106 protein-coding genes, 3 pseudogenes and 3 riboswitches (1 of these 112 running past the window's edge) are annotated in these 115,343 nt (G+C 43.6%); of the genes and pseudogenes, 82 read left to right on the forward strand and 27 right to left on the reverse strand.

Annotated elements, in window-relative coordinates; translation table 11 throughout:
* The first annotated feature begins 48 nt into the window (after positions 1–48).
* Positions 49–1,062, forward strand: coding sequence for a fibronectin type III domain-containing protein (locus MKY28_RS08325; RefSeq protein ID WP_340935603.1), 1,014 nt, complete (start codon positions 49–51; stop codon positions 1,060–1,062).
* A 447-nt stretch (positions 1,063–1,509) separates the two neighbouring features.
* On the opposite strand, the gene MKY28_RS08330 is transcribed toward MKY28_RS08325, so the two are convergent.
* The gene (locus tag MKY28_RS08330; RefSeq protein ID WP_340935605.1) at positions 1,510–1,857 is read right to left on the reverse strand and encodes a hypothetical protein; all 348 of its coding nucleotides are present in this window, start codon (positions 1,855–1,857) and stop codon (positions 1,510–1,512) included.
* Positions 1,858–2,268: 411 nt separating this feature from the next.
* Between MKY28_RS08330 and MKY28_RS08335 the strand changes: the two genes are divergently transcribed.
* On the forward strand, positions 2,269–2,502 hold the full coding sequence (locus MKY28_RS08335) for a YolD-like family protein (protein WP_340935606.1): 234 nt from the start codon (positions 2,269–2,271) through the stop codon (positions 2,500–2,502).
* Between the two features lie 544 nt (positions 2,503–3,046).
* Here MKY28_RS08335 and MKY28_RS08340 read toward each other — a convergent pair.
* Positions 3,047–4,231, reverse strand: a pseudogene (locus MKY28_RS08340) (tyrosine-type recombinase/integrase).
* A 1,344-nt stretch (positions 4,232–5,575) separates the two neighbouring features.
* Between MKY28_RS08340 and MKY28_RS08345 the strand changes: the two are divergent.
* The 3 genes from MKY28_RS08345 to MKY28_RS08355 all read left to right on the forward strand — a co-directional run bounded on the left by MKY28_RS08345 (position 5,576) and on the right by MKY28_RS08355 (position 9,550).
* Positions 5,576–6,595: a phosphotransferase enzyme family protein gene (locus MKY28_RS08345; RefSeq protein ID WP_047843405.1), complete on the forward strand. Its 1,020-nt coding sequence runs from the start codon at positions 5,576–5,578 to the stop codon at positions 6,593–6,595.
* Between the two features lie 1,472 nt (positions 6,596–8,067).
* Positions 8,068–8,742: an adenosine deaminase gene (locus MKY28_RS08350; RefSeq protein WP_340386570.1), complete on the forward strand. Its 675-nt coding sequence runs from the start codon at positions 8,068–8,070 to the stop codon at positions 8,740–8,742.
* A 508-nt stretch (positions 8,743–9,250) separates the two neighbouring features.
* Entirely contained in the window at positions 9,251–9,550 is a 300-nt protein-coding gene (locus MKY28_RS08355) for a hypothetical protein (protein ID WP_340935608.1), read from the forward strand.
* An 878-nt stretch (positions 9,551–10,428) separates the two neighbouring features.
* Here the strand turns inward: MKY28_RS08355 and MKY28_RS08360 are convergent.
* The 3 genes from MKY28_RS08360 to MKY28_RS08370 form a co-directional block, all read right to left on the reverse strand.
* The gene (locus MKY28_RS08360; RefSeq protein WP_306068490.1) at positions 10,429–10,731 is read right to left on the reverse strand and encodes a tyrosine-type recombinase/integrase; all 303 of its coding nucleotides are present in this window, start codon (positions 10,729–10,731) and stop codon (positions 10,429–10,431) included.
* A gap of 65 nt (positions 10,732–10,796) precedes the next feature.
* Complete coding sequence (locus MKY28_RS31705; protein WP_076250183.1) at positions 10,797–10,988, reverse strand: hypothetical protein; 192 nt, start codon at positions 10,986–10,988, stop codon at positions 10,797–10,799.
* Positions 10,989–11,134: 146 nt separating this feature from the next.
* Complete coding sequence (locus MKY28_RS08370) at positions 11,135–11,449, reverse strand: hypothetical protein (RefSeq protein WP_340935610.1); 315 nt, start codon at positions 11,447–11,449, stop codon at positions 11,135–11,137.
* Between the two features lie 153 nt (positions 11,450–11,602).
* Here MKY28_RS08370 and MKY28_RS08375 point away from each other — a divergent pair, with 153 nt between their 5' ends.
* The 4 genes and pseudogenes from MKY28_RS08375 to MKY28_RS08390 form a co-directional block, all read left to right on the forward strand.
* Positions 11,603–11,863 (forward strand): kelch repeat-containing protein, encoded by a 261-nt coding sequence (locus tag MKY28_RS08375; RefSeq protein ID WP_340935612.1) that lies wholly within the window; start codon positions 11,603–11,605, stop codon positions 11,861–11,863.
* A gap of 76 nt (positions 11,864–11,939) precedes the next feature.
* Positions 11,940–12,177: pseudogene (locus tag MKY28_RS08380) on the forward strand (fibronectin type III domain-containing protein); the annotation flags it as partial.
* Between the two features lie 388 nt (positions 12,178–12,565).
* A complete protein-coding gene (locus tag MKY28_RS08385) occupies positions 12,566–12,781 on the forward strand; it encodes a YolD-like family protein (protein WP_083684330.1) in 216 nt (71 codons plus the stop codon).
* Positions 12,782–13,470: 689 nt separating this feature from the next.
* Positions 13,471–13,709, forward strand: a pseudogene (locus MKY28_RS08390) (fibronectin type III domain-containing protein); the annotation flags it as partial.
* 141 nt (positions 13,710–13,850) lie between these two features.
* Here MKY28_RS08390 and MKY28_RS08395 read toward each other — a convergent pair.
* Together MKY28_RS08395 and MKY28_RS08400 are read right to left on the reverse strand one after the other, a co-directional pair.
* Positions 13,851–14,162, reverse strand: coding sequence for a hypothetical protein (locus MKY28_RS08395; RefSeq protein WP_036673874.1), 312 nt, complete (start codon positions 14,160–14,162; stop codon positions 13,851–13,853).
* Between the two features lie 330 nt (positions 14,163–14,492).
* The gene (locus MKY28_RS08400) at positions 14,493–15,131 is read right to left on the reverse strand and encodes a bZIP transcription factor (RefSeq protein WP_340935618.1); all 639 of its coding nucleotides are present in this window, start codon (positions 15,129–15,131) and stop codon (positions 14,493–14,495) included.
* A 1,424-nt stretch (positions 15,132–16,555) separates the two neighbouring features.
* On the opposite strand from MKY28_RS08400, the gene MKY28_RS08405 reads away from it, so the two are divergent.
* Positions 16,556–17,857, forward strand: coding sequence for an aldehyde dehydrogenase (locus MKY28_RS08405; RefSeq protein WP_338706318.1), 1,302 nt, complete (start codon positions 16,556–16,558; stop codon positions 17,855–17,857).
* A 105-nt stretch (positions 17,858–17,962) separates the two neighbouring features.
* Here MKY28_RS08405 and lexA read toward each other — a convergent pair whose 3' ends face one another.
* A complete protein-coding gene (gene lexA / locus MKY28_RS08410) occupies positions 17,963–18,589 on the reverse strand; it encodes a transcriptional repressor LexA (RefSeq protein ID WP_017688034.1) in 627 nt (208 codons plus the stop codon).
* 296 nt (positions 18,590–18,885) lie between these two features.
* Here lexA and MKY28_RS08415 point away from each other — a divergent pair, with 296 nt between their 5' ends.
* The 8 genes from MKY28_RS08415 (at position 18,886) to MKY28_RS08450 (ending at position 26,086) form a co-directional block, all read left to right on the forward strand.
* Positions 18,886–19,263, forward strand: coding sequence for a LysM peptidoglycan-binding domain-containing protein (locus MKY28_RS08415; protein WP_076328519.1), 378 nt, complete (start codon positions 18,886–18,888; stop codon positions 19,261–19,263).
* Between the two features lie 95 nt (positions 19,264–19,358).
* Positions 19,359–19,568: a DUF896 domain-containing protein gene (locus MKY28_RS08420; RefSeq protein WP_017688036.1), complete on the forward strand. Its 210-nt coding sequence runs from the start codon at positions 19,359–19,361 to the stop codon at positions 19,566–19,568.
* A gap of 125 nt (positions 19,569–19,693) precedes the next feature.
* On the forward strand, positions 19,694–20,203 hold the full coding sequence (locus tag MKY28_RS08425) for a hypothetical protein (RefSeq protein ID WP_017688037.1): 510 nt from the start codon (positions 19,694–19,696) through the stop codon (positions 20,201–20,203).
* Positions 20,204–20,231: 28 nt separating this feature from the next.
* Positions 20,232–21,023 carry an HAD family hydrolase gene (locus MKY28_RS08430; RefSeq protein ID WP_340937868.1) on the forward strand — a complete coding sequence of 264 codons (792 nt, stop codon included), beginning with the start codon at positions 20,232–20,234 and terminating at the stop codon, positions 21,021–21,023.
* Positions 21,024–21,612: 589 nt separating this feature from the next.
* Positions 21,613–22,542, forward strand: a complete 930-nt coding sequence (locus tag MKY28_RS08435; protein WP_339177159.1) for an ABC transporter permease — start codon at positions 21,613–21,615, stop codon at positions 22,540–22,542.
* A gap of 12 nt (positions 22,543–22,554) precedes the next feature.
* Positions 22,555–23,427, forward strand: a complete 873-nt coding sequence (locus MKY28_RS08440) for a carbohydrate ABC transporter permease (RefSeq protein ID WP_036613592.1) — start codon at positions 22,555–22,557, stop codon at positions 23,425–23,427.
* Between the two features lie 247 nt (positions 23,428–23,674).
* Positions 23,675–25,309 carry an ABC transporter substrate-binding protein gene (locus MKY28_RS08445; protein ID WP_340935620.1) on the forward strand — a complete coding sequence of 545 codons (1,635 nt, stop codon included), beginning with the start codon at positions 23,675–23,677 and terminating at the stop codon, positions 25,307–25,309.
* A 102-nt stretch (positions 25,310–25,411) separates the two neighbouring features.
* Positions 25,412–26,086 (forward strand): GntR family transcriptional regulator, encoded by a 675-nt coding sequence (locus tag MKY28_RS08450; RefSeq protein ID WP_076317606.1) that lies wholly within the window; start codon positions 25,412–25,414, stop codon positions 26,084–26,086.
* A gap of 96 nt (positions 26,087–26,182) precedes the next feature.
* Here MKY28_RS08450 and MKY28_RS08455 read toward each other — a convergent pair whose 3' ends face one another.
* A complete protein-coding gene (locus tag MKY28_RS08455; RefSeq protein ID WP_047843398.1) occupies positions 26,183–26,728 on the reverse strand; it encodes a cupin domain-containing protein in 546 nt (181 codons plus the stop codon).
* Positions 26,729–26,907: 179 nt separating this feature from the next.
* Here MKY28_RS08455 and metH point away from each other — a divergent pair, with 179 nt between their 5' ends.
* The 27 genes from metH (at position 26,908) to MKY28_RS08590 (ending at position 54,233) form a co-directional block, all read left to right on the forward strand.
* Positions 26,908–30,348, forward strand: coding sequence for a methionine synthase (gene metH, locus MKY28_RS08460; RefSeq protein ID WP_340935623.1), 3,441 nt, complete (start codon positions 26,908–26,910; stop codon positions 30,346–30,348).
* Between the two features lie 77 nt (positions 30,349–30,425).
* Positions 30,426–31,364 carry a ribonuclease Z gene (gene rnz, locus MKY28_RS08465; RefSeq protein ID WP_017688042.1) on the forward strand — a complete coding sequence of 313 codons (939 nt, stop codon included), beginning with the start codon at positions 30,426–30,428 and terminating at the stop codon, positions 31,362–31,364.
* 128 nt (positions 31,365–31,492) lie between these two features.
* Positions 31,493–31,639, forward strand: a complete 147-nt coding sequence (locus tag MKY28_RS08470; protein WP_157116158.1) for a hypothetical protein — start codon at positions 31,493–31,495, stop codon at positions 31,637–31,639.
* 81 nt (positions 31,640–31,720) lie between these two features.
* Positions 31,721–32,530: a TIGR01457 family HAD-type hydrolase gene (locus MKY28_RS08475; protein WP_340935625.1), complete on the forward strand. Its 810-nt coding sequence runs from the start codon at positions 31,721–31,723 to the stop codon at positions 32,528–32,530.
* Between the two features lie 6 nt (positions 32,531–32,536).
* The gene (locus tag MKY28_RS08480) at positions 32,537–33,358 is read left to right on the forward strand and encodes an Fpg/Nei family DNA glycosylase (RefSeq protein ID WP_091029323.1); all 822 of its coding nucleotides are present in this window, start codon (positions 32,537–32,539) and stop codon (positions 33,356–33,358) included.
* A complete protein-coding gene (locus tag MKY28_RS08485; RefSeq protein ID WP_340935626.1) occupies positions 33,348–34,196 on the forward strand; it encodes a deoxyribonuclease IV in 849 nt (282 codons plus the stop codon). The genes MKY28_RS08480 and MKY28_RS08485 overlap by 11 nt, the downstream gene beginning before the upstream one ends.
* A gap of 19 nt (positions 34,197–34,215) precedes the next feature.
* A complete protein-coding gene (locus tag MKY28_RS08490) occupies positions 34,216–34,554 on the forward strand; it encodes a cyclic-phosphate processing receiver domain-containing protein (RefSeq protein ID WP_017688046.1) in 339 nt (112 codons plus the stop codon).
* Positions 34,554–34,871: a thioredoxin family protein gene (locus tag MKY28_RS08495; protein WP_315372946.1), complete on the forward strand. Its 318-nt coding sequence runs from the start codon at positions 34,554–34,556 to the stop codon at positions 34,869–34,871. Before MKY28_RS08490 ends, MKY28_RS08495 begins: the two co-directional genes overlap by 1 nt.
* Entirely contained in the window at positions 34,868–35,647 is a 780-nt protein-coding gene (locus tag MKY28_RS08500; protein WP_370739065.1) for an ABC transporter ATP-binding protein, read from the forward strand. The genes MKY28_RS08495 and MKY28_RS08500 overlap by 4 nt, the downstream gene beginning before the upstream one ends.
* Positions 35,648–35,653: 6 nt before the next feature.
* A complete protein-coding gene (locus MKY28_RS08505) occupies positions 35,654–36,703 on the forward strand; it encodes an SAM-dependent methyltransferase (RefSeq protein ID WP_036673854.1) in 1,050 nt (349 codons plus the stop codon).
* 226 nt (positions 36,704–36,929) lie between these two features.
* Complete coding sequence (locus tag MKY28_RS08510; RefSeq protein ID WP_339186893.1) at positions 36,930–38,408, forward strand: serine/threonine protein kinase; 1,479 nt, start codon at positions 36,930–36,932, stop codon at positions 38,406–38,408.
* Positions 38,409–38,432: 24 nt separating this feature from the next.
* Positions 38,433–39,452, forward strand: coding sequence for an SAF domain-containing protein (locus tag MKY28_RS08515; RefSeq protein WP_315372301.1), 1,020 nt, complete (start codon positions 38,433–38,435; stop codon positions 39,450–39,452).
* A gap of 76 nt (positions 39,453–39,528) precedes the next feature.
* Positions 39,529–40,242 carry a hypothetical protein gene (locus MKY28_RS08520; protein WP_017688052.1) on the forward strand — a complete coding sequence of 238 codons (714 nt, stop codon included), beginning with the start codon at positions 39,529–39,531 and terminating at the stop codon, positions 40,240–40,242.
* Positions 40,239–41,069 carry a hypothetical protein gene (locus MKY28_RS08525; protein ID WP_315372302.1) on the forward strand — a complete coding sequence of 277 codons (831 nt, stop codon included), beginning with the start codon at positions 40,239–40,241 and terminating at the stop codon, positions 41,067–41,069. The genes MKY28_RS08520 and MKY28_RS08525 overlap by 4 nt, the downstream gene beginning before the upstream one ends.
* Positions 41,070–41,076: 7 nt before the next feature.
* A complete protein-coding gene (locus tag MKY28_RS08530; RefSeq protein WP_340935629.1) occupies positions 41,077–42,903 on the forward strand; it encodes an ATPase, T2SS/T4P/T4SS family in 1,827 nt (608 codons plus the stop codon).
* Positions 42,893–44,959, forward strand: a complete 2,067-nt coding sequence (locus MKY28_RS08535; protein ID WP_340935631.1) for a hypothetical protein — start codon at positions 42,893–42,895, stop codon at positions 44,957–44,959. The genes MKY28_RS08530 and MKY28_RS08535 overlap by 11 nt, the downstream gene beginning before the upstream one ends.
* A 62-nt stretch (positions 44,960–45,021) precedes the next feature.
* Positions 45,022–45,507, forward strand: a complete 486-nt coding sequence (locus MKY28_RS08540) for a hypothetical protein (RefSeq protein ID WP_017688056.1) — start codon at positions 45,022–45,024, stop codon at positions 45,505–45,507.
* 16 nt (positions 45,508–45,523) lie between these two features.
* Positions 45,524–45,922, forward strand: coding sequence for a hypothetical protein (locus MKY28_RS08545; protein WP_340935634.1), 399 nt, complete (start codon positions 45,524–45,526; stop codon positions 45,920–45,922).
* On the forward strand, positions 45,919–46,470 hold the full coding sequence (locus MKY28_RS08550; protein ID WP_340935636.1) for a hypothetical protein: 552 nt from the start codon (positions 45,919–45,921) through the stop codon (positions 46,468–46,470). Before MKY28_RS08545 ends, MKY28_RS08550 begins: the two co-directional genes overlap by 4 nt.
* A complete protein-coding gene (locus MKY28_RS08555) occupies positions 46,457–47,440 on the forward strand; it encodes a hypothetical protein (protein WP_047843386.1) in 984 nt (327 codons plus the stop codon). Before MKY28_RS08550 ends, MKY28_RS08555 begins: the two co-directional genes overlap by 14 nt.
* Before the next feature lie 138 nt (positions 47,441–47,578).
* On the forward strand, positions 47,579–49,129 hold the full coding sequence (locus MKY28_RS08560; RefSeq protein WP_036613631.1) for an ABC-F family ATP-binding cassette domain-containing protein: 1,551 nt from the start codon (positions 47,579–47,581) through the stop codon (positions 49,127–49,129).
* A 75-nt stretch (positions 49,130–49,204) separates the two neighbouring features.
* A riboswitch (TPP riboswitch) is annotated at positions 49,205–49,314 on the forward strand.
* Between the two features lie 226 nt (positions 49,315–49,540).
* Positions 49,541–50,203 carry a thiamine phosphate synthase gene (locus tag MKY28_RS08565; protein WP_340935639.1) on the forward strand — a complete coding sequence of 221 codons (663 nt, stop codon included), beginning with the start codon at positions 49,541–49,543 and terminating at the stop codon, positions 50,201–50,203.
* Between the two features lie 17 nt (positions 50,204–50,220).
* Positions 50,221–51,393 carry a glycine oxidase ThiO gene (thiO, locus tag MKY28_RS08570; RefSeq protein WP_340935641.1) on the forward strand — a complete coding sequence of 391 codons (1,173 nt, stop codon included), beginning with the start codon at positions 50,221–50,223 and terminating at the stop codon, positions 51,391–51,393.
* Positions 51,390–51,593 (forward strand): sulfur carrier protein ThiS, encoded by a 204-nt coding sequence (gene thiS, locus MKY28_RS08575; RefSeq protein WP_340935644.1) that lies wholly within the window; start codon positions 51,390–51,392, stop codon positions 51,591–51,593. The genes thiO and thiS overlap by 4 nt, the downstream gene beginning before the upstream one ends.
* Before the next feature lie 2 nt (positions 51,594–51,595).
* Positions 51,596–52,363 (forward strand): thiazole synthase, encoded by a 768-nt coding sequence (locus tag MKY28_RS08580; protein WP_340937870.1) that lies wholly within the window; start codon positions 51,596–51,598, stop codon positions 52,361–52,363.
* Complete coding sequence (locus MKY28_RS08585) at positions 52,360–53,409, forward strand: ThiF family adenylyltransferase (protein WP_100527389.1); 1,050 nt, start codon at positions 52,360–52,362, stop codon at positions 53,407–53,409. Before MKY28_RS08580 ends, MKY28_RS08585 begins: the two co-directional genes overlap by 4 nt.
* A gap of 119 nt (positions 53,410–53,528) precedes the next feature.
* Positions 53,529–54,233, forward strand: a complete 705-nt coding sequence (locus MKY28_RS08590) for a response regulator transcription factor (RefSeq protein WP_051449965.1) — start codon at positions 53,529–53,531, stop codon at positions 54,231–54,233.
* Between the two features lie 110 nt (positions 54,234–54,343).
* On the opposite strand, the gene MKY28_RS08595 is transcribed toward MKY28_RS08590, so the two are convergent.
* Positions 54,344–54,844 carry a C40 family peptidase gene (locus MKY28_RS08595; protein WP_091029367.1) on the reverse strand — a complete coding sequence of 167 codons (501 nt, stop codon included), beginning with the start codon at positions 54,842–54,844 and terminating at the stop codon, positions 54,344–54,346.
* A 296-nt stretch (positions 54,845–55,140) separates the two neighbouring features.
* Positions 55,141–55,782 carry a thiamine diphosphokinase gene (locus tag MKY28_RS08600; protein ID WP_100527390.1) on the reverse strand — a complete coding sequence of 214 codons (642 nt, stop codon included), beginning with the start codon at positions 55,780–55,782 and terminating at the stop codon, positions 55,141–55,143.
* A gap of 182 nt (positions 55,783–55,964) precedes the next feature.
* Between MKY28_RS08600 and MKY28_RS08605 the strand changes: the two genes are divergently transcribed.
* Entirely contained in the window at positions 55,965–56,666 is a 702-nt protein-coding gene (locus MKY28_RS08605; RefSeq protein WP_100527391.1) for a trimeric intracellular cation channel family protein, read from the forward strand.
* Between the two features lies 1 nt (position 56,667).
* Positions 56,668–57,138 carry a low molecular weight protein-tyrosine-phosphatase gene (locus MKY28_RS08610; RefSeq protein ID WP_340935649.1) on the forward strand — a complete coding sequence of 157 codons (471 nt, stop codon included), beginning with the start codon at positions 56,668–56,670 and terminating at the stop codon, positions 57,136–57,138.
* A 165-nt stretch (positions 57,139–57,303) separates the two neighbouring features.
* Here MKY28_RS08610 and MKY28_RS08615 read toward each other — a convergent pair whose 3' ends face one another.
* Positions 57,304–58,038: an alpha/beta hydrolase gene (locus MKY28_RS08615; protein ID WP_074095466.1), complete on the reverse strand. Its 735-nt coding sequence runs from the start codon at positions 58,036–58,038 to the stop codon at positions 57,304–57,306.
* Between the two features lie 256 nt (positions 58,039–58,294).
* On the opposite strand from MKY28_RS08615, the gene pdhA reads away from it, so the two are divergent.
* From pdhA to MKY28_RS08660, 9 genes are all read left to right on the forward strand, one after another.
* The gene (gene pdhA, locus MKY28_RS08620; protein ID WP_017688072.1) at positions 58,295–59,362 is read left to right on the forward strand and encodes a pyruvate dehydrogenase (acetyl-transferring) E1 component subunit alpha; all 1,068 of its coding nucleotides are present in this window, start codon (positions 58,295–58,297) and stop codon (positions 59,360–59,362) included.
* Between the two features lie 101 nt (positions 59,363–59,463).
* Positions 59,464–60,441 carry an alpha-ketoacid dehydrogenase subunit beta gene (locus MKY28_RS08625; RefSeq protein WP_036613653.1) on the forward strand — a complete coding sequence of 326 codons (978 nt, stop codon included), beginning with the start codon at positions 59,464–59,466 and terminating at the stop codon, positions 60,439–60,441.
* A gap of 176 nt (positions 60,442–60,617) precedes the next feature.
* Entirely contained in the window at positions 60,618–61,937 is a 1,320-nt protein-coding gene (locus MKY28_RS08630; protein WP_340935651.1) for a dihydrolipoamide acetyltransferase family protein, read from the forward strand.
* 3 nt (positions 61,938–61,940) lie between these two features.
* On the forward strand, positions 61,941–63,356 hold the full coding sequence (gene lpdA, locus MKY28_RS08635; protein ID WP_036613658.1) for a dihydrolipoyl dehydrogenase: 1,416 nt from the start codon (positions 61,941–61,943) through the stop codon (positions 63,354–63,356).
* A gap of 478 nt (positions 63,357–63,834) precedes the next feature.
* Positions 63,835–64,629 (forward strand): thymidylate synthase, encoded by a 795-nt coding sequence (thyA, locus tag MKY28_RS08640; protein ID WP_339193713.1) that lies wholly within the window; start codon positions 63,835–63,837, stop codon positions 64,627–64,629.
* Between the two features lie 50 nt (positions 64,630–64,679).
* Positions 64,680–65,168 carry a dihydrofolate reductase gene (locus MKY28_RS08645; RefSeq protein ID WP_076250241.1) on the forward strand — a complete coding sequence of 163 codons (489 nt, stop codon included), beginning with the start codon at positions 64,680–64,682 and terminating at the stop codon, positions 65,166–65,168.
* A gap of 616 nt (positions 65,169–65,784) precedes the next feature.
* On the forward strand, positions 65,785–67,272 hold the full coding sequence (locus tag MKY28_RS08650; protein ID WP_036673826.1) for a glutamate synthase subunit beta: 1,488 nt from the start codon (positions 65,785–65,787) through the stop codon (positions 67,270–67,272).
* 231 nt (positions 67,273–67,503) lie between these two features.
* On the forward strand, positions 67,504–67,995 hold the full coding sequence (fur, locus tag MKY28_RS08655; protein WP_036613667.1) for a ferric iron uptake transcriptional regulator: 492 nt from the start codon (positions 67,504–67,506) through the stop codon (positions 67,993–67,995).
* Between the two features lie 125 nt (positions 67,996–68,120).
* Positions 68,121–70,460, forward strand: coding sequence for a type IA DNA topoisomerase (locus MKY28_RS08660; RefSeq protein WP_340935652.1), 2,340 nt, complete (start codon positions 68,121–68,123; stop codon positions 70,458–70,460).
* A gap of 35 nt (positions 70,461–70,495) precedes the next feature.
* On the opposite strand, the gene MKY28_RS08665 is transcribed toward MKY28_RS08660, so the two are convergent.
* Both MKY28_RS08665 and MKY28_RS08670 read right to left on the reverse strand, forming a co-directional pair.
* On the reverse strand, positions 70,496–71,251 hold the full coding sequence (locus tag MKY28_RS08665) for an HAD family hydrolase (protein WP_340935653.1): 756 nt from the start codon (positions 71,249–71,251) through the stop codon (positions 70,496–70,498).
* Between the two features lie 49 nt (positions 71,252–71,300).
* On the reverse strand, positions 71,301–72,221 hold the full coding sequence (locus MKY28_RS08670; RefSeq protein ID WP_036673823.1) for an ArsR/SmtB family transcription factor: 921 nt from the start codon (positions 72,219–72,221) through the stop codon (positions 71,301–71,303).
* A gap of 391 nt (positions 72,222–72,612) precedes the next feature.
* On the opposite strand from MKY28_RS08670, the gene MKY28_RS08675 reads away from it, so the two are divergent.
* From MKY28_RS08675 to MKY28_RS08695, 5 genes are all read left to right on the forward strand, one after another.
* Entirely contained in the window at positions 72,613–73,803 is a 1,191-nt protein-coding gene (locus MKY28_RS08675) for an MFS transporter (RefSeq protein ID WP_340935655.1), read from the forward strand.
* An 83-nt stretch (positions 73,804–73,886) separates the two neighbouring features.
* A complete protein-coding gene (locus MKY28_RS08680; RefSeq protein ID WP_036613671.1) occupies positions 73,887–74,612 on the forward strand; it encodes a phosphonate ABC transporter ATP-binding protein in 726 nt (241 codons plus the stop codon).
* 4 nt (positions 74,613–74,616) lie between these two features.
* Complete coding sequence (locus MKY28_RS08685; protein WP_340935657.1) at positions 74,617–75,954, forward strand: hypothetical protein; 1,338 nt, start codon at positions 74,617–74,619, stop codon at positions 75,952–75,954.
* The gene (locus tag MKY28_RS08690) at positions 75,947–76,645 is read left to right on the forward strand and encodes a response regulator transcription factor (RefSeq protein ID WP_017688086.1); all 699 of its coding nucleotides are present in this window, start codon (positions 75,947–75,949) and stop codon (positions 76,643–76,645) included. Before MKY28_RS08685 ends, MKY28_RS08690 begins: the two co-directional genes overlap by 8 nt.
* On the forward strand, positions 76,642–78,150 hold the full coding sequence (locus MKY28_RS08695) for a sensor histidine kinase (RefSeq protein WP_340935660.1): 1,509 nt from the start codon (positions 76,642–76,644) through the stop codon (positions 78,148–78,150). The genes MKY28_RS08690 and MKY28_RS08695 overlap by 4 nt, the downstream gene beginning before the upstream one ends.
* A gap of 115 nt (positions 78,151–78,265) precedes the next feature.
* Here MKY28_RS08695 and MKY28_RS08700 read toward each other — a convergent pair whose 3' ends face one another.
* Complete coding sequence (locus MKY28_RS08700) at positions 78,266–79,492, reverse strand: glucose-1-phosphate adenylyltransferase (RefSeq protein ID WP_100527400.1); 1,227 nt, start codon at positions 79,490–79,492, stop codon at positions 78,266–78,268.
* Positions 79,493–79,685: 193 nt separating this feature from the next.
* Between MKY28_RS08700 and glgB the strand changes: the two genes are divergently transcribed.
* On the forward strand, positions 79,686–81,692 hold the full coding sequence (gene glgB / locus MKY28_RS08705) for a 1,4-alpha-glucan branching protein GlgB (protein WP_076328539.1): 2,007 nt from the start codon (positions 79,686–79,688) through the stop codon (positions 81,690–81,692).
* The gene (gene glgA, locus MKY28_RS08710; RefSeq protein ID WP_340386554.1) at positions 81,689–83,131 is read left to right on the forward strand and encodes a glycogen synthase GlgA; all 1,443 of its coding nucleotides are present in this window, start codon (positions 81,689–81,691) and stop codon (positions 83,129–83,131) included. Before glgB ends, glgA begins: the two co-directional genes overlap by 4 nt.
* Before the next feature lie 145 nt (positions 83,132–83,276).
* Here glgA and MKY28_RS08715 read toward each other — a convergent pair whose 3' ends face one another.
* Together MKY28_RS08715 and MKY28_RS08720 are read right to left on the reverse strand one after the other, a co-directional pair.
* Entirely contained in the window at positions 83,277–85,043 is a 1,767-nt protein-coding gene (locus MKY28_RS08715; RefSeq protein ID WP_340935664.1) for an alpha-glycosidase, read from the reverse strand.
* A 238-nt stretch (positions 85,044–85,281) separates the two neighbouring features.
* Complete coding sequence (locus MKY28_RS08720; protein ID WP_340935667.1) at positions 85,282–86,457, reverse strand: M20 family metallopeptidase; 1,176 nt, start codon at positions 86,455–86,457, stop codon at positions 85,282–85,284.
* Between the two features lie 183 nt (positions 86,458–86,640).
* On the opposite strand from MKY28_RS08720, the gene MKY28_RS08725 reads away from it, so the two are divergent.
* The 3 genes from MKY28_RS08725 to MKY28_RS08735 all read left to right on the forward strand — a co-directional run bounded on the left by MKY28_RS08725 (position 86,641) and on the right by MKY28_RS08735 (position 89,905).
* Positions 86,641–88,104, forward strand: coding sequence for an ABC transporter substrate-binding protein/permease (locus MKY28_RS08725; protein ID WP_081746001.1), 1,464 nt, complete (start codon positions 86,641–86,643; stop codon positions 88,102–88,104).
* Positions 88,091–88,813: an amino acid ABC transporter ATP-binding protein gene (locus tag MKY28_RS08730; RefSeq protein ID WP_036613682.1), complete on the forward strand. Its 723-nt coding sequence runs from the start codon at positions 88,091–88,093 to the stop codon at positions 88,811–88,813. The genes MKY28_RS08725 and MKY28_RS08730 overlap by 14 nt, the downstream gene beginning before the upstream one ends.
* A 218-nt stretch (positions 88,814–89,031) precedes the next feature.
* A riboswitch (cyclic di-AMP (ydaO/yuaA leader) is annotated at positions 89,032–89,228 on the forward strand.
* A gap of 2 nt (positions 89,229–89,230) precedes the next feature.
* Complete coding sequence (locus tag MKY28_RS08735) at positions 89,231–89,905, forward strand: 3D domain-containing protein (protein ID WP_340935668.1); 675 nt, start codon at positions 89,231–89,233, stop codon at positions 89,903–89,905.
* 107 nt (positions 89,906–90,012) lie between these two features.
* Here the strand turns inward: MKY28_RS08735 and MKY28_RS08740 are convergent, their stop codons facing one another.
* On the reverse strand, positions 90,013–90,804 hold the full coding sequence (locus MKY28_RS08740; RefSeq protein ID WP_340935669.1) for a polysaccharide deacetylase family protein: 792 nt from the start codon (positions 90,802–90,804) through the stop codon (positions 90,013–90,015).
* Between the two features lie 155 nt (positions 90,805–90,959).
* Here MKY28_RS08740 and lpdD point away from each other — a divergent pair, with 155 nt between their 5' ends.
* The 5 genes from lpdD to MKY28_RS08765 all read left to right on the forward strand — a co-directional run bounded on the left by lpdD (position 90,960) and on the right by MKY28_RS08765 (position 93,863).
* Entirely contained in the window at positions 90,960–91,301 is a 342-nt protein-coding gene (lpdD, locus tag MKY28_RS08745; protein WP_340935670.1) for a prenylated flavin chaperone LpdD, read from the forward strand.
* A 111-nt stretch (positions 91,302–91,412) separates the two neighbouring features.
* On the forward strand, positions 91,413–92,084 hold the full coding sequence (locus tag MKY28_RS08750) for a PspA/IM30 family protein (RefSeq protein WP_076210133.1): 672 nt from the start codon (positions 91,413–91,415) through the stop codon (positions 92,082–92,084).
* A 95-nt stretch (positions 92,085–92,179) separates the two neighbouring features.
* Positions 92,180–92,581: a DUF350 domain-containing protein gene (locus tag MKY28_RS08755; protein ID WP_036613690.1), complete on the forward strand. Its 402-nt coding sequence runs from the start codon at positions 92,180–92,182 to the stop codon at positions 92,579–92,581.
* 23 nt (positions 92,582–92,604) lie between these two features.
* On the forward strand, positions 92,605–93,111 hold the full coding sequence (locus tag MKY28_RS08760; RefSeq protein ID WP_340935671.1) for a DUF4178 domain-containing protein: 507 nt from the start codon (positions 92,605–92,607) through the stop codon (positions 93,109–93,111).
* 11 nt (positions 93,112–93,122) lie between these two features.
* The gene (locus MKY28_RS08765; protein ID WP_017688102.1) at positions 93,123–93,863 is read left to right on the forward strand and encodes a DUF4247 domain-containing protein; all 741 of its coding nucleotides are present in this window, start codon (positions 93,123–93,125) and stop codon (positions 93,861–93,863) included.
* A gap of 114 nt (positions 93,864–93,977) precedes the next feature.
* Here MKY28_RS08765 and MKY28_RS08770 read toward each other — a convergent pair whose 3' ends face one another.
* Entirely contained in the window at positions 93,978–94,268 is a 291-nt protein-coding gene (locus tag MKY28_RS08770; RefSeq protein WP_017688103.1) for an HNH endonuclease signature motif containing protein, read from the reverse strand.
* Positions 94,269–94,468: 200 nt separating this feature from the next.
* Here MKY28_RS08770 and MKY28_RS08775 point away from each other — a divergent pair, with 200 nt between their 5' ends.
* Together MKY28_RS08775 and mobB are read left to right on the forward strand one after the other, a co-directional pair.
* Positions 94,469–95,758: a molybdopterin molybdotransferase MoeA gene (locus MKY28_RS08775; protein ID WP_340937872.1), complete on the forward strand. Its 1,290-nt coding sequence runs from the start codon at positions 94,469–94,471 to the stop codon at positions 95,756–95,758.
* A 6-nt stretch (positions 95,759–95,764) separates the two neighbouring features.
* The gene (gene mobB / locus MKY28_RS08780) at positions 95,765–96,319 is read left to right on the forward strand and encodes a molybdopterin-guanine dinucleotide biosynthesis protein B (protein ID WP_340935673.1); all 555 of its coding nucleotides are present in this window, start codon (positions 95,765–95,767) and stop codon (positions 96,317–96,319) included.
* A gap of 226 nt (positions 96,320–96,545) precedes the next feature.
* Here mobB and xerS read toward each other — a convergent pair whose 3' ends face one another.
* Positions 96,546–97,637 carry a tyrosine recombinase XerS gene (xerS, locus tag MKY28_RS08785; RefSeq protein WP_340935675.1) on the reverse strand — a complete coding sequence of 364 codons (1,092 nt, stop codon included), beginning with the start codon at positions 97,635–97,637 and terminating at the stop codon, positions 96,546–96,548.
* A gap of 193 nt (positions 97,638–97,830) precedes the next feature.
* On the opposite strand from xerS, the gene MKY28_RS08790 reads away from it, so the two are divergent.
* The 4 genes from MKY28_RS08790 (at position 97,831) to MKY28_RS08805 (ending at position 102,412) form a co-directional block, all read left to right on the forward strand.
* Positions 97,831–98,319, forward strand: a complete 489-nt coding sequence (locus MKY28_RS08790) for a GNAT family N-acetyltransferase (RefSeq protein ID WP_340935677.1) — start codon at positions 97,831–97,833, stop codon at positions 98,317–98,319.
* A gap of 296 nt (positions 98,320–98,615) precedes the next feature.
* The gene (locus tag MKY28_RS08795) at positions 98,616–99,389 is read left to right on the forward strand and encodes an SDR family NAD(P)-dependent oxidoreductase (protein WP_340935679.1); all 774 of its coding nucleotides are present in this window, start codon (positions 98,616–98,618) and stop codon (positions 99,387–99,389) included.
* A gap of 135 nt (positions 99,390–99,524) precedes the next feature.
* Positions 99,525–100,418, forward strand: a complete 894-nt coding sequence (locus MKY28_RS08800) for an aldo/keto reductase (protein WP_340935681.1) — start codon at positions 99,525–99,527, stop codon at positions 100,416–100,418.
* A gap of 647 nt (positions 100,419–101,065) precedes the next feature.
* Positions 101,066–102,412 carry an amino acid permease gene (locus MKY28_RS08805; protein WP_340935684.1) on the forward strand — a complete coding sequence of 449 codons (1,347 nt, stop codon included), beginning with the start codon at positions 101,066–101,068 and terminating at the stop codon, positions 102,410–102,412.
* 56 nt (positions 102,413–102,468) lie between these two features.
* Here the strand turns inward: MKY28_RS08805 and MKY28_RS08810 are convergent, their stop codons facing one another.
* The 6 genes from MKY28_RS08810 to MKY28_RS08835 all read right to left on the reverse strand — a co-directional run bounded on the left by MKY28_RS08810 (position 102,469) and on the right by MKY28_RS08835 (position 108,504).
* On the reverse strand, positions 102,469–103,230 hold the full coding sequence (locus MKY28_RS08810) for a YqcI/YcgG family protein (protein ID WP_047843355.1): 762 nt from the start codon (positions 103,228–103,230) through the stop codon (positions 102,469–102,471).
* An 82-nt stretch (positions 103,231–103,312) separates the two neighbouring features.
* Positions 103,313–103,939 carry a LysE family translocator gene (locus tag MKY28_RS08815; protein WP_017688112.1) on the reverse strand — a complete coding sequence of 209 codons (627 nt, stop codon included), beginning with the start codon at positions 103,937–103,939 and terminating at the stop codon, positions 103,313–103,315.
* A 139-nt stretch (positions 103,940–104,078) separates the two neighbouring features.
* On the reverse strand, positions 104,079–104,687 hold the full coding sequence (locus MKY28_RS08820) for a DUF1989 domain-containing protein (RefSeq protein ID WP_076317642.1): 609 nt from the start codon (positions 104,685–104,687) through the stop codon (positions 104,079–104,081).
* 135 nt (positions 104,688–104,822) lie between these two features.
* On the reverse strand, positions 104,823–106,319 hold the full coding sequence (locus MKY28_RS08825) for an amidase (RefSeq protein ID WP_340935686.1): 1,497 nt from the start codon (positions 106,317–106,319) through the stop codon (positions 104,823–104,825).
* Between the two features lie 321 nt (positions 106,320–106,640).
* On the reverse strand, positions 106,641–107,621 hold the full coding sequence (locus tag MKY28_RS08830; protein WP_340935688.1) for a DMT family transporter: 981 nt from the start codon (positions 107,619–107,621) through the stop codon (positions 106,641–106,643).
* Positions 107,622–107,765: 144 nt separating this feature from the next.
* A riboswitch (FMN riboswitch) is annotated at positions 107,766–107,919 on the reverse strand.
* Positions 107,920–108,003: 84 nt separating this feature from the next.
* On the reverse strand, positions 108,004–108,504 hold the full coding sequence (locus tag MKY28_RS08835) for a DinB family protein (protein WP_100527414.1): 501 nt from the start codon (positions 108,502–108,504) through the stop codon (positions 108,004–108,006).
* Between the two features lie 143 nt (positions 108,505–108,647).
* On the opposite strand from MKY28_RS08835, the gene MKY28_RS08840 reads away from it, so the two are divergent.
* The 5 genes from MKY28_RS08840 (at position 108,648) to MKY28_RS08860 (ending at position 114,932) form a co-directional block, all read left to right on the forward strand.
* Entirely contained in the window at positions 108,648–109,193 is a 546-nt protein-coding gene (locus MKY28_RS08840) for a CGNR zinc finger domain-containing protein (RefSeq protein WP_340935689.1), read from the forward strand.
* A 111-nt stretch (positions 109,194–109,304) separates the two neighbouring features.
* Positions 109,305–110,684: an amidohydrolase family protein gene (locus tag MKY28_RS08845; protein WP_340935690.1), complete on the forward strand. Its 1,380-nt coding sequence runs from the start codon at positions 109,305–109,307 to the stop codon at positions 110,682–110,684.
* A gap of 520 nt (positions 110,685–111,204) precedes the next feature.
* The gene (locus tag MKY28_RS08850; protein ID WP_340935691.1) at positions 111,205–112,641 is read left to right on the forward strand and encodes an amino acid permease; all 1,437 of its coding nucleotides are present in this window, start codon (positions 111,205–111,207) and stop codon (positions 112,639–112,641) included.
* Between the two features lie 243 nt (positions 112,642–112,884).
* Positions 112,885–113,964: a hypothetical protein gene (locus MKY28_RS08855; RefSeq protein WP_340935692.1), complete on the forward strand. Its 1,080-nt coding sequence runs from the start codon at positions 112,885–112,887 to the stop codon at positions 113,962–113,964.
* A 47-nt stretch (positions 113,965–114,011) separates the two neighbouring features.
* Positions 114,012–114,932, forward strand: a complete 921-nt coding sequence (locus MKY28_RS08860) for a tyrosine-type recombinase/integrase (protein ID WP_047843346.1) — start codon at positions 114,012–114,014, stop codon at positions 114,930–114,932.
* A gap of 273 nt (positions 114,933–115,205) precedes the next feature.
* Here MKY28_RS08860 and MKY28_RS08865 read toward each other — a convergent pair whose 3' ends face one another.
* A protein-coding gene (locus MKY28_RS08865) for an L-lactate dehydrogenase (RefSeq protein ID WP_076217081.1) crosses the window boundary here: on the reverse strand, positions 115,206–115,343 show its final stretch. The gene runs 792 nt beyond the window's last position; 138 of the gene's 930 nt are visible here — the last part of the coding sequence; the start codon falls outside the window, past its right edge; the stop codon is at positions 115,206–115,208.

Raw genomic sequence — 115,343 nt, forward strand, 5'->3', positions numbered from 1 at the left:
GGGGAATATTCATGAAGGTAACGTTTTTGAAAAAGATAAGTTTTTTGTTTGCAGTTTTATTTTTTTATAACTGGTATAGTTTTAAACCATAATGTGAATGCAGCATCAATTGGTGAAAGTTTAACATCTCCAGACGAAGGCTGGAAAAGGTATGATGATATGGACCCGTTCATTAAATATGAAGGTGTTGGATGGAGTCATGTGACCGATGATGTAAATACTTACGGGGGATCAGGTCATTTCAATAAATTATCCGGCGCAACATCAAACGCAATTAAGTTTAAATTTTATGGAACTAAGTTGCGAATTATTGATGTCTACTGGAACAACAGAGTGAACAACGTAACTATTGAAATAGATGGGAAGATTTCTACATACAATCCAAATAATTCAGTAAATTTATATCAAGCTCTGGTTTTTGAATCTTTAAATTTACCCCTTGGTGTTCATGAAGTGAAGTTAACGACGACGAGTACAAGTAATACATTTTCGCTTGATGCCATTGATATTGATGATAACGGAAGATTAGTAGGAGAGAATGAACCTTTGTACCTGAAAGCTGTACCAGGTGACAGTCAGGTTGCTCTATCATGGGAGCAAGTTGAAGGTGCAGATAAATACACTATTAGATATGGCACTGACCCAGGTAAATACACTGAAACTGTTACAGCTACAAAAGATGTATATGGGAATTTTATCGTACCAGGGCTCATTAATGGGACGAAATACTATTTTGTAGTGAATTCTATTGTAAATGGAGTTGAGTCCGAATATTCCAATGAAGCTTCAGCAACTCCTCAAGCGCAGGTAGTTGAACCACAAGAACCAGCGGGTAATCGCGCGATCTTAGTTGTAACAATGACAACTGGCTTGGAAAAAGAGTTCGATCTGAGTATGAAAGAAGTTAATGGCTTCATCGACTGGTACGAATTAAAACAATCGGGAAGTGGAAAGGCATCTTATGCAATTAACAAGCACGATAATAACAAGGGACCATTCAAAAGTCGCAAGGATTACATCCTATTTGATCGTGTCTTGACGTTTGAAGTAAGCGAATTCTAAAAAAGTTGTTAACTAAGGCTACCGCGGTTGAATTGCGGAGCCTTTTTGCGTTATTTCTTATCATATGATATATAGTGAAACACAGGCGTATTTGTCCTGTTGCCTGTCTAGCCAGCTGGGGTAGTTGACCTAAGGTAATGCTGATTTTTTAATTAACTGTTCTAAAGTTAAATCTTTGTTATTAATCCACCACGATGCAGAAGTCTTTTTTTGGAGTGGCAACAAAGTCTCTAAGTTTTCATCTTTGTCGTGGACTTGATTTAAAAATTTGATCCTGATATCTCGTGCCCATTTAATCTGAGCTACAGAACCCTTGAGGTCTGGTATGTTATAAAGGATTTCAATTTCACTAGCTAAGTTATTTAATAATCTTCCATCTCTTTGGAGTGTTCAATCTTAACTAGGATAAACACCTCGTTTCCGATTTTATGTAGATCTATTGTATCTTTAGAAGAGCTTCTTCATGATGGCTTTATATATATTGTCGTCAACTTCAATTAAACTTTTCTTCCCGTCATTAAATTGTAAGGCAATTGTGTGAGTGCTTTTTTCTTTTGCTGAAAGCCCAGCAAGTAGACCAACAGGTCCTAGAATTAAACTTCCAACAAAACCTCTTCCAACAGCACTCACAGCATTTTTACTTCGTGTTGCATCCATCACTTCGTATTCTTCAACAGTAGTTTTATCTAGATTAATTGAAGAAAAGAATCCGGTTGATAAGCTGACTGATCCGAACATCAGTGTTAAATACTTTCCTTTGTAATCACCAGCAATAACTTGGTTCTTTGCTCCCATAATACCCCTCCATATTTTTACTTTTTCAGTTCGATTTTACTATAAAATTCTGGACTAGACTATAAAAATAAATGGCAATGTCTTTTTATTGATAAAAGAACGTATGTTCTTATATAATAATGGAGAGGTGGTTTACATGTTAACGGATTATCAAAGGAAGGTCCTTCGGATCTTATATAACTACAAAGGTGGACGGCGTAGGTTTCCTACTATCCACGAACTTACAGTCAAAACGGGTAAGCATAAACCAGATGTCATTGCTGCGGAATACATACATTGGGAAGGTAGGTCTGACACGGCTAACATATTGATACTGGAAGGATGGGAACGTGAGGGAGAACGTCCTAAGGTAGACCAAACACCACCATCTGGGAACATTGACTATTGGACTCAATATTAAGGGGGCTTGTCATGCGTAGCAGACTAAAGGATGACGGGTTGTATGAGACATCCAGGATGATTATGCCTGAACACAGAGAGGCATGGTTGGCTCAGTGTGAGCAACAGAAGAGACGTGGCAAGCCAAATTTGGACGATCAGGAAATGCAGCGAATCAGTGAAGTACTTGTTGACTCTTATAATAGAAGTAGTACGGTTGATTTGATATTATTTAACCCTTTCTTCGAGGAGCCGATATCAGAGTAGTTGTGGGATTAAACTCTGCAAGGTGTGAAATAAAGTTGATGTTAGAGGATGAGTTCCGCTGGGTTTCTTTAGCCGAAATTGTCTCTATTAATTAATGAGATTGTATCGCTTTGGAATTGAGAGCTTATACTTTATAATATCTGTATAAGCATATTATTTAATTAGGAGATTTTCGATTTAACCAGCGTTATATAGACTAGATTTATTGCATTGAATGTCAGAGTAGTAATGCAATCAAAGTGAGTATCTGAAACGAGTTTCTTCATTATAATAAGAAAAAAAGGGCGCCCACAAAAGCGCCCACAAAATGCCCACAAAAGTCTGAATAATTATGATTAGTTCTGATAAGCTGATCACTGATAATACTTGTTTTAAGCCGATTTATTATGGTGGGTGATCCACTTTGAAAGCATGGAACATAAACCGCACACAAGTCCACCAATGGGAACGCGATCAATATATTACGTTGTACTAATCGAAAAAACCTTGTAACTACGGGGTTTTGAAGAAATGAACCGGGGGACGTTTTGGGAAGATTGCACTTCTATTGAGGTTGCGCCCCCCAAACGTCCCCCGGTTTTTGATTTTCTGATCCAAAAATACGGGAAGTGTACTCTTCATATTTATCAATGTTACGCTTTTCTAACTTCTTGGAAATATGAGCATACACATCTGATGTAATTTGCACACTGCCATGCTCGAGTTGCTCTTGTACAAATTTTATGTCAGCCCCAGCTTCAAGCATGATCACGGCATAGGTATGCCTCAAGGAATGGATCGTTAATTCCTCACTTAAACCCGCTTTTCTCAAAATTCTCTTCGAAGCATTAAAAAGACTAGATTTAGGCATCGGACTACCATCATTCCTGCACAAGACGAGATTTAAATCGTGTCTGTACATGGACTCCCCTAAATTGATCTTATTTTGATTCTGCCATGAAGCATGGTACCTCAAATCATTTATGATGGCGTTACTTACACTAATGGTGCGTGTAGATTTTTTGGTTTTTGTATCTCCGAAAAGTTCATCCTCGTCTGCGGCTTGAAAATCGAGTGTTTCATCCACGCGGATCGTCTTTTCTTAGAAATTGATATCCGACCACCTGAGAGCGGCAGCTTCACCTTTTCGTAAACCCGTTTCAATAAGCAATTTGAAGAAGATCCAATAAATGTACCCATACCCTCGAGCCGTATGAAGAAATTTGGGGATGTCTTCTGAATCAATGAATTGGATCGTCTTCTTTTTGTGCGCTCCTTTAATAATTGAACCTTTACATAGATTGCGTAATATTTTTCCTTGAATCAGTGCATGTTCCATGGCTGAGTATACAGTAGAGTTGATGATCTCAACCGTACGTTTGCTGAGTCCCTTTTTAAATCGAGAGTCTAAAAAGACCTGATACATATCTGGTTTTAAATCTTTGAGCATCAGACGCTTAAAATAAGGTTTGATATGGGTGTTAAGGTTGTTTTCATGTAGTTTGATCGTATTCTTTCGTACAACTTCTTTTTTGTAGTTATTTATCCAATTTCGAATGTAATCGACCAAAGGAATGTCGCTCTGTTCGAACCCTTGCTTTAGCTACCTTAAAAATTCAGCAGCAGCTAATTCAGCCTCTGGTTTAGTTCGAAAACCCGCTTCGGATTTCTCTTTTTGTTGTTGAGTGAACGGATCGGTGTATTTTAACCGATACCTCCAGCCACTTTTTAATTTCTTAAAACTTGCCAATTTCATTCCTCCTTACTAGAACGTTAGTTTTTTCTGTATGTAAAACCGCCTCACAGCAATATAAGCGTAAGTTAATCAATTTTGAGCAGAGTAGTGAAATATTCTGGGTTAAAGATGAAAAAGGAGAAAGAGCTTCGAATTAAAGTCGGAAAAGATATTTTAAAAAAATCATCAAAAAACGAGCCTTCGGTAACTAAGGCTCGTTTGTGCAGGAGTCATATTTGGCTCCAATAACTATGTTTAAATTAGTGCAGAGGTTTCTTGCGGAAAAGTAACTAAAACAATTCTACCCTATTTCACAGGATTTGATCATACTTTAGCTTTAAAGTTCTTGTCCTTGGTACGAGACCAGAACTTGTACCGATTGCCGAAAAGGAAATGATCTGATTACCGATTAGATAAGTATTTAACTACTTGTCACTGCTCTAATTCATTAAGCTGGCGGGCAGTTTAGTTTAAGATTAACTGAGGTGAACCATATCATCGCTAGTGATAAAGCAGAGAATTGAACTGGATATCGCATCGGCAACGCTGAGTTTGCAGGAAGGAGCTTAAAGTATTCACGTACTCGATACATGCGGAATGTCTAATATTGATGGTCCGTAAGGAATAGATGAGATGTGACAGTTTAGCTCAAACGACTTAATTGTATAGTGTTGACACTTCGCCCACTTGGAGTAATATGTTACTATTGAGATAGCATTCTATTTCCGATGAAGATAGTTTGAATGTTATTTATGAAGGAGAGACACTATGACAATGTTCGAGATATGTTCTATGCAAAGTCTATTTTATGAACAACGGCGGTTGTTTGTATAGAGCTAATAATATAAGTAACCGCTTAAATCCGGATAGTGATAATTGTTATAGTGTAGACTTTGCTACCTTAAAATTCAACTATTTTAAGGAGCGGCTATCATGAGATATGTAAATGCCGACATCATCTTTCCGGAAGAATTACTAAATGAAATACAAAAGTATATGAACGGTGGATTGGTTTACGTCCCTAAATCAAAAGGTTTGCGTTAAAAATCGGGGTGAAAATTCAGGCAGCAGAAAAATTATAATCTTAGAAATGATGAAATCCGGCGAAAGTTTCTCGATGGTGACACTATCGAGAAACTTTCAGATCGATTTTTCCTTTCAAGCGATACTATTAAAAAGATCGTTTATACAAAATAATAGCTTAACAAAAGTCGCATTGGAAGAAATCCTAATGTGACTTTTTTGTGTATAGTATAGTTTAAATTGTTTATTACATATTTTCAAGCTTTTACTATCGTTATAATAACATATAAGAGAAGTAGTTGATTTACTTCATAAAAACTGCAGGGGGGATAACAAATGAATGATTTTTTTAGATTTGATACTGATGAAGAACGGCGGGCGTTATTAATCAGAGCAAGGAAAGTCGCTTTATCTGCAATTCGAAAGTATAACTTAGAATGGGATAACATCCAGTTTATTCAACTATCCGATACGATCACGTATAAAATTGAAACCAGTACAGATAACAATTATTTACTTCGCATTCATTCGGACCGATTAAGCAGAGAGGAAATTCGTTCGGAACTCCTACTGTTACAAGCACTGAACAAATCGAAAGATCTAAAAGTACCAGAAGGGATGGCAAATTGTGATGGTATTTATGTATTGGACATCGAAACAGAGACAGGATATAGGCGCCCTTATATAACGATGATGCGATGGATAGAGGGTGAAAAAGCAGCAGGTGAATTTACAGATAGTCAAGCATATAATATGGGTGTATTGATGAGCAGGCTCCATGAAGCAGCAAAGGATTTCAATCCACCTTCTGATTTTGTAAGACCTACTTGGGGAGTAGAAAGTTTTAAACGTGAAATGGCTAAGTTGGAACGTTACTATGAGCGTTTTTTATCCGAAGAGGGATGGAAGCTCTATCAAGATGCAGCTGAGAAGGTTGTATCCCAACTTACCACGATGCATCCAAGTGAACATAACTATGGGCTCATTCATGCTGATTTACATACCGGTAATATGGTATTTGAGGATAATCAACCCTATCCGATTGATTTTGGAAGATGTGGGTACGGATATTATCTCTACGATATGGCAGGCACCATATTGGAGCTTTGGCCAAAGCATCGATGGATGCTTATCCAAGGTTATGAGAGTATTAGGAAGTTGGAAACGGACTATATTCGGGATCTGGAATGTTTTTTTGTCATGTTCATAATCGAGAACTCCTGCCATCACTCCTCTGATCCAAGAGAAACAACCAGTTTAATCGCTGAACAAAAGTATGCCCAAGCATACATAAGAGAATATTTAAATGGTAATCCATTTTTATTCGAAGTGATCGAGCCTGTAAATGTGGATTAATACTAACCGATACCGGGCTAAAATAATGATATCTTATGGTGATGATTTACAATAGGTCGCTGTTTAGAGTGTTTGTTCGTATCATCAAGTTTTAAAAACGTGAGCTATGACTTCGAGTTTATATAAGATCTACTTGTGTACTTAGCGCTCTTTTCTGTTTATTATGAAGATTTATGCTTATTCATGAAGTTTGTCCGATCCAATTGTTCTTCAGCTTCTCTAGTTCCCCTTCATTTTCGGGGTGTATTTTGACGGAGCTGTTTGGGTCGTTTCGTGATTTTTTAAACTGGCATTGAGTTGGAATGAAGGCGACTCGAATTGGTGGGTCGTCTTTTTTCTTTTCTAGGGGCTTGATGGTTTGCGCCGGATGTTCAGGTCAGCGAGATGCCAAATACGGTTGAGGCATTATGGAAGATCGAGCTTTTATATGGAAAGCATCCGTCCTATACGGAGCGTCCAGAATGGGTAACTGTAGGAATGATGGGAAAACTTCTGATAAGAGATGATGGCACATCTCGAGAGAACGAGTACTGTATAGAACGTTATTTCTTTTTTTGTGTATGTAAAACCGCCTTACAGCGGTGTAAGCGCAAGTTAATCAAAGTATCGAACAGAGCAGTAAAATGTTGTTGTTGAAAGATGTAAAAAGGAAAATCTTCGAATTAGTAACAGAAAAGATATTTTACAAGATACATCAAAAAACGAGCCTTTGTATATAAGGCTCGTTTGTGCAGGAGTCATATTTGGCTCCGAAAGTTATGTTTAGTCTACTACATTTGTTTTATCGCTGAGAAAGTAACTATAACAATTCTACCCCATTTCAGAGAATTTGACCATACTTTAGCTTTATAGTTCATGTCCTTAGTTCGAGACCAGAACTTGTACCTTGTACCAAGTGTCGGAATAGAGATGTGTCTAATCATTGTGCGTTTAACTGAAAATATCATTTAGTATCCTAGCGCATGAGAAGTTACATATTATTATATAGCAACTGAAACGCTGAGATAGGGAGTCAGATATTAAAAACGAAATATAGTACTGAAAATAGCTGTTGAGCAAAGGGAATTATACTGGTTAAAGCTATCATCATAAATATTATTTAAAAACTTTAAGGTATATAAGAGAAATTATACCAAATTTATGTCATAATATTTTTGAGTTGGAAATACAATACTTGATTCTGTGAACAAGAGGTGAGAGCAACTATGAAAAATAGAAACATAACAGGTACTGTATTGGCTATAATCTATTGCATTGTTCTTTACTTTATTTTAACAGATTCTCCGCCTGGCGAAGCTCCAAATAATCCGTTCTGGGTTTATTTGTTTATTCCAATTGGGGCTATTGTGATTACATCTTTGTTTGATTACGTAATCAAATTCGATTTTTTTAGAAAAAAGAAAGATTAGAATTGAATGGAGGACTAAAATGATACAAACAATGAAAATTGCTAAAACATTTTAGCCGGAGTCATGCTTTCTACATCTATCTCAATTCCAGCATTCGCTCAAGATCAGGCAAATTCTTTACCAGCACTTCAAGTGGAAAATAGCCTTTTAGAACTAGTCGAAAGTACAACCGATAATTCCATCACTTTTAAAGACGGTTCTACATTAATTCAATATGACAGCTATTATATTGCAACAGATTTAAATAGTAAAGATGAGTTAAAAATTACAAAAGTTGATGAGACTAAAGTAAAGTATGAAAATCTCCAAACTGGCGAAGTGAATTATGCTACAAACGAAATAAAACCTATTCACGAAGATCTCAGTTTCTCGCCACAAGCATTAGCGGACGGTTATGTATATAAAGGCAAAGTGGAAAATTCCACTGAGATAATATATGCCACTGCTTCTGCAATAGCAGGTATACTCGCTTCCTTTATTGGAGGACCTGTAGGTGGAAAAATAGCAGGTATACTGGTAAGTATCGGTGGTTATTATCTTTCTAAGGATGCTCCTAGAGCCTACTGGGTAACAAAAACATACACTAGAGATGTTAGGCATAGTGATTTTAGTGCGACATTATTCATCAGGAAGGACCATCACTATTATAAATATCATGATTATACAGGTTTCATTGAAACAGCATCGACAATCCAGACTTGCCAACCTTTTGGTTGTGGTCCAGTGAACGAATATTAAATCTATTTATGTCGGATAGAAAATATCCCATTAAAGTTGCTATTATAGCGGCTTTTTTTGTTTTAGTGTGCCCAGATACACGTATGATCTTGTTGGTGAAAGTCCGACCAAGGAGCAATGGTAGCCAGGATGCTTGCATATGGCGAAGTCTGTGTGTAAGAGCACATCGACAATAGTACCCGTCAGAGACAGGACGAGCAACAATTCAGGCCGCAACATGAAGAAATCCTGCCACGTTATCCAAAAGGCCTCGCAAGGGAGGAAAGAGGCTGACGAGTATTGTGAAACTGGACGAAGGCTAAGAAAGCTATGCAGAACTTGGAGCAGCAGTGGATAACAATTCGGCGTAATGGGGAACAGAATGGAATGAAAAATCCTGCAGTGATCATGGCAGACCCTCCTTCACACAGTTTTTTTAGGAATCCGTAAAGAGACAATCTATAATTCCAAAAAGACGAATTGAAACGTCTGAGGTAGGGAGTCCGAGGTGCTCATAACAACCAAGAAAATGATTAAACAACTTGAAAAGCTAGTTCATGCGGCAAAGGAGAACCACAAGCACAAATGGCATGTCATGTATGAAAAATTCTTCCGCGGGGGTGTGCTGTACGAGGCGTGTAAACGAGTGAAAGCGTATAGGGTGGCAGAAGTCGTGGATACAGTGACCGCTGACAGAGATTGGGGAACAAGGAGAACTGAACTTCCTCAAGGAATTCGAGCGAGCGTTGAAAGAAATGTAACCACCATCCGCAGCCTGTACGATGGCACTATTTCCAAACCGGCGAATATGCGGGTGAGAACATTTTAGGAACATGTAGCGTGGCTCGATCCAAAGATTTAGGGAAGGAGAAACTATTAATATATAAACTTCAGTCAGTAGAAGTTAGCTAGACTGTACTGGTAAATTCTGCAACGATTAAATCGATTTGTATATAAAGAATAGACAACCCAGAAGCTGGATGCGATCACAGGTCGAGGTGAAGTATATTGCCAGGCAATATGGATTAAAAACGTTACTGTAATCTGCATGCGCATGAATGACGAACATCGGAAACCCGTAAAGGGAAAATCTAACATACGGTTTGTTGAGTAGGAGCTGGATCTTGCCCAGCCTTTTATTCTAGCCTAGACTATGTGAGTACCTATTCGCATAGTTCCTATTGATAGGCTAAATAGAAGGATTAAGCTTGTCAGAGGTGAAGAGGATTATAGTTGGATCAAGCTTGAAGAGATCGCTTAGGCAAGTTTATAATTGATCGAGCCCAAGCGATTATCCCAGGGACTCAGTTTTTTCTTCTACATATATGTTCCAAATAAGCAATTTCTATTTTGAATAAAGCCGTATGCTTGATTCATATAGGATTAGGGGGACGTCCCCCAAACGTCCCCCAACTTATGAAAACTTATGATCAATTTTGACCGTGTGTTTCTGTATTTATTCCTATAAAGCCCGTTTTCATTGAGATATACAATCATATGAAGTTAACGTACATAAACCGCACACAAGTCCACCAATGGGAGCGCGATCAATATATTACTTTGTACTAATTGCTCAATCCCTTGGCGCTCTAGCGCTGAGGTTTTTTTCTTTTTGTGGGCAAGTACATATATATTTAAAGAAAAATCAAAGTGCCCATAAAATATTTTTCTATTCGAAAATTTCTTCAGTGAATTTCTCAAATCTATCTATATTGCTTTTCTGGATCTTGCCTGAGATGTGGCATATACATCTGATGTGATCTGAATACTTCCGTGACCTAATTGTTCTTGAACGAATTTCATATCTGCCCCGGACTCAAGTAAAAGAACAGCGCAGGTATGTCGGAGAGAGTGAATGGGGAGGGATGGGAGATCACAACGTTGTAAGATGCGGGAGAAGGCATTGAACAATGATGATTTAGGCATGAAGTTTCCATCTTCCCTACATAGAACCAGATCAAGGTCATGGTGGTATCTTTCCCCAATGTATTCTTCCGAACACTTCCTTATTTATAATCGTTGATCCAAAAATCCAGATAATCTTGAAGCGATAAACCAGATTGTTCATATTAAACCTATGGCGCATTTATTTGTAAATGGACATATCCTTTGGCCGGACCAACTCCTACATCATGAGCATCATACCAATTGAGGAATGCATTTACATCAATCATTGGAAGATCGTATTCTTTCTCCAAGCCTGTTGTCATTGTAATTACAAGTATAGCACGGTCACCTGACGGTAATGGATCGGGATTAGGTTCCATTGGCGTTCATATGTATTCTCCTTCAAATGCATTGGCAGAGTTGATAATATAATCGACGTACATTAGTCGATAAAGCACAATTACTAGAATCAGAACTCCCTCCTAAATTTCACAAATATAGGAGGGAGTTCTGAAATTTATTATGGTTAGCTAATGGTTCCTTGATAGTAGGCAATCCAAGTTACACCTGTAAGGCTTTTGATCTCAACTAGCGTTATCCAACCAGATAAGGCTCCTTCAGAATAATAAATTTTATTTGGTATGTCGTTACCATCAGGGTAATCTGATTTTTTGTAGATTATTCCTCTATAAATATCCTTCGAAGCATAAGGGGCTACTTTCACATTTTCCGTTGTGGTATTGTTTGAAGTTTTGGTCATATCACTAGCTGCAAAAGATGTAGAGCCAAGAGTAAAGCATGTAACGACGGTTAAAAGACCAATCATAAGCTTTTTCTTCATTTGTATCACCCTTCTAATTGGAATATGTTTCTATTTAATAGTATATATTTACATCAAAAATGTCAAATTTTTCTATAAATTTGAAAAATGTATGCTTATGGCGAAGGAACCAGTTTCATTAGTGGGATGTCGAGGGCAATATACGAGTATATTGTGGCTAATGACACATGGACAAAAATAAATAGCTTTAAAACAGCTACTACTGCTGCACCTTCAACTGTTTATAATGGGGAAATTTATGTATTAGGTGGGCTTAACAATACTAACTCACAATCAAGAGTAGAAGTATATAATCCTGAAACCAACGAAGTTAGATCATTCAAAGATTTAACTACCCCAAGAAATCAAAGCGTAGCAGTAACTGTCGATGGAGATATTTTATTATTGGTGGTACTAATGGAAGTAGTACTTTGAAGACAGCCCTAAAAATTTACATTTATAAAAATGAACCCACAAATCCAGCGACGATTCCTGATCCAGAACTGGACAACCTACAGGAAATCGTGCGATCCTCGTTGTAACTATGACTACCGGCCTGGAAAAAGAATTTGACTTGAGCATGCAAGAAGTAAATAGTTTCATCGATTGGAATGAAACAAAATAAGCAGTAAGCAGAATTGCATCATACGCGATTGACAAGCAAGATAATAACAAAGGCCCGTTCAAGAGCGGCAAGGACTAACATCATATTCGATCGTGTACTTACGTGTGAGGTAAGTGAATACTAATGAGGAATGCTCCGTCCACTTATGCTGATGGGGCTTTTTTCTTGTTTCGTTAAGTACTTATCTTCGCATATAGTGTTCACGAGGTGATTTACTTGTTAACGGATTATCAAAGAAAGGTCCTTAGGATCTTATATAACTACAAAGGTGGAGGGCATAGATTTTCTACTATCCATGAACTTACAGTCAAAACGGGTAAGCATAAACCAGACGTCATGGTTGCTATGGACGCTCTAGTGGTTGCGGGATACATACACTGGGATAACAGGTCGGATACGGCCAATATTGTTATCCTTGAGGGTTGGGAACGTGAGGGTGAACGTCCTAAGGTAGATCACACACCATCCTCTGGGAACATTGACTATTGGACTCAATATTAAGGGGGCTTGTCATGCGTAGCAGGCGGAAGGATAACGGATTGTATGAGACATCTAGAATGATTATGCCTGAACACAGAGAGGCATGGTTGGCTCAGTGTGAGCAACAGAAGAGATGTGGTAAGCCGGAACTTGACGATTGGGAAATGCAACGGATCAGTGAAGTACTTGTTGACTCTTATAATAGAAGTAGTACGGTTGATTTGATATTATTTAACCCATTCTTCTAAGAGCCGATCTCAGGAATAGTTGTGGGATTAAACTCTGCACGGTGTGAAATAAAGCTGATGTTAGAGGATGAGTTCCGCTGGGTTCTTTAGCCGAAATTGTCTCTGTTAATTAATGAGATTGTATCGCTTTAGAATTACGATCTTATACCTTTATAATATCTGTATAAGCATGTTATTTTAATTAGGAGATTTTCGAGTTAACCAGCGTCATATAGACTAGATATCTTGCGGTCAATGTCAGAGTAGTAATATAATCAAAGTGAGTATTTGAAACGAGTTTCAAGACTTCCTCACAGCAGCCTTGACTCAGGTACGCGTATCCATCTGCAGGAATCCAAGTGGATCCTGAGCAACTCATTGATTATGGCGCTCCATTAAAAGGATATAACCTGTTATCCATTAAGATTATGGGCGGTAGATACTTCCGAAATAGTACGAATTCAGGACACAAAAACGGAGGCCATACATGGCTCCTCAGAACGTTGAAAAATACATAATTTATTATTGAATCGAATCGGGCAAGTTACAGAAAAAGTAAAAGCTACAAAAGATCAATTTGGGAATTTCGTTATTCCGGGACTAACTAATGGAACTACATACTATTTTGGAGTGAGTGCTATTGTTAATAGTGTTGAATCTGAATTTCCAATGAGGCATCTGCCACTCCTCAAGGGCCTGCAGTTGAACATGAACAACCTTCAGGGAACCGTGCTATCCTTGTGGGACCATGACTACCGGCTTAGAAAAAGAGTTCGATCTGATTATGCAAGAAGTTAACAGCTTTATCGATTGGTACGAAGCAAAACAAGCTGGAAGCGGAAAAACATCTTATGTAATTGACAAGCATGAAAATAAGAAAGGGCCTTTCAAGAGCAATAAGGACCAGATCTTATATGATCGGGTTCTGACGTTTGAGGTAAGTGAATAATAAAGGTAGTTATTCTCCAACGGTTATTCTGATGGGTCATTTAGATGTCCCTGTAATAAAAGAAGGCTTCTGATTGAATTCAGAAGCCTTCTTTTATTATTGTTATATTTAATATACGTGAATTTTATTATGATGACAAAATTACTCCATTTTCGTTACGTAACCTTCATAGTTTCCGTAATATAATCCGTTTGAGTAGGTAGTAGATGCTAGATTGAGTACTCCATACCAAACTCCATCAGCATAAGTATATGTCTTTGGAACATACTTCGCATCTCCATACTTATTGTTAGCATCTGAATATCTCACATATTTTTGCGTCGCCTGAATCGTAACACTTTGTGCAGTTACAGAACCTTGAACAGAAGATGAGGCAGAAGCAAGTGATGCTGGAACAGCAATACTTGCTACAATAGCAGTGAGCGCTCCAATTGTGGCTAGTTTCTTTTTCATATAAATACCTCCTAAATTTTTGTGAATGAATTATAAAACTTTACTTTCTAAAAATACCATATAATTCAATGTAAAATTATGACATATATCACGTTGTGATTTGTATTTCACACCCTACAGATCTACTAACGTAACTTCCAAAAATTCCTCCAACTGATTAAGAATATTTTCATAGTAAACTGGGGATGATGTTGCTACTCTCAACCATGAATGCTACTATAAATGTACCTGGTCCAAATGACTAGGAAATTTTGTTGTATATTAAAGAACGAACGTTCTAATTTATGCGAAAAAATGGCCCTGCCATCAAATATGTGGGAGGGCCTTTAATTATCTAATGGTATATTCAAAAGTATTGTCTTTTACCTTAATCAGAGCTTTTAACGGTTTATCACTATCAGCGACTTCGTTCGGTATCTCGGCTAGATAATATAACGTTGTAGTTTTTAGAGGATTGACACTAGTGATGTTGCTATAAGTAAAGTCTTCTCCTCCTTTTTCCTCAACAGTGCTGAATGTAGGGTAGTCATACTGATTATCATATATCAAGGTGACATTTGCTATTTCATCTGCATCAATGCCAGTAGTATATAAATTTTTAGCTTTTACAGTGAGTGCAAAATATGTAGAATCTTCTTCCTTTGATTCGTAGTACGTGTAGAAATTACCTGGTTTTGAAGGTTCAATCTTTTTAGAAAACTTTTGTTTAGAGACTGAAAGCTCCGCATACCCGTCTATCGTTACTGTATCATTTTTTTTAATTGTAGTTGCAGTAGTTTCTTGTTCCTCATTGACAGAATCTGTTGTTATTTCATCTTTTGACTCTTCTGTTGGTTCTGTTTGCGACACAGTGGACTCCACTTCATTTGCGACGACCCCATCACTTTTTAAATCGGCATTAGGTTGAGGTGAGCAAGCTGCAAGTGTTAAAAATGCGGAAATAAGCAAAATTCCTGGTACTATTTTCATATTACTAATAATCCTCCTATTAATATTCTTATTACATAGTCTATCAGACCTAGGTAAATGTTTCTATATATAATTGCAGATATCTCTGAATTTAATGTTAAAAACGAACTTATTTTCTCACATAGTATTGGTGAGGTGATTGATATGTTAAAGGATTGTTAAAGAAAGGTCCTCCGGATCTTAGATAAGTACAAAGGTGGACGGCGTAGGTTTCCTACTATACATGAGATTATAGCCGAAACGGGTAAACATAAGACGAACGTCATGGCTGCTCTTGACGCTCTTGTGGGAGCGGAAAACTATACATTTGGAAGATGGTCTGAAATGTCCTACAAAGTGATCTTAGAAGGCTGGGTGGGGAGAACGTCCTAAGGTAGGCCGCACACGAACTTCTGGGAACATCGATTTTTGGACTAATATTATGGGGCTTTCATGCGTAGCAGACTGATAGATAACGGATTGTGAGACATCCAGGTTGATTATGGCTGAACACAGAGAGCCGCGGCAACCCTGATTTGGACGATCAGGAAACACAGCGGACCAGTTAGGTACTAGATGGCTCTTATAATAGTAGTAGACGGTTTATTTGAAATTATTTAACTCTTTCTTTGAAGAGCCGATTTCAGGAGTAGTTGTGGGATTAGACTTTGTACGGTGTGAAATAAAGTTGATGTTAGAGGGTGAGTTCCGCTCGATTTCTTTAGCCGAAATTATCTCTGTTAATTAAAGGGATTGTATCGCTTATGAATTGCGAGCTTATAATTTATAATATTTGTATAAGTTTAATATTTTGTTTAGGAGATTTTTAATTTAACCAGCGCCATAATTTATTGCTTTTAATGTCAGAGTAGTAATGCAATCAAAATGAGTATTTGAAATGAGTTTCTTCATTATAATAAGAAAAAAAGGCGCCCACAAAATGCCCAAAAATGTCCCCTGAATTCTTCTTCACCAGCCCACATTTCTGTGTTTATTTGTAACCAAGGCTTACATTTGTATAACAAAACACGTTTGTTCGTCGATTTAGATAATCGCAAAACTCACTTTTCATAATGAAAGGGGAGTTTTTTATATATGGTAACTAAACCTCTCCATCTGATGAATTGTATCACTTCATGCTTGTTTTAGCGCAAAACGATTGTCATTTATCTAGTAACCCATTAAAGAGAAACTGAAATTAGAATTCTTTCTTACAGTGCATTAAACTGTCTGAAACAAAAGATTTAAATCAAACTTCCTTAGAAATTCTGATAGCCACGAAATAGAAAGGAATACTAACATTCACTCTTTTAAAATTCAAACCATCATTCAAATACATACAATATGGATGTTTCATTTGTATGTTGAAAGTTTCATATAGAAGAGGTATACTCTAATTAAATTTCGAACAATTTAATTTTAAATAATTAATTGGAGATGTTAATATGGATCAGGCAAAACAACTGGTGACAGATCAACGTACATTTTTTTATACAGGACAAACTAAAAATATTGAGTATCGGATTAATTCACTTCAACAGCTTAGAAAAGGAATTGAAAAGTATCAGCAACGGATTCAAGATGCACTTCGGGCAGATTTGAACAAATCAGAGGCGGAAGCTTACGGTTCCGAGATTCGCATTGTTCTGGGTGAACTGGATTTTGCATTAGAACACCTGCAGGAATGGGCTGTACCAAAACAAGTCCCAACCAATTCGGCTATGCCGGATGGGGTGAGCACCATTTACCCTGAACCATACGGAGTGGCTCTTATTATTGCACCTTGGAACTATCCTTTCCAACTGGCCTTTGGTCCACTGATTGGAGCAATTGCAGCCGGTAACTGTGCAGTTATCAAGCCTTCTGAATTAACACCAGCGGTATCTCGTCTGACATATGATCTGATTCAGGAGATCTTCCCTCAGGAGTATATCGCCGTTATGGAAGGGGAAGTTGAAGCCAGTACAGCATTGTTGAAAGAGAAGTTTGATTATATTTTCTTCACAGGAAGCACAGGTGTTGGTCGCATTGTTATGAAGGCAGCTGCGGAGCATTTGACTCCTGTAACCCTGGAGCTAGGGGGCAAGAGTCCTGCTATTGTCCATAACGATGCAGAACTGAAGCTGGTGGCCCAGCGTATTGTTCGTGGTAAGTTCCTGAATGCAGGCCAAACTTGCGTTGCTCCGGATTATTTGCTTGTACATGAACAAGTTCATGACGAATTGATCAATCTGATTGGCGCAGAGATCAAAGATAAATTTGGGGACGATGTGTTACAGAACGCTGATTTCCCGCATATTGTTAACTCGCGTAACTTTGATCGGTTGTCGAAATTCCTAACAGATGGCAAAACGCTGATTGGTGGACGTTCTGTACGAGAGCAGTTGCTCATTGAGCCGACTGTACTTGGAGATGTGAACTGGGAATCAGCTGTCATGCAAGAAGAGATCTTTGGTCCGATTCTTCCTGTATTTACGTACAGTGACCTGAATCCTATGCTAGATGAGATTGTTCGCCGGCCAAAACCATTGGCGCTATATCTCTTCACACAGGATGAGCAGCTGCAGGATCAGGTTCTGAATCAAGTATCCTTCGGTGGGGGATGTATTAATGACACACTTTCTCATATGACTTCACACTACCTCCCGTTTGGTGGTGTAGGAGAGAGCGGTATGGGCTCATATCACGGACAACAGAGCTTTGATGTGTTCTCGCATCACAAGAGTGTTCTGAAACGCAGTGAATAATTAGCCGCTAAAATAACATAAACATGAAAAAAAGAGGTTGTCCTGTTGATCAGGATAACCTCTTTCGTATTTCATTACATCTAGTTTTGTTACTCAAGTTAAATATTAATGAATATCTCGGAAAAGGCCAATGACTTTACCCAGAATACTAACATGTTTCAAACGTAAAGGTTCGAAGGTCGCATTCTCCGGTTGAAGGCGAATATGATCTTTCTCTTTATAGAACGTTTTCACTGTAGCTTCATCGTCTTCAGTCATTGCAACGACGATATCACCGTTATCAGCAGTTTGCTGTTGACGGACAATAACGTAATCTCCGTTAACGATTCCAGCTTCCACCATGCTATCTCCGACTACCGAAAGCATAAACACTTTCTGTTCGCCTACATAATGTGTAGGAAGAGGGAAGTAGTCTTCAATGTTCTCGGTTGCAGTGATTGGAACCCCGGCTGTAACCTTACCAACAACAGGAATACGTGCAACGCTATGAGCAAATTGATGAGAATGCTCAGATTCTTCTTGGCTCAAAAGCTCAATGGCTCTTGGCTTGGTAGGGTCGCGTCGGATCAAACCTTTTTTCTCCAAACGATCCAAATGTCCATGTACTGTTGAGCTGGAAGCCAGTCCAACCGCTTCACCAATTTCCCGTACGGAAGGAGGATACCCCTTCAACCGGACTTCATTTCGTATAAACTCCAGAATAGCCTGCTGCCTGCTGGATATCTTCGACATACCGTATCAACCCCATTTTAGTAACGTTTGGGAAAATTATAACATAGAACCTCCGTTCGTACAAACATAAGTTCTAAATAAAATAGCATTAAATCAGTGTTTTTTAGCTTATAGAACAGAAATTGTCCAAAAGTCAGAGCATAATACTGCAAATGTTTTGTAAAAGGACTTGAAATAAGATATTTCTCCTTCAAAAAAGAAGCGAACAATTGTTCTAAAAATCTATTGAACAAAACAAGTGTTCGTGTTATATTGATTCCAACAGATAGGAACAAACGTTTGGAGGCGGGTATTTAATGAGATATTCTACTTATCAAAGCATTTATGAACCAATGAATTCGGAACTGGTGAAGTCTAACATAGGGAACTACAAGAAGGTTTTAGCGCGTTTCAAGATTTCTTCATGGATGTTAAAGGTAGTCATTACCTCTATGATTATATTTATTGGATGCAGCACCGTTTTAACTGTATTTGCCGGCAATGAGAATGCTGTTCTGCCTGGAGGAAAGATAGCTGTTTCACAAGGGGAAACATTATGGAGTATTTCTTTGGAACATAAACCGACGAATATGGATACACGTATATATATAGAAGCAATTAAGAAAGTGAATCAACTTCATACAACTTCCATCCAAGTGGGACAAGTACTAGCTCTACCGCAATTTGCAGAATAAAATGCACATCAATGAGTGTTAGCGCGTGTCAACTTGACAAGCAGCCTTTATAATGGCAAAGTTAATATGACTTTGTATTTTTGGAGGGGACAAGCTTGGATATAGATAGTCTGGTAGCACGCATTAACGAATTGGCTCGTAAGCAAAAGTCCACTGGATTGTCGGAGGAAGAACTTGCTGAACGTGCCGAACTAAGAGAGATTTATTTGAGTAATATTCGCAGCAATTTCAGACAACAACTGGATACCATTGAGATTGTTGATGATGAGAATGACAAAGGCCACCAAGGCAAACTCAAACACTAACGAAACCTAATGATATCATTATGATATTTAGGTTTCTTCCTGTTATTTTGAGTGTGCAATTTATAGGGGGAAATGTTGGTTTACAGTTATGTAAGCCGATACAAAGACACATAAGGGGGATTCTCATGTCGCGTTCGTTCGAGAGAACGGTTAAGAAAAATTCCAAGCAGTTAAATCAGCAACGCAAAAAAAGTGGTCAACCAATCACGGGTACACCAGGTGAAGAAGTCTTTAAGGGACGCAGCTTGTTGTTCCCAATATTTTTGATCGGTCTCGCCTTTTTGTATCTGTTTATGAGCACATTCCTTGTGCAAGCTCCAATGACAACTTGGGACTGGGTGACCATGCTGCTTTACGTATTTTTGGCAGTCATCTTCATGCTTCGCCGTCCATACATCAAGATTAGCAGTAATCGGATTATAACGACGAAGGGTAATCGTGAACGTTCAATTGGGGTTGACGATATTGTCAAATTCAGAATTGAACCAGGTACAGTTGTTATTGAACATAACAGTCGCGGGAAAAGATGGGTGTTTACCAAGTTATTGAACCGTTACGATACAGATGCGATTGCAGAACGTTTGCTGAAGTTTGCAAAAGCACACCAGATCACCGTGGAAACCGTCGAAAAGTAATTATTGCATAAAGGGGTAGATGATCGGAATGGCGTTAAAAGCGATTTTGTTCGACCTAGATGATACTTTATTATGGGATGAGCGTAGTGTTCGAGAAGCTTTTCATGAGACTTGTCTAATCGCAGCGCAAGAGACTGGGGTAAAACCAGAAGAACTTGAAGAAGCTGTTCGTAATGAGGCACGTGGGCTGTATGAATCATATGAAACCTTTCCTTTTACCAAAATGATTGGAATCAATCCGTTTGAAGGCCTTTGGGCTAACTTTACTGGTGGGGATCAACCTGAGTTCCGTCAGTTGGAGCAGCTTGCTCCAGTTTACCGTAAAGAATCCTGGCGTCGTGGCTTGTTGAAGTTGGGTATAGATCGGGAAGATCTTGCTGAACAACTGGCTACGCAGTTTGGAGTAGAACGGAGATCCAGACCACATGTATACGAAGAAACGATGGATACCTTGCGTCAGTTACATGGCAAGTACAAACTGTTGTTGTTAACGAACGGTTGTCCTGCTTTGCAACAAGAGAAGTTGGATGGTGTACCTGAATTGACTCCGTTCTTTGATGAGATTATTATCTCGGGTAACTTCGGAAAAGGAAAACCAGATCCGTCGATATTTGAACATGCTTTGAGTAAACTGGGTGTTAAACCCGAAGAAAGCATGATGGTTGGAGACAAGTTAACGACTGATATTCGTGGTGCTTTATCATCTGGCATCCAATCCGTATGGATTAACCGTGAGCATAAGACCAACAATGAAACGTATGCGCCAGACCATGAAATAACACATTTATCAGAATTAAATCAGCTTATTGCTAATTTCTAAGCGGAATCAGTTATAACATCTTTCCTCAGCACCCTGAAACATTGGAAGCTTCAATGAACGATGATGTCGTTCTTGAAGTTACCAATGTTTTTTTATTTGAGCTTGTTGAGTAAATTACCTTGTTAAAAGAGATCTCTATTTTTTTTGCTTAAAGTTATTGAAATTAGAGGGAAGCTGGATTAGAATGTAACTAACATACTAGTATGACTAGTATTTAGATTGTCATAAAGCAATATCTTTTTGACTTACTTCATTAAATGGAGGCAGGGAGTTATTGCTTATTATTTTCGATTGATTGTAAGCGCTTAATATTTTAGAGTATCTTCTTCCGATTTGGAGATCACACCACTTAGTAAGTGCTAATTAATGATGTGAAGCACTTTGGATTGTGTGATTCTACATAATACATCAAATTGATATCGCTTACATTTAGCAATTATCTATTTGGTAGTGGGGGTGAAGTTAAAGGAGTTGTTGTCTTCTACTAGAGGAGAAACGATGGGAACTGTACATGAATTACTCTTACTTATCAAGTCCTGGATCGGAGTGAAAACACATGGAGTCGGAAACCGCTAAAACAACGTTAACCATGACATCTTTACGTAAAGAGAGCAGATTACGAACGGCAGCAACTTTGTTCCGCAAAGACTGGCAGCTGTATTCACTATTAATCCTTCCCATCATTTATCTCCTTATTTTCAAATATGGACCGATGATTGGTAATGTGATTGCGTTCAGACGTTTTGTTCCCGGGGGAAGTATATTTGGAGAAACTTGGGTTGGATTAAGGTACTTTAAAATGTTCATTGAGGACCCTACCTTCTGGAGAGTATTCGGTAATACGCTGATGTTAGGCGGACTTGCGTTACTCTTTACATTCCCGGTTCCAATCATTTTTGCCTTGATGCTTAACGAAGTGAAAAGTAAACGATTCAAGAAGTTTGTACAGACCGCGTCATATCTGCCTCATTTTCTGTCCATCGTTATCGTTGCGGGTATGATCCTGCAGCTGACAGCAGTGAATGGTTCCATTAATGGACTGGTGGCTTTCTTCACCGGAGACAATATTCCTTTTATGCAGCGGGCTGAGTGGTTCAGAACAATCTATATCACTTCTGAGGTATGGCAGGGGATGGGTTGGGGAGCGATTCTGTATCTGGCTGCACTGACAACCATTGATGATTCTTTGTATGAAGCTGCGCGTATCGATGGTGCCAATCGGTGGAAGCAAACGATTCATGTAACGTTACCAGGGATCTTGCCAACGATTGTGACGTTATTGATTTTGAACATGGGTAATTTCCTGGCAGTTGGATTTGAAAAAATCTTACTCTTGTACAATCCACTTATCTACGAGACATCTGATGTGATCTCCACTTACCTGTATCGGGTTGGACTGGAATCCAGTAACTTCAGTTATGCTACCGCAATTGGCTTGTTCGAATCGCTGATCGGTCTGATTCTGGTGTTCTCCGTAAATGCCATTTCACGCAGACTGACACAAAGAAGCTTATGGTAAAGGAGGAGCACCATGCAGGAATCCAGATCTTACAAGGTATTTAAAGTATTCAATGTCATCTTTCTGCTGTTCGTGGTATTTATAACGCTCTATCCATTCTTAAATGTCGTGGCACAATCCTTCAGTAGTGAGTCCTATATTAATTCGGGTAAGGTTAGTTTGTTCCCAAGAGGATTCAATGTGGAGACATACAAGACCATCTCACGTGACAGCATGTTCTGGACGAATTATAAAAATACGATTATCTATACTGTAGTAGGTACATTAATCTCCATGTTTATGACGACTATTTTCGCCTATGCCCTGTCCAAAAAGAGGTTGATGGGTCGCAAGTTTCTGACGATGTTCGCCGTATTTACCATGTTCTTCAGTGGTGGATTGATTCCAAACTATGTGTTGATTAATTCCCTTGGGTTCAACAACACCATGTGGGCACTTGTTGTTCCTGGCGCAATTAGCATATACAACATGCTGATCATGAAGTCATTTTTTGAAAATATGCCTGAAGAACTGGAGGAAGCTGCCTCCATTGACGGTTTGAACACCTACGGGATCTTGCTACGCATTATATTGCCGCTTAGTAAAGCCGTTATGGCAACTATGGTGCTGTTCTACGCAGTAGGTCATTGGAATTCCTGGTTCCCAGCTTTTCTGTATTTGGACAAAAAAGAACTGTTCCCTGTCACCATTTATTTGCGCAATATGATTGCAGGAGCGACAAGTGGGGCATCTGCCGGTGCAACCTCAGCTGATAACCTGACACAGATTGCTGCTAATATTAAGTCAGTAACGATGGTATTAACCATCTTGCCGATACTCACCATCTATCCATTTGTCCAAAGATACTTTGTAACCGGTATCATGTTAGGGTCTGTTAAACAGTAATACGCAGCAGCTATATAAATTGAACTAAAGATGATTTACACGGAACACTCCGATGACAGAATAACCTTTCAATTGCTGTTATCCCCAGATTTTTTCGAATCCCTTTGTAAAAGGGAGAATCCGGTGATAGCATATGCTTCCGATGCAGCTTTCTTTCAGAAAGCTTGTAGGCGAGCGCTTCGCTTTTTATTGATTAAAAAGTTTTAAGTCAAGGTCAACCTAAACCAAATTCAGGGGGATAACCTAAATGAATCAAAAGCCACGTAAGTTTGTTGGTAAAATGGTGTTGGCATCAATGATGACCGTTGTTCTGGCAGCATGTAGCAGCGGTACCGGAACTGGAGGTGACGTCACAGAAGTTCAAACCAAGGCAGCGATGGAGACGTACAATGTAGGGGATACATTCAAGGCGACTGAGCCGTTTAATCTATCGATACTGTATAGTGATCAACCTACCTATCCGTACAAAAAAGACTGGTTGCTTTTCGAAAAGATGACTGAAATGACTGGTGTTACACTTGAGCCAACGATTGTTCCTATGAGTGACTATTCTCAGAAGAGATCTCTTCTAATCAGTTCTGGTGATGCACCGCTGGTTATTCCAAAGACCTATCCTGGTGAAGAATCTGCTTTTGTATCTTCCGGTGCGATTCTGCCCGTTAGTGATTATATTGATTTGATGCCCAACTTCAAGGATAAAGTGGAAAAATGGGGATTGGAAGAAGAAATCGAAGGACTTCGACAGGAAGATGGCAAGTATTATGTACTCCCGGGTCTGCATGAAGAAGTATGGCCAGATTATACATTAATCGTAAGAACAGATGTTTTTGAAGAAAATAACATTGCTATCCCAACCACATGGGATGAACTGTATGACGCTGCAAAGAAACTCAAAGAGCTGTACCCGGATTCCATTCCGTTCTCGGACCGATTCCAATTTAATAGCACATTAGGTATTGCGGCTACCGGCTTTGGTACCAAGGCTGGATGGGGTTTTGGTAACGGATTGACGTATAAGGAAGATCAGGATGAATTTGTATATACGGCTACTACGCCGGAGTATAAGGAAATGCTAACGTACTTTAACAAGTTGGTATCCGAAGGATTGCTGGACAAAGAAAGTTTCACACAGGATGATGATCAGGCTGTACAGAAATTTGTATCCGGCAAATCATTCATGATTAACGGTAATTCCCAAACGGTGGTGCTGCACCGAAATGATATGAACAAAACGCTGGGAGAAGGCAAATACTCTGTTGCGAAGATTACAGTTCCTGGTGGGCCAAAAGGGCAATTAATGTCTGGCTCCAGACTTGAAAACGGTGTTATGATATCCGGAAAAATTCAAAAAAGCGAAAACTTCAAAGCCATTATGCAATTTGTGGATTGGTTATACTACAGTGATGAGGGTCAAGAGTTTGCCAAATGGGGCGTTGAAGGCGAAACATTTACCAAAGAGGGCGGAAAACGTAAATTGGTAGAAGATGTGAACTACAATGGCTTGAATCCTAAAGGCACGAAGGATCTGCGTATTGACTTTGGTTTCTCTGGTGGAGTATTTGCCTACGGTGGTACCACAGATCTGCTGCAATCGATGTTTAGTGAAGAAGAGTTGAAATTCCAGCAAGACATGAAGGATACCAAGGAAGTGATCCCGGCAGAACCACCAATTCCTTACTCTTCAGAGGACCGTGAACGGGTGACACTTCTGAGTACACCACTGAAAGATTATTCGGATCAAAATACACTTAAATTTATCTTGGGTGAGCGGGACTTGTCTGAATTCGATACGTTTGCCAAAGAGCTGGATAGTCAAGGATTATCTAATTATCTGAAGCTGGCAAATGACACGTACAAGGCCTACAAAGAAAACAAGCAATAATATAGTTGATGTTGGCCAGATTACCGTTTCACACCGATATATAAGTGGAACGGTAATTTGTGCTAAGATGAATGAATACGGCTGATAGAAAGAGGTCTAGGCATGTCACTTAATCAAAAAATTAGAGGCTCGACCCGGGCATATTCATATAACCTGTTAAAAGAACGAATTCTTCACCTGGAACTTAAGCCGGGTACCAAGATTTCAGAGAAAGAGATTGCAGATGAACTGCAGGTGAGCAGAACACCCGTGAGAGAAGCATTCATGAAGCTTGCTGAAGAAGAACTGCTGGACATTATTCCCCAGAGTGGAACGATCGTCTCTCATATTAATCTGGAGCATGTGGAAGAAGGCAGATTTATGCGGGAGAAGATGGAGAAGGAAATCGTGACTTTGGCTTGTGTTTCTTTTCCTGAAGAGTTCAGATTTCGACTTGAAACCAACATTGCAATGCAGGAAGTCTGTATAGGAAAAAACAATTTCTATCGACTTTTTGAACTGGATGAAGAGTTTCATCAGATTTTGTTTCAGGGCACGGGTAAGCTGAGAACATGGAAAATGTTGCAACAACTGAATATTCCGTTTAATCGGTTGCGTTTATTACGTCTAGCGGAGGACTCCAACCTGGAGGTCATTATCTCCCAGCACAAAGAGATTTATCGTCTTATCACAGAGCGTCAGACCGAGCAAGCTGTTCAGGTGATGGAAGCTCATCTTAGACTAGTTGTTATTGAACAGGAATCGATAAGGGCGAAATACCCGCATTATTTTGTATAATGCACCGATGTTGTATACTACTCTCCATATGCATATGCGAAAACCCCTGTTCAATTGAACAGGGGTTTTGGTTAAGCAAGTTGTAACACGAGAGTGTTAGGCTTGTTTGATAAATGTAGGATCAGGGTATGGATCTGCAATCCAGCCATCTTTTTCGATGAACAGACGTACAGCAATAATTTGTTTGTTCTCCATTAATGTGAAGAAGTGCGGTGTATTCTCAGGTACAGAGATAACGTCTCCTGGAGACAGTTCTACATTAAAGTAGCCCACATCATCTGTAGCTTTGATAACAAAGATTCCTTTACCAGCGACAATTGCACGGATCTCATCTTCAGCGTGGGTGTGGATCTCTTCGAACTTGGCCAGCTTTTCTTCGATATCTGGTGTTTGTTCGGACAGCGTGATGACATCCCAGATCTGGTATCCGCGACGTGCAGCCAAATCTCTGATTTCATAATCGTAAGTTTCCAAAACCTCGGTTTTCTGTTCATCAGTTAATCCAAAGTTATTTTGCAGATCAGTGTTCAGTTTGGAAGCGTCCCACTTCTCATATAATACTTCGTATTTGTTCAAGAAATTTCGAACATTTTCGTCACCAGTGATGCGTTCGTTCGTATTTCGGATAACAATTTCAGCCATGTTCTTTCCCTCTTTTCCACTTGGTTTAATTGAATTATATCGGATTGCTTTGTTTTTGTCGATTCTCAAATTCCGTTCATATTCGTGCAAACCCGCCATCTTTCGGGACCAAACCCGATCTTTCACATTAAGTTAGTTTCTGTTAAACTAAGATCTAACGTTTTGCGGGGGTGAAGATATTGGATAAGATTAGTCTACACGATGCATTAAAACAACGAATATTAATCCTCGACGGTGCAATGGGGACCATGATTCAACAAGTTGATCTGACTGGCGAAGATTTTGGCGGCGAAGATCTGGATGGATGTAATGAAATGTTAGTGCTTACTCGTCCAGAACTGATCCAGCGCATTCATGAAGAATATCTGGAGGCGGGCGCCGATTTAATTGAAACCAATACATTTGGTGCCACATCCGTTGTGCTTGCTGAGTACGATATTCAGGATCGGGCACGCGAGATCAACCTGGAAGCAGCCAGAATTGCGAAAGCTGCGGTTGATCGTTTCTCTACACCTGAATCTCCACGTTATGTGGTAGGTGCGATGGGACCAACAACCAAAACACTGTCTGTAACTGGGGGCGTAACGTTCCAGGAACTTATCGACAGTTATTTGGAGCAAGCGCTTGCTTTAATAGAGGGAGGCGTTGATGCGCTACTACTCGAAACCTCACAGGACACCCTCAATGTAAAAGCAGGCAGCATTGGAATTCAGCAGGCCTTCGAACAGAGTGGTGTTACACTGCCCCTGATGATATCAGGAACGATTGAACCGATGGGAACGACCCTTGCAGGTCAGAACATCGAATCCTTTTATATATCCTTAGAACACCTTAACCCAATTTCGGTAGGACTAAACTGTGCTACGGGTCCGGAGTTCATGCGTGATCACATTCGCTCACTTTCCGGAATGGCATCGGTTGCCGTTAGTTGTTACCCGAACGCGGGTCTTCCGGATGAGAATGGTAATTACCATGAGTCACCAGACTCGCTTGCTCAGAAGATTGGTGCTTTTGCCGAACAGGGCTGGTTGAATATTGCTGGTGGATGTTGCGGGACAACCCCTGCACATATTCGGGCGATGCGCGATACACTTGCCCAGTACCCCCCAAGAGAAATGAACGGAACACATCCACCGGCATTGTCTGGTATAGAACCGATCTACATCGAACAGGACAATCGCCCATATATGGTCGGAGAGCGTACAAATGTGCTGGGATCACGGAAATTCAAACGCCTCATTGTAGAAGGCAAATATGAAGAAGCCTCGGAAATTGCACGTGCTCAAGTGAAAAATGGAGCGCACATTGTCGATGTGTGTGTACAAGACCCAGACCGCGAAGAGTCTGAAGACATGGTGAAGTTCCTTGAATTGGTTGTAAAAAAAGTGAAGGTTCCTCTCATGATTGATACGACAGATGCTTCAGTAATTGATCTGGCCCTCCAGTACTCGCAAGGTAAAGCGATAATTAACTCCATTAACCTTGAGGATGGCGAAGAGAAATTTGAGCTGATTACACCGTTGCTTCATAAATATGGTGGTGCAGTAGTTGTCGGAACGATTGACGAACGGGGTCAGGCGATTAGTCGGGAAGACAAGCTTGACGTAGCCAAGCGCTCATACGATCTGCTGGTGAACAAATATGGTCTCAAACCAGAAGACCTCATTTTCGATACGTTGGTGTTCCCGGTAGGTACGGGAGATGAACAGTACATCGGTTCAGCCAAAGAAACCATTGAAGGTATAAGAGTGATTAAGGAAGCGATGCCAGAATGTCATACGATCCTCGGGATCAGTAACATTTCATTCGGACTGCCTGAAGCGGGCCGTGAGGTGCTGAACTCAGTATTCTTATATGAATGTACCAAAGCAGGTCTTGACTATGCGATCGTGAACACAGAGAAACTGGAGCGTTATGCCTCCATTCCTGAAGAAGAACGCAGACTCTCCGAAGAGCTTTTATATAACACGAATGATGAAACTCTGGCGGCGTTCGTAGCGGCGTTCCGTAACAAGAAGGTTGAGAAGAAGGAAAAAATCTCAAACCTTTCATTAGAAGAGCGTCTCGCTTCATATGTTGTGGAAGGAAGCAAAGAAGGATTGCTGCCGGATCTGGAGCAGGCACTTGCCAAATACACAGCACTTCAAGTGATTAACGGTCCACTGATGCGTGGGATGGAGGAAGTAGGTCGTCTCTTTAACAACAATGAGTTGATTGTAGCTGAGGTGTTGCAGAGTGCGGAGGTTATGAAGGCTTCTGTAGCATATCTGGAGCAATTCATGGAGAAGAACGAGACTTCGGTTAAAGGCAAGATCATTCTCGCCACGGTCAAGGGCGATGTGCATGACATCGGTAAAAACCTGGTTGAGATCATCCTGTCCAATAACGGTTACCGAATCATTAATTTGGGTATAAAAGTACCACCAGAACGTATCATTGAGGCATACCGGGAAGAAAAAGTCGATGCGATCGGCCTCTCGGGTCTATTGGTAAAATCAGCGCAACAGATGATTCTTACCGCTCAGGATTTGCGAACAGCAGGTATTGATGTGCCTATTATGGTTGGCGGAGCGGCGCTAACACGCAAATTCACCAAAAATCGTATCCGTCCTGAATATAACGGAATGGTTGTATATGCCAAAGATGCGATGGATGGTCTGGATCTGGCGAACAAATTGATGAATCCTGTTTCACGTGAAGTGATGCAACTGGAGATGGAAGCAGAAAAAGAAGCTGATGCTTCAGGTGCTGTAGCTGTTCAGACTCTTCCAGAGCTTACGCGAGTGGAGCGTTCGGATATTGCTGTAGATCATCCGGTTCTTGTACCGCCTGATCTGGAGCGGCATACGATGCGTAACTATCCTTTATCACATATCCTGCCATATGTGAACATGCAGATGTTGCTTGGACATCATCTGGGGTTGCGCGGTTCAGTAGAACAACTGCTTGCTTCAGGTGATAAGAAGGCTACCGACCTGAAAGCAGTCGTGGATGATATCATGCAGGAAGCTGTTCGTGACGGGATTATTCAGGCGCATGCCATGTATCGTTTCTTCCCGGCTCAGTCCAGTGGTAACAGCGTCATTATCTATGATCCAAAGGACACCAGTAATATTTTGCATACATTTACGTTCCCACGTCAAAAAGTCGAGCCGTTCCTGTGCCTGTCCGACTTCCTGAAACCTGTTGAATCCGGTCAGATGGATTACGTTGGTTTCATGGTTGTTACGGCCGGACACGGTGTACGTGAACTATCCACGGCGTGGAAAGATCAAGGGGATTACCTTCGCTCGCATGCTCTGCAATCCGTAGCGCTTGAAGTAGCAGAGGGATTAGCTGAACGTGTGCATCATATGATGAGAGATATATGGGGATTCCCGGATTCTGCCCAGATGACCATGAAGCAACGTCACGGTGCACGTTATCAAGGGATCAGAGTATCTTTTGGATATCCGGCTTGTCCGGATCTGGAAGACCAGGGGCCGCTGTTCAAGTTACTACAGCCTGAGGATATCGGTGTGGAATTGACGGAAGGTTTCATGATGGAACCTGAAGCTTCCGTATCAGCGATGGTATTCAGCCACCCGCAAGCTAAGTATTTTAATGTAGAGAAGGCATAAATTCAGTAGAGTGTCAGGCAAAGCCCTCCGCATTGTCGGAGGTTTTTTGCTGGCAACAGAAAGAGGTGCGATCCAGAATGGAACTATATTTCCTGGGAACTAATGCTGGTGTACCTACGCTTCAACGGAATGTAACTTCCATTGGGCTACGCATGTTGGATGAGCGCAGAGCTTTGTGGTTGTTTGACTGCGGGGAAGGAACGCAGCACCAGATTTTAAGTTCTCCGCTTAAACTAAGCAAATTGGAGAAAATATTCATTACTCACCTGCATGGTGATCATGTATTTGGACTTCCAGGACTGCTTTCGAGCAGAGCCTATCAAGGTGGCACCACACCATTAACCGTATATGGTCCGCCAGGTACGGAACGAATGATCAGTACAACAATGGAGTTGAGCCAATCCCGGGTTAACTATGATCTGAATATCGTGGAACATACGGGCGGTGTCCTGTTCGAGGATGACAGTTTTATCGTGGAAGCTGCTTTGCTTGAGCATCGGATTGACAGTTATGGATACCGGATTACCGAAAAAGATCGTCCAGGAAGCCTGGACCCAGCCAAACTGGCGGAATATGGTTTGAAGCCAGGCCCATTGTTCGGCCGACTGAAACGTGGAGAAACCATTACGCTGGATAACGGTGATTCGCTTCGTCCAGAAGATGTATTGGGAGCGCCAAAACGAGGTATGGTGATCACCATATTGGGTGATACACGTCCATGTGACAACGTACAGCCACTTTCCATCAATGCAGATGTACTTGTACATGAAGCTACATTCATGCATGATCTGGCCGATACAGCGCATGAGTACTATCATAGTACTTCTAAGCAAGCGGCAGAAGCGGCTAGAGCAGCCAATGTAGGGCAACTAATCATGACTCACTTTAGTTCACGCTATAAGGATGAGGATCAACTTCAGCCACTTTTGGAAGAGGCGCAGTCCGTATTCCCGAATACCAGACTTGCAAACGAACACCAGCTTATTCCTGTCGTGCATCGCAAGCAAGAATCTTAACCCTGATTGCGAACCAGTGCACGGCTAAACACGTCATATAAAGATCCGGGTAATTGCACGGGACTGAGGGAGAGGAACTCCCGCGGTCCCTTTTGCAATCTGGTCAGAAAGCGTGTAGGATGGGCAATATGAAGAGGGAAATGATTCAAATTATTTTCCGGGAAAGCGCAGGAAATGACAAGCTTGTACAGAAGACGCGCGAGTTAAACCGTCGGTGTTCGATCCGGTTCGACTTGTTGCGTGCATATGCCAGCAAGCCATTATTTTTTGCCTGAATACATAGGTTCGCGGTCAAGTTCGAGGTAAATGATTAAGGACATGAAACGTTAATGGAATGAAGAAAGGAAGTGCTGTGTGTGATTAAGGCCTATCTGATTGACTTGGATGGTACGCTCTATCATGGCAGACATCGTATCGAAGGAGCCGATCAGCTTATTCGAACACTGCAAGAGCTAGGAAAGCCGTATTTATTCGTAACAAATAATTCTTCCCGTACACCACAAGGTGTGGCAGATCATCTGAACGGGATGGGCATACCTGCGGACGCGTCTCAAGTATGTACTTCTGCTGTGGCGGCTGCTGAATATGTTGCTGAAGATTCCCCGGGTGCAAAAGTGGCATGTATTGGAGAAGCAGGACTGCTGGAAGCCATAGAAGAAGCAGGACTACAGCTGACGGAAGATGCACCAGATTACGTGATACAGGGGATTGACCGTGAATTTTCCTATCATAAACTGACCAAGGCGCTAAGGTGGATTAATGCGGGATCAAAATTCATCATGACCAACCCGGATCTGCAGCTTCCTTCCGATGATGGACTGACACCTGGGGCGGGGACTATTGGAGCAGCAATTGAAGCAGCAACCGGAGTTCATCCTACCGTTATTGGCAAGCCATCGAGTGTTATAATGAAGTCAGCCATTAGCCGGCTAAACCTGGCGTCTCATGAAGTGGCAGTGATCGGAGATAATATGCGAACCGATATTGCAGCTGGAGTGGCAGCAGGGTGTGAGACGCTGTTGGTACTTACCGGTGTGACAACACGGGATAATATGGATGGACACATTCAAGCAGCGAAGGCTCGACCTGATCATGTGTTTGAAGATTTGCATAAATTGATGGAGTGGCTGTCGCAAGAGGCAGACCAAGCTTCCAAAAAGGGGTAATGTACGATGCCGGAACTGCCGGAAATGGAAAATTACCGGACCTTGCTGTCCGAGAAAATACTTGATCTACTGATTACAGGTGTGGTAATTAACCGCGATAAAACGATAAATACGGAGCCTGATCTGTTTATCAATGAACTTACAGGTAATCGCATCATATTTGTTGAACGCCGAGCGAAGCATCTGATTTTCCACTTGGCTAATGGCAAACGTCTGGTGCTGCACCTCATGTTGGGTGGTATGATTTTCTGGGGCACGGAAGAAGAACGTCCTGATCGTTCCACACAAGTGGAAATTCAGTTTGGCGATCACATTTTATTCTTTATCGGACTACGCTTGGGTTATTTACATCTGCTTACTTCGAAAGAAACCGAAGAGGCGATGTCTGATCTTGGACCTGAACCTTTGGATCGACGGATGAATGTGGAACGTTTTGCTTCCCTGTTGAAAGGCCGCCGGGGTACGCTCAAGACAACACTGGTAAACCAACATATTATTGCGGGGATTGGCAATTGTTATTCGGATGAGATTGCTTTTGCTGCCGGTCTGAGACCAAGCTCCAAAACGCAGAACATCGCGACTTCACCAGAGTTGACGGAGCGTTTGTTCCATTCAATGCAGTCCGTGTTGCGTGAAGCAGCTTCTGAGGGCGGTTATATGGAAATGCCGCTGATGCAAGGGGATACGAAGACAGGAAGTTTTGACGAGCAATGTCGCGTATACGATCGGGAAGGCGAGACTTGTCCGCGCTGCGGGGGAACGATTGAACGAGTGGAAATTACGGGCAAGAAGGCATTCTTCTGTCCGAAATGCCAGCATGAAGCCTAAAACCGGAATCGGGGCACATGTCAGCACCAGAGGCGGATTTCTTCAGGCAGCCAAGAGAGCACATGTGATGGGGGCAACGGCGTTTCAATATTTTCCGAAGAACCCGCGTAGTCTTGGCCTGAAAAGTCTGGATCTCAAGGATGCTGAGCAGTGCAGGGATTGGTGTGAACAGCAGGGACTTGCATCGATTGCACATTCACCCTATCCCACGAATCCGGCGTTGGGCATGACCCGTGGAGAGGCGGGGTTTCATGCTACAATAGCTTCTATTCGCAATGATCTTGAAATTTCGAATGCTTGCGGTTCTGTTGGGACGGTGGTCCATTTTGGACATATCAAAACAAACGATCCGCTGGAGGGTTATCAGAACCTCATTCATTGTCTGGATACCGCCTTGGAGAATTGGAATGGACACTCAAAGGTACTGATTGAAAATCAGGCAGGTGATCATGGCCCGATGGGCACGACAATGGAAGAAATGATACAGATTCGCAAATTAAGCCGATATCCGGAGCATATTGCTTTTTGTTTTGACACATGCCATGCTTTTGCTTCAGGTTTGTGGTCGTCAGGCAACGAAGCGGCGATGCTCGATAAGGGCAGGGTGCTCGGATACTGGGATAATGTTGCTGCTGTACATTTTAATGATTCCAAATATGCGTCTGGTTTGTGTAAGGATAGACATGCGAGGATCGGACAGGGATATATTGGAAATGAATCAATGAAAGCATTGTTAAATGCGTCTGAGTTCCAAAAAGCGGTTGTTGTGCTCGAGACAGAAACGGGCGAAGATGGAACGCACCGTGATGATATAGCGCTCATGCGTTCCTGGTTATAATGGGGAGAGGAGCGATTGTATGCATGTTTTTTTGGATGACTATCGGGCATGTCCGAAAGGATTTGTTCTGGCAACGAATGCAGAAGAGTGCCTGATGCTGCTAAGAGAAGGTGACGTGGACATTTTGTCTCTGGATTATGAGCTTGGTCCAGATTCGCCCAATGGCGGTGAGGTCGCGGCATCTATTGTACGAGAAGGTTTATTTCCGCGCGAGATCTATTTGCATACGTCCAGTATGTTTGGGAAACGCCAGATGTACGAGATGTTATATAGCAATAAACCGGATTCGGTAACCATTCATAATGGACCAATGACGGGTGAGGTCATGCTGCGTGTTGCCGCGGGAGAAGAAAGTTAATGAAGCCAATTACATCAAAAATGTTAATGCGCAGTGTATGGGAAGGCATGCCACAGGCTGTATTTATATATACCCCTTTATGTGGGACATGTGCGGCAGCCCGTCGTATGTTGGAGGTAGTAGAGCATATGCTGCCAGAAGGTATTTTATCCGAAATGAACATCCATGACATTCCTGAACTTGTACAACAATTTCAAATTTCAAGCGTTCCAGCAGTGATGCTTTTTGACGGCCAGCAAGATGTTCCAAAAATGGTTTATCGGATGAGCTCTGTGGAGCATTTGCTCTCGGAGATCCGGAAGGCGGTGCTGAAATGAGTATAATCTCGATGGAACATGTTTCACTTAGACGAGAAGAGAATCAGATTTTGGATGACGTACATTTGCGCATCGAACAAGGAGAACATTGGGTTATTCTGGGTCGGAATGGTTCTGGCAAAACAACGTTATTGGAAATGATGAACGGATATATGTTTCCAAGCCAGGGGCGCATTGAAGTACTTGGTAATCTGTATGGACAATGTGACGTCAGGGAAGTTCGTAAGGAAATCGGTTATATCAGCCAAACTTTGATTGAGAAACTCACACCAAGAGATCCGGTATGGGAGGTCGTCGCTACAGGAGCTTATGCTTTTTTGCGTTTTTATCAGACAATTCCGGATGAAGTAAAAGCAAAGGCAATGAGTTTGCTGGATGACATGGATTTTGCCAACCTGGCTAACAACCCGCTTGGAACGTTATCCCAAGGGGAGCGCAAAAAAGTCATGCTCGCTCGTTCATTAATGGCCGAGCCAAAATTGTTGATTATGGACGAGCCTTGTGCCGGCCTAGATTTATATGAACGTGAGAAAATGCTGGCTGAGATTGATCGTCTGCGCCAGCGTAACATTACAGTTGTGTATGTAACACATCATGTTGAAGAGATCGTACCTTTATTTACACATGTGGCCTTGATCCGCGATGGACGTATTGCGGCAGCTGGCCCCAAACATGAAGTTTTGACACAAGATACAATTAAGCATACGTACGATGTTCCGGTCGATATCCAGTGGGATAATGGTCGTCCGTGGATACGCGTACGTTCTGGAGGGTAACACAATTTGAGTACACAATCGTCTTGGGAAGAAGGCAACTTCTCCCGTTTTATCTGCACAGCCAATCATGGCTTTGCCCCTTATGCTCAGGAAGAGTTGCGCCGTACGTTTGGTGCGGTGAAGAGCACGGTACTCGTACCAGGAGAAATACTGCTTGCGGGTCTGCCTGTAGCTGAGGAAGAAGTTGCAGATAAGCTGTGGGCAGAGTATCCAACGTTTTTACGTCATATTCAACCTGTTCAGTTTCAGGAGAATACAGAAGATTCGGAGCAGTCTATTGAGAAATTGATTGCATTTGTGTTGAATCATAAGGAATTGAACGGTGCCTCTGTCGTGCTACAGGTACGGAAGACAGAAGGGGCCTTTTGGCAAGAAAATGCAGCCTCATTGAAGCAACTGTTAACTGAAAAGCTGGATGAGTTAGGCAGTGAATGGGTTGTACGTGATGCTGAATATGTCATTTCCGTATTTGCTGCGAATGATATGTTGTATGCTGGCGTATCCAGACCTGAACAGAACCTGTCAGACTGGAGCGGGGGGGCCGTACGTTTTCAAAAAGAAGATGGGCAGATCTCGCGTGCTAAGTTCAAATTGCTTGAAGCCGAGCAAACGTTTGGCATTGACTTTACTTCATTTCATAAAGCACTTGATATCGGGGCTGCACCAGGTGGATGGACCTCGTTCCTGCTTGAACGCGGGCTTGAAGTAACGGCGGTAGATCCGGCGAAGATGGATGCAACGCTGCTGGCATCACCCAAACTGACCTTCTTGAAAAAGAATGCAGGGGATGTGCGCTTCCGCGAAGGAGAATTCGACCTGCTCGTATGTGATATGAGTTGGAGTCCGAAGCTGATGAGCCGACTTGTATCGGATCTTCTATATAGCCTGCAACCCGGAGGAACAGCGATCGTTACCGTGAAGTTATTGCATAAAAAACCGTTGGCAATGATTAAAGATGTCATCGATACGTTTGAGCGTTCACGTATGCAAATTCAACGTTCCAAGCAGCTGTTTCACAACCGGGAAGAGATTACACTTTATATGGTCAAATATTAAGAGATATAGCCTTGATTAAAGCAGCTTAAGGTATTATGAAATTGATTCGATAAGCTCATCAAATTTTGTGCTTTACAATCTGTTCCTGCCTGTACTATAATGATACCAATATTAACCATAACAAACCTGAGGGAAAGCATCCCGAAGCGAACAAAACCGGATATCCGGTCTGTTCTTCTTCGGTGAAGCTTTCCCTTTTTTGTTGTGTATTGAAGGAGGAATTGGTATGAGACATCCGGCCAGGCTGGAACGCGGAAGCCTGCTGGGAGGTAGATATCGTATCGTATCCATTCTGGGAACAGGCGGAATGAGCCATGTATACGAGGCGGAGGATCTGAAGTTGCCGGGCAAGATATGGGCAATTAAAGAGAGTGTAACGATTATGCCATATGAAGGCAGTATGGAGACGGAAGCCGCTCTTCTGACATCACTTCGTCATCCAAGATTGCCGCAAATTGTTGATTTTTTTGTCCCGGATGAAGACGGGTACACGTACTTGGTGATGGAATACATCGACGGGTTAACGCTCAGTGAGTATTTCAAGCAGTGTCGTGGGAAGATCCCGATGGAGCAGTTGACGGAGCTTGTACTTCAATTGCTGGATGTGTTGAGTTATCTGCATAATCTGAATCCACCTGTGATCTATAGGGATCTGAAACCATCAAATATCATGATCACGCCGGAACATGAAGTAAGATTAATTGATTTTGGCATCGCCAGAAGTTACAAACCGCAAAGTGCTGAAGATACCGTTAAGTTGGGAACCGCTGGTTTCGCCGCTCCAGAACAATATGGCTCGGGTCAGACCGATGCGCGTTCAGATCTATATGGACTCGGAGCATTGCTCCTGTATCTTATGACAAGTGGTGCGTATACGGAATGGATTCAGGGTGTGGAAAGCTCTATCCGGAGTGATGTTCCGCGGACATACATCCCTGTGGCGAGAAGACTGTTAAGGTATAATGCCGAAGAGCGATTCCAATCTGCCGATGAGGTGCGGAAGGAACTGCTCCGAATACCCGGCGGAACAACGCCTGGTGGAGATACAACGATGACCTTGAATGGGGGAACAAGAGTTATTGCCCTGACTGGTGCTTCATCTGGTGTAGGGGTTACCCATACGGCTATAGCTATCAGTCATTATCTCGAAAGGCAAAACTTCAAAGTAGCTGTGATTGAAATGTCACCTCGCTCTCAATCCTTTGCAAGGATTCAACAAATCGCTCAAGCGGGTAAACCGGTGCCAGCAGGCAGACAGTTTGCAGTCGATGGTGTGCATTATTGGAAACAATCCGGGCGAGCGGATATTTTGTCTTTGCTTGGGGGGAGTTATCAGTTCATCGTGATGGATCTCGGTAGTGGTCAGGATCAGAACCGGCTGGAAGAATTCCTGCGTGCAGATCTACCTATTGTTATAGGCTCAGGTGCCGAATGGAGACAGGCGGAGATTGGTGCTTTTGTTCGATCACATCATCGGTATCCACGAGAGAAATGGATATATTGTCTGCCCCTGGCAGCAAGTGAGGCTGTTCAGCGCATTCGTAAAGCTCTGGATACATCGAGTGTATATGGTCTGCCGTTACATATTGATCCTTTTGACAAGGACGCACAGATGGATAAAGTGTTTTCACATATTTTAATGCATATGATGGCACAGCAGCCCAAGAAACGTTCATTCTTTTCAAGAAGGAAAGTACATGATTAGAAGATTACGAAAGGAGAGCCTCTTTTGTCTAAATTAAGAAAACAAAGCCGTCAACTGATCTATGCCGGACTTATCGGAGCAGGAGCTGTAGGGTTGGTGTTCGGAGGATATGTTATTTACAATGTCAAAACGATGGGGGATGTCAGGTCAGCTGTAGAAGCCCGTTATTTATCGGCATATGAGGAAAAGGAAGCTGAATTAAAGCAACAATGGGATTCGGGAGCACAAGGATGGGTTACGATTCGGGATATTGAAGCAGGTGAACCGATATTACCGGAGGATCTGAAGCTTATTGCTGTTCCGGATGCACAAGCACCGCGAAATCTCTGGTCCAGTACGAAGCAGATGGAAGGCCAAGTCGCCAAAATAGAGTTGAAAAAAGGAACAGCCATTACCACCGAGATGGTGTATGAGGATGTACCGGCTCCGCCTGATTTAAGAAATCGAGAGCTGCAAGTTGTATTACTGCCGTCCTCACTTGTTAAGGGAGATATTATTGATGTTCGTATCCAATTCCCTACCGGACAAGACTATGTTCTCTTATCGAAGAAAAAAGTGGAACGACTCAATGCAGCTACCTTATGGATTACGATGACGGAGGAAGAAATTCTGTCACTCTCAAGTGCAATTGTAGATGCCTATTTACATAAAGCTTCAATCTATGCCTTAACCTATGTAGAACCACAGTTTCAGACACCTGCAATCGCGACGTATCCTGCCAATTCAGAAGTGTTAAAACTGCTGGAGAGTGATCCAAATATTGTTCGACGAGCCGAACAGGAATTATCCAGACAGGTGCGAAGTTCGCTTGAAAGTTCACTGGCCGCTTCCATGACAGCACCGTCAAAAGGGGTTGAACAGGATGTGGCACAATCCTCAGTTACATATAACAGTCGTCCATCAGCCAATAATCCGGCAACGTCGGATGGAGTGATGTGGAATGATGGTTCAGGAAACGGAGCAGGAGCTAATCCTGGAAGCGTAAATGATCCTGCTGAAGCTTTACAAACAGAACAGCAGAGCTTGCTAACGGGTGGAGAATAGAGCGAAATCTGAGGTTTACTTTAGAATAATTCAGATAACAAGGAGTTTTAGAAAAAAGAAAGGAGCTGTAACATCTATGCATACATGGATCTTTGCGGGTTTATGTGAGAAGAATGATCTGATGCTGTATCTTTGCAAGATACTGGCTTCGACAGGCAACAAGGTTTTGCTCGTAGATGGAACCTTACAGCAGAAGTATGGGTACGGTGTAGGTGACAGTCAGCAGTCTTTGCGAATTACGGAATTTGAAGGATTTGATATCGCTTGTCATTTTGTTACTTCAGCAGCAGTAGAGAATCATCTTGAAGTAAATGGCGAGCGATTGGATAGTTATGACTATGTGTTATATGACATGGAGACCTCACATTTTGCTTCACGTAATCTCTGGCTAACCGCTGATGTAAGAGTCTGGGTGAGTGATTATGAGCGTTACAATCTGGAACGTGGCAAGGGCTGGTTGAAGCGGTTGCTTGAAGAACAGTCATTACCTGGTGAGCTGTCATTTCAGCGGCTCTTAATTAACGGGGTTGACTGCAAGCTTGAAGCTCGTTATCTATGGGCGTATCTGGAAGGCAGTCCATTTGTGTGGACAGGAGAATCCTTAGTGCTTCCGTGGGATGAGTTAACAGCTGCGGTTAAGCTTGAGAATGAGCATCATCGCCGAGTTCATCTTGGACCTCTGTCACGAAATTACAAAAAATCGTTGTGTCGCGTGGTCGAGCAGTTAACAGGTTGGGAAAGTGTTCGCAGTCGCCGTGCGATGAAAGAAGCAGAGAGGATGAGAGCATGAGCACCATTACCTTTTGGAGCCCTTTTGCAGGAACAGGTTGCACTTCAAGCACATTAATTAGTGCTTATGCGATGGCACTTCACTATAGGACAAGAGTGTTACTTGTTAATGCAGGCCTTGCCGGAACTGGCACAGAAGCTGCTCTACCATCCAAAGATACGGATTCAGCGGATTTTATGTTCTCCTTTGAAGAGGGTGGCTGGGATGCGATTGAACGGCTGCATTCGAGCGGCAGTCTGAATAAGCACAATCTCAGGGATTATACCAAGCCACTTCTGAAGGAAAGACTTGATTTCCTAACCGGAAGAATTGATGAGATGGAACGTTCCCCGCAGGAACATGGTGAGACTGTGAAAAAGCTGCTAAATGTAGCTAACGAGTATTATGATCTGGTTCTTCTGGATGCGGATCATGCTGGTGTTGATTCACAGCTCAAGCTGCAACAGGCGGACTATGTTGTAATTAATCTAGATCAAAATATGCGAAATCTGGAGTTGTTCTTTGAAGAGATCCTGCCAGAACGAATGAACAATAAGAATATACATGTTGTCATTAACAAATACGATTCGCATTCCCGTGCAACGCTTTCCAATATTCGGCGCCAGTTCAGATACAAAGGCACGATATCTGCGATACCGTACACAACCGGATACCTGGATGCAATGAATCGGCGAGATGTCGCTAGATACTTGCAGTTGGAAAGTTTGACTGAGGATAAGGATATTCGTAAAGGGAGTTTTGCTGCAAGCATGAGCGAACTCGCTCGCCTGATTATGGACGGTGCAGGTATGCGCACAGTTCTGAAGAGGCTGGAAAGGGGAGCCTGAACCTCCGATGCTCTGGAATACCATATGGATAAGTTTGATTTTGATTCTGTGCCTGACTTATATCTGGTTCAAGTATAGAACGTTTCTTCGTGAAAAGAATGCTCGTGTTCCTGAACAGGAATCATTCACGATTGACATGTTGATTGAGAAGGTGAAGAACTCACTTCATGAGCTTAGTCATAGTCAGCTCGCGGATGCGGGTCTGCATGAAGAAGAATATCGTCGAAGAATTAATCAACGTGCCGAGATGAGAAAAGCACTGAAGGGCTGTGTCTCAGGCAGTATCAGCGACAAAACGTATGTCAAAAATCTGATAGGGGATCTCCTGACCCGAAGCATAGGGCTGAACAAATCAAATGTAGATGAAGTTATTTTGTTTGCAGAACCAGATTTGTTGACGGTCCAGGACCGATTCGAAATTGTGTTTTATCTGTACCGACAGCAATTCGGTGTGGATGCACTCTCCCGAATGATTGATACCTACGATCTTGGCAGACTGAGAATGGAGGAAGGTACGGACGACGGAGGAAGTTATTATATCTCTGAGGAGGATATTCAGTATGTGTTCGAGTGCGAATATCGAGAGCTTGGATTCAGAGAAAAGACGGATATCATCGTGCAACGTATCTACCAACATTATAAAGGATTCTCGGTTGTTGATGAGATAAGGGACCAGCGTATTGACGGTGTTAGTGGTGGTGTTAGCGGTATGCTTGATACTCTTCATAATATGGGACTTCGAAAACCGGCATCATGGAATGATTTGCTGGATCAAGGACTGGTGGATGATGCACATGAAGAACCGCTTAGCGGCATGGAAAGTGTCTGGATTTTCTATAAAGGTAAGTCCATTCATCTATCCTTTCTGTCATTCGGAAGCATCCGTGAACTGAAAAGGGTATGCCAGAATATATACAAATACAATTATCCCGGACAGTTGTCGGAAGCAAGTGGATACAAGGTGAACGAGATGAAAGACGGCTCCCGTGTCGTTGTTGTTAGACCTCCTTTTGCAGAATCGTGGGCATTCTTCGTCCGGAAGTTCGATATTCCGAATGCTTCACTTGAACAGTTAATTACGGGTAACAACGCAGATCTGCCAATTACATTGCTTCAATACCTGATGAAGGGAAGCCGGATCACAGCTGTGACCGGGGCGCAGGGTTCTGGTAAAACAACGTTGCTTATGGCTATGGTCAAACACATCTATGCATCGTACACCCTTCGGGTGCAGGAGATGGCGTTTGAACTTCAATTAAGACGGATCTATAGTCGGCGTAATATTTTGAGTTTCCGAGAGACCGAACACATTTCAGGTCAACAAGGGCTTGATTTGCAGAAAAAAACGGATGGTACCGTCAATATTCTCGGTGAGGTTGCGAGTGATGAGGTGGCCGCATGGATGATTCAAATGTCTCAGGTTGCCAGTCTGTTCACCCTGTTTACCCACCATGCCAAAACGTTTCGTGATCTGGTCTTCTCCCTCCGTAATTCCTTGCTCAAGACAGGTATGTTCCAGCATGAGCATATTGCTGAGGAGCAGGTTGTGAGTGTAATCAACTTCGATGTTCATATGAAGAAAGATGCTGAGGGACGAAGATATATCGAACGAATTACGGAGTGTCTTCCTCGTGCGAATCAAGGTGATAGCGTGGAAGAGAGGGCAGGTTTTACATTTCATAATGTTGTGGAGTACAGAGATGGAGCGTATGTTGCAACAGCTCCAATCTCCTCTGGAAGCATGGTGGATATGCGAGAACAGATGACATTAAAGGATGCCGAGAAGTTTGAACTGTTTATGAAGCAACACTGGGGTGATCAGCATGACAATTAAATGGATTTTGCTCCTCGTATTAAGTATTTGTGCAGGAGGTTTGCTGATCACACTTCTGGTTTTAAGTATGTTACGTCACAGAGGAGGTGGTTCAACAAGTCAATCCGGCGTGATTTTTGCTCCTACCGGGAAGGGATTCAAGGGACTGGGATCAATCTTGTTGCAGTCCTACCGTCTTGGAATGAAAGTGCCACTGCTATCAGCTTATATTCTACAGGTGCAGAAACGTATTTCATTCCGCCATGTTGGGGATGAGCCCTCACTTCGCAGGCTGACGATGACAGTGGTTCTAATTATTCTTGGAGGTTATGGCGGCATAAGTGTCATTCTGTTTCTTCTGCAGCCGGGTATCGCTTTTGTAATACTGTCCGTGCTCTGTGCTGTGGTACTAAACAGCCTGGTATTGGATATGTGCCTTAGTCGTATGGAGAAAAGGTTACTGGTGCAGATGTTGGATCTCTTTGCAGATGTAAGGCATCGGTATCATCAGCATGGCATGGTTGAGGAAGCGCTCTATGAAGCCGCTGAAGCAGGTACAGGAGAAGCAGCAGAACAAGTAAGACTGATCTACGAAGCTCTAACTTCTCCAGATCCAAATGAAGCACTTGAGCGTTATTATGAAGTGGCTCCCAACCGTTTTCTCAAAGGATTCGCAGGCGTTTCCTATATGGTCATGGAGTTCGGGGATAAGGACAGAGCACAAGGGTCTATCTATCTCAAGGGACTTGGTAATCTGACTCAGGAGATTCATCTGGAGATTTTGCGGCGTGATAAATTGGATTACCTGCTCAAAGGACTTAATATCATCGCCCTCGCTCCGGTATTATTCACCGCTCCAATCGAACGCTGGGCTAGAGTCAGTTTCCCAACGATGGATGAATTTTATCGCAGCAAAATCGGTTTTGTTACCAAAATATCGATCTATGTGATCATCATCCTTGCTTATTTGCTTCTGCAAAGACTCCAGCAATACGATGAGACCCGTTATCGGTCAGGGCATAAGCATTCATGGTTGGATCAGTTTCTGTACAAGCAAATCTTCATACGGAAATTGGCGATGTTGTTTGCGGCGAAACCTGGCAGTACACAGTACAGTCAAACGATACGGCTCATGAGGGAGAGCAGTTCAGAGTTGAAATACGAATGGCTTGCCATTCGACGAGTGTTGTTATTCGCAGGTTGTTTGGTCCTTACAATGGGTTGCATCTTGCTGTTGCACCAGGTTGAACGTAATCATATCTTGTATGATCCAATCCGCGATGATCGAATGTTTGGTGCAATGGCTGAAGCGGATCTCAGGAAAGCTGAGGAAAAAACAGCGTTGGATCAATCCGTGCTGGAAAGTGTAGAAATGAACCGAGGAGCTACATACGAAGAAGTCTCCAAAGCGTTACAGCAGTTATCTCCAGTTCAGTTAGACCATGATACCCAGAATGAGACCATCACGCGCATTATGCAGAAACTTGAGGTATATAACAAACAATATGTACGCTGGTGGGAAATGATTATAGCCATTCTCATGGGTGCAGCGGGGTACTACATGCCCGTATGGCTCATGTTATTTCAGCGGAAAATGCGAAGGTTGGATATGCGACATGAAATCTATCAATTCCAGACAGTGATTTCCATTTTGCGTGAGATGGACCGGATGTCAGTCGAGGAGATATTGGAGTGGCTAAATCGATTTGCCGTCATTTTCAAGCGCCCGCTCCAAAAATGTTTGTTGCATTTTGAACATGGACCAGAGCTTGCACTTGAACAATTAAAGGAAGAGGCGGGCTTGCCCGAGTTCCAGCGACTGGTTGATAAATTACAGCTTGCCCTTGGCAAAATCTCAATACTTGAAGCCTTCGATGATCTCGAGAGCATGATGGAATTTTATTTTGAACAACGCAAGCAGGAATACAGCAAAATGATAGATGTCAAAGCATCATGGGGCAGAACCATCGGATTTACACCTATGTACGCCCTTATCTTTTTGTATCTGGTCATTCCATTGGTCGGTATGAGTTTCTTGCAGATGAGCATTTATTATGAGCAAATTCAGAAACTGTAGCACAATTCATCTGTGTGACAGTCTGAAATAGTTTAATAACTTATAACTTGGGAGGATTTATCATGAACAATGCATCAAGCGCTTTAAAGGTGGCAGCAGGGATATTCTTAACAATCGCTTTGATCACAATTGTAGTTCTGTTGTTTATTTCGGCTCAGGAGGCAACCAAGACGGCCCAGAACAATTTTGCTGATATCCAGACCGAGTTGTCTCAGGCCGCATTTACGGTGTATGACGGAACAACCATCAGTGGATCTCAGGTAACCAACGCACTACGTAAATATGCGGACAAGGAACAGTTTGGTATTAAAGTGATTACGGGTAAAAATGTAGCTGGTCAATGGTACGGTAATCAGTTGAATATTTCTCAGGATCTCAATAATGCGGATTATGGCTCTGTTATTGGACCTGAAGATAAGGTGGGTATTATTAACCAAACCATGAGTGAAAAAGACAATCAATATGTCAATCCAAGTGGTAAATTCAAAGCCATTATCGTAAAAGACCGTTCTAACGTGGTAAGAGGGCTGATCTTCCAGCAATCCTGACAGGAGTTGGTATAACATGTCCCGGAATACACAGCATCTCATGTTGTTTTGTACGGCGGTTGTCCTTTTTGTGACAGCCTGCCTGTACGGGCAACAGAATGTTAAGATTTTATCAGCGGCCTTGAACGACAGAGTACAGACAACAGCAGGCATGGAAGGTCGGCTGACAACAACACTGCGTACCACTAATCCGTATCAGTATAATGGTGCGGGAGTGCTGCATACCGTTAGACAGATGACAGGCACAGGCATTCCTGTGGAGGTAGATGGAACTTCGTATGTGGTCGATCCACTTGTCAGCAAAACAGCGACGATTCCTGTCCAGCTCGATGCCACCTACAGACCAGAGTTTATACGAAATGAAACTGGAGAACTGCTCAAGATTGTTTTTTGGAAGGAGGCGAGTGTGAATTGATTAATGCCGCATCCAAGCTGCTTGCCGTATTGCTCGCAGTCCTTCTGCTCTATGTGTACCCAGCTGCTGAAACAGCCGATCGGCAGGATGATATAGCACGTATGACGGCTGTTCAGAATGTAACACGTTTTGTTGATGCTGTCCGAACGAAAGGATATATTTCACCTCGAATGTTGGCTGAGTTTGAGGAGCAACTGGCCCAGACGGGCAATCTGTATGAGTTGTCGATGGAACATTTACATAAGAAATATGTACCTCATTATACAGACCCGATGGACAATAACAGTTTTACCGGGACCTATGAGGTAGTGCAGGATGGATATTATGCAGCTCAGATTCGAGAAAGACTATTCCCATCCTCAGGTGTGATACCGGTTGATGATCCTGGCCGAAGATATACGTTGACGACAGGGGATTTTTTCACCGTGACTCTCCAAAATACAAATCGGACACCTTCCATGCTTATTCGTGAATGGTTGAGTGGTGCGGCTCAGGCTTCAGCAGTATTTGTAACATACGGAGGTATGGTCCTCAATGAAGATTACTGAGCTTTCCATTGTATTCGTGCTGATCTTTTTCCCGCTCTTCTGGATCATCTCACTCCATACCCAAGATGCCGAAGAGGCTCAATATCTTGGTCAACGATACAGATCTGCACTTCAAACTGCAGTCATGGATGCAGGTGCAGTGATGCATCAAAATGAGAAACAAAATGATGAAGCGGGTTATGATTCAACCAAGTTTGTTAAAGCGGACAAAGAGCTTGCCTTGTTAACATTTACGCAGACGATGGCTTTGAATATAGGGATTCAGGATGATCCCGCAGCTATTCGAAACATGTTTAATTACATTCCTGCCGTGGTTATTCTGGATTATGATGGCTATTATATGATGTCCACAGAAACAGAGTTGACGGGTCATCGTGAAGATTCTTTCAGGCAAGTGTGGAGCCCCAAGAAACCTTATACATATTCAGATTCTAATGGTAACAGTATTAACTTTACACTGGACGACTACGTATATGCCTATGACGCAAACGCAGGGAAATGGATTGAAGGATTTCAAAAAGAACTCGCTGCTAGCTCTCAGATTCCTTTACTTCAGAATACCAGCGTATTTGAGCAAGTTAGACAAAGCCGGATTGTGACTACTGTGCAGGATGATCTGGCTGATGTGATTAACCGCCATAATGAGTTTGCCAGAAAGAACGGTATTTCCTATACGTTTACGATGCCCCTGATTGCGCAGGAAGATTGGTACAACTCCATTAACGATACAGGGATTATGGCCTTTATCCAAGGTATAGGTGTGGGTGACCAGAAGATCAACAACTACGCAATCGGTGGAGGCAGACTTGTGAAGAAAACGGCCATCGTAGGTGGGGTAGATCCTTTAACGGGTATCAAGTACTATTATCCCTCCACTTGTGGTAATGGTTACCGTGCTGAAGAGGTGTTTACAGACGCAAGACAAGCAGCTGCACAAGGCTATTTCGAATATAAATGCTCTAATCGTTAGGGTAGCCTGTATGACAAAATTATGTAAGAGGTTCCTGAACTGTTTACATTACTTTCAGAAAAGACGGGACCTGTGCTAGAATAGGGTTTCGGAACAATAATAAAAGTAATGTCTAATAGATAGGAGCAACCTCATCTTATGAGTTTATTGTCAGTAGAGAACGTAAGTCACAATTTTGGAGATCGCACGTTATTTAAAAATGTATCGTTTCGTTTACTTGCCGGAGAGCGTGTAGGACTTGTTGGTGCCAATGGTGTGGGTAAATCCACATTAATGAACATCCTTACCGGTAAATTGCTTAAAGATAGTGGAAAAGTGGAATGGACACCTAAGGTCCGTTATGGATATCTGGATCAGCACACGAAGCTTACCCCAGGCAAAACCATTCGTGACGTTCTTAAAGATGCTTTCCTTCCGTTGCTTGAATTAGAAAAAGAAATGATGAATATAACGGACCAGATGGCAGATGCAGATCCAGATAAGCTAGAGCAGTTGCTGGAAGAGATGGGCGATATTCAGGAACAACTGGAACAGGGCGACTTTTATCTGATTGACGTAAAAGTGGAAGAGATGGCCAATGGACTTGGTTTGTCCGCAATTGGTCTTGATCGGGATGTCGCAGCTCTAAGTGGTGGACAACGTACAAAGGTGCTTCTTGCCAAGCTTCTGCTTGAGAAGCCTACAGCCCTTTTGCTGGATGAGCCGACCAACTACCTGGATGTAGAGCACATTGAATGGTTGTCACGTTACCTGAAGGACTACCCTCATGCGTTCCTCTTAATTTCCCATGACACGGAATTCATGAATGAAGTCGTAAATGTCATTTATCATTTGGAATTTGCCAAATTAACGAGATATGCAGCGAACTATAACAAGTTCCTTGAGATGGCTGATATGAATAAAGCCCAGCATATTGATGCATACGAGAAACAGCAAGAGTACATCAAGAAGCAAGAAGATTTCATTCAGCGTAATAAGGCACGTGCTTCAACTTCGGGTCGAGCGAAGAGCCGGGAGAAACAGCTGGACAGAATTGAACGTATTGATCGTCCAGATGAAGCGGCCAAACCAACGTTCAAATTCAAGGATGCCCGTGCGAGTAGCAAAACGGTCTTTGAGGGCATTGATTTTGAAATTGGATATACGTATCCTTTGCTGCCTAAGATGACAATGACAATTGAACGTGGTGAAAAAATTGCCATCGTAGGTTGTAATGGTGTGGGTAAATCAACACTGCTGAAAACCATCCTGGGAAAAATATCTCCACTCAGTGGAAAGACTTTCTTGGGAGATTATCTCGAAACGGCCTATTTTGAGCAGGAAGTTCGTGCTGGGAATATCACGCCGATTGAGGATGTGTGGAATGAGTTTTCACATTTGACCCAAAATGAAGTCCGGGGTCATCTCGCTCGCTGCGGGTTGAAAAATGAGCACATTACCCGTCCGCTTAACATGCTGAGTGGTGGAGAGCAAGCCAAGGTTCGTCTATGCAAACTCTTGATGCGTGAAAGCAACTGGATTCTATTCGATGAGCCGACGAACCATTTGGATGTCACAGCTAAAGCTGAGTTACAGCGTGCCTTGCAAGAATTCAAGGGAACGGTGTTGCTGGTATCTCATGAACCTGATTTCTACGAGGGTTGGGTTACCAAAACATGGAATGTTGAAGAATGGTCTGAGAAAAACTAGACAATTCAAGCAACGCTTAATAGAAATGAACGGTGACAAAAAAATCCTTCTATGGTAACATAGGCTACAACTTCATATGAACACTAGGGGGGCCGCACGATGTGGCTGAGATGGAAGAATGCGATTCCGGACCCTTTGCACCTGATCTGGATCATACCAGCGTAGGGAAGTGGCGAGCGCGTTTCAGTGAATGACGTGAGCAAACGGCAATTCGAAAGAATTCAACCGTCTTGCTTAGTAAATTGAAACATGCAGTTGCGTGTATAACGTTATGGCTATAAGGTCTATAGCTTTATTGCACGAAATGAACTGTATGTATCAGTCAGTCATCTGGTCCTATAATTAATACGCAGCCACTCCCCTACGGGAGTGGCTTTTTTGTGTTTTCATAGCATTCACGCCTGAAAGGAGATGAACAGTACGGTAATTTATCATGAACATGTTCACGAATCATTTGAATTGCATGTTGTATCTACGGGTACAGGGGATCAAGCATCTTTTGTAAAAGCTGCAAAGGACGTTTGGCCATGGGTGGACTATATTCACATACGAGAAAAACAACTCACATGGCAAGACAAGATAGGTTGGGCTGAAAGTCTGCGTCGCATTGGCGTTCCATCTTGTCGCATCGTTATCAATGGTTCAGAACTGCCACCACAGAATGACATCTATGGCGGTGTACATTGGGGACAAGAAGCGATACGTAACTATAACCCTACTGTTATAAGCAATGTCCAGCGAATTCGTCTGGGTGTATCTGTTCATTCAATCGATGAGGCAAAAATCGCTGAAGAACGGGGAGCCGATTACCTTTTCTTCGGGCATGTCTACTCAACCAACAGTAAGCCTGATCTTGAACCAAGAGGATTATATGCTCTGGATGAAGTGTGCTCTGGTGTCTCCATTCCTGTCATGGCGATTGGGGGCATCGAACCGGGAAACATTCACGCTATTCGCTCTGCAGGCTCACAGGGAGTCGCTGTGATTTCGAATGTATGGGCGAGCGATTCCCCGGATCGGGCCGCTGAATCATTAAGGCAGGCTATCGTTGCTACAGAAAGTTTGAGCCGCTGAATCAAGGAGATGAGAGGATGAAAAAGATCATTACTGATAGACCGGATAAGATTTATGCAGAAACGATTATTGTAGGCGGAGGCGTTGTTGGATGTGCCATTGCGTATGAGCTTGCTTCCCGTGGACAGGATGTGCTGTTACTGGAGCGTTCGGCGATTGCAGGAGGGACTTCTTGCGCAGCGGCTGGGATGCTGGCAGCAGACAGTGAGGATTTTGCTCATCCTTTGATGGCTAAGCTTGCCAGGCAGAGCAGGCAGTTACTTATCGAGCAACAGGTGCTAATGGCTACACTCAGTGAGGTAGAGACTGGTCTGCAACGCCATGGATTCCTAACTCCTTTTCGTTCATACAGTGAATTAAGTAGCTATAAGAACAATCGGAAGTCTGCGTTGTCTGCTTCTGCTGATGAGGTGTGGTGGGATCGTTCCGTTGTGCAACAGGAGGCACCATGGCTTAACAGAGATACGTATGGAGCCTACTACAGACCTTACGAGAGTGAGATTCTTCCAGTCCATCTAACAAAGGCATATGCTGAATCCGCTCAAGTATTGGGAGCACAGGTTATGGAGGACATACAGGATATACGTGTGCAAGCAAACGAACACGGCGTGCAGGGGATCAACACATCGATCGGCGAGATGAGATGCAAACATGTCATTATAGCGGCTGGATTACAGAGTGAAGAGTTGATGAGACATGTGAATCTGAGCTTGCCTGTGTGGTCGGTAAAAGGTGAAATAGCCGCCGTTCAGTTCGCAGATGAACATGCAGGGTACAGACCTGACAGAACGGTGTATGCAGAGGATATCTATATTGTTCCCAAAGCCAATGGCGAAGTTTGGCTCGGGGCAACCAGTCTGCCAGGCAGAACGGATCTGAACGTTTCTGTACAGGGTGTTCAGAAGCTGATCACAGCGGCTACCCACTGGGTGCCTGGGATGAAAGAAGCGCAATTTATACGAGCGTGGGCAGGCGTGAGACCGGCAACTCCCGATGGACTGCCTTATATAGGTGCATGCAAGAGTATACCCGGGCTGTTCGCCGCCTTTGGGCATTACCGCAACGGTATCTTACTTAGTGCGATAACAGGCAGGCTTATCGCTGAGTTGCTCGCTGGCAAAAGCTCAGAAGAACTCGGAATTGAGGCGCTGACCCCTGAGCGATTGAACAGAAAGGGAGTGGTGCAGTGAATATCATCGTTAATGGTCAACGGATGGAGATTGAAGACAGATTGAATCGTGTGGATAAATTGCTCCAATCTTTTGACCTGCATGTCAAGACTGTAGTTGTAGAGCTGAATAAGCATATTTTAACCCGCGAGTATCATGAAACGACGGAATTAAGAGAAGGCGATCGAATTGAGATTGTACATTTTGTAGGAGGCGGTTGATGATGTTGAACATTGGTAAATATACGTTTGAGTCCAGATTGTTGCTTGGAACAGGTAAGTTTTCGGATCTGGAAGTGCAAAGTCAGGCTGTGGAAGCATCTGAAACGGAAGTTTTGACCTTTGCTGTTCGTCGTCTGAATCTGGAAGAGCGTAACCAGAAGCATTTCCTGGATACGTTGGATCTGGATAAATACACACTTCTTCCGAATACGGCAGGGGCTTCCACTGCGGAAGAGGCGGTGCGGATTGCCGAGCTTGCGCGGGCTTCAGGACTTTGTGATATGATAAAAGTCGAAGTCATCGGAGATGGAATGACATTACTCCCAGATCCGATTGAAACGTACAAGGCTTGCGAAATTTTGCTGGAAAAGGGCTTCACGGTAATGCCTTATATTTCGGATGATGTCATTCTGGCCAAAAGGCTGCAATTACTTGGCGTACATGCTGTAATGCCTGGCGCTTCTCCCATCGGAGCTGGTAGAGGTATCATCAATCCCTATAACCTTGAGATCATCATTGAGCAGGCCGTTGTACCTGTAATTGTGGATGCAGGATTGCGCTCCCCAAAAGATGTTGCTTATGCGATGGAACTTGGTGCCGATGGCGTATTGTTAAATACAGCCGTATCCGGATCAGGGGATCCAGTGAGCATGGCTAAAGCGATGCGATTGGGGGTAGAAGCGGGTAGATTGGCATATGAGGCAGGCATGATTCCCGTAAAGCGTTATGCAGCAGCCAGTAGTCCGGTGGAAGGAATGGTTCATACATGACAGATCAATTAACATCTTCCGAGCAGGCCGATCGTTATTCCAGACAGGAACGGTACGCGCCACTTGGCAAGGAAGGCCAGGCCAGATTAAAGGGCAGCAGAGTTTTAATTGTAGGCGCTGGCGCACTCGGAACAGGAATTGCAGAAACGTTAGTTCGTTCAGGAGTCGGACACTTAACGATTGTGGATCGTGATTATGTGGAGTGGAGTAACCTGCAGCGGCAGCAATTATATGTAGAACAGGACGCGATGGAGCGGATACCGAAGGCAATGGCGGCGGAAAAACGTTTATCTGCCATTAATTCCACGGTTCATGTGGAAGGGAAAGTGTTGGACGTCAGAGTAGATGAGTTGGAAGAACTCGTTCAGCATACAGACTTGATCATGGATGCAACGGATAATTTTGATACTCGGCTACTCATTAATGATATGGCACAGAAGCACCGTATTCCCTGGATTTATGGTGGATGCGTAGGTAGTTACGGTATTACCTATACGTTTATGCCTGGAGATACGCCATGTTTAAATTGTTTGCTGGGTGAAGTCCCTCTGGGTGGAGATACTTGTGATACGTCTGGCATCATACCTCAAGCCGTACAGATGGTAACGGCGAATCAGACCGCAGAAGCGATGAAGTTACTTAGTGGCAATGCAAATGCATTGAGACGTAAGTTATTGTCATTTGACGTGTGGAGGAACGAATACATATCCATCAATGTGGATGGTGCGAAAAAGAAAGACTGTCCTTCCTGCGGAGATTCGGCAACGTATCCATATCTTTCTGCGTCCAATCTGGAGAAAACCGATGTGTTGTGTGGCAGGGACACCGTTCAGATCCGACCTGCACGGCGCATGAATCTGGATCTTCAACATACAGCAGATCGCCTGAACAGGCTTCAAGAAGGAAAAGTGGAATCCAATCCGTTTCTGGTTTCTTTTACAACAGGAGTCCATAGAATGGTCATTTTTCAAGATGGACGTGTCCTCGTACACGGAACAAAAGACACAGCTGAAGCACGTACGCTCGTCCATCGTTACTTTGGTTAAAGCAAGAAAGAAGCAAAGTCTGTTCCCTTGAGGGAATGGACTTTTTCATTTTACGGCATGCTATCTGTACCAACCATTGCTGCGAGCAGTGGGGATAGAGACAGGCCGGGTGAAAAAGAGTGAAAACAGCCATTTTACTGATTGGAGCAGGAGAGCAGGTCAGCCTTATTCAGGATGTTTTATGTAGCGAAGGGTATGAGGTGCAACGAATGGAGTGGTCCGAACTAAACCAATCCGTCGAGCCTTCGTTGTTGCATATTAACCTGATCATCCTGGTAGACCGGGAAGAGGGGACGAAACATTGTGGCCAGGATCAGAAATTAGAATTAAAACGATGGTTAGATAAAGGTCAGGTTATACCTCTACTGGTTATTACTTCAATTGCATCTCCTCAGTTCATCGTGGAATGGCTGGATTATGGAGCTAATGACGTGATGGAGGAACCTATCCACATGACCGTAATGCTTGCCAGAATACGAAACTTATTGCGTGTTTTTGCGAATGCAACACCAGAGGGCGAAGAAGTAATTGTAGTTCATGATCTTAAAGTGAATTTGCGTTCAAGACGGGTAAATCGTGCGGGTGAATACCTGACATTAACACCAAAAGAGTACGAATTGCTGGAATTTCTGGCCCTGCATGTGAATGAAGCATGTACCCGGAGTGATATTTTGCGGGAAGTATGGGGCTATGAATATGCGATGGATACCAACGTTGTGGATGTGTATATCAAACATCTGAGGGTTAAGGTGGATAAGGGAAGAAGTGTGAAACTGATTCATACTGTGCGTGGGATCGGTTATATGCTGCATGATAAAAATTAGATTACTAGGTTAGTTCCATGAATCACCAGTTTAAAGTGTGGCAAAAAGAGGGTAAAAATAAAAGACCGGATAATAAACCCCGGTCCTTACTCATTAGCTATGATGTGATTCTAAAGTACACGACGAGCTTTAACATACGTTCTCTTCCAAGTACCAGAGTCCAGATCAGAGAGGGTTACGCCTGGAGATCCGTACGTATGCAGAATCTTACCATTTCCAGCATAAACGCCTACGTGAGTTACATTGGAACCGGTAGAACGGCTACCACTGGAGAAAAATACCAGATCGCCGACACGCAGATTAGCTTTAGACACAGCTTTACCTTCTTTGGATTGTTTCACGGAAGTGCGCGGCAAATCTACACCATACTTTTTGAAAATATATTTCATAAAAGAAGAGCAATCAAAAACTTTGGTTGTTGAGGTTGAAGCACCAAATTTATATGGAGTTCCAGTGAATTGTTTACCATAGTTAACAATCTGTTGACCTGTGGATACAGAAGCAGTTGCTGCCTGTGCAACAGGTGCGTTAGTCATTAATACAGCTCCAAAACCTAGTGTAGCGCACAACCCGACGGTTACGGCCTTTTGGACAAAGATGTTTGTTTTCATGTTAGTTAGTACCTCCAAAATTCGTTTTCGTTAAGTTGCTAGAGCGAGTATAACAGCTTTGTAACAGCCTAGAAATTGGATAGGGGAGTGTAATCCCTTGCGCCACAATGGTTTGGGTATGTTTATTAAAATATGATTAAAAATGTCAAAAAATTAATCATTGACGAATGAAGAATAATGATGAAACAACAAAGACCCTTGAATATCAAGGGTCTTTGTTATGTGTGAACCTATTTTCTTCATTGAATCACTGGTTACAAAAACGTAATAAATAACTATAAAGCATACGAGTAGATTCAATCTTTGCTCTGAATAATCAGTAATAAGCCGCTATCGATAGTGACTGTACCGGAGGAGCCTAAAAGCTGGTTGCTTACACCCAAGGATTGTCCCATGCGTATGGTGGCTTGATCTAGTGGATACATAAAACCATCTAGAGTTATTCCTGTAACTTCATGAGTCAAGGGGAGCAGAGAAACATATTTATAGTCCCGGTGCTCAACTTCAGCTTTGGATGTGGTCAGTGTCATGTAGTTGTGCTTGTCCTGAATGGCACAGGAGATATGATGCTGCATCGCGCGAACCATGATATGTACATTGGCGAGTGTGTGATCCATACGTGTACCTGTAGCACCTAACATTAAGATGTGAGAAGGTTCGTAATCTAGCGCTGTCTCAAAAGCCATTTCTGTATCAGTGAGATCTTTATGAACAGGGTCACATGTAATGAATCGAATGCTATTGTTACTTACAATAATACGTTCCTCTTCATTAATGGAGTCGAAGTCACCAACTGAAATGTGTGGCTGAATGCCGTGTTCAATTAAAAATAATGCACCGCGATCGGCCGCGATGATCATATCATCTTCTCGTATTTCCTGAAGTAATTCTACAGATAAGTTTCCGCCTGTAAAAATAATAATCCGTTTCGCCGTCATTTTATTTCATCCTTCCTAATTCAGAGAAAAATAGTTCATAGTCCAAATATAATGTTGGAACCTGTACAAATATATTCACCAAACCAGTATAATCCACAAAATGTGGTTGCACAATTTAAGTGCTCGCGGATACAATGGGTAGAGCGACATGGAGATGACTTGAAAAGTGAGGTTTGAACAGGTTGGACTTACACATTTTTGAAGTATTCAGCATTATAGGCACTATCGCATTTGCAATGTCCGGCGCTTTCGTGGCAATGGAAGAGGAGTATGACATTCTGGGTGTACTAGTGCTTGGACTTGTCACGGCATTCGGAGGCGGGATTATCCGGAATGTACTTATAGGTATACCTGTAACGACACTATGGAGTCAGGGATCACTTATTATGTTAGCCTTAGTATCTGTAGCGATTGCGTTTATATTACCTCTCAAGTGGATTAGTCACTGGAAGCGAACAGAGGCGTTGTTTGATGCAATCGGACTCGCAGCATTTGCAATTCAAGGGGCGCTGTACGCGGCGAACATGGGACATCCCATTAGCGCAGTTATCGTTGCAGCAGTGATGACCGGTATTGGTGGAGGCGTTATTCGTGATGTGCTTGCTGGACGTAAACCGCTTGTATTGCGTGACGAAATCTATGCTGTATGGGCAATGACAGCCGGTTTTGTTATAGGTATGGGTTGGTTAACAACGAATGCTGGATTATTATTTTGTTTCGCGGCCGTTGTGTTCTTCCGGATGTGTTCTGTACATTATAAATGGAAACTGCCACGTCGTTCGCTCGTACCATCTGAGACCGGAAACGTCAGTCCTCAGCCAGAGAGCATTGTGACACAGCCATCATCGTCGGTACTTCAAGGTACGTTAAGCAAGGGGGATTAATATGATTAATGTGTTGTTTGTATGTCTGGGTAATATATGTAGATCACCAATGGCTGAAGCCGTTTTGCGTCACAAAGTCCTTGAGAAGGGGTTTGAACACCAGATTCGTGTGGACTCAGCGGGTACAGGGGACTGGCATGTTGGTAAACCTCCGCATGAAGGGACTCGAAAATTGCTGGATTCGTACCAGATTTCTTATGCCAACATGGCAGCAAGACAATTCGCCAGCGAAGACTTTACTCAATTCGATTATATTGTGTGTATGGACAATTCCAATGCAGATAATGTGCGCAACGTTCCAGGCGGAGCTGAGGCGGACATCATCAAGTTCATGGACATGCTTCCTAAGGAAAAACTCAGAGAAGTACCTGACCCATATTACACAGGCAATTTTGAAGAGGTGTACGAGCTGGTTAACGCAGGCTGCGATGTTCTGTTGAGTAAGATTGAAGCGGAACATTCCTTAGCCTAAAAAGCAAACGAAATTCATGCTTAATTTGTAATTCGACAAAGAAGCAGGATAAGAGCACTTAAAGCAAGCAGGATATCCTGCTTCTTTTTCAGGTTACAATTGTAAGCGGTATCATTAAAATGAAAAACAATAGCGGCATTTCAGCCGCCTGTTAAAGTGGTCCTTTTATCTTTCCTGGAGAAAATAAAGTAATGCTTCGGGCAATTCCTTCTGCCAAAAACCCCATTGGTGTTTTCCGTCTTTCTCCTGGTAGGAGACGAGGGCACCACGTTTTTCCAACAATTCTCGAGTATCCCTGTTTAATTGAACGAAATCATACGTGCCCGTGTCTGCCTCGAAATCAGTCTCCTGCAAACCAACGATCATCCAGATCGAGAGCCAAGACAGATCTTCAGCTGCGGCATAGATTTCCTGTGAAGCAGAGTAGAAGGCGCCAGACATGCTGATCACACGTGTGAACAGATCCGGATATAACAGAGCAAGATGAAGCGAAACACTGCCACCGAGCGAGTCTCCGGCAAGAATGCGTTCCTGCGGAGATGGACGCACAGGATATTTCTCTTCTATATAGGGAATAATCTCTTCAGCGAAGCAAGCGGTATATGCCTTGAACCGATCTCCGAATGGGGCATATTCCTGCGTTCTCACAGACACATCGACCTGAACCCCTACAATAATGAAAGGTTCGGCTCCTTCGTCCAGAATAATTTGGTTAGCTGTTGTAGCAATTCGTCCGAAATTAAAAAATTCTTCGCCATCCTGACAATATACGACAGGGTAGCTAAGCAATTCGTTATAGCCCGGAGGAAGGTAAATACGGAGCGTTCGCTTCTCTCCGAGATAGCGACTTTCAATCTCTTCCTTCACAATCGTGCGTTTCAAATAGCGGGAATCCGTCATAAAACGTCACCTTTCTCGGTTAATTTTTTGCATTCGACCGCGCAATACGGTAAGATTACCCTTGTGCGGGGTTAGGTCAAACACGCAGTCATGTATTATGCTGTTATACCAATATTAAGCCCCTGTTATACATACAATCCGGCAGGAAACATAAAAAAATTACGGATTTCTTTGACGTATGGAGTGAAACAGGTGTATAATAATATTATAACAGCGGAACTTGATATTCAAATTTTTTGTTGAGGTGAAGAAAAAAATGAGCAAGGTTCCTTATGAAGTGTATACAGAGGATGTAGAAGCTCTGTCCGTGCTGTCTCCTGACGGCGAAATTGTTAACAAAGACATGATGCCTACACTTTCCGATGATCAATTAAAAGAAATTATGTACCGCATGGTATTTACCCGTACTTGGGATGACCGTGCAGTAAACCTGGGCCGTCAAGGTCGTCTTGGTTTCTATGCTCCAGTATCTGGTCAAGAAGCGACAATGGTTGGTAGTGAATTTGCAATTGAAAAAGAAGACTTTGTATGTCCTGGCTATCGTGACATTCCGCAACTCGTATGGCACGGACTTCCTCTTTATCAAGCATTCTTGTACTCCCGTGGACACCAACATGGTGGACAAATTCCAGATGGCGTTAATGTATTGATGCCACAAATCATCATTGGTGCACAAATTCTGCATGCAATGGGTATCGCTATGGGTTACAAATTGAAGAAACAAAAACAAGTTGTTATCACGTACACAGGTGATGGCGGTTCTTCTGAAGGTGACTTCTATGAAGGTCTGAACTACGCTGGTGTATACAAACTGCCTGTTATCTTCTTTGTACAAAACAATGGTTATGCCATCACTACTCCTTTTGCTAAACAAACTGCAGCTCTTTCCATCGCTCACAAAGCGGTAGCAGCAGGTATCAAAGGTGTTAAAGTTGACGGTATGGACATCTTCGCTGTTATCAAAGCTGTTCAGGAAGCTGCTGAGCGTGGACGTAACGGAGAAGGCGCAACATTGATCGAAGCAGTAACTTACCGTTTCCGTCCTCACTCCCTTTCGGATGATGCTTCCAAGTATCGTACAAAAGAAGAAGAGGCAGAATGGTCTGCTAAAGATCCTATCGCACGTTTCGCTAAATATCTGGAGAAAAAAGGTCTTTGGACTGAAGAAGATACAGCACGTGTGAAAGAGGAAGCAAAAGCTAAAGTAAATGAAGAGATCAAAAAAGCGGAAAAAACCGAGAAAATGACGATTTCAGGCTTGATCGACAGCATGTTCGAACAAACGCCTAAGCACTTGGAAGAGCAAAAAGCTGATTTCCAATAAGTTTTTTCCGATAAAGCATAAACATCCGCGACTTTAATGTCCCGGTATACATGTACGAATTCAAATGTGAACTGTCAATGTTTAAGGAGGAAATGAAGCAAATGGCACAAATGAACATGAAAGAAGCAATCCGTGATGCGCTTCGCGTGGAGTTGAAACGTGATCCTAACGTTCTGCTTTTCGGTGAAGACGTAGGTAATGTAGGCGGCGTTTTCCGTGTAACGGAAGGTCTGCAAAAAGAGTTTGGCGAAGAGCGTGTATTTGATACACCACTGGCTGAGTCCGCTATTGGTGGTCTGGCTGTAGGTCTGGGTGTACAAGGCTTCCGTCCGGTTGCTGAGATCCAATTCGTTGGTTTTATCTTCGAAGCCCTTGACCAAATGGTAGTGCAAGCTGCTCGTATGCGTTTCCGCTCCGGTGGAAAATACAATTCTCCAATCGTATTCCGTACACCATTCGGTGGCGGTGTAAAAGCGGCAGAATTGCATACAGATTCCCTGGAAGGTCTGCTCACGCAAACACCAGGTATCAAAGTCGTAATTCCTTCTAACCCTTACGATGCAAAAGGTCTGATGATCGCTTCTATTCGCGATAACGATCCTGTATTCTTCATGGAACACTTGAACTTGTACCATGCTTTCCGTGCAGAAGTGCCTGAAGAAGATTACGTTGTTGAATTGGGCAAAGCGAACGTTGTTCGTGAAGGTTCTGATGTAACGATCATTACTTACGGTATGATGGTTCACACTTCTGTGAAAGCAGCAGATGAACTCGAAAAACAAGGAATCAAAGTTGAAGTTATCGACCTTCGTACGGTTAGCCCGATCGACATCGATACTATCGTTGCTTCCGTTAAGAAAACAAACCGTGCAATTGTTGTACAGGAAGCTCAAAAGAGCGCAGGTGTTGCAGCTGAAGTCATTGCCCAAATCAATGAAAAAGCAATCCTGCACTTGGAAGCGCCGGTTCTGCGTGTAGCTGGTCCGGACACTGTATATCCATTTGCACAAATCGAAGATACATGGCTGCCTAACCCGGCGCGTATCATTGCTGCGGTTAACAAAGTCGTAAATTTCTAATTTAATCATCTGACATGCCGCAAGGCGCAGTATGGTGATTCACACCGCAGCGCAAGCTGCACTGTAAACAGCCATTAGCCCCTTGAGTAACAGTTATTTGCATTAGCAGTAACAGTTGTTTCTTGGAGTTAAGGGTTGTTTTCAGGATTGAGCACATAATCAAGGAGGTTTTTCAGTTGGCTAAATTTGAATATAAATTCCCTGAATTGGGCGAAGGCCTGCACGAAGGCGAAATCATCAAGATGCACATCAAAGTCGGTGACAAAGTAACTGACGACGACATCATCATGGAAGTACAGAACGACAAAGCGGTTGTAGAAGTACCTTGTCCGGTTAACGGAACAGTTACAGAAGTATTCGCTAAAGACGGTCAAGTCTGCCACGTTGGTGAAGTTGTAGCGATCATCGATGCAGAAGGCGAACTTCCTGAGCAAGACGACGCTCCTGCTGGCGATCAAGGTGAGCAAGAGAAAGATGCAGCTCAAGGCGGAGCTGACACAAGCGGTTCTTCTGCAGCAGCTTCCAGCTCGGATGCAGCTAAAGAAGGCGGCAACAACAGCGTTCCCGCAGTACCTGCCAAAGACGTTCTGGCAACACCAAGCGTGCGTAAATTTGCTCGCGAACAAGGTGTGGACATCGCTCAGGTTAACGGCACTGGCAACAACGGTAAAGTAACCAAAGAAGATGTTGAATCCTTCAAAAACGGTGGCGGTTCTTCCGCAGCGGCATCTTCCGAAGCTCCGGCTCAAGAAGAGAAAAAATCCGCAGCACCAGCAGCTGCAACTGATCAACACGTTGAAGAAGAGCGCGTACCATTCAAAGGTATCCGTAAAGCGATCTCTAATGCAATGGTTAAATCGGCTTACACAGCACCTCACGTTACAATCATGGACGAAGTGGACGTAACTGAATTGGTTGCTTTCCGTACTCGCATGAAACCAATTGCAGAGAAAAAAGGAACAAAAGTTACTTATCTGCCATTCATCGTTAAAGCACTGGTTGCGGCTTCCCGCCAATTCCCGGCTCTGAACGCTATGATTGATGAAGAAGCTAACGAAATTGTTTACAAAAAATACTACAACATCGGTATCGCTACAGATACAGACAACGGCTTGATCGTTCCTGTTATCAAAGATGCTGATCGTAAATCCATCTGGATGATTGCTGATTCTATCCGTGATCTGGCTGCTCGTGGTCGTGAGGGCAAATTGAGCGCGAATGAAATGAGAGGAAGCACAATCTCCATCAGTAACATCGGTTCTGCTGGCGGTATGTTCTTCACTCCAATCATCAACTTCCCTGAAGTTGCTATTCTCGGAACAGGACGCATCAGCGAAAAAGCAGTGATCAAAAACGGCGAAGTAGTTGCAGCACCTGTAATGGCTCTTTCCCTGAGCTTTGACCACCGTATCATCGATGGCGCAACAGCACAAAACTTTATGAATTACATTAAACAGCTGCTCGCTAACCCTGAGCTGCTTGTTATGGAGGTGTAAGATATGGTAGTAGGCGACGCTTCTCTCAATATCGACACATTAGTAATTGGTGCGGGTCCTGGCGGCTATGTAGCTGCCATCCGCGCTGCTCAACTGGGCCAAAGCGTATTGATCGTAGACAAATCCGAACTGGGCGGTGTTTGTTTGAACCGTGGATGTATTCCATCCAAAGCCCTGATCTCTGCTGCGCATCAATATGAGTCTGCACTTCACGGTGAAGCTTTTGGTATCTCTGCTGAGAACGTAAAAGTGGACTTCAGCAAAACTCAAGAGTTCAAAAACGGCGTTGTTAAGAAAATGACTGGCGGCGTAGCTGGTTTGCTCAAAGGCAACAAAGTTGAAGTTTTCAACGGTGAGTGCATGTTCATCAACGAAAACGAAGCTCGTGTATTCAATGACCACGAGTCTCCACGTTACAAATTCAAAAATGCAATTATTGCAACAGGTTCCCGTCCAATCGAACTGAAACCTTTCCCGTTTGGCGGACGCATTCTGTCTTCGACAGAAGCTCTGAATTTGCCTGAAGTACCAAAAAGCATGATCGTTATCGGTGGCGGATATATCGGTGCTGAGCTTGGTCAAATGTACTCCAAATTCGGTGCGAAAGTAACAATCATCGAAGGTTTGGATACAGTACTGCCAGGTTTCGATAAAGACATGACTAGCCTCGTGGCTAAAAACATGAAGAAAACAGGCATCGAAATCGTAACGGGTGCAAAAGCTGAAAGTGCTGAGCAAACGGATAAAGATGTAACTGTTAAGTACTCTGTAAATGGTGAGTCCAAAGAAGTAACTGCAGATTACCTGCTAGTAACTGTTGGACGTCGTCCAAACACAGATGGAGAATTGGGTCTTGACATGATTGGTGTTGACGTTGACGAGCGTGGATTTGTCAAAGTAGACCACCAAGGTCGTACTAGCATTCCTCACATCTTCGCAATCGGTGATATCGTATCTGGCTTGGCTCTGGCACACAAAGCTTCTTATGAAGGTAAAGTGGCTGCTGAAGCAATCGCAGGACAACCATCTGTAGTTGACTACAAATGTATGCCAGCTGTTGTGTTCACAGATCCAGAGTGTTCCAGCGTAGGTTACACTGAGAAAGAAGCTAAAGAAAAAGGTTACAAAGTAAAAGCTGGCAAGTTCCCTTATGCGGGTAACGGCCGTGCTGTATCTTTGAACCACGCTGAAGGCTTCGTGAAAATCGTAGCTGACGAAGAAAGCGGCCTTGTATTGGGTTGCCAAATCGTAGGTCTGGAAGCTTCCAACCTGATTGCTGAGCTTGGTTTGGCAATTGAGATGGGCGCTACTTTGGAAGATCTGGCTCTCACAATTCACGCTCACCCAACTTTGGGCGAAATCGTGATGGAAGCTGCGGAATTGGTTATGGGTCACCCGATCCACATCATCTCCCGTTAAGATCATCTAAGCTTCGGATCCGTCCGGCATTATACGTATATCAGAAGAGACGAATGACGTTAACGCGTTATTCGTCTCTTTTTTTCTGAGCAAGAGCCGAGAAATTTAGGATACCCTTGTATGTGATATGATGAAAATTTACACGCTCATAAGTTTCAGTGAATTGATTTTATCCAACAACTCAATTGTGGTACACTGTAGTAATGATCAGTCATGATGTGGCTCCAAGCCAATCACGGTCTATATATTTAGTTAAACTAACCTTTTACACGAGAACGTAGAGGACAGAAAAAACCTGAAGAAGCGGAGCTAAAAGCTTTCTGAAGGAAAGCTGCATCGGAAGTATACGCTTTGCCTTTATCCCCGGATTTTACCTTTGGAAAAGGAGATTAAAAAAATCTGGGGATAACAGCGATCGGAAGGTTGTTCTGTCATCGGAGTGGTAAGTGTAAATATTCTTTAGTGAGGGGATTTCAACATGAAAAACTATCTCGATTTATTGCAGGATATTCTGAACAACGGCGTGCATAAAGGAGACCGTACAGGAACAGGAACACAATCTGTATTTGGCAGACAACTCCGTTATGATCTCTCCGAAGGATTTCCGCTGGTAACAACCAAACGAATTCATCTCAAATCGGTTATTCATGAACTGTTATGGTTTTTGAGTGGCGATACCAATATATCTTATTTGAAAGAAAACGGTGTGAAGATCTGGGACGACTGGGCGGACGAAAATGGGGATCTCGGTCCGGTATACGGCTCGCAGTGGCGTACATGGGAAGCACCAAACGGAGAAAAAATTGATCAGATCGCTGCAGTCATTGATTCGATCAAAAATAATCCGGATTCGCGTCGTCACCTAGTCAGCGCATGGAATGTGGCTGAGATCAATAATATGAAGCTTCCACCTTGTCATTTTGCGTTTCAGTTTTACGTTGCAGAGGGTAAATTATCTTGTATGCTTACGATGCGTTCCGTGGATACGTTCCTCGGATTGCCGTTTAACATCGCGAGTTATGCGCTCTTGACTCATATGATCGCCCAGCAATGTGATCTTGAGGTAGGTGAGTTCATCTGGTCTGGAGGGGATGTTCACATCTACTCTAACCATGTTGATCAGGTTAAAACGCAGCTGGAGCGTGAACCTTATGCTTTACCTAAGCTGGTAATCAAACGTAAACCGGATTCTATTTTTGATTATAAGTTTGAAGATTTCGAGTTTGAGAACTATCAGCATCATCCGGGCATTAAAGCTCCAATTGCAGTCTAATTATGTGTTCAATCTCGACAAGAGACTTGGATTGAAGGAGTGTATTACCCTTGAGTATTGAATTGGTATGGGCAATGGGGGAGAACGGTGTGATCGGATTAAATAATTCGATTCCATGGCGTTTACCCAAGGATATGGCCTTTTTCAAACAACGTACGCTGAACAAAACCATTATCATGGGACGTAATACGTGGGAATCTTTTGGCGGTAAGCCGCTTCCTCAGCGTCGTAACATCGTAGTGACAAGAGATCTGAACTACAAGGTGGAACAGGCTGAAGTCGTACATACGATTGAGGAGGGTCTGAGTGTAACCAAAGGTGAGGAACTGTGCGTAATTGGGGGTTCCCAAGTGTATCGTGAGTTCCTGCCACTTGCAGATCGTCTTGTGGTGACCAAAATTCATGAGAATTTTGAGGGAGATACGTTTTTCCCTGAAGTGGATTGGTCCGAATGGGAACTGATTGAACAGATTGAAGGCGAACAGGATGAAAAAAATGTTCATGCGTATACATTCGAATTTTACGAACGTAAACGGTAAATATAACATAAGAAATTCCTGACTTCGGTCGTATTTGTATGATGAGAGGCGCTGATTGCGAAATATTCGTGAACAGCGTCTTTTCTTTATAAAAAAAATGAGTCACTTGTTTAAACTGGAATACATATAACATTAATATAACATGAGTAATTGGTATTTATGTATATTATACATACGGCTAAGCATTAAACAGTAAAAAAGTGTAAAAATTTTGGGGTTTTAACGTTGTGAAGCCCTAAAACAGGTCTGATATTCGGAATTGAGAACGATTTATAGCAAAATATGTTGAATTTTATGACAAATTATCTAACATTTACTTAACGTTTCGACCTTTTATTTCTTTAACACACACCAGATTTTGCAGTTCAAAACCACATTTAATACCAAAATAAGGGTATTGACCATGAGTAGACTTGAAAGATATGATGTATAAAATACAAATAATTATGCGGATAATCCATTTAATATTCAGCACAGTAAATGCTACTATAATTGAAATATCTTCGAGAAGATTTTGTGATACAATAGACAAAAACTCAAGTAATGAGTAATCCATTTCATATAGAACCATGCACATGAAGGGATTAAGACAAGAACGGATGGGGGAAAACGTAAGATGTCTACACCTACTGGATTTATGGAATACAAACGTCAACTGCCAACAGATCGTGAGCCAGCGGAGCGGATTAAGGATTGGGAAGAGTTTCATAAACACATGGCTGAAGAAGAGCTCAGAACACAAGGTGCACGATGCATGGATTGTGGTACCCCGTATTGCCATACAGGTATAGATATGATTGGCGGCACGTCAGGTTGCCCCGTGCATAACCTGATTCCAGAATGGAATAATCTTGTATATCGCGGACTGTGGAGAGAAGCACTTGAGCGCCTTCACAAAACGAATAATTTCCCAGAGTTTACAGGTCGCGTCTGTCCAGCTCCTTGTGAAGGATCATGTACAGTTGGCCTAATCGGTCAGCCTGTAACCATCAAAACGATTGAAGAAGCAATTATTGAAAAAGGGTTCGAAGAAGGATGGGTCGTTCCCCAACCTCCTGAAAAACGTACGGGTAAACGTGTAGCTGTGGTAGGCTCAGGTCCAGCGGGATTAGCTACTGCGGCTCAGTTGAATAAAGCAGGACACTCGGTAACCGTATATGAGCGTTCGGACCGTGTCGGCGGATTGCTGATGTACGGTATCCCAACGATGAAATTGGATAAAAACGTAGTTCAACGTCGTGTTGATCTGCTCGAAGCAGAAGGCATTCAATTCATTACGAACACCGAGATTGGTAAAGATATTGCAGCACAACAACTGGTGGATGAATATGACGCTGTTGTATTGTGCGGTGGTGCAACGAAGCCGCGTGAATTCAATATTGAAGGCAGCGACTTGAAAGGCGTTCATTACGCAATGGATTTCCTGAATGGCAGTATTAAGAGTTATCTGGACTCCAATCTGGAAGATGGTCAATATCTGTCCGCTAAAGATAAAGATATTATCGTCATTGGTGGCGGTGATACAGGATCTGACTGTGTGGCTACATCGCTGCGCCATGGTTGTCGTACGATCACTCAATTCGGTACGCATACACAAGCGCCTATGGAGCGTGACCGCATTAACAACCCTTGGCCGCAATTCCCGAACGTATACACACTTGATTATGCGCAAGAGGAAGCCAAAGCGTTGTTTGGTCAAGATCCGCGTGAGTTTTCCATCATGACAACGAAATTTGTTGGAGACGATGAGGGGAACCTCAAAGAATTGCATACAGTACAGATCGAGCGTATTGTGGATGAGACTGGTCGCAAGATTTATCAGCCGATTCCAGGTACAGAGCGTGTATTCCCGGCTCAGATGGCCATGATTGCCATTGGTTTTGATGGACCGGAACAAACGTTGGTAGAGCAACTGGGACTTGCAACAGATCGTCGCACAAACGTTAAGGCACGTTACGGCAAATACAACACCAATGTAGATAAAGTATTTGCAGCAGGTGACATGCGTCGTGGTCAAAGCTTGGTTGTATGGGCAATTAATGAAGGCCGTGAGGCTGCTCGTGAAGTGGACAAATACTTGATGGGTGCTTCGGTTCTGGTGTAAAAGTATAGAATAAGTTATCAATGACAACCTTCGCGATCAGCGAGGGTTGTTTGCTGTTATTTTAACCAATTTGACTACATATTTCATGTAAGTGTGAGCAATATCATTGCTTTTTAAGTGATAAAGATTTATTATTATATTATAATGATTATAAATAAGGATTAACTGAAACCATGAATCCGTACGATAAAAGTAAATTTCAATGAATATAAATCGGAGGTGCGACCTGCTATGGCAAGTAACCGGGACAAGTCCATTTCAGAACAGATCTTTCACATTAAAAATCAATTGGTTGAAAAAGGATATAAGTTAACACAACAACGGGAAGTTACTGTACGTGTATTGCTTGAACATGAAAAGGATCATTTTAGCGCAGAGGAAGTATTCCTGCTGGTTAAGGAGCAGTTCCCTGAGATTGGATTGGCTACCGTATACCGCACTCTCGAACTGCTGAGTGACCTTCAGGTCGTTGAAAAGATTAACTTTGGTGACGGCGCTGCGCGTTTTGATCTGCGAAGTACAGACGGTTCCCATCACCACCATCATTTGATCTGTACAGAATGTGGTAAAGTGGAAGAGATTATGGAAGATGGTCTGCTTCGTTTGGAACAACAAATCGAGCGTCAGTATGGCTTTGCTGTTACGGATCATCGTCTGGATTTCCAGGGTGTGTGCAAAGAGTGCAGACAAAAGCATGTATTAAAGGAGCAGGCAGCAGGATAATTCATTTCGGGAAGGTGCTCCCGAATCCAAAATCTGATATAATGAGTTTCAGAAGCAAGGGGCTTCCGTCGGCGGAATGCCCCTTTTTGCCGTCATGCGGACGGTGAAGGAGGAGAGATGGACGGATGAAGACACTGGTTATAGCGGAAAAACCCGACATGGGTCGAACCATTGCCGCCGTCATAGAACCAAAGGCCAAGAACAATCGCACGTATCTGGAGGGTGAACATTACATCATCACTTGGGCGATAGGGCATTTGCTTGGACTGGCTGAACCGGATGCCTATGATACAAAGTACAAGCGCTGGAATATAGCGGACCTGCCGATCATACCCGATCAGTTCAAGATTGTACCCAATCCGAGGACTAAAGATCAGCTTAAAATGATTGGAGAACTGGCAAAACGGGCTTCAGCGATCGTTAATGCTTGTGATGCAGGGAGAGAAGGTCAGTACATCTTCGCCCTCATACAACAGCAATTGAAGCTGAGTCAGCCTGTAAAGCGTTTATGGATATCGGATTTGACAGCAGAGAGCATTAGACGTGGTTTTGATGGTCTGAAGGATGCCTCTGAATTTGAAAATTTGACCCATGCTGCTCGCGCCAGAAGTGAAGCTGATTGGCTGATCGGAATGAATGCCTCACGGGCGTTTACAACCCGCCATAATGCATTGTTGTCTGTAGGCCGTGTGCAGACGCCGGTACTCGCGCTAATCTACGATCGTGAAATAGAGATTGAAGTGTTCCAGTCACAGACCTTTTATGAAGTAGCCGCCTGGTTTCGGCAGGAAGGTGTCGAGTACCGGGGGCTGCGTCAGGGAGATAAGTTGACCGATGCGGAGGCAGCAGAGGCCATTGCAGCCAGTGTGAAGGGCAAGACAGGGCAGATTACCAAATACGAAGCAAAGCAGACGAAGGAGTATCCGTATCGTTTGTATGACCTGACCCTTTTACAGCGTGAAGCCAATGCCAAGTTTGGATATGGAGCCAAAAAAACACTGGATATCGCACAGGCCTTGTATGAAAAACACAAGGTAATTTCGTATCCGCGGACAAACTCCAACTATGTTACAGAACAGAATATTGAAGGTATGCACAAAACACTAAACCTGCTTAAAAATGGTACCTATAGTGAGCTTGCGCAAGGGGCCAAGCCAGAGCTTGTTCATAAGAATAATAAAGGGGTATGTAATCCGAGCAAGGTTGAGGATCACCATGCGATCCTACCTACTTTGAAGCGACCAGGTACCTTATCCAAGGATGAGCAGAACATCTATGATTTGATTGTAAGACGTTTCTTGTCTCACTTTTATCCTCCGGCGGAGTATAAGCAACATACCGTGCTCACCGAAGTGGAGAAACATCAGTTTAAGACATCTGTCAAAGAGCTGTTGTCCCTCGGATGGAAAGTGGTTCTCGGTTCTGGAGATCAGGAACAGGGCGGTGCAGGCAAGAAAAAGACCAAGAAAAACGGCAATGAGGAAGAGGAAGCTGAAGAGTGGACGGACAAGGCTTTTGCTGTACAACCTGAATTGCCTGTTCAATGTACGAAGAGTGAGTTCAAGGAGAAGGCGACCCAGCCTCCCAAAAGTTATACCGAGGGAACATTGCTGAAAGCGATGGAGAGTGCAGGCAAGCAGATCGAGAATGAAGAGCTGCGAGATGCGATGAAAGATAGTGGTCTGGGTACTCCGGCTACACGTGCGGCTACAATTGAGCGTCTCAAAAACGTAGGCTACATTACGCTGCAAGGGAAGAAAATGCAGTTAACGCTCAAAGGCAGAACGGCTATTGAGTTGATTCGTCGCGCGGGTGTAGATCTGTTAACTTCACCTGAGATGACCGGGCAATGGGAAAGAAGGTTATATCAGATTTCCAAAGGTGAGGCGGGTCAGGACAAGTTCATGGAGAACGTTAAGAAATTCACCTTGTCCATCATTGAGAAAGTGCGTGTACAAGCCCCGGCACCAGCAGATGCTTTTGGGGAAGATTCGCGTGGAGGTAGGGGAAAAGGCAAGGGAGCCAGAACGCAGGCCGGGAATACAAGGACATCTGCCAAGATGGCTAGTGGCGGTTCAACTGTAAAAACGTCTCGTCAGGCTACGGCATCTTCATCGAGAGTTGGCAGTGGGAAAAGCACGACCACTAAGGCGCCGTCCTCAAGTGCGAGCTCATCTGGAGTGAGAGAGTTACTGGCACCTTGCCCTTCTCCCGGCTGCTCGGGTCAGATTATAGAGGGCAAGAAGGGTTATGGATGCTCACGTTTCAAGGAAGGCTGTTCGTTTGTGGTCTGGAAAGAGTATGCGGGCAAAAAAATCACCAGTACGATGTTAAAATCGCTGATTGAGAAGGGCAGTACACAAGTGCTGTCTTTCAAACGAAAAGACGGGAGTATGGTGAAAGCGCGTATTATTTTGCAGGACGTAGTAACAGGCAAATTATCTGGCGAGAAGCAGGATGCTTGATCTTAGTTAACAGTTAACATACAGCAAAAGGACCCTTATCCAAGGGTCCTTTTCTGTTGCTGCTGTTGTATATTTTCGTGTATGACTTTAGGGACTTCTTCCAGTGCAGTGATGGTATACATCGATGTTTCCGGATTAGGCTGAAGTTCTACGATGTTGTATTGCCATTCATTCGGTTGTTTGATATAAATGCTGTGAATTCCGGCTTTTACCGCAGGCATAATATCTGTGCGTAGTGAGTTGCCAATCATCCATGTTGCACGACGATCAAACGGACCATTAGACAGAATGCCTTCCAGTGCCTCGACGTTTTTGTGTTGTCGGATATAGATCCGATCATCAAAATAAGCCGAGAGTTTCATCTGATCAATCTTGCGCTGTTGGATCACGGTTTCACCGCCCGTATATAAGTAGAGGGAATGTCCAGCACCTTTGAGGTTCTCAAGCGTTTCAACCATATGAGGGTAGGGTTCAACCTCCTGATCGTACACACTCATACCCAATTTACTCAGATAAGACTCTTCTCTGGGAGAGGTTAATCTGGCGAACTTGCCGGAGAAATAACGATAGGTATCAATCAGGGATTGCGGGAAATGATGACTCGCAAAACCAAGCTTGTTCACTCCGGTTACATCGATCTCCAGCTGTTTTTCCCGAATCTCTTGTGTTGTCAGAGAATGTCCATCAAACCACTCTTGCATATTCTCAAAGAATTCTCCCAAAATCAGGTTGAAGTATTTGTTGCAATATACGAGTGTATCATCAAGGTCAAACAAAATATGTTGTTTCATTATCTAACTCACTCCTTGTAGCCAGTAAATCCACAATGGTTCAACTAAATTATATACGAATATAGGATTCCAGGAACATATTCAATTCAGATACGCCATCCGGCCGAATGCTGTATTTCTCTTTACGGTTACTTCCGAGCAGATGGGTCCGTAGCAGACCTGCGATGCGTAGCGCCATAACCTGGTCTTTGACCGTGTCTTCGTCTTTACCCAATTCTTCACACATCTCAGCGAGGGATTTGGGTTCATCCGATACGTAACGAAGCAAGCGAAGTCTTTCGGGATCAGCCAGCGCATGGGTAAAACGTAAAAGGCATGTTGGTGGCTGGTCTTCGTTCTCTTCAGGTGCATCTACGGGATACTGCATGATCATCATCCCCTCATAGAAGCAGTACATATTAATAGGACGATTGTGCACCGTTGGGAAAAGGATGACTTCGTTCAATCCAGGCATCGGTTCAACAAGAACACCGGCTGTAGCATATTCAATAAGCAGTTCAGGTCCCATTTTATCAAGCAAAATGCGTTTTTCTTCTGCATCTTCTTCCAGCCACACACGCTGATCTTCGCTCATATTCTGACAGTAGTGTTCATCCCATAGTCGCAATAATGGGACATAACTGTTCCGAATGCGCGTAGATTCTTCTATTGTAAGAGCGGGTAGAAGAGGAGACACACGTGCAAACAGGTCTTCCGCTGTCATTGCGGCAAGCATGTCCAGGAAATCACGATTCTCCGATGTATCATTTTGATAGGCTGCCCATGCAAACAAAACATCAAAATCATCAAAAGGCCAAGTGGCAGCAGGTGCGAGCGCAGCTCGTACATTGGAACTTAGTTTGCCTTCCACTTCCAGAATCCATTCAGGACCAATATCCAGATGCTGAATCCATTTTTTCGTGACATAAACCAGAAAGCTGTTGAGCATTTCATATATCGGTGAAACATCAATTTTCACATGATAAGCCATATTGTTGCAGAATCCTCCCGTCACATCTAAATGTACGCAGCGACTTAAGTACGATTAGTGCGTGTTCAAAAAGTCTGGTTTTCAGTACCAAGAAGATGGAATGAAGATAGAAATGGAGTAGCGGAGCGTAGGAAAACTACGTGAGCAACGGACATTTCGGCTGAAATTCATCTTCGAAGCTGATGATGCCACTAGGCATGATTCGTAATCAAAAGTGAACTTTTTGAACAACCTCTATTATGGCTTGTTTTGCAGGGCGTTGTCCACTATAATGTTCAAGTCCGGGGCAAAGCCCTGATCTTTGAATAGCAGTTTAAAACCATATGTATACCATACAAAAGTCGTCAGCGATGGCGATTTTTCTTTGTGTGCTCGCAGGAGGAATGAATTCGTGTCATCGATTACTCGTCCCAAACTATCACACTCGACAGCCAACTATCTCATTTTGATTACGGTTATTGTGGTGGCGGGAATAAGTCAGGGGCTTTTGCTACCTGTGCTTTCGATTTTTTTGGAGCAAAAAGGGGTTTCACCAGGTTTAAACGGATTAAACGCCGCCGCGTTGTACATTGGTTCTTTTGCCATGACTCTCGTTGCGGAGAGACTACTGGGTGCATTCGGTTTCAAAAAGTTGATTGTAGGTGGCCTGATATTAGTCATGGTCCCTTTAATATTGTTTCCGTACTTACCAGATATTAAAATATGGTTCATTTTGCGTCTGGTGGTTGGAATAGGAGACAGTGCACTTCATTATGCGGCTCAGCTCTGGGTGTTGCTCGTTACTGCACCTGAAAAGCGTGGGCGCTACATATCACTATATGGCATGTCCTACGGGCTGGGATTCAGTATTGGACCGCTGGGAATTAAGCTGCTTGGCTTCGGTGATGCTGTCCCTTTCTGGGTCTTGTTCATCTGTATAGCAGCAGTGCTTATACTGGTATTAATGAAGCTTCCGGATACGAAGCCAGAAAAAGCAGAGCATGGCCAACTGCCGGAACGTCGATTCCGTCGTAGTCTGGCATGGGCTTGGTATGCACTTTTACCAGCACTCTTATACGGATATATGGAAGCAGGTATGAATAGTAACTTCCCCGTGTATGGGCTGCGTATTGGATTCGATACCAGTCAGATTTCGTCGTTGCTTCCTTTTATCGGGATTGGAGGTTTGTTCCTTCAATTGCCACTCGGGATGATGAGTGACCGATATGGGCGTAAGAAGATATTGATGTTTGCGGGCATCAGTGGAGGAATCATCTTCATGCTGGTTCCAGTCGCAGGTACACATTTTTGGTGGACGCTTGTATTGTTAACAATCGCAGGTGGTCTGGTCGGCTCCTTTTTCTCACTGGGCCTGGCCTATGCCGCAGACATTTTGCCTAAGGTGTTGCTGCCTGCAGCCAACGTTGTGGCATCCTTTCATTTCACGATAGGAAGCATTATTGGACCGAATCTAGGTGGTCAGATGATCAACTGGATTTCACCTGGAAGTATGTTCACGTTGCTGGGAATCATGTACCTTCTTTTCGGCTTGGCAGGTATATTATTTCGTCGTAAACCTGAGTTCGAATCTGTGTTAAAATAGAAGCTGGTGTTCGCATGGAAATTGATGTCCATTTCCGAGTACACTAGTGGTAGGGAAAAACATGGACAAGAGGAGACATCGCGATGATCAGAGTAGAGAACTTGAGTAAATCCGTTGGCGTGGACCGCGTTCCCGTTCTACGGGATATTCGATTTGATATGCAACAGGGTGAAATGATAGCTGTAGTTGGCTCAAGCGGTAGCGGTAAAAGCATGTTGCTTAAATGTTTGGCCATGATGGAAAAATGGGATTCCGGCCGGTTTACGGTGGATGGCGCCGAGATTTTGAAAGAAGGCTGGTCTGGAAAACGGAAAATCAAACGGGAATGGGCATACTTGGAACAAAATCCAGAATTATTTCCTAGACGTACGGCCCTTAAAAATGTGTTAATCGGACGATCGGGTCAGACTCCCGTATGGAGAATGGTAACCGGTATGGTACGTTCCGATGATTATATGGGTGCTATGGATTATCTCGAAGGATTGGGATTACTTGATAAAGCACATCAAATAGCAGAGAAGCTCAGTGGTGGCGAGAAGCAGCGTGTTGCTATTGCAAGAGCACTTGCTCACGGTGCCAAAGTCGTTTTGGCGGATGAACCAGTCATTGGTCTTGACCCTCACACAGCAGATTCGGTGCTGGAAACGCTGCGCAAATTATGTGAAGAAGAACGTGCAACAGTCATTGCAGTACTGCCTATTGAGCTTGCTGAGAAACATGCCACACGGATCTGGGGATTGGCAGAAGGCAAGATTGCTTTTGATATTCGTGGACGAAGACTGACACAGCAAGAAAAAAACCAGATTTAAACTATTGAAAAGAGTGATGAGATTGTTTAATTCACGGTGGGGACGCTTTGTAGCAGCAGGAACTATGGCGATTATGCTTGGTTCTGTTCTAAGCGGATGCACAGTCATAAGTGATCCAAAGCTTCTGATGAAGCAACCTATGATGTCCATGGACAAGGAGAAATTATATACGATTGTACAGAAGGAACAACCATCGGAGAGTAAGTTAATTCGGCCCAAAGATCTGAATAATACAAGCATGATTCGTGTTGCTGATCTGAATGGTGATGGTACTCGTGAGGCTATTGTTTTCTACGAAACCCCTAATGAGAATGTGCGGATTCATGGAATGCTCTTAGAGGAACAGGGTGATACATGGGTGAAAAAACTTACATTTGACGTTCCGGGGAATAGCTTGCAATCATTTAAATTATTGGATATTACAGATGACGGAAATCCAGACATTGTTCTGGGGGTAAGTGTTGAAGCCCAGAAAGCCTTAATGGCATACTCCTACAAAGGAGGTGCCCTTGAACAGGTAATGGGTGGTGTGCCCTACAATCAATTTATTATTGACGATATTCAAGGAAACGCGTTGGATTTAAATGGGGACAACGAAAGTGATTTTGTGATAGTGACATTAAATACGAGTGGTTTTGCCACAACTGCCTTATATCAATTTGATGAGGGGAGTTTTAAAGAAGTAGATCGGATGCAGACTGACTATACTGTGAAAGAAATATATAGCGCACTCGGCGGACAGATTGCTGAGAACAAAATGGGTATTGTTTTGGATGCTGAGTTAGATGATCGAAGTACTTTTTCCCAGATCATATATGTAAAAGACGATAAATTGATAAATGCTTTCAAATCACCCGATCAAACTTATAGAGATGACAAAATTTTAAGTAGTGATGTCAATAATGATGATATTATTGAGTTTGGATTAAAAGAAACACCAAAGGGTTGGGAGCATTATGTTTTTGATGAGCGAATGTGGTTCTATACTTTTTACCAGTGGGATGGAAAAGATGGGAAGAAATTTGTCTCTTTTCAGTATCGGGACGATGCAAATTCATTCCATTTAAATCTCAAATCAGATTGGTATGGGAAAATAACTATTGATACTAAATCAGAAAAAAACAAGTATATTCGCTTTAAAATGATTGACACTGATGAAACTGTTGGTGAAATTAAATACTTCACACTTTCGCAGTGGGAACAGGAGAAGGGAAAGAGTTGGAAAGAAATCACACGGAACAATGAACATATTATTGCTTCACGTGGTTCTCAACTTGATGCGAACCCTGGACTCTTAGAAAATTTATCGCAGACAAATAGAAAGGAAGAACTTAATGAGTAAAGTACTTATTCTTGAGGATGAGGAATCCATCCGCAGTTTTATTGTAATCAATTTGAAGAGAAACGGATTCGAAGTACTTGAAGCTGGAGACGGGCATGAAGCGCTTCGTATACTGCAAACAGTACCTGACATTGATCTGGCTCTACTGGATGTTATGGTACCTGGTATAGATGGTTTCGAGGTGTGTCGCAGGATCCGTGAGACCAATGAACGTCTGGGTATCATTTTCTTAACCGCCAAAGTTCAGGAACAAGATAAAGTATACGCACTCTCTGTTGGTGCAGATGATCATGTAAGCAAGCCTTTCAGCCCAACAGAGTTGATTGCGCGTATTCAGTCCTTATTACGCCGTGTGAACGTGCACCGGGAAACTGCGGCGAAGGTTACGTTCCAGTCTGGACCATTTTCACTGGACTTGATCTCGAAGCAATTCAAGAAACAGAATGAAGCCATTGAATTGACTCCAACGGAGTTTTCCTTAATTCAGTTTTTTCTGGAAAAAGAAAATACACCGCTCAGCCGCGATGTGTTGTTAGATCATGTATGGGGCAAAGAGTACATGGGTGATCCCAAAATTGTGGATGTCAACATTCGTCGTCTGCGTCAGAAAATTGAGAACAATCCTTCCGAGCCCGAATACCTCCAGACTGTATGGGGTCACGGCTACAAATGGAAGGGCCGGGAGCAATGATTAAAAAAGGCATTACGCGACAGATCGTATTACATTACTTCATCGTAGTTTTTCTTGCTCTGTTGTTAGTTGAATTCATATTTATGCTTGCAGTGCAAAGATACTATTATGAGAGTATCTATAATACTATAAACCAGCGGATTACGATGACAAATGATTTTAAAGAACCTTTGTCTCTAGTGAATGGTGCAGAAGATGGTAATAATCTATCGTATCTGCTTGTGAATCTTCAACTTGATAATACTGAATTACAAATTCTCGATTTGAACGGAAGAGTATTGGCCAGTTCTACGGCATTTGAGTCAGAACATGCTGTTCTTCAGACCAGTGACATCTCTCAGGCGATGAACGGGAATGTGGGGCGTTGGGTCGGGAGACAGCCAATTACAGGAGAACAAGTGATGGCAGTATCTCATAAACTTGACCTTGGAGGCGAGAATACTTACGTTGTCAGGTACTTGACATCTCTTGACCTAGTTAATTCAAAATTACTAGTGATGGGATTGCTTGCAGCTGCTGTAGGTGTTGCTGTGCTTTCTCTTGTATTGATCATCAGTATTGGTATGGCAAATTCCATTGTACGTCCAATTAACAACATCACCGCAGTATCTGCCCAAATGGCCAGAGGACGGCTGGATGTCAGGGTTAAGGGGAATTATAAGCACGAACTGGGCGAATTGGCATCAACACTTAACTTCATGGCACATGAGATTGTGCGGAGTAATCAGATCAAGGATGATTTTATCTCTTCGATCTCACATGAATTAAGAACACCTCTGACCAGTATTAAGGGCTGGAGTGAGACACTCGATTCAGGCGGTTATGATCCGGAAGAAACCCGTATCGGTATGGGTATTATCTCCAAGGAAACCGAACGACTGATTGGACTTGTTGAAGAGATGCTGGATTTCTCCAAATTGCAGCAGAATCAGATGAAGCTGGTCAAAGGAACGGTCAACATTCGTGAAATTGTACAGGAAACGATGTTGAATGTCTGGGCCAAAGCGGAACAAAAACAGGTCCATCTCAAGTTGGAAACGGACGAGACTCGTGCTTATAATGTCCATGGAGACGGTAACAGACTGAAACAAGTCTTCCTGAATGTTGTGGATAATGCGATCAAATTTTCACATGAGAATTCCTGGATCTTCTTGTCGGTCAAAGAGGAGAATGGTCAGATCATTGCAGCTGTTCAGGACACCGGTATCGGAATTAGTGAAGAACATTTAATTAAAGTACGGGACCGTTTCTTCCAGGTGAATCATCAAAATGGGGGAACGGGGCTGGGTCTTGCGATTACGCAAGAACTGGTAGAACTGCATGAGGGAACGATCACGATGCAAAGTGAACTCGGATCGGGGACAACCGTTACGGTTACATTACCGGCTGTGTCTGAGGAGATGGGTCCAGAAGAATCTGTAACCGCGTCTGGTGATGCTGAAGTCACAGATGAGCGAACAGCTAGTGATGCTAGCGATACAAAGTCAGATCTAGAAAAGTCTTAAGGTTTTAAAAGATAAGCGATTTTTCTACCTGATGATCGAGCATGTACGCTTTATAACTTCCATATCAACACAAAAAAAAGGTGAGCCATCCAAGGCTCACCTTTTTTGCATATTCTTATGAAGAAAGTTCGCCAGTGCGCAGGCGTCCACTTTTCTCATATACTTCTTTCAACATACGAACAGGTTGCGTACGGACAGCCGGTTTGGCAGAGACGATCTCGTTAGGTCCAACGACCACAATTTCATCTGCTGTACCTTTAACGATTGCACCGTCCTTGATTATTGCACCTTCACCGATGATGGCACGTTCGATGTGAACCCCACGGCCTATGCGTGCGTTAGGCATAACAACACTGTCTTTAACTTCAGAGCCTTTACCCACTTCTGCACCGCAGAAGATAACGGAACGTTCCGAACGACCTTCGATTGCACAAGAATCGTGAATCATGGAAGTAACATGTTCGATCTTTGTATGTCTTGCTTTGTAAGCACTTGGTTTGGAGCGCCAGTCGCGAGTAAACATCGGCCAGTTTTCTTTTTGCAGACTCCAGTCTTCCTCGTTGTGTAACAGATCCATATGTGCATCCCAAAGGCTCTTAACCGTACCTACGTCTTTCCAATAACCATTAAAGTTATAGACAAAGAGGGGATTATTTTCGTTCAACATTTGAGGAATCACATCTTTACCGAAGTCATGACTGGATTCAGGGTTAGCGGCATCTTGCAAGAGATGGCGTTTCAGATAATCCCATTTGAACATGTAAATGCCCATTGAAGCCAGATTACTTTTTGGTTCAGCCGGTTTCTCGGCAAACTCGGTTACACGCAAATCAGCATCGGCAGCCATGATCCCAAAGCGATGTGCTTCATCCCATGGAACTTCCATAACTGAAATCGTTGCTGCGGCATTATTGGCTTGATGAGCCTCCAACATATCGCGATAATTCATATGATAAATATGGTCACCCGACAAAATTAGAACATTTTCGGGGTTTTGTTGATCAATATAGTCGATATTTTTATAAATAGCATCCGCCGTTCCCAAGTATTCGTCATTTCCTGTATGATAAGATGGAAGCAAGGAGATTCCTGCCTCACTTGAGTTGCCATGTCCCCATGGTTCTCCTCCACCGATGTGATCGTGTAAAGATTCCGCTTGGTACTGCGTCAATACTCCTACAGTATCGATCCCTGAGTTTACGCAGTTACTGAGAGGAAAATCGATGATCCGGTAGTGCCCGCCAAACGGTACAGCGGGTTTTGCGATACTCGAGGTTAAAGGGGCTAATCGCTTCCCTTCTCCTCCCGCCAACAGCATAGCGATGCAATCTTTATTAAACATAATCGTTTCCCTCCCAAAATATTGTGCATTGTAGTACATCATTAACGCAAAGTAGAGCAGATGAAACGATTGTTACTGTAAAAATTCAGAAAAAAGACAACATTTTCTAAACCACCGCATTTTTCTTTTCAACTTGGCTAGACTGGGGTAATGGTTACTGTTATATCTATTTTCTTGAGAAGAAGGTGATCTCTTGGCCATTCAACCGTTAGCACACCCGGACATATTGCCGGAGCATATTTATTTATTTCATGAAGGTAACCTTCATCACAGTTATCGAATGTTGGGCGCGCAGCCTGAGACTTGCGATGGCCTTCGGGGGTATCGCTTTACCGTGTGGGCACCAAATGCCGTAGAAGTAGGACTGGCTCTGGACCGCAATGAATGGAAAGGCGAAAAGGAACCTTTATATAAGATACCCGAATCAGGATTTTGGAGTCGTTTTTTTCCGGAAATTAGCGAAGGAACTTTATACAAGTTCCGTATATTAACGGAAGATGGAACAGAATTGCTCAAAGCGGACCCATATGCGTTTCAAGCAGAGGTTCGACCTCAGACAGCCTCTGTCACCAGTTCAATCGAAGGGTATAAATGGAATGATGGAGCCTGGAGACGCAAACAACGTGCCATGTATAACAAACCTCTACATATTTACGAAATGCACATGGGAACCTGGAAGCGCAAAGAAGACGGAAGCCTCTATAGTTATCGCGAGATGGCTGATTTGCTTGTTCCTTACTTATTAGAAATGAAATATACACATGTTGAAATGATGCCCCTCAGTGAGCATCCATATGACCTTTCGTGGGGCTACCAAAACACAGGGTTTTATGCGCCAACCAGTCGTTATGGGCATCCAAAAGATCTGATGTATCTAGTGGATACACTACATCAGGCAGGGATTGGCGTATTGCTGGATTGGGTACCTGCACATTTTGCCAAAGACGCTCATGGGTTGCGTATGTTTGATGGTACGCCTTTGTATGAGTATGCAGATCCGATGTTAGCAGAGAAGCCAGGCTGGGGCACACTTAGCTTTGACTATTCGAAACCTGAGATTCGTTCATTTCTGATCTCCAATGCTTTATATTGGATGGAGATGTATCATTTTGACGGACTCCGTGTTGATGCGGTTACGAGTATGCTACGGCTTGATTTTGAGAAGCAGCCAGGACAATATCGTACCAATGATGAAGGTGGTCTTGAGAACAAGGAAGCTGTAGCCTTTTTGCAGCAACTGAATGAGACGGTGTTCAAGTATTTCCCTTATGCATTGATGATGGCTGAAGAATCCAGTGCATGGCCAATGGTGACTTTACCTGTAGATGAAGGTGGTCTGGGTTTCAACTACAAATGGAACATGGGCTGGATGAACGATACGCTTGATTACATGGAATCTGATTTTCATGAGCGTCCTTCCAAACATCATTTGCTGACTTTCCCGGTCGTATACTCCTTTGCTGAAAATTATGTGCTACCTCTGTCACATGACGAGGTTGTTCATGGCAAAAAGTCGCTCCTCGACAAGATGCCAGGAACCTATGAGCAGAAATTTGCCGGCATGCGTGCTTTTCTGGGCTATTTTATGACTTTCCCAGGGAAAAAGCTCTTGTTTATGGGTGGAGACTTTGGCCAGTTCATCGAATGGAAAGATGAGGATCAACTGGATTGGTTCTTGCTGGATTATGACAGTCACCGCAATTTGCATAAGTTTGAGCGTGAGCTGTCTAACCTGTACTTGAGTGAAAAAGCTTTGTGGGAGCTTGATCATTCCCTAGACGGTTATGAATGGATCACTCCGGATGATCAGGACCAGAGTGTCATTTCATACGTACGCAAAGGAAAAAAACCTGCGGATACACTCCTTGTGCTCATTAACTTTCAGCCGGTCAAGCGGGAGCGTTACCGGATTGGTGTCATGCGTCCCGGTATGTATACCGAAGTACTGAACAGTGACCATTCCGTTTACGGCGGTTCAGGCATTACTAATGATATGCAACTGCCTACCGAAAAGATTCCTTTTCATGGGCATCCGCATAGTCTCGAATTGGTATTACCTCCGCTTAGTATCGTGATTCTAAAAAAGAACACACGTCGGAAAACGGATGAATCACCTGCGAGTATAACTTCCGTCAGTTCAAAAACGAAGAATAACAATGAAAGCAACACGCTCAAACCGAAGAGGAGGACAAAGGCATGAATATTCTATTTGCTGCTGCTGAAGTACATCCATTTATCAAAACAGGAGGCCTTGCTGACGTAATCGGTGCTCTCCCGTTTGCTTTGAAGAAGAGCGGGGCAGATGTGCGGGTGATTATGCCTAAGTACAAGGGGATTCCCGATGAGTATAAAGACGCGTTACAGCCCGTAATTACAACGGATGTGCCTCTTGGGTGGCGCAGGCCCTATTGTGGAATAGAAATGCTGGTTCATGATGGAATTCCAGTCTATTTTGTGGATAATGAGTATTATTTTGGGCGTGATGGAGTGTACGGTTATATGGATGATGGCGAGCGTTTCGCCTTCTTCAACCGTGCAGTTCTCGAAGTGTTGCCACAGATTGAGTTCAAGCCTGACGTGTTGCACAGTCATGACTGGCATGCAGGAATGATTCCTTTGGTGCTTGAAGCACACTACAGACACGATCCATTCTACAGTGATATTCGTACGGTATTCACCATACATAACTTGTTGTATCAAGGGGTATTCCCGCATCAGTTATTCAGTGATATCCTTGAGCTGGACGATCGATATTTCACCGTGGATGGAGCCGAGTATTACGGTAATGTCAACTTCCTGAAGGCTGGAATTGTCTACGCTGACCATGTAACAACCGTTAGTCCAACTTACGCACAGGAAGTGAAAACATCTTATTACGGATACGGTCTGGACGGACTGCTTAGTTCACTTGGAGATCGATTCAGCGGGATTGTAAATGGCATTGATACCAAGAGCTACAACCCGGCTACAGACACCAAGATCCCGGTGAAATACAGAACAAGTCTGTCCAAGAAAACGGAAAACAAAATTGAGCTGCAAAAGGAACTTGGACTTCCTGTTCGTCCTGATGCACCTCTTATGGTCATGGTCACAAGGCTTGTGGATTCCAAAGGACTTGACTTGGTCTGCCGTATCCTGGATGAATTGTTGTATTATGATGATATTCAATTCGCTGTACTTGGAACAGGGGAGCAGTCCTATGAACACTGGTTCCGTGAAGCTGCGAATCGTTATCCACTTAAAATGTCTGCACAGATCAAGTTCAACGACGGATTATCCCGTCGGTTTTATGCAGGCAGTGATATCTTCCTGATGCCGTCCAGATTCGAACCGTGTGGTATTAGTCAGTTACTGGCTCTGCGGTACGGTAGTGTGCCTCTCGTAAGGGAAACAGGCGGTCTGAACGATACTGTGCAGGCATATAACGAGTTTACTGGAGAAGGTAATGGTTTCTCATTCACAAGCTTTAACGCTCATGACATGATGAGTACCATTCGGCGTGCTGAGGAGATCTACAAACAGCCAGAACACTGGAAGAAAATTGTGAAAAATGCAATGGGCGGAGAATACAGCTGGAATGTCTCAGCTGAAGAATATATGGATATTTATCGTCGGATCACACTTGACCTTGTAAATTGATGTAGTCTTGAATGAGTCACAGCACATGATGCTGTGGCTTTTTTAATCAAATAAACAAAACACTTCCAAAGTTCAGAATGAAGTATCATCTGAGACGGTGGAAGTGTTTTTCTTTTCTTTTATATGACTGTTCAGAATTTAAACCTCAGCAGTGTTGGATGGTTGTCGGATCAAGCTGTCTATACAAAATGCGGTACCCATAGGGGTCAAGCTTAATATTCATCATTCCATCGGTTGGAAACACAGGCTCTTCAGTTAATGCGTCTTTCCAGTCTTTTGTTTCCATAGGATGAGAGAGCGTTCGATCTTGAGGTGTATTGTTCATCCATACGGTAAAGTGAAGGTTGTCATCCACACGCTCGTAGACGATACAGGGATCATTGTGATCAGCCTTGAGGAATCGGAAGCGTCCTTTGCGCAGGGCTTCATTGCTTTTGCGTAGATCGATCATCAGACTATAGAAATCATACAATTCTCTGTCTTGCTTGTCCGGGTCCCATTCCATACATTTTCGACAATCCGGGTCAGCATCACCACTAATCCCAACTTCGTCGCCGTAGAAGATACAAGGTGTACCGATATAGGTGAAAAGAAATACAACCGACAACTTTAAACGGCGTTTGTCTTCTCCTAACCGGGTGAGCAGTCGTGGGGTATCGTGGCTGCACAGCATATTAAAGATCACTTCATTGGTTTGTTGCGGATAGCGCATAATCAGTGAACCCATCTCGTTGGCAAAATGATAACCGTCCATTGAACCACAGAAGAACTGAAGCACTTTGTCGGCAAATGGATAATTCATGACGGAATCGAATTGATCTCCCATAAGCCAGGTCAAGGAGTCGCTCCATACTTCACCAACAATATAGGCTTCAGGGTTCGCTGCCTTAACGACCTTGCGAAAATCACGCCAGAAGTGGTTGTCCACCTCATTTGCTACATCCAGACGCCACCCATCCAGCTTAATTTCCTTGATCCAGTACTCAGCTACATCAAGTAGATATGCCTTAACCTCAGGGTTGGCTGTATTGAACTTGGGCATGTTGCCATAGAACCCAAATGTATCGTAGGTTGGTATACCATCCTTGATCTGAACCGGATATTCATTGATGTGGAACCAATCGGCATACTTAGAGTTTTTTTCATTCTGGAGAACGTCTTGAAAAGGAGGGAAGTCTTCGCTGCAATGGTTAAACACCGCGTCAAGCATGACACGTATACCCAGGCGATGACATTCTTCTGTCAATTGTTTAAGCAGGGCATTATCACCGAAATGGGGGTCGACTTTTTTATAATCAATCGTGTCGTATTTGTGGTAGGAATTGGCCTGGAATAACGGGGTAAAGTAAATGGCGTTCACGCCAAGTTCAGTTAAGTCATACAGATGATCCAGCACACCTTGCAGATCTCCACCAAAATAATTGTCTAACTCAGGTTTGCCACCCCAGTCATGCGTTTCTATTGGATTCAGCTTGGGGTCTCCATTAGCAAACCGTTCCGTCATGATCTGATAAAAGACGGCTTCTTTGGCCCACTCGGGCACCTTAAACACATCAATTTCATGTATATACGAGAACTCATAATATCCTCCAGTTGGATAGGGGGTCTCATAATGAATTCCGTTATCCGCAAGAAAAACATCTTCTGAACCGGCAGTTATCCGAAATATATAAGTGAGACGTTTGAATTGTGGCTTGACGGCAGCTTCCCAGTAATCAAACATGTTATCCGAAGCAGCCTTCTCCAATTGAATTTCCTTGTATGTTCCATTCCAATCGTACTTATCTCCGGTCAGTGCAGTCACGTATTGCACATCATTACGTTTGGTTCGTACGCGCAGATGTATGGTAGACGAATTATAAGCATAAGCCCATTTGTCACGAGGAACATGATACATGGCTTCGAGCAGCATGACAGCACCTCCTGAATATAGGATAAGTTATAGTTATAATTAACCAAGTTAGCCAGCAAATGAATCACATTTACTGTAATAAAATGTATTATTTTCATCGTTTTCAAAGGTTTCTTTCACAGCATTTCCAGCTTTGTGCTGAATATACTTACAGCTAATTTAGAAAAAAGGGTGCCCTGAACAGCTTGGAATTCAAGATTGTTCAAGGCACCCCTATATAACATGTTGAAAGTGAATTTTAGCGAATAGCTTGCTCGAACTCCGTGCGGATGGTTTGAAGCAGCTCTGGCTGGCTCAGTACGTCATAGGCTGTTGTTGCAAGTGCCTTGGCTCCCAGAATCATGCCATCCAGCGCACGCTCCTGAAGTGCAAGGTCACGGAAGGCTATGGAGTGCAGTGTATGCACTTCGTCTACAACACGAATGTAGGGATGAATTGCAGGACATTTCAGGGAAACGTTACCGATGTCCATAGAGCCGTGATCATTACCACTCACAATCTCTTCTTGCGGGATCCCAAGTTCCATCAGATTTTGACTAAACGCAGCTGAGAATGCTTCATTGGTAACCATCTCGTCATAGGACGTTTCATAGTTGGATGTCACGAGCTTGCCACCTGTCTGGAGAGCAGAACCTTCAGCGATCTGAATCACACGTTCTGTGAGGATATTCAGTTCTTTGCGAGTTGCTGCCCGTACATAAAATTGCGCAGAAGCATAGTCAGGAATGATATTTGCTGCCTGACCTCCGTTGTTGATCACACCATGAATCCGAACGGTGCTTTTCACTTGTTGACGGAATGCATTAATCCCGTTGAACGTTTGAATGACGGCATCAAGAGCATTAATGCCTTCGTGCGGACTTGCAGCAGCATGTGAAGATCGGCCATGGAATTCAAATTGCACAGCATCAATAGCCAGCGAGCTGCCTGACTTTTCGTAGGCATAATATGGATGCGCCATGAGAGCGACGTCACAGTCATCGAACAAACCTGCTTCCGCCATCGGAACTTTGGCACCACGTGTCTCTTCAGCGGGGGTACCAAACACTTTAATGGTTCCACCTACTTCATCCAGAATAGATTTTAGCCCAACAGCGGCCCCAAGACTCATCATACAGATCAGATGGTGACCACAAGCGTGACCGATCTCCGGCAAGGCGTCATATTCGCACAATAAAGCAATGGTAGGGCCGGGTGTGGCGGCTGAATAGGTTCCGATAAAGGCTGTCTCCAGACCGAGGATTGGAGCCTCTACAGTGAAACCGTGGAAGAGCAGTTCTTCTTTCAAACGGGCAGAAGCGAGATACTCTTCATTTCCCAGTTCGGGGTTGGCACCGATATATGATGAAATGGCTTTAAAACGGGAAGCATATTGATCAATAACCTTCAGGATTTGTGATTTGTTAGCTGTCATTAGTAAACTCCTTATGCAAAAATGAAAATAATTCATTGATTATATCATGTTTGCTTTATTTTTTCAGAAACAAGTCAAGATTTGTAATGTCAAAATGCATTGCATAATCATGCATTGTACTTTATAATGACTCAGTCATCAACATGAGAAGCATACAAAGTATTGTAAGGGGAGAGAAAAAGGTTGAAATTAATAAGTCGTTACACCATGATGCTGTTGACCTTTGTTATTCTGCTGACGACTGCCGTTCCTGTGGCACTTGCAAGTGGAACTACAGATAATTCAAGCAGTAAAAAGCTGGTGCTCGGTACAAGTGCCGATTTTGCACCATATGAATTCCATAAAGTGATTAATGGCAAAGATGAAATCGTTGGCTTCGATATAGAGATCGCCAAAGAGATTGCCAAAGATCTTGGCGCTGAGCTTGTGATTGAGGATATGGGCTTCGACGGTCTCCTGCCTTCATTGCAGAGCGGGCGTGTTGATCTGGTGATTTCAGGTATGACGCCGACGGATGAGCGGAAGAAAAGTATCGATTTTTCCGACACCTATTATAAATCAAAACAAGTGATTATGGTTCGAAATGTGGATAAAGACAAATATCCAACTATGGCAGAACTTGAAAATGCGAAGATTGGCGTTCAGAAAGGCTCCATTCAGGAAACGATCGGACAGAGTATTCCAGGAGCGAAGCTTACTGCGCTGGATAAAATCTCGGATATCGTGCTTCAACTGCAAACAAAACGCATTGATGCGGCAATCGTTGAAGATACCGTTGCTGCAGGTTATCTGGACGATATCATTGGACTTGCTGCTGCTGTTCCGGACGAAGAACAAGCAGAAGCGGCAATCGGGATTCGTAAAGGTAATACCGAGCTGCTAGCTGCAGTAAATGGAACACTGGAGCGACTGAAAAGCGAAGATAAAATCAATCAGATGGTGACGGACGCCAGCCTCTTGATGGCGGATAAAGCGAACAAATCACAAAATATTTTCCAAGTATTCTGGGAGTACAAAAGTTTCTATGCTACAGGTGTAGGATACACACTTCTGTTGTCTGCACTTGGGGTTATCTTCGGGGTAATTATTGGATTGATCATCTGTTTGTTCCGTTTGCATGACGCTGCAATCTTGCGCTGGATCGGTACGGCATACGTTGAAGTGATCCGTGGCACACCGATGCTGGTACAATTGATGATTATTTACTATGGTTTTTCTCTGAGCTTTGGCATTAACTTCACTGCACTTCAGGCAGGTATCATTACGCTTTCAATCAATAGTGGTGCCTATCTGGCGGAGATTTTCCGTGCAGGTATCCAAGGTGTGGATCGTGGTCAGTTGGAGGCAGCGCGTTCATTAGGTATGGGAAGAGGCGCCGCGATGCGTTATATCATATTGCCACAAGCCTTCAAAGCTGTATTACCAGCGATCGGTAATGAATTCATAACCATCATCAAAGAATCCTCCATTATCTCCGTTATCGGTATGGTGGACATTATGTATCAGGCAAGTGTAGTCAAAAACATTACGTACCAAGGCTTGAGTCCATTTTTGATTGCAGCAGCCATCTACTTTGTAATGACGTTCATTTTGTCCAAGCTGCTGGGACGACTGGAAAGGAAGTTGAGTGCAAGTGATAGACGTTAGACAATTACACAAATCTTATGGTAATAACGATGTGCTTAAGGGCATTAACGTGACGATTGGCAAAGGTGAGGTTGTTGTAGTCATCGGCCCTTCCGGTTCAGGTAAAAGTACTTTCTTACGTTGTCTGAACCTGTTGGAACAGCCTACCTCAGGAGAGATTGATTTTGAAGGCGTGTCAATCACGGACCCCAAGCATAACATTAACGCAACTCGTGAGAAAATGGGCATGGTGTTCCAGCACTTCAACCTGTTCCCACACAAAACGGTAGAGCAAAACATCACGATTGCTCCAATTAAAGTGAAGAAACAATCCACTCAGGAAGCGGAGAAAATTGCTGCTGATCTGCTTAACACCGTGGGCTTGTACGATAAAAAAGATACATTCCCGAATCAGCTGTCTGGTGGACAGAAGCAGCGGATCGCCATTGCTAGAGCATTGGCCATGCAGCCGCATGTGATGCTGTTTGACGAGCCTACGTCGGCACTGGATCCTGAGATGGTCGGCGAAGTGCTGGATGTCATGAAACGTCTTGCAGAAGGCGGAATGACGATGGTCATCGTAACCCATGAGATGGGTTTCGCACGTGAAGTGGGAGACCGCATCTTGTTCATGGATGGCGGGGTTATTGTGGAAGAGGGAACACCTGATGAGGTGTTTGGAGCACCCAAAAATTCACGTACACGTGATTTTCTTGCGAAAGTACTCTAAACGATGTGATCAAATAGCGTTACTGACTTCGAGTCGGTAACGCTATTTTTTATGGATAATAATGACGTATGGATTCGGAAAAGTAACTATTCTGTTACCAAATGTAAAGGAATCGGGTCAACCAAACTTTCTGAATTAACCAGTATTCTTACAAATGCTTACATGCTAAAAACCATTTGGTAAGAATTACTACAAGTTCAGGTTACAAAATTGTGATATATTGAACTCTGCCGAAACTTCCGGACAGGGAGTGCGGGGGATGTAACGATGCAGATTGTGCAGGGGGAAGATCTACAGCACACTGCTTGGGGTGAATTAGGGGTACATAACGTTTCAAATGTAATGAAGAACCTATAGGGTGGGCTCCTCATCCGAATCCGACAACTAACTTCGCAGGCACAATGAGGGAGGAAGACCATGATTAACAAGAAACGTATAGCCAAAACAGCAGTAGCATTATTGACAACAGCAATGCTCATTCAAGCCGTTCCGGCTCACGCCGATTCAGTTCATGTGGCCAAAGAAGGGGATACCTTCTACACCTTATCAAAACAATATGGAGTAGCAATGAACACGTTGGTTAAAGCAAACAACGACATTTCACCTTACAACATTTATGGTGGTTTGAAAATTACGATTCCCGGTAAGGCAAACAATGTAGCAGCTGCTGCGGCAACGGAGAGCAAGACCCAAGCGAAGACTGTTACTACAGCGAGCTTGGACGTTAACGCAGATAACAAAGTGGTTCAAGCCTGGGGTAAAACATTCGATTACAGCAAAGCCGTTAACGTGAAAGCAACGGCATACTCTGCAGATCCGTCTGAAAATGGAGGCTGGGGTGCAGTCGATTATTTCGGAAATGACCTTGAACTGGGCACGATTGCAGTTGATCCAAGTGTAATTCCACTTGGAACCAAAGTACTGGTAACTGGTCACAGCCATCCAGGATTGCCAAAACAGGCTTTTGTAGCCACAGCGCGGGATGTGGGCGGTGCAATCAAAGGTCACCGGATTGATATCTTTATACCGGGTAGCAAACAGTCTGTAAGCTCATTTGGATTTCAGGATATCGAGCTGTACATTCTGAAGTAGAGAGAAAATAACATTTTAAATGAATTCAAACAGGGTGTCTGCCAGTCGCTAATTCGCGATTGAACAGCACCCTTTTAATATTCTCATTTATTTCTATCACGGTCATCTTAATCTTTGGCCTTTGGCAATCCCAGCATTTCGTCCAAGGTGACCAGTTCATATCCCCGATTACGTAGTTCCTCAATAATTTCAGGCAAAGCCTCAATCGTGCCGTTCAGGTTTGACCCTACACCGCCTCCAGCATGTTGCAGAACGATGGAGCCGGGTTTTACGGCAGACAGGATATTATCTTTCACCTGTTCCTTTGAAAGGCCTTTCCAGTCCAGGGAGTCTACGTTCCAGTTCACAATGCTATAGTGTTGTTTGGCAGCCCATCTCAGCTGTTCTTCATTAATGTCTCCATAAGGTGGCCGAATCATCTTGGGCGTATAACCCGCCAAACGTTGAATAATATCCCCGGTATGTAAAATTTGTTTGCGAAAGGCATTCATCGACAGCTTACTGAATTCAGGATGATTGTAGCTGTGATTACCAACCATATGCCCTTCCTTAACAATGCGTTTCACTAGATCCGGATGTTTCTCAGCACGACTACCCACGATGAAGAATGTAGCTCTGACATTGTATTTCTTCAATACATCCAGCACTTGTGGAGTAAACCGTGGATCAGGTACATCATCAAAAGTCAGTGCAACCTTCTTGGTTGAAGGACCATTGGTTTTGAACGTATCGGCATATTTTTGACGTAACTGTCCCAATGTCAGTTGTTCTTCTTCTGCAGAATCCGAACCTGATACTGATTCACTTGATGGGCTTGAAACATCCCGCGATGAAACTGGAGCATGATATCCCCCTAGAAAAATAACGATAACCATCAGCATAATGAGGCGTACGCGCATAATAACGGCCTCCTTTTCCAAAATGACGTTCTCCTTGGTATGCCCGGGGGTTCCATAAAATATGCGCAGTGTGAGAAGTTTCATTGCGGATTTAGCTCATGACAGCCATAATTCCTCCATATATAAACATATAGAAAAGGGTAGGTGGATAGGATATGAGTACATATGATTTGAAATCCATACGTTTACAGGTGATTGAAGCAGGAGAGGATAAGGTTTTTCTTGTTACCGGAGGAAAGGCGCATATTGGCGCCGTAGCCACGTTCTACGTGGATCATGAGCGCGTCAGCGGGACGACGGTACATATTCCTGGGCATAAGGAACAAGAGCTGTGTGAGCGGCTTGCCCGAAATGCTGCCCTGCAGCTGAAAGTAACCGTTACGGTGATCATGGGTATTCATTTTGACTCCATCACGCGGATGCAGATCGACGAAATCGTGCAGACTGCAGAGAGGTTGATGGAGGATCACCTGAACAAAGATAAACGATCTTCCTGACATAAGAACCATCGAATGTTTTGATTTTATTTGCTAAAATTGAAACGAGTTGTAGATTATTACGTATGTATGTTTATATACGATGTAATATCGACTAGGAGGAATAACATAATGTCCATTTTCAAACGTTTGCGTGATCTAACCATGTCTAACATCAACGCCATTATTGACAAGGCGGAAGATCCAATCAAGATGACGGACCAATATATCCGTGACATGCAAGAGGATCTGGAAGATGCGGAGAAAGCAGTAGCTCAACAGATCGCCATTGAGAAGAAATTCAAGCAGTTATTCGAAGAGCAGGAAGCTCTTGTGAAGAAACGTGAAGAGCAGGCGCATACGGCGGCACGTGCTCAGAATCTGGATTTGGCTCGACGTGCCCTGGAAGAGAAAAAGGCTGCTGAAGAGAAGATGGCTGAGTACAAAACCAGCTATGATCAAAACAAGGCTTCTGCAGATAACCTGCGTGGCAAGCTCGACGAGATGCGTAAGCAACTGACTCAAATGAAGAACAAACGCGAAACACTGGTAGCCCGTTACAATGCAGCAAAAGCCCAAACGGAAATCAACAAAGCGTTGAATGGGTTTGGCTCTGATACCGCAAGTGCTGGTATGAAGCGTATGGAAGAGAAAATGATGCAGATGGAAGCACAGGCCGAAGCAAGTAACGAAATGTCTTCCAAAGGAAAATCTTTGGATGAAGAGTTCGAGAAGTTGGGTAAAGATCAGGCTGTTGAAGACGAACTCGCAGCATTGATGAAACAGTACGATAATAAGAACTAATACCTTGGTTGTCAGCAAGGTTAACCAGCGGAGGAGAAGAGTATTTCTCCTTCGCTTTTAAATGCGGTTCATGTTGATATGTGGGGGCTGTGTAAATGGATTTGAACATTTTGGCGATGCTGGTCTGGACCGGATCTGGTTCGGTTTTGCTGTTTGTCCTGATGTATGTTGATTCACTGTTCACGAAATATAAGGATTTTGCTGAAGTTAAGGCCGGCAATATGGCAGTTACTACACGTATGGTTATGAAATTATTTGCACAAGGATATGTACTCGCTACGTCCATTTCTACGGCCGGTCACCTGGGAGAAGCACTGCTGGTCTCCGTTGTATCCTTTATCATTTTGTTGATTCTGGAGAGTGTTGTACACTTTATGATTCGCAAATGGGCCAATCTGGATCTGGATACGGGAATTCAGCAAGGGAAGACAGGGTACGGGTTGTTCTCTGGCGCTTTACATATCGTGGGCGCACTGATTATTGCAGCTTGTTTATAAGATAAGGAACAGGAGTAATTCTCATGAGTGTATGGAAACGAATTAAAGGAATACTAACGAAACCTGAACCACCGCAGGCAGAGAAAACGATGCTTCAGCTTGCACCTGGTGATATCTGTGAGGTTTCTCTGGTCACTTATGAAGTCGTTGGTCGGGTACAAAATCGTGCTCGAAATGCAGTTGTGCTCACGCTGCAGGATGGTACCGCATTTCGATATTTGCATATCGAAGAACGGGAACTTACACGTTACGCCCTATATACACCAATTGATGGCAGGCTTGATGCACCTGATGAGGTGCCCACATTGCTGGACCTGGATGGACGCGCATATCATCTGGAGGAAGAGTATGGAGGCATGGTATCAACGTCAGGTAGAACTCCATATGGCCAGGCTGGAGAACAATTGGTATGGCAGTATCAGTCGGATGATAATATGCTTCTTCGGGTGGAGTGGCAAGACAGAAGATTTACACTGTATGAGGGTGAGTCCATTCTTCCTGCGGATATCAAAGTGATTCGTTCGAGCTAGGAGAGGTTCCAATGAAAAAACGCTTGGCACATGGATTAAAATTAATGCTGGTCCTCAGCCTTGTCATGTCTCTGTTGTCCGCGTGCGGAGCAGCACCTTCTGTTCAGGACACATATCCGCTTGAATCGGTTAACGGCAGTGGTAACTCAACGTCCTATGTGTACCGGGCTTCGGACCGTACCGTTCCGGAAGTGGCTCAGGAATTGTCTGACCAGCGGCAACCGGATCAGATCTCGGCAGAGAATACAGAGCGTATGTTCCTCGTGTATCAGGACGAGTATTATCACCTGCAACAAGACCCGAACAAGCCGGAGGATACATTGGTTGAGGTGGACTCCAAGGAATATGTTCGGCAGAACTACGATTCATCTTTTTTACAAGGTTACCTCACCGCTACATTAATTGGTAATCTATTCGATTCTTTTGGTGGGCGAGGTTATGGCAACTATCGAGGATACACCAATAAAGATACGTATAAACCGAGTGCAGGATCTTATCGTGCACCAACAAGTAATGACAAGAAGCTTGCTCCACCTATTACTGTTGATCGGAAAGGTACGATTACAAGGCGCGGAAGCGATAAAGATTCAAGCGTGGGATCTGGCGGAGGATTATTCAACCGCAACAAGGATCAGAGCAAGGGAACCATTGATCGCAACAAGAGCAGTGGTGGGTTGTTTGATTCACCTAAGAAATCCTATAAAAAACCAAAAACCAGAGTGGGCGGCGGCCGAATTAAGAGGCGTAGATAATGATTCAATTATAAGTTTGGCTGCCCAACATATAGTACAATCCAAAAAGAACAGGAAAAGGTATGAAGGATTTATCACTATCCGCGCAATTACCTTGGAACTGTTCTTTTTGGTTTACGATTTGCGAACATGATTGGACTTGCGTACGCGGGGAATCGTTGTAGCAGGCTGTTTGCGAATCCAGCGGATAAATGGAATCATTCGTTCATCCTGTCTCAAGGATTGCAGATCCGTGAGACCAAGGGTTACAATGTCGCGATTGGTGTATAGCGAATGAATCTGTTTGTGACAGGGGATGCACAGGTTGGCCGTTGGCAGAAATGTTCCGCCCATTTCTTTGGGTGTCAGATGATGAACGGTCGTGTTCACAGGTTCTCTTCCGCATAATTCACATCGATTACTCATGATCATCGCCTCCCTTTGTCACTTATATTATGGGCAGACAAGATGCCTTTCATGTTGAACATAGGTCAAGGAATGTTACACCTGTAAGAAATAAGATTTTATCACAGGATTCAATAAGTGATGTACTTGTTATCTTACAGTATTCGGGCTACACTTTCTTAAAGGATGATAGTCTTTAGGAGGTAAGAATACTTTTGAAAATGAACTCACATTCACATGATATGACAACTGCCAAATTCAATCGTACAGCTGTACAGGTACCGGATGCCCAAGCTAAAATAGCTGCAAGAGTTACTGTAGGCTCCATAGAGAAAGTTCATCTTGAATCTGCTCATGGCCGCACACTTGCAGAGACGATTCAGGCACCCCATCCGTATCCATTCTTCCGGAGATCGGGTATGGATGGATTCGCGATTATCAGTACAGATACTATAGATGCATCGAGTGATCATCAAGTTTGGTTTCGAGTCATTGATGAAATTCCTTGCGGCTACACCTCGGATCACACCATTGTTTCAGGTACGACAGCTCGCATCATGACCGGTGCACAGGTTCCGGAAGGTGCGGATGCGGTAGTCATGATGGAGATGACCGAGAGCAAGGTAGAGGATGGAGAACAATGGATTGCATTGAAACGGCACATATTGTCGGGTGCTAACATCACTCCGATCGGACTGGAGGTCCAAGAGGGACAGCAATTGCTCGAAGCAGGAACGATCATCAGGGCAGGAGAGCAGTCCGTGTTAGCTACTTTTGGCATAGCAGAAGTTCCTGTATTTCAACGTCCAAAGGTGGCGATATTCGCAACCGGCACGGAATTGCTTGATGTAGATGAGCCATTACAACCAGGTCGGATTCGGAACAGCAACAGTTACATGCTGCGCTCTCTGGTTGTTGAGGCAGGTGCAGAGCCTGTGATGTACGGTTCTATTGCAGACGATGTGAATACGGCAAGGGCCAAACTGGAAGAAGCCATTCAAGATAATGATATCGTGGTGACCACAGGCGGTGTATCCGTTGGGGATTATGATATTATGGGTGAACTTGTGCTTGAAGAACATGTGGAGATGTTGTTTAACAAAGTGACGATGCGACCAGGCAGTGTGACCACAGCTGCTATATATAAAGATAAATTGCTTTTTGCGCTTTCGGGTAACCCGGGGGCTTGTTTTGTAGGTTTTGGTTTGTTTGTTCGTCCAACCATACGTTCCATGCAGGCGGATGCTCATCCTTATATGGAAGAATGGACCGCGATCTTGGAAGAAGAGTACACCAAAGTAAACAATTTTACACGGTTCGTACGTGGACGCACAGAGATCCGCAACGGCATGGTGTACGCAATACCGGCTGCCGCCCGTGTAGATGAATCCAGTGTGATGATCACCATTAAGGACAGCGATTGCCTGATTGTTGTTCCACCTGAGAAAAAAGGCATTCCTGCGGGTGAGCAGGTACGTATTCTCAAACTGCCCTCAGGTCATGTGAGGTAGTGGTAGATGACTACAATCAGTGATACAAAGCCACATATCATACAGATTGTTGGATACAAAAACACGGGTAAGACAACCCTGACAGCCGCGTTGATCGGGCACTTTTCTTCTATGGGACTTAAAGTAGCAGCAATTAAGCATGATGGACATGACCATTTTGAGATGGATCAAGAAGGAACGGATTCTTATCGATTTGGAGAGGCTGGGGCCTCGGCGGTGGTTGTTATGTCAGAGAAACGTACTGCGATTATAGAGCGACAGGCAACCAAGCTGGAGGATATGCTGAGCTATCTGTCGGGTTATGATTGGATTGTTGTTGAAGGATTCAAGGATGCTTCTTATCCCAAATTTGTGATGGTTCGAGAAGAGAAAGATCTGACCTTGGTTGATCAGCTTAAAGGGGTAGTGGGTATGATCTCGTGGTTACCTTCAGAGCAGTTTATTGAGCAGAGCACCGTAAGCAGAGAGATAACATGGTACTCGGTTCATGAAACGGAGGATATAGCCAAAGCGTTGTTAGCGATGGTTGAGAGCGAGTGTAGACAGAATGGTGAACTCTAATCGTAAAAACGTTAAAAAAGTAGGATAGTATGATCGCTGGATATGATTGAATGTACAGAGCGTGATTGATTCTTTTTTAAATACAACGTAATATTTATTATGTAAACTATAATCATTTCTGATTATGCTCTTCTCCTTAAATGATGCAAAAAAAACAAAAAAGCAGCAGACCTTTCTCGGATCGAAATCCTTGATGTGGCTTGCTGCTTTTATTATGTTCGGGATGTTACATCCCGTCATCAGTACGACGTTCGATGGCTTCGGACATCGTTTTGTCGGTAAGGTGAGCATAGATCTCGGTTGTTTCCGTAGAAGCGTGTCCAAGCTGCTCCTTCGTTTTGTAAATATCATTTTGCAAATAATAGTCGGTTGCGAATGAATGGCGTAATTTGTGCACGGTCAAGAATGGTTTGCCAAAACCTTTGGCGTATTTCATGATCATGGCCTGGATCGCTCTTTTGGTCATTCGACTGCCTTCTGAATCTCCGTTACGCAAAGCAATGAACAGACCTTTCTCCCGCTTGGGCGTACGGTAACGTGATTGCCGCAGGTTCATATAAGTTGCGAGTTCGTCCTTGGCCTGTTCCCTGAAATAAACGGGAGTTTTGTACGTCTCATCATTGTTACCTTTGCGATAAACATACAGGAGTTTGTTGTTCAGATCGAGATCATCGACGTTCAGGTTCACAACTTCCGACACCCGTAAACCTGAATTGAGAATCAAGCTGGCAATACAGGCATCCCGTTCTTTGTTGATTTCATGGGAGTACAGGGCCTGCTTGTTCTTCTCCATATCCACAGCGTAACCTTCAAGGATATAGCCGATAAATTCCAGCAGTTCCTCTTCCTCCAGGATTTTACCTTTGAGTTTGGCAGCGGTGTCCTTGGGTTTATGGGTACGCTTGATCTCGATTTTGGCCATAATGTTCCGCTTCAGCAAAGGATAAAAGTCTTCATCTTCCGCAATTTGGCTCAGGTAATGAAAAAGGGAGCGAAGGGAAGAGAGTTTGCGAGAGACGGTAATTCTGGAATTGGTTCCTTCTCGTTTGGTTGTGAGAAATAACCGATAGGCGGTAACCGAATCCATGCGAAGGACTTCCAGTTCAGTCAAGGTAACTTCTTTATTAGAGCTTGCCTCGGACAGCCCTTCTGCTCGCAACCATCCGAAGAAAGCTTCGTAATCTCTCAGATATTCGAGTAGGGTAGAGGGGGACAGGTCAGGCAGCTTGTAGTCCATGAATTGCTGAACGAACCAAGGCATGGAAGGTAGTTTGTCATCCAGCTTGCGTCGATCAATCTCTTTTTGCACGTTGGTCAAGTTCGACACCTCCATGTGAAAAACATATAAAATGAATATTCAATTTAATAGTATTCTATGCTCTAGTGTACCATAATTTACATGCTCACAGCTTGTTCACCAAAGCAGGCAGTAAGTAGGGTATGCTTCCTTGCCCTTCGGCGCGTAAACCTTTAAAGTAATTAGTATACGTAAAGCAGAGGAGGTGAACCGGATGAATATGAAAATAGAACTGGTTCCCCGGGAACACAGTCAGGTGATTCGGCATTTAATGCAATTTTATTTATATGATTTTACCAAATACCTGAATATTGATGTGGACAGTAACGGCATTTTTCCGGAATATCCCGGTCTGGAGGCATTCTGGGCAGAAAAGGACCGCAAGTTTCCTTTTTTGATTACAAGTGATGGGGCACCTGCAGGGTTTGCTCTGGTGGAGAAATTGGAGCCTGGTAGTAAGGATAATGACTACTATTTGACTGAGTTTTTTGTGATGCAAAAATATCGGCGCAGTGGGGTGGGCACTCGGGCAGCATACGAGCTGTTCAAACGTTTTCCAGGAAGATGGAAAGTGACCCAGGTTCGTAACAATGTCATTGCGCAGGCGTTCTGGCGAAAAATTATAGGAGATTATACCGGAGGCCGCTTTCGAGAAAAGTTCCATCCGGAACTGGGCAATCCAAGCCAGTATTTTGTAACCTGATTCCCATCGGGGTTTACCTACATATAGAAGCATTTGCATGATTGCGATATAAGTTGAACTAATCATTTACACGATAACGGAGAGGACAGAAAAAACCTGAAAAAGCGAAGCGTTCGCCTAAAAGCTTTCTGAAAGAAAGCTGCATCGGAAGAATACGCTATCCTCGGATTTTCCCCTTCAGAAAAGGGAATCAAAAAATCTGGGGATAACAGCGATTGGAAGGTTATTCTGTCATCGTAGTGTCAGTGTAAATAATCTTTAGTTCAACTTATAAATCTGATGAAGGAGTGAGTGACATGAACGTACCCACATTCCATCTCGATGGACAGACAGCACTGGTGACAGGTGCAGGGAGAGGGATCGGAAAAGCAATTGCGATTGGACTTGCCCAGTCAGGCAGTGACGTTGTACTTGTATCCCGAACGATGAAAGAAATTGAGGAGACAGCAGCCTACATCTATGAACAGACAGGGCGTAAAGCGCTCGCTCTGAAAGCGGATGTGACATCAAAAGAACAAATGGAAGAGACGTTTCAAGAGGCGATCTCGGAGATGGGTAGCCTGGACATTCTGGTGAATAACGCAGGTATGAACATACGGACACCAGCACTTGAAGTAACAGACGAGCAGTGGGAGACCATCATGCAGACAAACTTAAAATCGGCTTTCTTCGCTTCGCAATTGGCGGGTCAGCATATGAAAGAACGTGGGACTGGGAAGATCATTAACATCTCTTCGGTAGGTGGGCATACGGCTTTGCGGACAGGGGTTGTATATGGTGCGACCAAAGCTGCATTAATTCATATGACCAAAGTTCTCGCACTGGAATGGGGCAAGTATGGAATCCGTGTCAATTCAGTAGGGCCATGGTATTTCCGAACACCTTTGACTGAAAAGCTGCTGGATGATCCCCAGTATTTGCAGGAAATTGTAAGCCGCACACCGCTACAGCGAGTGGGAGAACTCGAAGAAGTGGTAGGGCCGGTTGTATTCCTGGCATCAGATGCAGCGGGATACATAACGGGTCAGACGTTATTGGTTGACGGTGGAATGTCCATTTATGGATTTTAAATAAATGAAGTTGGTTACATTTTGGAAAAAGTGGGTGGCATAACCCACTCATGGGTAATAACATAAGGGAAGTTGAAGTTAATCTGTATTTCTATTTATCTGTACCCAATTCACTGAACTTGGAGGAAGATAACCATGGAAACGCGCAAGTACGGTAATACTGGCATGAACGTAAGTACACTTGGATTTGGCGGAGCGGAAATAGGCAAAAATGTATCCAAAACGGATGTAGCCACATTGCTGAATAGTGCCCTGGATGCTGGATTAAACGTGATAGACACGGCTGAATGTTACGGTGACAGCGAGGAATTAATCGGTGAGGTGCTGTCACATCGGCGTGATGACTACTATTTGTTCACCAAATGTGGACATGCTGCCGGGATCGAAGGTCCGGATTGGGATGCCAAAGTACTGGAGCAAACGATTGACCGTAGTCTGAAACGGCTGAAAACCGACTATGTGGATGTTATCCATTTGCATAGCTGCTCTGAAGAAGTACTCCGACAAGGAGCAGTAATCGAAGTACTACAGCGTGCCAAGGAATCAGGTAGGACCAGGTTTATCGGATACAGTGGGGATACAACAGATGCGCTATATGCGATTCAGACCGGAGTATTTGACAGCCTGGAGACTTCATTAAATATCGCAGATCAGGAAGCAATTGATCTTACGTTGCCTGAGGCAAGAAAAAGAAACATGGGTGTCATCGCCAAAAGACCAATTGCCAATGCGGCCTGGACGTATGATACACTTTCAGAAGAGGCTTATCCATTTATATACTGGAAGCGCTTAAGTGAACTGAACTATAGTTTTCTGGGTGAAGATGCCCAGGTAGCGGTGGAAACAGCACTGCGTTTTACGCTAAGTACCGAAGGTGTAGACACAGCTATTGTAGGAACAGCCAAGCCCAATCGCTGGCAGCAAAATGCTGATCTTGTGGCTAAAGGGCAACTCCCACAGGAATTGTATGATGAAATTAGAGCACGATGGAAAGAAATCGCCGGAGCAGATTGGACTGGCCGGACTTAAATCAGAAATATTAGCGAAGCCGCCATATGGCGGCTTTTTTATGACCAACATAAAATATTTTCAACATATGAAAAATTCACAACAATGATTGGAAAAGAGGCTGCGAAAAATACTAGAGAATAATATTAGAGAATAATATTAGAGAACAATACCTATACGTCAGCTTAGTTCAAAACGGGTGACAAAGGATGAAAGAGGAAAAATCCCAGGAAGTAGCCCTTCTTATAAACGACTAAATTTATAAAAAACGACGAAGATATTGAGAAAATACGAAAAATAGGCAATCTACGTTCAATTTAAAAGAAATAACGACTAAGTTATAATATTTCAACATATGAAAAATTCACGATAGAAAGATCATTTTCTCACCTTAGTTACCCTCTCTCAAACAGCCACATTGACGCACCACCAAGTTTAAAGGAAAACCATTATAAGCGATTGAAGTCAACCACTTTTTTGCGGGTTTAAATCAAATTGAAAATATATCTTTATGAATAATCTCTAAAAGCATACATCTTAAATTCATTATCAGAATAATTTTAACATATTAATTATTATGTAAACTAATAATAATTCTTTTGGTAATACAGACATAAAACCTCCATGACCTGTAAATCGTAAGGGGATAAGGCAGAAGGAGGAGCTTCATGAAAAGTCAGCAACACCGTAAAAACGACGACGAAAAACTAAGTTGGTTCAGCCTATCCTTGTTTGGCGCGGGTTGCACACTGGGAACGGGATTTTTTCTGGGAACCAGTCTCGCGATTCATTGGGCCGGCATATCCGTACTTATATTGTTGGTACTGGCGGCGGCAGGTACTTACTTTGTATTTGGTGCGCTGGCACAGATGACGGCAGATGATCCAAAGGAAGGCGCTTTTCGAACGTATGCGGGCGAAGCATTCGGACCTTGGGCTGGTTTTGGTAGTGGATGGATGTACTGGTTCTCTGAAATGCTCATCATGGGCAGCTCATTAACGGCACTTGGGCTGTTCTCTCAATTCTGGTTTCCCAAGTTTCCGCTATGGGCATTTGTTGCGATCTATGCCGCTATAGGTCTGTTCATTGCTGCACTGGGAGCGAAGGGATTAACCAAAACGGAGAATATTCTTGCTGTAATCAAACTTGCTGCAACGGTTGCATTTATAGCTATAGCAGGAGCGGCTTGTCTGGGTTGGTTACCTGTAAAAGTCACACCCGAGCAATTGAAGAATGAATGGTTTCCGCATGGAGGTAAAGGCGTTTGGACCGGTTTCATCTATGCATTCTTTGCTTTTGCCGGGATCGAGGTTATGGGTTTGATGGCAGCTAACCTGAAAGAACCAAAAGATGCAGTGAAATCAGGTCGAGTAATGCTATTGACGGTGAGTACACTCTATGTGATTGCAATTGCGTTGATCCTGTTGCTTGTGCCTTCAGTTCAGTTAACTCCAGATGAAAGTCCACTTGTCAAGGCCATGTCAACCATTGGATTCACTGTTGTGGTCCACATTCTCAACGGAATTCTGATTATAGCCGGATTCTCGACAATGGTGGCTTCGTTATATGCCATTACGTCCATGTTGGTGAAACTCGCGGAAGATGGAGATGCACCAAAGTTGTTCACGAAGACCCGGGGAAAAAAGGACATGCCACTTCAGGCATTGTGTTGTACAGCGGCTGGATTAGTCCTGTCTACGTTGATGGCATTATGGATGCCCAAGAGTTTGTTTGAATATGTGACGACAGCAGGTAGTCTGGTATTAATGTATACATGGCTGCTCATCTGCATCACGTACATTAAAAAAATGAAGCCCGTGAAGTGGAATCGCATCAAAGTATGGATTGCCATAGTATTAATTGTAGCTGCTGTGGCTGGGACAGCGATGGAAAAAGCCAGCAGAACGGGTCTGCTGGCAAGTGTGGGACTTCTGGTGTTCCTTGGCATCATCACGTATGTTGTTCATAAGGTACGTGGCTCGAAACCACCGCAGTCAGCACCATCCAAACCATAAGTACCTTTCAGCAACTTTCGTGGAGGTCGCACAACGGATTAATGAGTGCTTTAAGATTATTTCGTCAACTTGCCTAGGGCTTGCTTCATCCGCATGAATGGACATTTGGAAGGTGTCTGCTCATCATCAGGCAGGAAATACTGTTTCCATTCCAGATTATCCTGCTGACCATACCACATCAGCGAAGGGTGAGCAGGTACAGCATCATACGCAGCGAGACGTTTGCGAATTAAGGTTTTCATTTTACGGCCAAGAGGGGTGTTGTCATTAATGGATTCGAATACCCACCGTGGTTGAAAAGCAAACATGAGATAAGGAAAATGCCGGCTGGCTCGGAGTTCATGTGCAGGAGTTGCACAGAAACAAAAATAAGGCTCTCCGCCAAAGCAAAACTCCCATGATGAATCATGAGGATCGGTTGAGATATGTTCCGGCCACGGCTCGGTATCGTGTGAACTTACCCGATTAAGCATTTGCCAGAATAACGTCTGATATTGCTCTACCGTTGTATGATCTTTCAGATCACTTGGCGTCTCACAGATCACGACCATCGAAGCGTAATGACCAGTGTCTCTGGATACAGGACCATATTGTCTAAGCAGATCGGCCATATCTTCGGCAGCATGTTCAGATCGGGGGTCACACGTAAAGCCGTACCTCAAATGCCCTGACAGAAATCCCATTCGTCCAGGTACACACGGATACGTATTATTTTCATCGGCGATCATATCTGCAAATTGCGAATAAGCGTCCTGCTGCCAAGATGGAAGACGCTCAAACAAGGTGTTTATTTCGTCGGCACTATACAGCTCCGCCATTGATTCCCAACTCCATTCCACATGATACCGTTACAGTATTAATGTGGGGGAAGTTGGGTGACTGTCCAGCCTGATTTTGTTGTCAGAAAAAAATGGAACGTACAGCTTCGTACCCAAAATACAAACCAAATCCGATCAGGCAGATTCCCGAAATGATAGAGATCCAGCGCAATACATTCTCACTGCTATGTTTGTGGAATCGACTGGCCATTCCAGCCATAATGACATCCCATACCAGGATACCAATGAATATGCCTGAACTGTAGAGCAGCAAATGAGCGGTATCCGTATGTTTCACAGTTGTCGCGAGAATAGAGCCATAGATCCCCAGCCAAAATAAAATATTCAGTGGATTGGACAGGGCCATCAAAAATCCGGAAATAAAAGATTTTCGAACAGTTGCTTCCGCAGTAGATGTGCCTTGAATGCCTTGCTTTAGCTTCGAGAGCGTTTCCACTCCCGTGTAAATCAGAATAAAACTGCCAAATGACCAGAGAAAAGAGCGCATGAACGGCGTGTCCAGAAAATGGGCAACTCCAAAATAAATCAGGAGCATATACACCAAATCTGCAAACATAGCTCCGAGTCCTAGAATCCAAGCATGCATGAATCCGTGGCGGGCTCCACGGTCGAGTTGGGCGGCGTTAATCGGACCGATTGGAGCGGACAATGATATTCCCAGAATGATATAACTGAACAGTACAGACATAAACACGTTCACTCCTTAACGGGTTCGATGAATTGTACCAGTCGTCACAGAAAATGGGTACAAGTCATCGTATTCCCGCAAGGAGTGAAATAGAACAAACTACTTTTATCTCATACTGCGTCAAGGCCTTGTTATTCTGTTAAAGTTCCACATCCAATTGAATTGGGGTGCAGTTGTATCCGTTGCATGAGCTTTCTTCACAAGGACAGGCGGAGAGCCCAATTGTGAGATCCATTAATGCCTCCATCTCGATATAATCACCTGCACGAGAGTCGGGAGCTACAACATCAATCTTGCCTTCACTGTCTACAACGGACTTCATAAACAGGTTGAATGGATAGTGTTGATCCGGCGGTAAGATTCCGAAGGGTTCTAGTGCCGTGTTCAAGTTGTGATAACAACTGGCATGATCCTTTTTGTCGTATAACACCTCATACATCTCTGGTCGACAAGCGGAGTTAAAGAAATCATGTACCCCAACGGTGTCACGGACAATCTTGAGTAAGGGTTGATATTGATTGGAATACACAAATTGTCCTGGTTTAATGCGATAAGTACGCAATACGTCCATTGTCACGCCGGGGTCCAAGCGATGGTTAGCATCCATAGCATCGTATGCCACAAAATCAATGACTTGCTGTCCCTCCAGATCCGTTATGCGTAGTAAAGAACCCTTGCTTACTTTCAGGGCATATCCCGTTTTGGCTGGGATACGATAAGACTGTTTATGGCGCTGATTCGTATTCATCCGTCACATTCCTCCGCTACTTTTTGCTTTCAGTATGCGGAGCAGATGAAGCTTTCATGCACTGTTATGGCGCCGTACTCTACTCAGGCAGGAACATCCAATGGTGAATTTAAACACAAACCACATTATATGCCTTTATGCTGGGAACAGTGGATTACCTCTCATTCCGATCCAGAGGTCTGATTGTTCAAGCTGTCCAGCCAGATGTAATAACCAATCTTCGCGTCCCTTGGTTGCCATCACTTGAACACCCATTGGCAAACCTTCAGGTGTCATATGCAGAGGTACACTTATCGCAGGCTGACCTGTCAGATTTGCAAGCTGGGTGAACGGTGTATACGTAAGACTTGGCTCAAACATTTCATAGATGAGTTGCTGCTGCTGTGTCTTGTCCAATTCACTAATTCGCATCAGATTACGGATCTGTTCGTCATGAGGCGTTAATTCACCAATCTTAGGCGCAGGAAAAGCATTAACAGGTGTGACGTAGAAGTCATAACGCTCAAACAAGGTGGACATCTGAGCTGCAGCTACATCCCATTCTGCTAAGCTATGTACAAACTCCGCAGCGGACACCTTTTTGCCTGCTTCAGCCAGAACCCAAGATTCAATCTCCATATCATCGGAGGTCAGAGCCCGGCCCATGGATCGTTCCATGGAAGAGATCATCGCGGCCATCTCACCACTGTTCATCATGTAATAGTTCTCCATCAACCGAACTCCATTGACTGGACTAAGTTTTTCTTCAACATGATGACCTTGATCTTCCAACCAGCGAACGAGTTTGTATACAGACTCTTTGGCTTCTGCGCTGACAGGTGTACCCACTGGAGAATCCGTTGTGTATGCAATGTTCAGTTTACGTTGATGTGGATAGCTCATATCAGTCAAGTAACTGCCTGGAAAGAGTGGAGCATGGAACGCAGCTTCGGGCTGAATGACTTGTAACGTATCAAGCAATGCAGCACTGTCCCGAACCGAGCGAGAAAGGGCAAAATCAATCGATGCGCCTTGCCATTGACGACCAACTCCCGGTCCTACAGGTGTGCGCCCGCGGGTTGGCTTTAACCCAAACAATCCGCTAAAGGAAGCCGGGATACGAATCGAACCTCCTCCGTCACTGGCTCCGGCAAGAGGAACAATACCTGAAGCTACAGCGGCAGCGGCACCACCACTTGAACCACCCGGGGTGTGATTGATATTCCATGGATTGCGAGTGGGACCATGAAGACGGGGCTCGGAAATATTTTTCAAACCAAATTCAGGCGTATTGGTATGTCCTATGAAAATAAAGCCTGCATCACGGAGTCGAGTGACAAAATTGGAATTGCGTAATGCACGATGCTCGCTGAACAAACGGGAGCCTGAAGTCAGAAATTCACCTTCCAAGGATTGCGAGATATCTTTCAGGAGCAGGGGAACACCGGCAAAAGGTTGTTCTCCAGGTCGAACCAAACCGGCTTCCTCCCGTGCACGAGATTCATATGTACGAATAACCGCATTAAGTTGCGGATTCACTTCTTCAAGGCGTGCTAACGCCGCTTCAAGCATTTCAACCGGGGATACTTCCCGGGATCGGATCAGTTCAGCCAAACCTACGGCGTCGTAGGAGGTATATGAGAATGAAGACATTATGATCGTTCCTCTCTGAATATATTTCATCTGTTTATTCCATATGTCATCGTACCACCGGATTAGACAAAAGACAAAAGATAGAAGAGACATAGTGCGATGATATGCATACTCGTTATGAGGTTGGAGGGAAAAGAGGGGGATTTTCATTTGCGAAATAGAGATAAAGCAAAGGGTTAATAGCTCATATTGCTAATTGAGAAAATGATCGAGTAATATCGAGTCATGGAAATAAAAAACCACTGCTCATCTAATTTGATGTGCAATGGTTTTATTTTATATTTGACTATTTGTTTATATGTGAACCTCAGATATATCCACTTACTCTGTACGCAGCTTCGGTGCAGCATCGGCCGCATTTGATGATCTTTCCTGCTGTCTGGAAATGGCGAAGAGGGCCACCCAGATCAGAATAAAACCAAGCAGTTGCTCCCATGTAATCAGTGTACGGAAAGCAATCCAGTTCACCAACACACCTGCCATCGGGAAGCTAAGTTCTGCGAGTGTTGCAACAGAGGCTTTGGTTGACGACAGACCTTTGTAATACAACAGAAGACTGAGCAAACCTGGTAACAATGCCTGACCGAGAATGTTGAGGATGACAGCAGTCTGTTCACCCGTTCCGGACGGAAACGTCCATGCCGCACCTTCGTTCCACGTCATAAAGATCAGGAGCGGGAGAGCAACGACAAAGCGAAGGGAGGTGACCGTTTCATAACGCGCCTGACCCAGCATCAATCGTCCCATAACGGTTGAACCTCCCCATAAGGCAGCGGCCCCAAGGGATAACAAGCTTCCAGCATGAATCCAGTTGTCCCAGTTACCTAATGGCAATGTGAAGCCAAATGTAAGCAGGTACGTTCCTGCTAATGCAATGAAGAACAATCCACCGAAGCGACGTGGCAACGTTTCTTTTAATAACAGTTTAGCCAGCACGATAGCGAAGAGTGGTTGCATTTTTTGCAATAAAAGCACCGTATTCGGATCGTTATGTGTTAGTGCCATGGTGAACAATACCGTTGCGAGTGCTGATCCTCCCCATGAGATAAAAATCACGGCAATCCAGTGGCGAGCGCGCAGGTTTTTTAGGTCAGACCGGAATTTCCACAGCACGGGAATGGCAATAAGACTGACGATGATATGTTCCACCAGTACAATCTGCGTGGATGTCATCGTGTTTAGCAAAATAATTCGGAAGAGTGGGTCGACCCCCCATAAGGCGGCGCCGAGAACTACAAGCCAGAATCCGGTATTACTTCGTTCCTTGCGGTAAACAGGTGATGCTGCTGATGTCTTTTCCATATTCAGGACTCCTTCGTCAGAACACGGAATCTTCAGTTGGCAAAATCGACAAAAGCCCCCGTTTTGGTATATACCAAATAAACGGGGGCTCATCCAAGGACATGCGTCAGGAAAGAGGCCTTCCCGTGAACGGCATGTCAATGTGTTGATCTTCTCTCATCCGGACTGTACCGTCGGCCTTGGATTCACACCAAGTCAGTCGCTGAATGTCCTTCGTTAAGAACAATTAGCGAGTCGCGGGCTGGTTCCGAAGAACATCACCGCCGGTTGGGAATTGCACCCTACCCCGAAGATCCTATTCAATTATATAGTGTGTTGAACAAGCTGTAACATTAATAAGTTCATCTTATTCCTGTAAGCGCTAGCAGTTCAAGCATTTTTTTTAGAAAACGATTTTCCAGCTTCCTTGCTGTCTGCGAAGGAGCACGATCTGACCTGCGTGATACGCATCATGGAGTACCCAGCGAGCCAGTTCGTGTGCCCATTTCTCTTCAGAGTCCATATATGCGGCTTCAAGATCTGACTCTTGTAGTGCAGCCAATTGATCTCGCAACTGCTGGGCTAATCGAGTTGTACCCTGCATCAGTGTATTCCAACCAGCTGCGTCCGTTGCATCTCCAGGATTCCCAAATGTGTATTCATTGGAGTCTACAGCAGGAAGGGTAGGCTCCTTACCTTGCATGCGACATAATAAGCGATGGTTGTAATAATACATATGGTTAACCAACTGCCAGATGCTTAATCCTCCTGAGGGTGGAATCCAGGCTGCTTGTTCTGCTGTAAGACCCTCCAAGGATTTCGACAAAGGTACAATCCAATTACATTGATCCCAAGTATCATCCTTTTGAATAAGTAACACATCTAGTGCTGTTGTTTTTGTCATTGCCTTTTCCTCCTTGCGTATAATTGTGATAGGTGATGTAACTAGCTAAAACTGATTAATGAGGTTACACTTAATATAACACGTCAAAGATGAGTTGTAACCTTCTTTATTTAATTAGATGGTTACATGAACGGGGGATATATATGGACAGGTTATGGACCGATTTTGTAAACAGCGATTATCACGACTGGCGTGGGGGAGATCGATCGGAGGACAGACTTGGGAAGGCGAACTGGCAGCAAGATTTTCTGGAACGATGGCAACTTAAAGCTTCTGTCCCTGCATCTCCAGAAGAGGAGTTGTCGATGAGAAATTTCAGGAATGAATTGATAGCTCTTGGAGCCCGCTTATCTTCTGGAGCATCATTAACGGATATAGAAAAACAATGGTTGAACGGCGTTATGCAAGCAGGGCATGTGAGAAGAATATTGATTGATCAGGAACTGAAACTCCAACTGGTAGCTGTAGAAGCACATTGGAGTCAGGTTATGGCTGAGGTAGCTGCTGACTTTGCTTTGACTTTGGTAGAGGGAGAAGGCGGCAGGATCCGGATCTGTGATAATTCGGATTGTCGCTGGATGTTCTATGATGATACCCGAAGCAGAACACAGAAGTACTGTGATGATAAGATGTGTGGAAATCTGATGAAGGTCAGAAGATTTCGGGCGAAACGTAAATCCCAAAATTGATAAATACTAACAATAACTATATAATGTATATATACTAGCGAAAAAATAGTCAGAAGTAGTACAGATTCGTAAGCAGGATGTGATCGTCTTTCAAACCAAAATAGATGGGAGATGTTTCTTGTGCGGACAAGTTATCTGTTGAAAAATGGCTGTGTGTTGTCGATGGATGCTAAAATTGGACAGTATAAGAGGGCGGACGTTCTGATTCAGGATTCACTGATCATGGCGGTTCAGCCCGACCTGGATATTCCGGATGCGGAGATCATTGATGCTTCATCGATGATTATTATGCCTGGGCTGGTGGACACGCATCGGCATATGTGGGAATCACTTGTCAAAACAGCGGGAACCAACTGGTCGTTACCAGTTTATTTGCAAAATCTCTATTATGGTGCGATGGGAAGCAAGCTCCGCCCACAAGATAGTTATATTGCCAACCTGCTCGGTTCCTTGGAAGCGCTTAACGCAGGAGTGACGACAGTAATGGATTGGAGCATGCCATATTCCCCTGATCATACGGATGAATTGATTCGTGGACTTCAGGATGCTGGCATTCGGGCGGTATTTGCTCACGGAGTACCTGGTGAGACGGACTACTGGAATCGGGATAGTCAACTCACGTATTCGAATAATGATGTCAGAAGAGTCAAAGAACGTTATTTTTCATCACGGGATCAATTACTTACTTATGGGCTTGCCATTCGTGGTCCGGAGTTCAGTCATTGGGATACAACCGTGAAAGAGATCGAACTAGCACAGGAGCTGGATGCGATCTGTTCCATGCATGCCGGATTTGGCAGTTGGGGATCTGTGGATCGCTCGATTAGTCACTTGTACGAAGCTGGACTCTTAAGTCCACGGGTGAATATCGTTCATGGTAACACCATGGGCATGGATGAATACAAAATGCTGGCAGATAGCGGCGCTTCCTTGTCGGTCACACCTGAGGTTGAAATGATGATGGGTCATGGATATCCGGCCACCGGCAATTTTCTTGAACATGGGGGAACACCTACACTTGGTGTAGATGTAGTGACGTCTACAGGCGGAGATATGTTCTCGCAGATGAAGTTTGCACTTCAAGCTGAACGATCCAGAGCCAATGAACAACTTTTGCAGCAGGGTGAGATGCCTGGTGAGTTGAACTTGCAGTCCAGCCAAGTGCTGAGATTTGCAACTTCAGCTGGTGCCCAGGCATTGGGATTGGAGCAGAAGGTAGGAACGCTGACCCCAGGGAAGGAAGCGGATCTGATCATGATTCGCACCACCGATCTGAATATGTTCCCCGTTCATGATCCAATCGGCGCTGTTGTGCAATTTGCCAATCCATCCAACGTGGATACGGTCTTTGTGGCAGGTAGACTCGTGAAGCGAGAGGGTAAGCTGTTGAATGTTGATCTGGATGCGATTCGTCATGCGGCGATGCAGAGCAAAGATTATTTGTTAACCCAATACAGGATGTCAGATGCAGAGAGAATTGCTTTCTCATAATTTACTTTTTCATAAAAAGCTGAAATGAAGTCAGTTCGTATTTTTATATACACCTCTACCTATAGTAAGAAATAAAGGGCCGCATAACGCTATGTGGCTCTTTTACATGCCTTCATATCGTGGAATTAGACAGGATAAGGTAGGAAGATACAGCGGAAAAAGACGAAAAGAGCTCTCTTTTTCTTAACTTCAGATAACAAGAGATATAAGATGTTTTTCGTGTGAAATTAAGCTCATAAAAACTGCGCATAATATAAATTATACGCAGTTTTGTTTTAAATCCATTTTCATATTCATCCACGTGCAACAGATCATGATAAATTTCGCGGAAAAAGAACAAAATAAGTGATCTTCAAAAATAAATTTAACCAAGCAACGCGATAACGTGTAGAATTCGATAGGTTTTTATAGGTGATCGATAAGATAGAACAAATGACTTTTTCATAGAACAGATGGGAAGCCATCCAATTGCTGCTACATCCATAGCACATTCAAGATTCATGACGAGAGGAACATGACTATGCGTGAGAACAAACAACGATCTTCATTATTTCGCAAAAAACCAATTGCCTCGGACGGCGATAACAGCAGTGCATTGAAAAGGGCGCTCGGTCCGTTGGACTTAACCACACTTGGGGTGGGTGCCATTATCGGCACAGGGATTTTTGTGTTGACTGGTGTAGCTGCCGCAACGTATGCCGGCCCGGGTCTTGTACTGTCATTTTTGTTGGCAGGTATCATATGTGCATTCGCGGCATTATGTTACTCGGAATTTGCATCAAGCATACCGGCATCGGGTAGTGCGTACACGTATAGTTATACGGCTTTTGGCGAAGTGATTGCCTGGATTTTGGGATGGGATCTGATATTGGAGTATGGATTCGCAAGTGCGGCGGTAGCCAGTGGGTGGTCAGGATATTTCCAGACGTTATTGTCCGGATTCGGATTGGAGTTACCTCATGCGCTTACGAGTGCGTTCAGCCCGGAAAAAGGGACTTATTTTGACATCACGGCTGCGGTCATTACGTTAATCATCACCTTCCTGCTCACCCGAGGAGTGAAGGAGGCGGCTCGTGCGAACGGTATCATGGTAGCGATTAAAATTATCGTGGTGCTGATCTTTATTGGTGTAGGTGTTTTCTATGTAGAGCCAACCAACTGGCAGCCATTTTTGCCTTTTGGTATCTCAGGTGTAACAGCTGGAGCAGCGACGGTATTTTTTGCCTACATCGGATTTGATGCGGTCTCTACAGCGGCGGAAGAAGTTAAGCAGCCACAACGGGATTTGCCGATTGGAATTATTGCGTCACTGGCAATCTGTACCGTTCTCTACATTGTTGTATCGTTGATCCTCACAGGGATTGTGCCTTATAACATGTTGAATGTAAGTGATCCAGTTGCGTTTGCATTTGAATATGTCCAATTGAAGGGATTGTCCTGGATTGTATCTCTTGGAGCGATTGCCGGCATTACGACCGTATTGCTGGTCATGATGTATGGTCAGACACGTCTGCTCTATTCCATGTCTCGTGACGGACTGCTGTCTCCGGTCTTTTCCAAAGTTAGTGGCAAGAGTCAGACACCAGCGGTAGGAACATGGGTTGCAGGCATTATCGTGGCTCTGTTCTCCGGGTTCATCTCGTTGGGACATTTGGCGGAGCTTACGAACATCGGAACATTGTTTGCTTTTGCAGTTGTAAGTCTGGGCATTATTGTGTTGCGTAAAAATAACCCTGATCTTAAACGCGGATTCCGCGTTCCTCTTGTGCCACTGATTCCGATTCTGAGTGCCTTGGGTTGTGTATACTTAATGACACGCCTTGCAGCGCTGACATGGATTACGTTTTTTGTTTGGTTGATCATTGGATTGATCATCTACTTTGCCTATGGACGGCATTACAGTCATCTGAATCCGGCACGCCGGATCTCGAGTGCTTTGAGAGCAAAGGATAAATAGATTAGTCGAGAACATCTTCATTTTTCCTCATTTCGTATCGCTTAGGCGAAGCGGGATGGGGATTTTTTTATCTAGAAAGATAAAGGATGATAACAGCAGGGGAAGGTTGGGATTTTCTTCATATATGGGTAAGTAATAAGGGACGTGACGAACTTAATCACGGGGGCGGGGTTGCGGCTAAGCCAAATATGAAATATATTTGGGGATGTGACATGCCATCAGACATAAGAGAGGGGATGTATCATGAACACACCATTACATACGAATTCAGATCATCAAAAAGCAGCTTTTGGATTTGCACTAGCTGACTCATCTGTACTTGCAGAGGCGCAATTAATTGTTTCACAATTAGGACGTGAAGACGGATTGCAGTTGGATATTGATCCGCAGCGCCTTCTGAAGGATGGACGTAAGGTATCTGTCATTGCACAACAGTTGGATTCACCCGTCAATCGTCAGGATGCCAATATAATCTATGGTCAGGAGCTAGCATACATGCAGTATGCTGTTAACCTGAAACCGGATAGCACAATCTCCATTGCTTCTATTGAGGGGGTTGAACAGCCTGTTGATCTGGGTTGGTCAGCATTTGTAGAAGGGGAATACGAACTTCGAATCTCCCTGCATATGAAAACACCTCGTATTGCTGAAGGTGCACTCGAACCTGAACAACTTGCAATGGTTAAGTATGCGCAAGTTATCACCGTATATACATCGCTTTTCCCGGCAGAAGCAGCGTCGTTGAATTCACCATCTCAAGCTGTGTGGAGCAGAAACCATCATGTGTTTGACTCCTATGGCAGAGGGGGATTTATTCTCGCTGACCTGCCTCGACTCGTTGAACGTTTAGAGGAACTGATGGGACCGGGTAACCATAATCTGATCGAACAATTTGCTGAAGGAAACTTGTCGGATACTTTGCTGGATGAGGGGCTTATGGCGATTGCCTGGGGCGTGACTCCGTGGTGTTATTCACTCTATTCTGCACCAGATGAGCAGTCTGCTGGAATACTTGCTGTGGACAAGCTGGGCGATGAACCTGAACGGCAAGGGATCTACCGTATTGATCCGTCCATTCAGCAATTAAGTATCGTACCTGCGAATGAGCTGGCTTATTGGCCTGCCTGTGTGCAGAATGATTGGCCTGTTATTGATGTGGCGGGTGAAGGCGAGACATTGCATATGGATCTGTATACTCAGATCTGTGAATCCGTGAATGGGCTGCACGAGAATCCATTGCCATCGTTTGTACTTACCCGTAGTCAAGGCAAACCCGAAGTGATCATTCCGCTAATTGACGTTGTCATTGTGGATGAAGCCTAGGGGCTCTGTTCAACTTATAAAGAACCGAATTGAGGTGACGTAGACAGATGATGACCGAGGAGATTCAGGAGCAATATGCGGACGAGCTAGAAGCTTTTCACATATGGATGAAGGACGCCGGATATACAGGCCATACAGTAAAATCATACACAGGTGACGTGGTGGAATTCCTGGTCTCCATTCAAGGAAAGTCACTGGAGCAGGTCAAAAAGCTGCATGTGCTGTCTTTTCTGTCCCGTGCCCGGGAGCGTGGGGTTAGTGATGCCACGAGAAATCGCAAACATGCGGCGGTGAACTGTTTTTACAAGTCCCTCATTGAACTCGAATTGTTAACCAATAATCCGGCGTTTGGGATCAAAAAATCCAAAACCGAGAAAAACCGTGCGCCCGTTTTCCTTGATGAAAGTGGGCTGACACGTTTCCTGGAGTCGGTAGAAGGCAAGTATCGCACACGTAATCTGGCTGTTTTTCTACTGATGGGATATATGGGATTACGGGTTGGAGAAGTGCATGCGTTGGATTGCAAAGACTATAATGCGGAGCGGCGTACATTAGATGTATTTGGTAAAGGCCGTAAATGGCGCTCACTCCCTGTACCGGAGACTGTGGCAAAAGTATTATCTCAAGCGATGGCTGAGCGTCTCGATCCTTGGCGGCCAAAAGAGGAAGCACTATTTGTCTCGCAAAAAGGGAAGAGACTGTCGATTCGCAGCATCCAGCTCATATCTACGGAAACCTTTGAACGCTTCCAGCAGGAATCACCAGCCAATCAACGTCAAAACTACTCCAGTCATAAGCTGCGTCACTCGTTCGCGACCATGATGTTACGGCGTGGAGCCGACTTGCGTACGGTACAGGAACTGCTTGGTCATGCATCGATTCAAACAACAACCGTGTACACACACGTCACCAGTAGGGAGAAAGAAGAGGCTATGGCTCTGCTGGACGTAAAACTTCCGACATATTAGAAGAAAAAAGCCAATATTTAATCCAAAAAGGAGTCTGTCCAAGTGACAGGCTTTTTTTGTTATTGATTTGATGGGCGGATATTTAAACATAATTAATATTATGTAAACTAATATCTGATATCTAAATAGTTATATAAATAGAAGTCAAACCAAAGAACCGTTCGCTTCTTCTCTCTGGAAGAAACAAATGGTCCTTTTGGCTAGCATAGATTTCTTAATTCACACCGTTTAACATGCTAAATCGTTCACGATATGAATGATTGCGTTGCTTGATTATTCCAATCCAGCGATCTGTTCTTTTAATTTGTTAGCAGATGCCTGGAAAGCCACTTTCTCGGATTCATTCAGCGGAAGAGGCAGAATTTCTCGCACACCGTTGCGATCGACAACACATGGAACACCCAGATAAAC

The sequence above is a fragment of the Paenibacillus sp. FSL R5-0473 genome (assembly GCF_038004565.1).
Lineage (GTDB): Bacteria > Bacillota > Bacilli > Paenibacillales > Paenibacillaceae > Paenibacillus > Paenibacillus amylolyticus.

Excerpts from the sequence above, each read along its gene's own strand:
- MKY28_RS08545 (WP_340935634.1), top strand. The coding sequence starts at position 45,524 with ATGTCCCGGAATACACAGCATCTCATGTTGTTTTGTACGGCGGTTGTC.
- MKY28_RS08450 (WP_076317606.1), top strand. The coding sequence starts at position 25,412 with ATGTCACTTAATCAAAAAATTAGAGGCTCGACCCGGGCATATTCATAT.
- MKY28_RS08815 (WP_017688112.1), bottom strand. The coding sequence starts at position 103,939 with ATGTCTGTACTGTTCAGTTATATCATTCTGGGAATATCATTGTCCGCT.
- MKY28_RS08560 (WP_036613631.1), top strand. The coding sequence starts at position 47,579 with ATGAGTTTATTGTCAGTAGAGAACGTAAGTCACAATTTTGGAGATCGC.
- MKY28_RS08680 (WP_036613671.1), top strand. The coding sequence starts at position 73,887 with ATGATCAGAGTAGAGAACTTGAGTAAATCCGTTGGCGTGGACCGCGTT.
- MKY28_RS08735 (WP_340935668.1), top strand. The coding sequence starts at position 89,231 with ATGATTAACAAGAAACGTATAGCCAAAACAGCAGTAGCATTATTGACA.
- MKY28_RS08715 (WP_340935664.1), bottom strand. The coding sequence starts at position 85,043 with ATGCTGCTCGAAGCCATGTATCATGTTCCTCGTGACAAATGGGCTTAT.
- MKY28_RS08845 (WP_340935690.1), top strand. The coding sequence starts at position 109,305 with ATGTTTCTTGTGCGGACAAGTTATCTGTTGAAAAATGGCTGTGTGTTG.
- MKY28_RS08440 (WP_036613592.1), top strand. The coding sequence starts at position 22,555 with ATGCAGGAATCCAGATCTTACAAGGTATTTAAAGTATTCAATGTCATC.
- MKY28_RS08610 (WP_340935649.1), top strand. The coding sequence starts at position 56,668 with ATGATTAATGTGTTGTTTGTATGTCTGGGTAATATATGTAGATCACCA.
- MKY28_RS08665 (WP_340935653.1), bottom strand. The coding sequence starts at position 71,251 with ATGAAACAACATATTTTGTTTGACCTTGATGATACACTCGTATATTGC.
- MKY28_RS08400 (WP_340935618.1), bottom strand. The coding sequence starts at position 15,131 with ATGAAAATAGTACCAGGAATTTTGCTTATTTCCGCATTTTTAACACTT.
- MKY28_RS08850 (WP_340935691.1), top strand. The coding sequence starts at position 111,205 with ATGCGTGAGAACAAACAACGATCTTCATTATTTCGCAAAAAACCAATT.
- MKY28_RS08770 (WP_017688103.1), bottom strand. The coding sequence starts at position 94,268 with ATGAGTAATCGATGTGAATTATGCGGAAGAGAACCTGTGAACACGACC.
- MKY28_RS08855 (WP_340935692.1), top strand. The coding sequence starts at position 112,885 with ATGAACACACCATTACATACGAATTCAGATCATCAAAAAGCAGCTTTT.
- MKY28_RS08600 (WP_100527390.1), bottom strand. The coding sequence starts at position 55,782 with ATGACGGCGAAACGGATTATTATTTTTACAGGCGGAAACTTATCTGTA.
- fur (WP_036613667.1), top strand. The coding sequence starts at position 67,504 with ATGGCAAGTAACCGGGACAAGTCCATTTCAGAACAGATCTTTCACATT.
- MKY28_RS08395 (WP_036673874.1), bottom strand. The coding sequence starts at position 14,162 with ATGAAAAAGAAACTAGCCACAATTGGAGCGCTCACTGCTATTGTAGCA.
- MKY28_RS08820 (WP_076317642.1), bottom strand. The coding sequence starts at position 104,687 with ATGAATACGAATCAGCGCCATAAACAGTCTTATCGTATCCCAGCCAAA.
- MKY28_RS08740 (WP_340935669.1), bottom strand. The coding sequence starts at position 90,804 with ATGCGCGTACGCCTCATTATGCTGATGGTTATCGTTATTTTTCTAGGG.
- MKY28_RS08695 (WP_340935660.1), top strand. The coding sequence starts at position 76,642 with ATGATTAAAAAAGGCATTACGCGACAGATCGTATTACATTACTTCATC.
- MKY28_RS08430 (WP_340937868.1), top strand. The coding sequence starts at position 20,232 with ATGGCGTTAAAAGCGATTTTGTTCGACCTAGATGATACTTTATTATGG.
- MKY28_RS08350 (WP_340386570.1), top strand. The coding sequence starts at position 8,068 with ATGCTTTCTACATCTATCTCAATTCCAGCATTCGCTCAAGATCAGGCA.
- thiO (WP_340935641.1), top strand. The coding sequence starts at position 50,221 with ATGAAAAAGATCATTACTGATAGACCGGATAAGATTTATGCAGAAACG.
- MKY28_RS08500 (WP_370739065.1), top strand. The coding sequence starts at position 34,868 with ATGAGTATAATCTCGATGGAACATGTTTCACTTAGACGAGAAGAGAAT.
- MKY28_RS08840 (WP_340935689.1), top strand. The coding sequence starts at position 108,648 with ATGGACAGGTTATGGACCGATTTTGTAAACAGCGATTATCACGACTGG.
- MKY28_RS08755 (WP_036613690.1), top strand. The coding sequence starts at position 92,180 with ATGGATTTGAACATTTTGGCGATGCTGGTCTGGACCGGATCTGGTTCG.
- MKY28_RS08540 (WP_017688056.1), top strand. The coding sequence starts at position 45,022 with ATGAACAATGCATCAAGCGCTTTAAAGGTGGCAGCAGGGATATTCTTA.
- lpdA (WP_036613658.1), top strand. The coding sequence starts at position 61,941 with ATGGTAGTAGGCGACGCTTCTCTCAATATCGACACATTAGTAATTGGT.
- MKY28_RS08355 (WP_340935608.1), top strand. The coding sequence starts at position 9,251 with ATGATTAAACAACTTGAAAAGCTAGTTCATGCGGCAAAGGAGAACCAC.
- MKY28_RS08800 (WP_340935681.1), top strand. The coding sequence starts at position 99,525 with ATGGAAACGCGCAAGTACGGTAATACTGGCATGAACGTAAGTACACTT.
- MKY28_RS08750 (WP_076210133.1), top strand. The coding sequence starts at position 91,413 with ATGTCCATTTTCAAACGTTTGCGTGATCTAACCATGTCTAACATCAAC.
- MKY28_RS08490 (WP_017688046.1), top strand. The coding sequence starts at position 34,216 with ATGCATGTTTTTTTGGATGACTATCGGGCATGTCCGAAAGGATTTGTT.
- MKY28_RS08795 (WP_340935679.1), top strand. The coding sequence starts at position 98,616 with ATGAACGTACCCACATTCCATCTCGATGGACAGACAGCACTGGTGACA.
- MKY28_RS08835 (WP_100527414.1), bottom strand. The coding sequence starts at position 108,504 with ATGACAAAAACAACAGCACTAGATGTGTTACTTATTCAAAAGGATGAT.
- MKY28_RS08625 (WP_036613653.1), top strand. The coding sequence starts at position 59,464 with ATGGCACAAATGAACATGAAAGAAGCAATCCGTGATGCGCTTCGCGTG.
- MKY28_RS08435 (WP_339177159.1), top strand. The coding sequence starts at position 21,613 with ATGACATCTTTACGTAAAGAGAGCAGATTACGAACGGCAGCAACTTTG.
- MKY28_RS08810 (WP_047843355.1), bottom strand. The coding sequence starts at position 103,230 with ATGGCGGAGCTGTATAGTGCCGACGAAATAAACACCTTGTTTGAGCGT.
- MKY28_RS08760 (WP_340935671.1), top strand. The coding sequence starts at position 92,605 with ATGAGTGTATGGAAACGAATTAAAGGAATACTAACGAAACCTGAACCA.
- MKY28_RS08595 (WP_091029367.1), bottom strand. The coding sequence starts at position 54,844 with ATGAAAACAAACATCTTTGTCCAAAAGGCCGTAACCGTCGGGTTGTGC.
- MKY28_RS08565 (WP_340935639.1), top strand. The coding sequence starts at position 49,541 with ATGAACAGTACGGTAATTTATCATGAACATGTTCACGAATCATTTGAA.
- MKY28_RS08860 (WP_047843346.1), top strand. The coding sequence starts at position 114,012 with ATGATGACCGAGGAGATTCAGGAGCAATATGCGGACGAGCTAGAAGCT.
- MKY28_RS08765 (WP_017688102.1), top strand. The coding sequence starts at position 93,123 with ATGAAAAAACGCTTGGCACATGGATTAAAATTAATGCTGGTCCTCAGC.
- MKY28_RS08535 (WP_340935631.1), top strand. The coding sequence starts at position 42,893 with ATGACAATTAAATGGATTTTGCTCCTCGTATTAAGTATTTGTGCAGGA.
- MKY28_RS08775 (WP_340937872.1), top strand. The coding sequence starts at position 94,469 with ATGAACTCACATTCACATGATATGACAACTGCCAAATTCAATCGTACA.
- MKY28_RS08670 (WP_036673823.1), bottom strand. The coding sequence starts at position 72,221 with ATGGCTTATCATGTGAAAATTGATGTTTCACCGATATATGAAATGCTC.
- MKY28_RS08585 (WP_100527389.1), top strand. The coding sequence starts at position 52,360 with ATGACAGATCAATTAACATCTTCCGAGCAGGCCGATCGTTATTCCAGA.
- glgA (WP_340386554.1), top strand. The coding sequence starts at position 81,689 with ATGAATATTCTATTTGCTGCTGCTGAAGTACATCCATTTATCAAAACA.
- MKY28_RS08700 (WP_100527400.1), bottom strand. The coding sequence starts at position 79,492 with ATGTTTAATAAAGATTGCATCGCTATGCTGTTGGCGGGAGGAGAAGGG.
- MKY28_RS08485 (WP_340935626.1), top strand. The coding sequence starts at position 33,348 with ATGAAGCCTAAAACCGGAATCGGGGCACATGTCAGCACCAGAGGCGGA.
- MKY28_RS08445 (WP_340935620.1), top strand. The coding sequence starts at position 23,675 with ATGAATCAAAAGCCACGTAAGTTTGTTGGTAAAATGGTGTTGGCATCA.
- MKY28_RS08470 (WP_157116158.1), top strand. The coding sequence starts at position 31,493 with ATGAAGAGGGAAATGATTCAAATTATTTTCCGGGAAAGCGCAGGAAAT.
- MKY28_RS08525 (WP_315372302.1), top strand. The coding sequence starts at position 40,239 with ATGAGCACCATTACCTTTTGGAGCCCTTTTGCAGGAACAGGTTGCACT.
- MKY28_RS08555 (WP_047843386.1), top strand. The coding sequence starts at position 46,457 with ATGAAGATTACTGAGCTTTCCATTGTATTCGTGCTGATCTTTTTCCCG.
- MKY28_RS08495 (WP_315372946.1), top strand. The coding sequence starts at position 34,554 with ATGAAGCCAATTACATCAAAAATGTTAATGCGCAGTGTATGGGAAGGC.
- MKY28_RS31705 (WP_076250183.1), bottom strand. The coding sequence starts at position 10,988 with ATGGAACCTAATCCCGATCCATTACCGTCAGGTGACCGTGCTATACTT.
- MKY28_RS08580 (WP_340937870.1), top strand. The coding sequence starts at position 51,596 with ATGTTGAACATTGGTAAATATACGTTTGAGTCCAGATTGTTGCTTGGA.
- MKY28_RS08690 (WP_017688086.1), top strand. The coding sequence starts at position 75,947 with ATGAGTAAAGTACTTATTCTTGAGGATGAGGAATCCATCCGCAGTTTT.
- pdhA (WP_017688072.1), top strand. The coding sequence starts at position 58,295 with ATGAGCAAGGTTCCTTATGAAGTGTATACAGAGGATGTAGAAGCTCTG.
- MKY28_RS08385 (WP_083684330.1), top strand. The coding sequence starts at position 12,566 with ATGCGTAGCAGGCGGAAGGATAACGGATTGTATGAGACATCTAGAATG.
- MKY28_RS08615 (WP_074095466.1), bottom strand. The coding sequence starts at position 58,038 with ATGACGGATTCCCGCTATTTGAAACGCACGATTGTGAAGGAAGAGATT.
- MKY28_RS08510 (WP_339186893.1), top strand. The coding sequence starts at position 36,930 with ATGAGACATCCGGCCAGGCTGGAACGCGGAAGCCTGCTGGGAGGTAGA.
- MKY28_RS08455 (WP_047843398.1), bottom strand. The coding sequence starts at position 26,728 with ATGGCTGAAATTGTTATCCGAAATACGAACGAACGCATCACTGGTGAC.
- MKY28_RS08830 (WP_340935688.1), bottom strand. The coding sequence starts at position 107,621 with ATGGAAAAGACATCAGCAGCATCACCTGTTTACCGCAAGGAACGAAGT.
- MKY28_RS08530 (WP_340935629.1), top strand. The coding sequence starts at position 41,077 with ATGCTCTGGAATACCATATGGATAAGTTTGATTTTGATTCTGTGCCTG.
- lpdD (WP_340935670.1), top strand. The coding sequence starts at position 90,960 with ATGAGTACATATGATTTGAAATCCATACGTTTACAGGTGATTGAAGCA.
- MKY28_RS08720 (WP_340935667.1), bottom strand. The coding sequence starts at position 86,457 with ATGACAGCTAACAAATCACAAATCCTGAAGGTTATTGATCAATATGCT.
- MKY28_RS08480 (WP_091029323.1), top strand. The coding sequence starts at position 32,537 with ATGCCGGAACTGCCGGAAATGGAAAATTACCGGACCTTGCTGTCCGAG.
- mobB (WP_340935673.1), top strand. The coding sequence starts at position 95,765 with ATGACTACAATCAGTGATACAAAGCCACATATCATACAGATTGTTGGA.
- thyA (WP_339193713.1), top strand. The coding sequence starts at position 63,835 with ATGAAAAACTATCTCGATTTATTGCAGGATATTCTGAACAACGGCGTG.
- MKY28_RS08660 (WP_340935652.1), top strand. The coding sequence starts at position 68,121 with ATGAAGACACTGGTTATAGCGGAAAAACCCGACATGGGTCGAACCATT.
- MKY28_RS08425 (WP_017688037.1), top strand. The coding sequence starts at position 19,694 with ATGTCGCGTTCGTTCGAGAGAACGGTTAAGAAAAATTCCAAGCAGTTA.
- MKY28_RS08370 (WP_340935610.1), bottom strand. The coding sequence starts at position 11,449 with ATGAAGAAAAAGCTTATGATTGGTCTTTTAACCGTCGTTACATGCTTT.
- MKY28_RS08405 (WP_338706318.1), top strand. The coding sequence starts at position 16,556 with ATGGATCAGGCAAAACAACTGGTGACAGATCAACGTACATTTTTTTAT.
- lexA (WP_017688034.1), bottom strand. The coding sequence starts at position 18,589 with ATGTCGAAGATATCCAGCAGGCAGCAGGCTATTCTGGAGTTTATACGA.
- rnz (WP_017688042.1), top strand. The coding sequence starts at position 30,426 with ATGGAACTATATTTCCTGGGAACTAATGCTGGTGTACCTACGCTTCAA.
- MKY28_RS08650 (WP_036673826.1), top strand. The coding sequence starts at position 65,785 with ATGTCTACACCTACTGGATTTATGGAATACAAACGTCAACTGCCAACA.
- MKY28_RS08330 (WP_340935605.1), bottom strand. The coding sequence starts at position 1,857 with ATGGGAGCAAAGAACCAAGTTATTGCTGGTGATTACAAAGGAAAGTAT.
- MKY28_RS08335 (WP_340935606.1), top strand. The coding sequence starts at position 2,269 with ATGCGTAGCAGACTAAAGGATGACGGGTTGTATGAGACATCCAGGATG.
- MKY28_RS08415 (WP_076328519.1), top strand. The coding sequence starts at position 18,886 with ATGAGATATTCTACTTATCAAAGCATTTATGAACCAATGAATTCGGAA.
- MKY28_RS08825 (WP_340935686.1), bottom strand. The coding sequence starts at position 106,319 with ATGTCTTCATTCTCATATACCTCCTACGACGCCGTAGGTTTGGCTGAA.
- MKY28_RS08790 (WP_340935677.1), top strand. The coding sequence starts at position 97,831 with ATGAATATGAAAATAGAACTGGTTCCCCGGGAACACAGTCAGGTGATT.
- MKY28_RS08520 (WP_017688052.1), top strand. The coding sequence starts at position 39,529 with ATGCATACATGGATCTTTGCGGGTTTATGTGAGAAGAATGATCTGATG.
- MKY28_RS08345 (WP_047843405.1), top strand. The coding sequence starts at position 5,576 with ATGAATGATTTTTTTAGATTTGATACTGATGAAGAACGGCGGGCGTTA.
- MKY28_RS08805 (WP_340935684.1), top strand. The coding sequence starts at position 101,066 with ATGAAAAGTCAGCAACACCGTAAAAACGACGACGAAAAACTAAGTTGG.